The sequence below is a fragment of the Rhizobium sp. R634 genome, from assembly GCF_002211305.1.
Classification (GTDB): domain Bacteria; phylum Pseudomonadota; class Alphaproteobacteria; order Rhizobiales; family Rhizobiaceae; genus Rhizobium.
On sequence record NZ_LOKW01000003.1, the window covers coordinates 169,156 to 281,917 of the forward strand.

At 61.6% G+C, this 112,762-nt stretch carries 103 protein-coding genes, 2 tRNA genes and 1 other RNA gene (1 of these 106 cut by a window edge); 55 read left to right on the top strand and 51 right to left on the bottom strand.

The window, feature by feature from the left end; genetic code table 11:
- The 3 genes in view from recF to ATY77_RS06500 are tightly spaced (each overlapping or abutting the next) and all read left to right on the top strand, a layout consistent with a single transcriptional unit that may run on beyond the window.
- On the top strand, positions 1–890 hold the 3' portion of the coding sequence (gene recF, locus ATY77_RS06490; protein WP_088686618.1) for a DNA replication/repair protein RecF. Its footprint begins 235 nt before the window's first position; only the last 890 of its 1,125 coding nucleotides appear in the window; its start codon lies beyond the left edge, outside the window; the stop codon is at positions 888–890.
- Positions 887–1,705, top strand: a complete 819-nt coding sequence (locus ATY77_RS06495) for a molybdopterin-synthase adenylyltransferase MoeB (protein WP_088686619.1) — start codon at positions 887–889, stop codon at positions 1,703–1,705. The genes recF and ATY77_RS06495 overlap by 4 nt, the downstream gene beginning before the upstream one ends.
- Entirely contained in the window at positions 1,702–2,190 is a 489-nt protein-coding gene (locus ATY77_RS06500; protein ID WP_088686620.1) for a GNAT family N-acetyltransferase, read from the top strand. The genes ATY77_RS06495 and ATY77_RS06500 overlap by 4 nt, the downstream gene beginning before the upstream one ends.
- Before the next feature lie 21 nt (positions 2,191–2,211).
- On the opposite strand, the gene ATY77_RS06505 is transcribed toward ATY77_RS06500, so the two are convergent.
- A complete protein-coding gene (locus ATY77_RS06505) occupies positions 2,212–3,213 on the bottom strand; it encodes a D-glycerate dehydrogenase (RefSeq protein ID WP_088686621.1) in 1,002 nt (333 codons plus the stop codon).
- Positions 3,214–3,399: 186 nt separating this feature from the next.
- Here ATY77_RS06505 and ATY77_RS06510 point away from each other — a divergent pair, with 186 nt between their 5' ends.
- Positions 3,400–3,939: an SH3 domain-containing protein gene (locus tag ATY77_RS06510; RefSeq protein ID WP_088686622.1), complete on the top strand. Its 540-nt coding sequence runs from the start codon at positions 3,400–3,402 to the stop codon at positions 3,937–3,939.
- Here the strand turns inward: ATY77_RS06510 and ATY77_RS06515 are convergent.
- Positions 3,932–4,924 carry an adenosine kinase gene (locus tag ATY77_RS06515; protein ID WP_088676419.1) on the bottom strand — a complete coding sequence of 331 codons (993 nt, stop codon included), beginning with the start codon at positions 4,922–4,924 and terminating at the stop codon, positions 3,932–3,934. The genes ATY77_RS06510 and ATY77_RS06515 overlap by 8 nt on opposite strands.
- 416 nt (positions 4,925–5,340) lie before the next feature.
- Between ATY77_RS06515 and ATY77_RS06520 the strand changes: the two genes are divergently transcribed.
- Positions 5,341–6,288: an AEC family transporter gene (locus ATY77_RS06520; protein ID WP_088686623.1), complete on the top strand. Its 948-nt coding sequence runs from the start codon at positions 5,341–5,343 to the stop codon at positions 6,286–6,288.
- Positions 6,289–6,357: 69 nt separating this feature from the next.
- Here the strand turns inward: ATY77_RS06520 and ATY77_RS06525 are convergent, their stop codons facing one another.
- A complete protein-coding gene (locus ATY77_RS06525; protein ID WP_088676417.1) occupies positions 6,358–6,921 on the bottom strand; it encodes a cytochrome c family protein in 564 nt (187 codons plus the stop codon).
- A 154-nt stretch (positions 6,922–7,075) separates the two neighbouring features.
- Between ATY77_RS06525 and ATY77_RS06530 the strand changes: the two genes are divergently transcribed.
- Together ATY77_RS06530 and ATY77_RS06535 are read left to right on the top strand one after the other, a co-directional pair.
- Positions 7,076–7,831 carry a 3-deoxy-manno-octulosonate cytidylyltransferase gene (locus tag ATY77_RS06530; RefSeq protein WP_088686624.1) on the top strand — a complete coding sequence of 252 codons (756 nt, stop codon included), beginning with the start codon at positions 7,076–7,078 and terminating at the stop codon, positions 7,829–7,831.
- 123 nt (positions 7,832–7,954) lie between these two features.
- A complete protein-coding gene (locus ATY77_RS06535; RefSeq protein WP_088676415.1) occupies positions 7,955–8,809 on the top strand; it encodes a prephenate dehydratase in 855 nt (284 codons plus the stop codon).
- Positions 8,810–8,832: 23 nt separating this feature from the next.
- On the opposite strand, the gene ATY77_RS06540 is transcribed toward ATY77_RS06535, so the two are convergent.
- The 5 genes from ATY77_RS06540 to ATY77_RS06560 form a co-directional block, all read right to left on the bottom strand.
- A complete protein-coding gene (locus ATY77_RS06540) occupies positions 8,833–9,201 on the bottom strand; it encodes a VOC family protein (protein WP_088686625.1) in 369 nt (122 codons plus the stop codon).
- A gap of 134 nt (positions 9,202–9,335) precedes the next feature.
- Positions 9,336–9,596: a hypothetical protein gene (locus tag ATY77_RS06545; protein ID WP_088686626.1), complete on the bottom strand. Its 261-nt coding sequence runs from the start codon at positions 9,594–9,596 to the stop codon at positions 9,336–9,338.
- 70 nt (positions 9,597–9,666) lie between these two features.
- Entirely contained in the window at positions 9,667–10,362 is a 696-nt protein-coding gene (locus tag ATY77_RS06550) for a YafY family protein (RefSeq protein ID WP_088686627.1), read from the bottom strand.
- Between the two features lie 4 nt (positions 10,363–10,366).
- The gene (gene nudC, locus ATY77_RS06555) at positions 10,367–11,326 is read right to left on the bottom strand and encodes an NAD(+) diphosphatase (protein ID WP_088686628.1); all 960 of its coding nucleotides are present in this window, start codon (positions 11,324–11,326) and stop codon (positions 10,367–10,369) included.
- Complete coding sequence (locus tag ATY77_RS06560; protein WP_088686698.1) at positions 11,323–11,733, bottom strand: HIT family protein; 411 nt, start codon at positions 11,731–11,733, stop codon at positions 11,323–11,325. Before ATY77_RS06560 ends, nudC begins: the two co-directional genes overlap by 4 nt.
- Before the next feature lie 88 nt (positions 11,734–11,821).
- On the opposite strand from ATY77_RS06560, the gene ffs reads away from it, so the two are divergent.
- From ffs to ATY77_RS06575, 3 genes are all read left to right on the top strand, one after another.
- Positions 11,822–11,918, top strand: an RNA gene (ffs, locus tag ATY77_RS06565) — signal recognition particle sRNA small type.
- 42 nt (positions 11,919–11,960) lie between these two features.
- Entirely contained in the window at positions 11,961–13,832 is a 1,872-nt protein-coding gene (locus ATY77_RS06570) for a DNA polymerase III subunit gamma/tau (protein ID WP_088686629.1), read from the top strand.
- A 22-nt stretch (positions 13,833–13,854) separates the two neighbouring features.
- Positions 13,855–14,178, top strand: coding sequence for a YbaB/EbfC family nucleoid-associated protein (locus ATY77_RS06575; RefSeq protein WP_088686630.1), 324 nt, complete (start codon positions 13,855–13,857; stop codon positions 14,176–14,178).
- Positions 14,179–14,243: 65 nt separating this feature from the next.
- On the opposite strand, the gene ATY77_RS06580 is transcribed toward ATY77_RS06575, so the two are convergent.
- The gene (locus ATY77_RS06580) at positions 14,244–14,861 is read right to left on the bottom strand and encodes an MOSC domain-containing protein (RefSeq protein ID WP_190237586.1); all 618 of its coding nucleotides are present in this window, start codon (positions 14,859–14,861) and stop codon (positions 14,244–14,246) included.
- A 57-nt stretch (positions 14,862–14,918) separates the two neighbouring features.
- On the opposite strand from ATY77_RS06580, the gene recR reads away from it, so the two are divergent.
- The gene (recR, locus tag ATY77_RS06585; RefSeq protein WP_088686632.1) at positions 14,919–15,524 is read left to right on the top strand and encodes a recombination mediator RecR; all 606 of its coding nucleotides are present in this window, start codon (positions 14,919–14,921) and stop codon (positions 15,522–15,524) included.
- Between the two features lie 11 nt (positions 15,525–15,535).
- A complete protein-coding gene (locus ATY77_RS06590) occupies positions 15,536–16,774 on the top strand; it encodes a lytic murein transglycosylase (protein WP_088686633.1) in 1,239 nt (412 codons plus the stop codon).
- A gap of 5 nt (positions 16,775–16,779) precedes the next feature.
- Here ATY77_RS06590 and ATY77_RS06595 read toward each other — a convergent pair whose 3' ends face one another.
- Both ATY77_RS06595 and ATY77_RS06600 read right to left on the bottom strand, forming a co-directional pair.
- Complete coding sequence (locus ATY77_RS06595; protein WP_088686634.1) at positions 16,780–17,235, bottom strand: GNAT family N-acetyltransferase; 456 nt, start codon at positions 17,233–17,235, stop codon at positions 16,780–16,782.
- An 8-nt stretch (positions 17,236–17,243) separates the two neighbouring features.
- A complete protein-coding gene (locus ATY77_RS06600; protein WP_088686635.1) occupies positions 17,244–18,875 on the bottom strand; it encodes an MFS transporter in 1,632 nt (543 codons plus the stop codon).
- A gap of 245 nt (positions 18,876–19,120) precedes the next feature.
- On the opposite strand from ATY77_RS06600, the gene rimP reads away from it, so the two are divergent.
- The 11 genes from rimP to ATY77_RS06655 all read left to right on the top strand — a co-directional run bounded on the left by rimP (position 19,121) and on the right by ATY77_RS06655 (position 32,036).
- Entirely contained in the window at positions 19,121–19,726 is a 606-nt protein-coding gene (gene rimP / locus ATY77_RS06605) for a ribosome maturation factor RimP (protein ID WP_088676406.1), read from the top strand.
- A 59-nt stretch (positions 19,727–19,785) separates the two neighbouring features.
- On the top strand, positions 19,786–21,387 hold the full coding sequence (nusA, locus tag ATY77_RS06610) for a transcription termination factor NusA (protein WP_088676405.1): 1,602 nt from the start codon (positions 19,786–19,788) through the stop codon (positions 21,385–21,387).
- A complete protein-coding gene (locus tag ATY77_RS06615) occupies positions 21,384–22,076 on the top strand; it encodes an RNA-binding protein (RefSeq protein ID WP_190233700.1) in 693 nt (230 codons plus the stop codon). The genes nusA and ATY77_RS06615 overlap by 4 nt, the downstream gene beginning before the upstream one ends.
- A 102-nt stretch (positions 22,077–22,178) precedes the next feature.
- Complete coding sequence (gene infB / locus ATY77_RS06620; RefSeq protein WP_088676404.1) at positions 22,179–24,920, top strand: translation initiation factor IF-2; 2,742 nt, start codon at positions 22,179–22,181, stop codon at positions 24,918–24,920.
- A gap of 31 nt (positions 24,921–24,951) precedes the next feature.
- Positions 24,952–25,560: a YcxB family protein gene (locus tag ATY77_RS06625; protein WP_088686636.1), complete on the top strand. Its 609-nt coding sequence runs from the start codon at positions 24,952–24,954 to the stop codon at positions 25,558–25,560.
- A gap of 114 nt (positions 25,561–25,674) precedes the next feature.
- Positions 25,675–26,079 carry a 30S ribosome-binding factor RbfA gene (gene rbfA / locus ATY77_RS06630; protein WP_088676402.1) on the top strand — a complete coding sequence of 135 codons (405 nt, stop codon included), beginning with the start codon at positions 25,675–25,677 and terminating at the stop codon, positions 26,077–26,079.
- A 12-nt stretch (positions 26,080–26,091) separates the two neighbouring features.
- On the top strand, positions 26,092–27,024 hold the full coding sequence (truB, locus tag ATY77_RS06635; RefSeq protein ID WP_088686637.1) for a tRNA pseudouridine(55) synthase TruB: 933 nt from the start codon (positions 26,092–26,094) through the stop codon (positions 27,022–27,024).
- Between the two features lie 78 nt (positions 27,025–27,102).
- A complete protein-coding gene (locus tag ATY77_RS06640; RefSeq protein ID WP_088686638.1) occupies positions 27,103–27,954 on the top strand; it encodes an alpha/beta hydrolase in 852 nt (283 codons plus the stop codon).
- A gap of 150 nt (positions 27,955–28,104) precedes the next feature.
- Positions 28,105–28,374 carry a 30S ribosomal protein S15 gene (gene rpsO, locus ATY77_RS06645; RefSeq protein ID WP_064693303.1) on the top strand — a complete coding sequence of 90 codons (270 nt, stop codon included), beginning with the start codon at positions 28,105–28,107 and terminating at the stop codon, positions 28,372–28,374.
- A gap of 384 nt (positions 28,375–28,758) precedes the next feature.
- Entirely contained in the window at positions 28,759–30,897 is a 2,139-nt protein-coding gene (pnp, locus tag ATY77_RS06650; protein WP_088686639.1) for a polyribonucleotide nucleotidyltransferase, read from the top strand.
- Between the two features lie 122 nt (positions 30,898–31,019).
- A complete protein-coding gene (locus ATY77_RS06655) occupies positions 31,020–32,036 on the top strand; it encodes a class I SAM-dependent methyltransferase (protein WP_088686640.1) in 1,017 nt (338 codons plus the stop codon).
- Positions 32,037–32,038: 2 nt separating this feature from the next.
- Here the strand turns inward: ATY77_RS06655 and ATY77_RS06660 are convergent, their stop codons facing one another.
- From ATY77_RS06660 to fabA, 5 genes are all read right to left on the bottom strand, one after another.
- Entirely contained in the window at positions 32,039–32,434 is a 396-nt protein-coding gene (locus tag ATY77_RS06660; RefSeq protein ID WP_088686641.1) for a type II toxin-antitoxin system HicB family antitoxin, read from the bottom strand.
- Between the two features lie 6 nt (positions 32,435–32,440).
- A complete protein-coding gene (locus ATY77_RS06665; protein ID WP_088686699.1) occupies positions 32,441–32,629 on the bottom strand; it encodes a type II toxin-antitoxin system HicA family toxin in 189 nt (62 codons plus the stop codon).
- A 99-nt stretch (positions 32,630–32,728) separates the two neighbouring features.
- Positions 32,729–33,535, bottom strand: coding sequence for an enoyl-ACP reductase FabI (fabI, locus tag ATY77_RS06670; protein WP_088676397.1), 807 nt, complete (start codon positions 33,533–33,535; stop codon positions 32,729–32,731).
- Between the two features lie 4 nt (positions 33,536–33,539).
- Positions 33,540–34,772, bottom strand: coding sequence for a beta-ketoacyl-ACP synthase I (gene fabB, locus ATY77_RS06675; RefSeq protein ID WP_088686642.1), 1,233 nt, complete (start codon positions 34,770–34,772; stop codon positions 33,540–33,542).
- A 44-nt stretch (positions 34,773–34,816) separates the two neighbouring features.
- Positions 34,817–35,332, bottom strand: a complete 516-nt coding sequence (gene fabA, locus ATY77_RS06680) for a 3-hydroxyacyl-[acyl-carrier-protein] dehydratase FabA (protein ID WP_088676395.1) — start codon at positions 35,330–35,332, stop codon at positions 34,817–34,819.
- Between the two features lie 301 nt (positions 35,333–35,633).
- Between fabA and irrA the strand changes: the two genes are divergently transcribed.
- A complete protein-coding gene (irrA, locus tag ATY77_RS06685; protein ID WP_088686700.1) occupies positions 35,634–36,053 on the top strand; it encodes an iron response transcriptional regulator IrrA in 420 nt (139 codons plus the stop codon).
- A gap of 12 nt (positions 36,054–36,065) precedes the next feature.
- Here irrA and ATY77_RS06690 read toward each other — a convergent pair whose 3' ends face one another.
- On the bottom strand, positions 36,066–36,701 hold the full coding sequence (locus tag ATY77_RS06690; RefSeq protein ID WP_088676394.1) for a trimeric intracellular cation channel family protein: 636 nt from the start codon (positions 36,699–36,701) through the stop codon (positions 36,066–36,068).
- A 171-nt stretch (positions 36,702–36,872) separates the two neighbouring features.
- On the opposite strand from ATY77_RS06690, the gene ATY77_RS06695 reads away from it, so the two are divergent.
- A complete protein-coding gene (locus ATY77_RS06695) occupies positions 36,873–37,346 on the top strand; it encodes a hypothetical protein (protein ID WP_088686643.1) in 474 nt (157 codons plus the stop codon).
- 1 nt (position 37,347) lies between these two features.
- On the opposite strand, the gene ATY77_RS06700 is transcribed toward ATY77_RS06695, so the two are convergent.
- Both ATY77_RS06700 and ATY77_RS06705 read right to left on the bottom strand, forming a co-directional pair.
- A complete protein-coding gene (locus ATY77_RS06700) occupies positions 37,348–38,133 on the bottom strand; it encodes a YdcF family protein (RefSeq protein ID WP_088686644.1) in 786 nt (261 codons plus the stop codon).
- A gap of 69 nt (positions 38,134–38,202) precedes the next feature.
- Entirely contained in the window at positions 38,203–38,925 is a 723-nt protein-coding gene (locus ATY77_RS06705; RefSeq protein WP_088686645.1) for a YoaK family protein, read from the bottom strand.
- Positions 38,926–39,139: 214 nt separating this feature from the next.
- On the opposite strand from ATY77_RS06705, the gene ATY77_RS06710 reads away from it, so the two are divergent.
- The 3 genes from ATY77_RS06710 (at position 39,140) to ATY77_RS06720 (ending at position 41,155) form a co-directional block, all read left to right on the top strand.
- Positions 39,140–39,994 (top strand): helix-turn-helix transcriptional regulator, encoded by an 855-nt coding sequence (locus tag ATY77_RS06710; protein WP_088686646.1) that lies wholly within the window; start codon positions 39,140–39,142, stop codon positions 39,992–39,994.
- A gap of 38 nt (positions 39,995–40,032) precedes the next feature.
- Positions 40,033–40,575, top strand: a complete 543-nt coding sequence (locus ATY77_RS06715) for a YbhB/YbcL family Raf kinase inhibitor-like protein (protein ID WP_088686647.1) — start codon at positions 40,033–40,035, stop codon at positions 40,573–40,575.
- A 220-nt stretch (positions 40,576–40,795) separates the two neighbouring features.
- Positions 40,796–41,155, top strand: coding sequence for a carboxymuconolactone decarboxylase family protein (locus ATY77_RS06720; protein WP_088686701.1), 360 nt, complete (start codon positions 40,796–40,798; stop codon positions 41,153–41,155).
- Between the two features lie 20 nt (positions 41,156–41,175).
- On the opposite strand, the gene ATY77_RS06725 is transcribed toward ATY77_RS06720, so the two are convergent.
- Positions 41,176–42,327 carry an ROK family transcriptional regulator gene (locus ATY77_RS06725; RefSeq protein ID WP_088686648.1) on the bottom strand — a complete coding sequence of 384 codons (1,152 nt, stop codon included), beginning with the start codon at positions 42,325–42,327 and terminating at the stop codon, positions 41,176–41,178.
- 239 nt (positions 42,328–42,566) lie between these two features.
- Here ATY77_RS06725 and ATY77_RS06730 point away from each other — a divergent pair, with 239 nt between their 5' ends.
- From ATY77_RS06730 to ATY77_RS06745, 4 genes are all read left to right on the top strand, one after another.
- Positions 42,567–43,598 (top strand): AraC family transcriptional regulator, encoded by a 1,032-nt coding sequence (locus ATY77_RS06730; protein ID WP_088686649.1) that lies wholly within the window; start codon positions 42,567–42,569, stop codon positions 43,596–43,598.
- Positions 43,599–43,751: 153 nt separating this feature from the next.
- Entirely contained in the window at positions 43,752–44,969 is a 1,218-nt protein-coding gene (locus ATY77_RS06735) for an alpha/beta hydrolase (protein WP_088686650.1), read from the top strand.
- Between the two features lie 11 nt (positions 44,970–44,980).
- Complete coding sequence (locus tag ATY77_RS06740; RefSeq protein ID WP_088686651.1) at positions 44,981–46,915, top strand: mechanosensitive ion channel family protein; 1,935 nt, start codon at positions 44,981–44,983, stop codon at positions 46,913–46,915.
- 65 nt (positions 46,916–46,980) lie between these two features.
- Positions 46,981–47,946, top strand: coding sequence for a hypothetical protein (locus ATY77_RS06745; RefSeq protein WP_088686652.1), 966 nt, complete (start codon positions 46,981–46,983; stop codon positions 47,944–47,946).
- A gap of 26 nt (positions 47,947–47,972) precedes the next feature.
- Here ATY77_RS06745 and ATY77_RS06750 read toward each other — a convergent pair whose 3' ends face one another.
- Positions 47,973–49,745, bottom strand: a complete 1,773-nt coding sequence (locus tag ATY77_RS06750) for a hypothetical protein (protein ID WP_190237587.1) — start codon at positions 49,743–49,745, stop codon at positions 47,973–47,975.
- Between the two features lie 269 nt (positions 49,746–50,014).
- Between ATY77_RS06750 and ATY77_RS06755 the strand changes: the two genes are divergently transcribed.
- On the top strand, positions 50,015–50,251 hold the full coding sequence (locus ATY77_RS06755; protein WP_088676382.1) for a hypothetical protein: 237 nt from the start codon (positions 50,015–50,017) through the stop codon (positions 50,249–50,251).
- Positions 50,252–50,280: 29 nt separating this feature from the next.
- Here the strand turns inward: ATY77_RS06755 and ATY77_RS06760 are convergent, their stop codons facing one another.
- The 5 genes from ATY77_RS06760 to ATY77_RS06780 form a co-directional block, all read right to left on the bottom strand.
- Positions 50,281–51,435 (bottom strand): AI-2E family transporter, encoded by a 1,155-nt coding sequence (locus ATY77_RS06760; RefSeq protein WP_088686654.1) that lies wholly within the window; start codon positions 51,433–51,435, stop codon positions 50,281–50,283.
- A gap of 137 nt (positions 51,436–51,572) precedes the next feature.
- Positions 51,573–52,409 carry a polyphosphate kinase 2 gene (ppk2, locus tag ATY77_RS06765; RefSeq protein WP_088686655.1) on the bottom strand — a complete coding sequence of 279 codons (837 nt, stop codon included), beginning with the start codon at positions 52,407–52,409 and terminating at the stop codon, positions 51,573–51,575.
- A gap of 19 nt (positions 52,410–52,428) precedes the next feature.
- Positions 52,429–54,129 carry a SulP family inorganic anion transporter gene (locus ATY77_RS06770; protein ID WP_245314300.1) on the bottom strand — a complete coding sequence of 567 codons (1,701 nt, stop codon included), beginning with the start codon at positions 54,127–54,129 and terminating at the stop codon, positions 52,429–52,431.
- Between the two features lie 104 nt (positions 54,130–54,233).
- The gene (locus ATY77_RS06775; RefSeq protein ID WP_088686657.1) at positions 54,234–55,391 is read right to left on the bottom strand and encodes an HlyD family secretion protein; all 1,158 of its coding nucleotides are present in this window, start codon (positions 55,389–55,391) and stop codon (positions 54,234–54,236) included.
- Complete coding sequence (locus tag ATY77_RS06780) at positions 55,391–55,738, bottom strand: DUF3302 domain-containing protein (RefSeq protein ID WP_088676377.1); 348 nt, start codon at positions 55,736–55,738, stop codon at positions 55,391–55,393. The genes ATY77_RS06775 and ATY77_RS06780 overlap by 1 nt, the downstream gene beginning before the upstream one ends.
- A gap of 271 nt (positions 55,739–56,009) precedes the next feature.
- Between ATY77_RS06780 and ATY77_RS06785 the strand changes: the two genes are divergently transcribed.
- Genes ATY77_RS06785 through ATY77_RS06795 form a run of 3 tightly spaced genes read left to right on the top strand, consistent with a single transcriptional unit; the run spans position 56,010 to position 58,717 of the window.
- A complete protein-coding gene (locus ATY77_RS06785) occupies positions 56,010–56,324 on the top strand; it encodes a hypothetical protein (protein ID WP_088676376.1) in 315 nt (104 codons plus the stop codon).
- A gap of 42 nt (positions 56,325–56,366) precedes the next feature.
- Positions 56,367–57,746 (top strand): DUF3300 domain-containing protein, encoded by a 1,380-nt coding sequence (locus ATY77_RS06790; protein WP_088686658.1) that lies wholly within the window; start codon positions 56,367–56,369, stop codon positions 57,744–57,746.
- A gap of 29 nt (positions 57,747–57,775) precedes the next feature.
- Positions 57,776–58,717 carry a DUF2950 family protein gene (locus ATY77_RS06795; RefSeq protein ID WP_088686659.1) on the top strand — a complete coding sequence of 314 codons (942 nt, stop codon included), beginning with the start codon at positions 57,776–57,778 and terminating at the stop codon, positions 58,715–58,717.
- 59 nt (positions 58,718–58,776) lie between these two features.
- Here ATY77_RS06795 and ATY77_RS06800 read toward each other — a convergent pair whose 3' ends face one another.
- Positions 58,777–59,280, bottom strand: coding sequence for a CYTH domain-containing protein (locus ATY77_RS06800; RefSeq protein WP_088686660.1), 504 nt, complete (start codon positions 59,278–59,280; stop codon positions 58,777–58,779).
- Between the two features lie 31 nt (positions 59,281–59,311).
- Positions 59,312–59,779: a hypothetical protein gene (locus ATY77_RS06805; RefSeq protein WP_088676372.1), complete on the bottom strand. Its 468-nt coding sequence runs from the start codon at positions 59,777–59,779 to the stop codon at positions 59,312–59,314.
- A 258-nt stretch (positions 59,780–60,037) separates the two neighbouring features.
- Between ATY77_RS06805 and ATY77_RS06810 the strand changes: the two genes are divergently transcribed.
- On the top strand, positions 60,038–61,831 hold the full coding sequence (locus ATY77_RS06810; RefSeq protein WP_088686661.1) for a hypothetical protein: 1,794 nt from the start codon (positions 60,038–60,040) through the stop codon (positions 61,829–61,831).
- A gap of 153 nt (positions 61,832–61,984) precedes the next feature.
- Here ATY77_RS06810 and ATY77_RS06815 read toward each other — a convergent pair whose 3' ends face one another.
- The 3 genes from ATY77_RS06815 to ATY77_RS06825 form a co-directional block, all read right to left on the bottom strand.
- A complete protein-coding gene (locus ATY77_RS06815) occupies positions 61,985–62,224 on the bottom strand; it encodes a GIY-YIG nuclease family protein (protein ID WP_088686662.1) in 240 nt (79 codons plus the stop codon).
- Positions 62,225–62,344: 120 nt separating this feature from the next.
- A tRNA-Ala gene (locus tag ATY77_RS06820) sits at positions 62,345–62,420 on the bottom strand.
- Between the two features lie 149 nt (positions 62,421–62,569).
- The gene (locus tag ATY77_RS06825; RefSeq protein ID WP_088676939.1) at positions 62,570–62,950 is read right to left on the bottom strand and encodes a TIGR02300 family protein; all 381 of its coding nucleotides are present in this window, start codon (positions 62,948–62,950) and stop codon (positions 62,570–62,572) included.
- Between the two features lie 421 nt (positions 62,951–63,371).
- Here ATY77_RS06825 and cmk point away from each other — a divergent pair, with 421 nt between their 5' ends.
- Together cmk and rpsA are read left to right on the top strand one after the other, a co-directional pair.
- A complete protein-coding gene (gene cmk / locus ATY77_RS06830) occupies positions 63,372–64,019 on the top strand; it encodes a (d)CMP kinase (protein ID WP_088686702.1) in 648 nt (215 codons plus the stop codon).
- A gap of 176 nt (positions 64,020–64,195) precedes the next feature.
- Positions 64,196–65,899 carry a 30S ribosomal protein S1 gene (rpsA, locus tag ATY77_RS06835; RefSeq protein WP_088676369.1) on the top strand — a complete coding sequence of 568 codons (1,704 nt, stop codon included), beginning with the start codon at positions 64,196–64,198 and terminating at the stop codon, positions 65,897–65,899.
- Positions 65,900–65,976: 77 nt separating this feature from the next.
- Here rpsA and ATY77_RS06840 read toward each other — a convergent pair whose 3' ends face one another.
- From ATY77_RS06840 to ATY77_RS06850, 3 genes are all read right to left on the bottom strand, one after another.
- A complete protein-coding gene (locus tag ATY77_RS06840) occupies positions 65,977–67,515 on the bottom strand; it encodes a hypothetical protein (protein ID WP_088686663.1) in 1,539 nt (512 codons plus the stop codon).
- Between the two features lie 221 nt (positions 67,516–67,736).
- Positions 67,737–68,363 (bottom strand): ribonuclease D, encoded by a 627-nt coding sequence (locus ATY77_RS06845; RefSeq protein WP_088676367.1) that lies wholly within the window; start codon positions 68,361–68,363, stop codon positions 67,737–67,739.
- Positions 68,364–68,565: 202 nt separating this feature from the next.
- Positions 68,566–68,775, bottom strand: a complete 210-nt coding sequence (locus ATY77_RS06850) for a SlyX family protein (protein WP_064805813.1) — start codon at positions 68,773–68,775, stop codon at positions 68,566–68,568.
- 182 nt (positions 68,776–68,957) lie between these two features.
- Here ATY77_RS06850 and uxaC point away from each other — a divergent pair, with 182 nt between their 5' ends.
- Both uxaC and ATY77_RS06860 read left to right on the top strand, forming a co-directional pair.
- A complete protein-coding gene (gene uxaC / locus ATY77_RS06855; protein ID WP_088686664.1) occupies positions 68,958–70,373 on the top strand; it encodes a glucuronate isomerase in 1,416 nt (471 codons plus the stop codon).
- A complete protein-coding gene (locus ATY77_RS06860; protein WP_088686665.1) occupies positions 70,370–71,827 on the top strand; it encodes a mannitol dehydrogenase family protein in 1,458 nt (485 codons plus the stop codon). Before uxaC ends, ATY77_RS06860 begins: the two co-directional genes overlap by 4 nt.
- A 275-nt stretch (positions 71,828–72,102) precedes the next feature.
- Here the strand turns inward: ATY77_RS06860 and ATY77_RS06870 are convergent, their stop codons facing one another.
- The 7 genes from ATY77_RS06870 to ATY77_RS06900 form a co-directional block, all read right to left on the bottom strand.
- Complete coding sequence (locus ATY77_RS06870; protein ID WP_088686666.1) at positions 72,103–74,553, bottom strand: FAD-dependent oxidoreductase; 2,451 nt, start codon at positions 74,551–74,553, stop codon at positions 72,103–72,105.
- Positions 74,554–75,429 carry a phosphotransferase gene (locus ATY77_RS06875; RefSeq protein WP_088686703.1) on the bottom strand — a complete coding sequence of 292 codons (876 nt, stop codon included), beginning with the start codon at positions 75,427–75,429 and terminating at the stop codon, positions 74,554–74,556.
- 94 nt (positions 75,430–75,523) lie between these two features.
- Positions 75,524–76,600 carry a sn-glycerol-3-phosphate ABC transporter ATP-binding protein UgpC gene (gene ugpC, locus ATY77_RS06880; RefSeq protein ID WP_088686667.1) on the bottom strand — a complete coding sequence of 359 codons (1,077 nt, stop codon included), beginning with the start codon at positions 76,598–76,600 and terminating at the stop codon, positions 75,524–75,526.
- Positions 76,601–76,648: 48 nt separating this feature from the next.
- Entirely contained in the window at positions 76,649–77,746 is a 1,098-nt protein-coding gene (locus ATY77_RS06885) for a Gfo/Idh/MocA family oxidoreductase (RefSeq protein ID WP_190237588.1), read from the bottom strand.
- The gene (locus ATY77_RS06890; RefSeq protein WP_176539009.1) at positions 77,746–78,624 is read right to left on the bottom strand and encodes a carbohydrate ABC transporter permease; all 879 of its coding nucleotides are present in this window, start codon (positions 78,622–78,624) and stop codon (positions 77,746–77,748) included. The genes ATY77_RS06885 and ATY77_RS06890 overlap by 1 nt, the downstream gene beginning before the upstream one ends.
- Before the next feature lies 1 nt (position 78,625).
- Positions 78,626–79,585 (bottom strand): sugar ABC transporter permease, encoded by a 960-nt coding sequence (locus ATY77_RS06895; protein ID WP_088676358.1) that lies wholly within the window; start codon positions 79,583–79,585, stop codon positions 78,626–78,628.
- Positions 79,586–79,591: 6 nt separating this feature from the next.
- Entirely contained in the window at positions 79,592–80,878 is a 1,287-nt protein-coding gene (locus ATY77_RS06900) for an ABC transporter substrate-binding protein (RefSeq protein ID WP_088686669.1), read from the bottom strand.
- A gap of 264 nt (positions 80,879–81,142) precedes the next feature.
- Here ATY77_RS06900 and ATY77_RS06905 point away from each other — a divergent pair, with 264 nt between their 5' ends.
- The 5 genes from ATY77_RS06905 (at position 81,143) to ATY77_RS06925 (ending at position 86,449) form a co-directional block, all read left to right on the top strand.
- On the top strand, positions 81,143–81,820 hold the full coding sequence (locus tag ATY77_RS06905; protein ID WP_088686670.1) for a TetR/AcrR family transcriptional regulator: 678 nt from the start codon (positions 81,143–81,145) through the stop codon (positions 81,818–81,820).
- A gap of 131 nt (positions 81,821–81,951) precedes the next feature.
- Positions 81,952–83,100, top strand: coding sequence for a Gfo/Idh/MocA family oxidoreductase (locus ATY77_RS06910; protein WP_088686671.1), 1,149 nt, complete (start codon positions 81,952–81,954; stop codon positions 83,098–83,100).
- A gap of 3 nt (positions 83,101–83,103) precedes the next feature.
- Positions 83,104–84,267 carry a dihydrodipicolinate synthase family protein gene (locus ATY77_RS06915; protein WP_088686672.1) on the top strand — a complete coding sequence of 388 codons (1,164 nt, stop codon included), beginning with the start codon at positions 83,104–83,106 and terminating at the stop codon, positions 84,265–84,267.
- A gap of 31 nt (positions 84,268–84,298) precedes the next feature.
- Positions 84,299–85,129 carry a sugar phosphate isomerase/epimerase family protein gene (locus ATY77_RS06920; protein WP_088686704.1) on the top strand — a complete coding sequence of 277 codons (831 nt, stop codon included), beginning with the start codon at positions 84,299–84,301 and terminating at the stop codon, positions 85,127–85,129.
- 42 nt (positions 85,130–85,171) lie between these two features.
- Positions 85,172–86,449 carry a Gfo/Idh/MocA family oxidoreductase gene (locus ATY77_RS06925; protein ID WP_088686673.1) on the top strand — a complete coding sequence of 426 codons (1,278 nt, stop codon included), beginning with the start codon at positions 85,172–85,174 and terminating at the stop codon, positions 86,447–86,449.
- An 18-nt stretch (positions 86,450–86,467) separates the two neighbouring features.
- Here ATY77_RS06925 and ATY77_RS06930 read toward each other — a convergent pair whose 3' ends face one another.
- From ATY77_RS06930 to ATY77_RS06940, 3 genes are read right to left on the bottom strand one after another with little or no spacing between them, the layout of a single operon-like run.
- Positions 86,468–87,478: a hydroxyacid dehydrogenase gene (locus tag ATY77_RS06930; protein ID WP_088686674.1), complete on the bottom strand. Its 1,011-nt coding sequence runs from the start codon at positions 87,476–87,478 to the stop codon at positions 86,468–86,470.
- The gene (locus ATY77_RS06935; RefSeq protein ID WP_088686705.1) at positions 87,475–89,331 is read right to left on the bottom strand and encodes a DUF2264 domain-containing protein; all 1,857 of its coding nucleotides are present in this window, start codon (positions 89,329–89,331) and stop codon (positions 87,475–87,477) included. The genes ATY77_RS06930 and ATY77_RS06935 overlap by 4 nt, the downstream gene beginning before the upstream one ends.
- Complete coding sequence (locus tag ATY77_RS06940) at positions 89,321–90,367, bottom strand: LacI family DNA-binding transcriptional regulator (protein ID WP_088686675.1); 1,047 nt, start codon at positions 90,365–90,367, stop codon at positions 89,321–89,323. The genes ATY77_RS06935 and ATY77_RS06940 overlap by 11 nt, the downstream gene beginning before the upstream one ends.
- Positions 90,368–90,512: 145 nt before the next feature.
- On the opposite strand from ATY77_RS06940, the gene ATY77_RS06945 reads away from it, so the two are divergent.
- Positions 90,513–91,799 carry an ABC transporter substrate-binding protein gene (locus ATY77_RS06945; protein WP_088686676.1) on the top strand — a complete coding sequence of 429 codons (1,287 nt, stop codon included), beginning with the start codon at positions 90,513–90,515 and terminating at the stop codon, positions 91,797–91,799.
- A gap of 88 nt (positions 91,800–91,887) precedes the next feature.
- On the opposite strand, the gene ATY77_RS06950 is transcribed toward ATY77_RS06945, so the two are convergent.
- Genes ATY77_RS06950 through ATY77_RS06970 form a run of 5 tightly spaced genes read right to left on the bottom strand, consistent with a single transcriptional unit; the run spans position 91,888 to position 97,294 of the window.
- Positions 91,888–92,856, bottom strand: a complete 969-nt coding sequence (locus ATY77_RS06950; protein WP_088676348.1) for a glycosyl hydrolase — start codon at positions 92,854–92,856, stop codon at positions 91,888–91,890.
- A 3-nt stretch (positions 92,857–92,859) separates the two neighbouring features.
- Complete coding sequence (locus ATY77_RS06955; protein ID WP_088686677.1) at positions 92,860–93,384, bottom strand: DUF995 domain-containing protein; 525 nt, start codon at positions 93,382–93,384, stop codon at positions 92,860–92,862.
- Between the two features lie 37 nt (positions 93,385–93,421).
- Positions 93,422–95,290: a glycosyltransferase family 2 protein gene (locus tag ATY77_RS06960; protein WP_088686678.1), complete on the bottom strand. Its 1,869-nt coding sequence runs from the start codon at positions 95,288–95,290 to the stop codon at positions 93,422–93,424.
- Positions 95,287–96,270, bottom strand: a complete 984-nt coding sequence (gene galE, locus ATY77_RS06965) for a UDP-glucose 4-epimerase GalE (protein WP_088686679.1) — start codon at positions 96,268–96,270, stop codon at positions 95,287–95,289. Before galE ends, ATY77_RS06960 begins: the two co-directional genes overlap by 4 nt.
- A gap of 1 nt (position 96,271) precedes the next feature.
- On the bottom strand, positions 96,272–97,294 hold the full coding sequence (locus ATY77_RS06970; RefSeq protein ID WP_088686680.1) for a UDP-glucuronic acid decarboxylase family protein: 1,023 nt from the start codon (positions 97,292–97,294) through the stop codon (positions 96,272–96,274).
- Positions 97,295–97,660: 366 nt separating this feature from the next.
- On the opposite strand from ATY77_RS06970, the gene ATY77_RS06975 reads away from it, so the two are divergent.
- Positions 97,661–97,975, top strand: a complete 315-nt coding sequence (locus ATY77_RS06975; protein ID WP_088676936.1) for a hypothetical protein — start codon at positions 97,661–97,663, stop codon at positions 97,973–97,975.
- 82 nt (positions 97,976–98,057) lie between these two features.
- Here the strand turns inward: ATY77_RS06975 and ATY77_RS06980 are convergent, their stop codons facing one another.
- A complete protein-coding gene (locus tag ATY77_RS06980; protein WP_088676343.1) occupies positions 98,058–98,840 on the bottom strand; it encodes a response regulator transcription factor in 783 nt (260 codons plus the stop codon).
- Between the two features lie 836 nt (positions 98,841–99,676).
- On the opposite strand from ATY77_RS06980, the gene ATY77_RS06985 reads away from it, so the two are divergent.
- From ATY77_RS06985 to ATY77_RS07015, 7 genes are all read left to right on the top strand, one after another.
- Entirely contained in the window at positions 99,677–100,597 is a 921-nt protein-coding gene (locus tag ATY77_RS06985) for a fibrinogen-binding protein (protein ID WP_088686681.1), read from the top strand.
- 144 nt (positions 100,598–100,741) lie between these two features.
- Positions 100,742–102,760: a hypothetical protein gene (locus ATY77_RS06990; protein ID WP_088686682.1), complete on the top strand. Its 2,019-nt coding sequence runs from the start codon at positions 100,742–100,744 to the stop codon at positions 102,758–102,760.
- Between the two features lie 27 nt (positions 102,761–102,787).
- Positions 102,788–105,082, top strand: a complete 2,295-nt coding sequence (locus ATY77_RS06995; RefSeq protein ID WP_088686706.1) for a type I secretion system permease/ATPase — start codon at positions 102,788–102,790, stop codon at positions 105,080–105,082.
- 5 nt (positions 105,083–105,087) lie between these two features.
- On the top strand, positions 105,088–106,437 hold the full coding sequence (locus ATY77_RS07000) for an HlyD family type I secretion periplasmic adaptor subunit (RefSeq protein WP_088676340.1): 1,350 nt from the start codon (positions 105,088–105,090) through the stop codon (positions 106,435–106,437).
- Between the two features lie 113 nt (positions 106,438–106,550).
- Positions 106,551–107,042 carry a hypothetical protein gene (locus tag ATY77_RS07005; RefSeq protein WP_088686683.1) on the top strand — a complete coding sequence of 164 codons (492 nt, stop codon included), beginning with the start codon at positions 106,551–106,553 and terminating at the stop codon, positions 107,040–107,042.
- A 155-nt stretch (positions 107,043–107,197) separates the two neighbouring features.
- Positions 107,198–108,895 carry a GNAT family N-acetyltransferase gene (locus ATY77_RS07010; protein ID WP_190237589.1) on the top strand — a complete coding sequence of 566 codons (1,698 nt, stop codon included), beginning with the start codon at positions 107,198–107,200 and terminating at the stop codon, positions 108,893–108,895.
- A 129-nt stretch (positions 108,896–109,024) separates the two neighbouring features.
- The gene (locus ATY77_RS07015; protein ID WP_088686685.1) at positions 109,025–112,393 is read left to right on the top strand and encodes an ATP-binding protein; all 3,369 of its coding nucleotides are present in this window, start codon (positions 109,025–109,027) and stop codon (positions 112,391–112,393) included.
- 256 nt (positions 112,394–112,649) lie between these two features.
- On the opposite strand, the gene ATY77_RS07020 is transcribed toward ATY77_RS07015, so the two are convergent.
- A tRNA-Met gene (locus tag ATY77_RS07020) sits at positions 112,650–112,726 on the bottom strand.
- Positions 112,727–112,762 lie beyond the last annotated feature (36 nt).

A 112,762-nucleotide genomic window follows, 5' to 3' on the forward strand; every position in this document is an offset into this window, starting at 1 on the left:
TCGATGGCATGGAGGGCGAAGTCGAGATCGGCACCGGCATCGAAACCGGCGAGGACACCACCACCCGCAGGCTGCGCATCAACGGCACGCCGGCGAAGACGGCCGACGAATTGACCGACCACCTGCGCCTTCTCTGGCTGACGCCGGCGATGGACGGCCTCTTTACCGGCGCCTCCTCCGACCGGCGGCGCTTTCTCGACAGGCTGGTGCTGTCGCTCGATCCCGCCCATGGCCGCCGCGCCAGCGATTTCGAACGCGCCATGCGCAGCCGCAACAAATTGCTCGACGAAGGCCGCTTCGATCCGTCCTGGCTCACCGGCATCGAGGAGCAGATGGCAAGCCTCGGCATCGCCATGGCGCTCGCCCGGCAGGAGTTGCTCGGCCTGCTCGCCCGGCTGATCGAGGAAACGCGCGAGACCTCTCCCTTTCCCTCTGCATCCCTGCAGCTCTCCGGTTTCATGGACGGCCAGTTCTCGCGCCCGTCGGTCGATCTCGAGGACGATTACGCGGCGATGCTCGCCGAGAGCCGTTACCGCGACGCCGGCGCCGGACGCACGCTGGAAGGGCCGCACCGGGCCGACCTCATCGTGCACCACCGCGAAAAGGCGATGGAGGCCGAACGTTGCTCCACCGGCGAGCAGAAGGCGCTGCTTGTCGGCCTGGTGCTTGCGCACGCCCGGCTCGTCGGCAATCTCACCGGCCACGCGCCGATCCTGCTGCTCGACGAGATCGCAGCGCATCTCGACGAGGGCCGCCGCGCCGCGCTGTTCGACCTCATCGACGGGCTCGGCGGCCAGGCTTTCATGACCGGCACGGATCGCGCGATGTTCTCCGCACTCGGTGATCGGGCGCAGGTCTTCACGGTGGCCGACGGCAAGGTGTTCGAATGACGGAGGCGGCTTTCCCCGACGTCGGGCGCCATGATACGATCGGCGCCATGGAACCGCTCAGCACCGATGAAATCGCCCGTTATCACCGCCACATCCTGCTCCCCGAAATCGGCGGCGCAGGCCAGCAGAAGCTGAAAGCCGCCCGCGTGCTCGTGATCGGCGCCGGCGGCCTCGGTGCGCCGATCCTGCAATATCTGGCCGCGGCCGGCGTCGGCACGCTCGGAATCGTCGACGACGACAGGGTTTCCCTTTCGAACCTGCAGCGCCAGGTGATCCATGATTCCGGTACGATCGGCGAGCTGAAGACGGAAAGCGCCGCCTTGGCGATCACAAGGCTCAACCCGCATATCCGGCTGATCCGTTTCGAGGAGCGCTTCTCTCAGGAGACTGCCCGCCGTCATTTGTCCGGCTTCGATCTCCTGATCGACGGCTCCGACAATTTCGACACGCGTTATGCCGCGGCCGATGCGGCGGAAGAAGCATGCATCCCGCTCGTCACCGGCGCGGTCGGACGTTTCGACGGTTCGCTGACGGTTCTGAAACCCTATGAGACGGCCGAGGACGGGACGCCCAACCCTCGATATCGCGACCTGTTTCCCGAAGCCCCGCCGCCAGGGCTCATCCCTGCCTGCTCCGAGGCCGGCATCATCGGCGCGCTCACCGGCGTCATCGGCACGATGATGGCGATGGAGGCGATCAAGCTCGTCACCGGCGCCGGCGAACCGCTGATCGGGCGGCTGCTGCTTTACGACGCTCTCTCGGCGCGGTTCGAGACCGTGCGCTACAGGCGCCGCCGCGCAAGGCCGGCGCAATGACGATCATCCGCCTCGATGCCAGCTTCACGCGCTGGGACGAACTGCTCACCCTTATCCTGACCGCCTTCGCCTCGATGAACGGCAGGATCGATCCACCATCGTCTGCGCTCAGCCTGACGGCGGAAGCGCTGGCAGCGAAGGCCGAAGCCGAGATCGGTCATGTCGCGATCGATGACGGCAGGTTGACCGGCTGCCTCTTCCTGCGGCCGGAAGCCGATTGCCTTTATGTCGGCAAGCTCGCCGTTCTCCCTTCGGCGCAAGGCAAGGGCCTCGGGCGGCGATTGCTTGATATCGCCGAGGAGACGGCCTCAGCGCTCGGCCTTCCCGCCTTGCGGCTGGAGACACGCATCGAGCTTACCGACAATCACGCCGTCTTTGCCGCCTGGGGCTTTTCCAGAACCGCCGAGAAGGCCCATCCCGGTTTTGCCAGGACGACCTTCATCGAGATGCGCAAGATCCTTGCGCCTCAGATCAGCCCCGCCTGATCGAGCTCGAAGGGGCGTCTTTCAACGGCCGGGCAGCACCCTGTTCGGCGGCCTATGACCGTCGATGAAGGTGCGGATATTGATGATGACCTTGTCGCCCATGTCGACCCGGCCTTCGATCGTCGCCGAACTCATATGCGGCAGCAGTACCACCTTGCCCTCATTGGCGAGCTTGACGAGCTTCGGGTTGACGGCGGGTTCGTTTTCGAACACGTCGAGGCCGGCGCCGGCGATCTTGCCTTCCCTCAGGCACTTGATCAACGCGGCTTCATCGACCACGTCGCCGCGGGCGGTGTTGACGAGATAGGCGGTCGGCTGCAGCAGCGCCAGGCGGCGCGCCGAGAGCAGATGGAAAGTCGCCGGCGTCGAGGGGCAGTTGATGGATACGATGTCGACGCGGGCAAGCATCTGGTCGAGGCTTTCCCAATAGGTCGCCTCGAGTTCGTCCTCGACGGCCGGATTGGCGCGCTTGCGGTTGTGATAGTGGATCGAAAGACCGAAAGCCTTGGCGCGCCGCGCGACCGCCGTGCCGATGCGGCCCATGCCGACGATGCCGATACGCTTGCCGTGGATGCGCCGGCCGAGCATCCAGGTGGGAGACCAGCCGGCCCATTCGCCGGGCTTGTCGGTCAATACGCGTGCGCCTTCGCCGAGCCGTCTCGGCACCGCGAGAATGAGCGCCATCGTCATGTCGGCCGTGTCCTCGGTCAGCACGTTCGGCGTGTTGGTGACGGTGATGCCTTTGCGCGCCGCCGCCTCGACATCGATATGGTCGGTGCCGTTGGAGAAGCTCGCAATCAGCTTCATCTGCGGCCCGGCCTCTTCGATCAGCGCCGCATCGATGCGATCGGTGACGGTCGGCACCAGCACGTCGGCGGTCCTGACGGCGGCGATCAGCTCGGGAACGGAACGCGGCGTGTCGTCGATGTTGAGCTCGGCGTCGAAGAGTTCCCGCATGCGGGTTTCGACGGCATCCGGCAGCTTGCGGGTGATGTAGACCTTCGGTTTTTTCTTCGCTGTCATGGCTGCCTGTCGTGCCTTGTTCAGAGGTCTTTAACCAAGAGGGGCGATAATTTTCCCATTCCGGGCATTTTCTACCAGACCCGCACGCGAAGACAAACAAAACTCGTGGTGCAGCCGGGGAATGTCAGTGCCCGGACAGCGAGCAGGCACGGCCTGGCCCGCAGATTCGAGCAAACGGAAGCTTCCATGCGCAGCAAAGTCCTGAAGTCCTGCCTCGCCCTCGCGATCGGTCTGGCCGCATCCCTGGGAACTGTTGAATTTGCCCATGCGCAGGCGGCCAAGGGGCCGAGCGGACTGCCATTGCCGCGTTTCGTGACGCTGAAATCCAAACGCGTCAATCTGCGCATCGGTCCGGGAACGGATTACGCCGTTTCGTGGATGTACCTGAAATCCGGGCTGCCGGTGGAAATCATTCAGGAATATGACAACTGGCGGCGCGTCCGCGATGCCGACGGCACCGAAGGCTGGGTCAACCAGTCGCTGCTGTCAGGCCAGCGCGCCGCAATCGCCGCGCCGTGGATGAAGACGAAGGGCAAGGGCGTCTACGTCAATCTGCGCCGCGAGGCGCTGCCTTCCGCCTCGGTCGTCGCCAAGCTGGAACCCGGCGTGATGCTGATGATCGGCGAATGCACCGGCGACTGGTGCCGCGCCGAAACCGACGGCGCCTCCGGTTGGGTGGCGCAGTCGGAGATCTGGGGCGCCTATCCCGGCGAAGCCTTCAAATAAGCCCAGCCCGCTTGGCGGCGTCGGACAGCGAGGTCATCGGGCGCGGACCGATCTGCTGGATGACGATGCCGGCCGCCAGGCAACCGAGCTTGCCGCAATCTTCCAACGACCGTCCCTGCGTATAGCCATAGAGGAAGCCGGAGGCGAAGAGATCGCCGGCGCCCGTCGTGTCCACCACTTCCTTGATCCTGATCGCATCAACGTAATAGCGCTCGCGGCCCTTGAGGATAACGGCGCCGTTCTCGCTCATCGTCACCGCGGCGATCTTGCAATCGGCGGCGATCTTGTTCAGCGCCTCTTCGAAATCTTCGGTCTGGTAAAGCGACAGCGCTTCCTGGCGATTGGCGAAAACGATATCGACCGTGCCCGAGCGCATCAAATCGAGGAATTCGCCGCGATAACGGTCGACGCAGAAGCTGTCGGAAAGCGTCATCGACATTTCGCGGCCGTTTTCATGGGCGATGCGGGCGCAGTCGCGAATGGCCTCCTTGGCGCGCGGCGGATCCCAGAGGTAACCTTCGAAATAGGTGACCTTGGCGTCGGCCACGACATCGGCCTCGACGTCCTCCGGGCCGAGTTCGACGCAGGCGCCGAGATAGGTATTCATCGAGCGCTCGCCATCCTCTGTGACGAAGATCATCGAACGCGCCGTCGGCGGGAAGGTGCCCTTCGGCTTCGTCTGATAGTGGACGCCCTGGGCGCGGATGTCGTGCGTGAAGATATCGCCGAGCTGATCTGCGGCGACATTGCCGAAATAGGCGGCCTTGCCGCCGAGGTTCGCGACGCCCGCCGCCGTGTTGCCGGCGCTGCCGCCGGAGGCTTCGAGGGCCGGCCCCATGCGCGAATACAGGAGTTCGGCGCGCTCGGCATCGATGAGGTTCATCGCCGCCTTGGTGATCTGGTTGTCAATGAGGAACTGGTCGTTGCAACGAGCAATGATATCCACGATTGCGTTGCCGACTGTCAGAACATCGAATCTGGTCATGAAATGGGGGGTCCCGGATTTGTGATAGCCGGGGTTCGGTCTTAGCGAAATTTCCGCGGTTTGGAAGGATAAATGGTGAATGGTGCAGCTATTTCTTCGCAAAAGTGCCGCTTATTCGTCATGCCTCTGTCATCTTCGAAATCTAGAAATACTCGCAAGAGACCGGCATGAGCAGCTTTCGGTTGCAGCAGGGCACGTAAGGGATGATCCCTTCGATCTTACCGGCGCGACGCTGACCACGGATGAACTGGCAGCTTCGTGATTCGGATATCCGGCAGGGCCGGAGCGGAAAAGCGGGCTCAGCCCGCTTTTTTTTCTTTGCGGGCGTCCCAGTTGGCGATCGGGCGGCCTTTGCCTTTTCAATCCGGGCTGTTTGCTGTTAGAGGTGAGACTTCCCGCGCAAAGCAGCCTTTCCCATGTCAGCCATCATTCTCGACGTCCTTCCCATCTTCATCCTGATTCTCATCGGCTGGGTGATCGTCCGCAGCGGATTGATGGCATCGAATGTCGGCGAAGCGCTCAGCGAATTCGTCTTCAAGATCGCCGTGCCGCTCTTACTCTTCCGCACGATTGCCGAGGCGGATTTTCACGGCGCCTCGCCGTTCCGGCTCTGGATCGTCTATTTCTCCGGCGTCGCGATCACCTGGGCGGCCGGTCATATCGCCGCCACGCGCCTCTTCGGCCGCGACGAACGGATCGGCGTGCTCGCCGGCGTGTCCTCGGCCTTCGCCAACAACGTCTTCATCGGACTGCCGCTCGTCGAACGCACCGTCGGCGACGAGGGGCTGGTGGCGCTGTCGATCCTGCTCGCCGTGCATCTGCCGGTCATGATGGTCGCCGGCACCGTTCTGATGGAGCATGCCGAGCGAAAGATCGCCGGCAAAAGCGACCGCAGCATGGTCTTCGTGCTGCGCCAGATTGTCATCAATCTCGTCCGCAACCCTCTGGTGATCGGGCTTGCGGCCGGCATGGCCATGCATCTTTCCGGTCTGACCATGACAGCGACGCTGGCGACGGTCGTCAACCAGATCGCCGGCATTGCCGGCCCGGCGGCGCTGATCTCGCTCGGCATGGCATTGGAGAAATATGGCGTATCCGGCAATCTCGGCATCGCCAGCGTCACGTCGGCATGCAAGCTGCTACTGTTGCCGGGCTGCGTCTGGGCGGCAAGCCATCTCCTCGGTCTCAGCCCCGAATGGACAGCGGCGATCGTGCTGACCTCATCGGTGCCGACAGGCGTCAACGCCTGGCTGATCGCCAATCGCTTCGGCGTCGGCCACAGCCTCGCCGCCTCGACGATCTCGGTCACGACGGCGCTCGGCGCCATCACCGTCTCACTCTGGGCCTATTTCCTCGGCGCCTGAACTTGCTCCAGGAACGAAGAAAGCCCGGCTTGCGGCCGGGCTTCGATTGTCACGCGATCGCGCTTCGCCTTACTGCGTTGCGGTGTTCGGATCCGGCAGCGGTACCGGCGAATCGGCCAGCGTATGCAGATAGAGGATGACGTTGGCGCGATCCTGGTCCTTCGGGAGACCGGCAAAGCCCATCGCGGTGCCGGGAACGTCCTTCTTCGGCGCCAAGAGGAACTTGTTGAGGAATTCGAAGCTCCACTTTTCGCTGCTGCCCTTGGAGAAATCCTTCATGGCGGCGGAATAGGCGAAGCCCTCATGCGAGGCGATCGGGCGATCTACGACACCAAAGAGGTTAGGACCGACTTTGTTCGGCCCCCCTTTGGTGGCGTCATGACAGGCCTGACACTTCTTGAAGACCACTTCACCGGCCTTGGCATCTGCAGAAGCGAGCAATTGCGCGATCGGAACGGCAGCAGCCGGCGCAGCTTCGCCACCGGCGGCGGGCGCCTCTTCGGCAACGATCGCGAAACCTTCCTTCTCCGGCGCTTCGGAATGGAAGATCCCCTCGGACGCGATCGAGACCGACATCAGAACGAAAATCGTTCCGAGCAGTGCCCCCACGGCCGTATTGACGTATGAATTCATCTGCAATGCTCCCCTTGCAGCCGGCAGACCATAAACCGGACCATCTTGAAATCGCGCGGAACCTATGTCTTTTGGCTGATCGTTGCAACTGTCTAAATGGTCTTGCGTGTGAGACTTTTTGACACTTTTCAGCCCGGAATAGAAGGCCCGAACCATGAGTGATTCAAATTTAGACGACGTGCTCGTATTGATCCCGGCGCGGATGGCGTCCACGCGGCTTCCGGGCAAGCCGCTCGCCGATATTTGCGGCCTGCCGATGATCGTGCAGGTGGCCTTGCGCGCGAAGGAGGCTGCCATCGGCCGCGTGGTCGTCGCCGTCGACGACCACGAGGTGTTCGACACCATCGCCGCCGCCGGCTTCGAGGTCGTCATGACCAGCCAGGATCACCAGTCTGGCTCCGACCGGATCTTCGAGGCGCTGCAGAAGATCGATCCCGGCGGAAGGGCGAAGATCATCGTCAACGTCCAGGGCGATCTGCCGACGATCGAGCCGGAGACCGTCCGGGCGGCCTTGCGTCCGCTTGAGAACGAGGCCGTCGATATCGGCACGCTGACGACCGAGATCGACAATGAAGAGGACAAGACCGCGCCACACATCGTCAAGGTCGTCGGTTCGCCCGTTTCCGAGACCCGTCTGCACGCGCTCTATTTCACCCGCGCGACTGCGCCTTACGGAAAGGGGCCGCTCTACCACCATATCGGGCTCTACGCCTATCGGCGCGCGGCGCTGGAACGGTTCGTTTCGCTCGGCCCGTCGACACTCGAAAAGCGCGAGGCGCTGGAGCAGCTGCGGGCGCTGGAGGCCGGCATGCGCATCGACGCCGAGATCGTTGACACGGTTCCGCTCGGTGTCGATACTCCCGCCGACCTCGAAAAGGCGCGGCGCATCCTCTCCGCCAGAACAGGATGATTTTAGGCTCAGTTGGCCTAAAATCTGAATCCTGTTCTCAATTAAAGAGTTAGAGCATGATGTCCTCCGAAAACCGCTCACACTTTTCGGCATCATGCTCCAAGTCGAACTGACGGAACCACCATGAACATCAAGACCAACAGGATCGCCTTCCAGGGCGAATTCGGCGCCAATTCCGACATGGCCAGCCGCGACATGTACCCGACCATGGAGCCGCTGCCCTGCCAGACCTTCGAGGATGCATTCACGGCCGTCGACAATGGCGACGCCGACATTGCGATGATCCCGATCGAGAACACGATTGCCGGGCGCGTCGCCGACATCCACCATCTGCTGCCGGAATCACGGCTGCACATCATCGGCGAATATTTCATGCCGATTCGCTTCCAGCTGATGGTGCTGCCCGGGGTCACCAAGGACGAGATCCGCACGGTGCACAGCCATATCCACGCGCTCGGACAGTGCCGCAAGATCGTGCGCGCCCATGGCTGGAAGCCTGTTATCGCCGGCGATACGGCAGGCGCGGCGAAACTCGTGAAGGAAACCGGCGATCGCTCGATGGCCGCGCTTGCCCCGCGTCTTGCAGCCGATCTCTACGGGCTGGAGATTGTCGCCGAAAATGTCGAGGATACGGAAAACAACGTCACCCGCTTCGTCATCCTGTCGCGGGATGAGGAATGGGCGCAGCGCAATTCGGCGGAAGAGAAGGTCGTCACCACCTTCGTCTTCAACGTCCGCAACATTCCGGCCGCGCTCTATAAGGCGCTCGGCGGCTTTGCCACCAACAACATCAACATGACGAAGCTCGAAAGCTACCAGCTCGGCGGAAAATTCGTCGCGACGCAGTTCTACGCCGATATCGAGGGCCATCCGAACGATCCGAACGTTCGCCGGGCTCTGGAGGAGCTGCGGTTCTTCTCCGAGAAGGTTCGCATTCTCGGCGTCTATAAGGGGCATGCGATGCGAGGCCTGCTCTAAGCAGGCCCCGTCTATCCAGCATATTACTTATCCGGCTCACAGACGCGCAGCCGATGTCCGTCCGGATCGAGCACGACGAAGGTCGCGCCGAAATCCAGTTCCGTCAGTTCCTGGGCGATCGGCAGGCCGCGCTGGCGCCAGTCCTCATATTGCCTGGCGACGGCATTTTCTCCCGCGACCATGAAGGCCACCTCACCCCGGTTGCCGATGGCGGAGGGCTGCGGCTCGACCTTACTGCGCCGCCACAGGCCGAGCGTGAAACCGCCATCCAGCGGGAAGGCGACGAAATTCGGCGCCTCCACGGCCGGTTCGCGGTTCAGGAGGCTCCGGTAGAAACTGGCACTTTCGCCGGGGTCCTTAACGTAGAGGATAATCAGATTGGGGCTGGTCATTTCGGTTCTCCCGTTGCTGGTAATTGGGCACGGCGAGGAACGACCTGCCGCCAGTTTATGGCAGCAGGCGCCTGAGGGCGCTGCGAAAGCAGCGCCCCGTTCCCGGCCGGCGATGTGGATGACGATCAGATGGTCTAAAGCGAAAAACGGCTCTGGCGGCGCGGACCGCGTCCATCCATGAAGCCAAGGTCGCGCTTGCGGCAATCCGGCGTCGCTTCCAGATCGAGGATGGTGTGATTTGCGCTGCGAATCCGAAAGATGTTCATGATCAGACGCCGAATACCGGAGTGCTCGGACTGCCCGACATCGGCGAAAGTTTCGGCCGAAATGACATCGGCAAAGGCGTCAACTGCAAAACGGTCGCTGGCTTGGCGGATGAGTGAAGACGTCGCCATGATCAGTCCTTTCCTGATGAATTGAGACTGATCATAACGCCAACTGCTGACAGTTTATGGCAGCAGCATTTCACCGCTCGATCGGCACGTCCTGCGTCTCGCGCCACTCCTTGAGAAGTGCGGTACGACGGCGCGGATAACGCACCTCGTGCAGTGCCATGTCGATAATGCGATCGGTGCGGAAGTGGCGAAAATCCTGGCGTAGCTCACACCAGGCCATAAGGACGCGCACGTGTTCGAAATAGCCGAGCGCGAAAGGCCAGACGCGGCGGCGCGAGATCCGGCCCTGCTCGTCGCCGTAATGCAGTTCGAGAATGCGCTCCAGGCGGATCGCCCTGCGGATGGCCGAGACATCCGCGCTATCCTCATCCCGGCGTTTGGGGCCGACGAAGAGAGCGGCCGAATCAATCATTTCGCGCAAGTCGTCCGGCAGAACGGCGGCGATCTTGGCTAGAGCATCGGCACCGGCGCCGGCAAGGCGCGGCTCGGCGGCGCGGGCCACCCAGCGCGAGCCGAGCACCAGCGCCTCCAGCTCCTCCTCGGAAAACATCATCGGCGGCAGCATGAAGCCGGGCTTCAGCACATAACCGATGCCGGCCTCGCCTTCGATCATCGCGCCCTGGGCCTGCAGGCTGGCGATGTCGCGATAGAGCGTGCGCAGGCTGACGCCGGTTTCTTGGGCAAGCACCGTTCCGGTCACCGGCCTGCGATAACGCCGAAGCGTCTGGAGCAGCGTCAGGAGCCGTTCCGAACGGGCGACCGGCATGGCACTAGCGCTTCCACTCCACCCAGTCGCGCATCAGGCGGTGGGCGATCGCCCCTTTCGGCGGCGAGGCCTTGCCGTTGGCGCCTGGACGCTCGATCATCTCGAGCGTTTCCTCGCGGGTGAACCAGCGGCAATCCTCCAATTCGGTCTCATCGCGCTTGATCTCGGTGGATTTCGCCTGGGCGTAACAGCCGATCATCAGCGAATGCGGCATCGGCCAGGGCTGCGAGGCGTGGTAGCGGATACGGCCGGTGCGGATGCCCGACTCTTCCAGGGTTTCGCGGCGCACGGCGTTCTCGATGGTCTCGCCGGGCTCGACGAAGCCAGCAAGACAGGAATACATGCCGGGCGAGAAATGCGGGCTGCGGCCGAGCAGGCAGAGGTCGCGGCTCTCGTCGATCGTCAGCATGATGACGACGGGATCGGTGCGGGGAAAGATCATGTGCTCGCAGGCGGTGCAGACCCGCTTGTAGCCGCCGATATGGACTTCCATCGCCGAGCCGCAGCGGCCGCAGAAGCGGTTGTCGCCGTTCCAGCGGATAAGGCTGGCGGCCTGGGCGAATTCGCCGAGCAGCACCTCGTCGATCAGCATCTCGCGAAACAGCGTGCGGCCGTCGGCGGGCTTGTACTGGCTGGCGAGATCCTCGACATCGACGCCGACGGGAACGGCGAGGCGGGGCTCGCCGGTTTTGCGGTAGCCGAGAAGCACCGTCTCGTCCCAATCCGGCTGCAGCTCCTGCAGCTCGTAGCGGGCAAAGAGTGGATCGAGCACCTGCCCGTCATGCTTCAGCACCAGCTTGTCCCTGGCGAAGGCGAAGATATGCGTCCCTTCCCTCGCCAGCGCCCTTTCGACCGACTTTTCATCGCGATGTTCGGAATCACGATTGAGGTCGTTGGCGGCAAAGGCGGTGAGATTGCTGGGTTCCGGATGCGGCACATCCGAATCGAAAAGCGAATGACTCATGATGAAAGGGCTTCCCGCAGCTTCGCTATGAATTCATCTCTCTTCCCATCCTCGTAGGGCTCAGCGCGCCCGAAGCCCCAGACAGGACCCGGCCAGTTGGCATCACCTTCGAAGCGGGCAATGACATGAACATGAAGCTGGCGGACGATATTGCCAAGAGCCCCGATATTGATTTTTGCGGCACCGGTGACCTCCTTCAGGGCCTTGGCGACCAGCTCCGCCTCGAAGGCGAGCAGCACCTGGTCGAGCGGCGTCAGCTCGAAAATTTCGGCAATGCCTGCCCGACGCGGCACGAGAATGAGCCAGGGCCAGCGGGCATCCCGGGACAATCTCACATCGCAGAGGCCGGTCACCATGATGCTGATGCTGTCTTTTTCCAGCCGGGGGTCGAGCTCGAAACCGTTCAAGGGCATTCCTCCTATCTTTTCCAAGGACTAGCAGTTTTTTATCATGTTGGCTTGCTTTTGATGACGATATTGCCGATATGTGCACTCGGGAGGTTGGTGGTGGACGAGCCACTCGCCAACCGGGTCAGGTCCGGAAGGAAGCAGCCCTAACGAGCCCGGCACGGGTCATCGTGCCAGCCTCCCACCTTCTCTTCCAAGAAGCCCGAGCTTCGGGCGCAAGCAGGGCGATGAGCGAGACCGAGCGACAGTCACAAGATGCCGCCTCGACGGGCACCGGATACCGGGTGCTGGCACGAAAATACCGCCCCAAGGATTTCACGGACCTGATGGTCGGCCAGGAGCCGATGGTCCGTACGCTCACCAATGCCTTCGAGACCGGCCGCATCGCGCAGGCCTACATGCTGACCGGCGTGCGCGGCGTCGGCAAGACGACGACGGCGCGCATCCTGGCGCGGGCGCTGAATTACAAGACGCCGGATATCGACAAGCCGACGATCGATCTGCGCGTGCCCGGCGAACATTGCCAGGCGATCATGGAAGGCCGTCATGTCGACGTGATCGAGATGGATGCCGCCTCGCATACCGGTATCGACGATATCAGAGAGATCATCGAGCAGGTGCGCTACCGGCCGGTTTCGGCGCGCTATAAAGTTTATATCATCGACGAAGTGCACATGCTTTCGACGCAGGCCTTCAACGGCCTGCTGAAGACGCTTGAAGAACCACCGGAACATGTGAAGTTCATCTTCGCCACCACCGAAATCCGCAAGGTGCCGATCACCGTGCTGTCGCGCTGCCAGCGCTTCGACCTGCGCCGCATCAGCGCGTCAGATCTCGTCGGATTGTTCACCACGATCGCGGCCAAGGAAGGCATCGAGGCGGAAGCGGACGCGCTGGCGATGATCGCGCGCGCGGCCGAAGGCTCGGCCCGCGACGGCCTGTCGCTGCTCGACCAGGCGATTGCTCACGGCGCGGGCGTGGTGCAGGCGGAAGCGGTGCGGGGGATGCTCGGTCTTGCCGACCGCGCCCGGATCGTCGATCTCTTCCAGCATGTAGTCAAAGGCGACGTGGCCGCCGCACTTGGCGAATTCCAGGGCCAATACGAGGCAGGCGCCAATCCTGTCGTCGTGCTCACCGATCTTGCCGATTTCACCCATCTGGTGACCCGGCTGAAATATGTGCCGGATGCGGCGAACGACCCCTCGCTCAGCGAAATCGAGCGCACCAAGGCGACGGAATTCGCCAAGGGCGTCGCGGTCACGACGCTGTCGCGCATCTGGCAGATGCTGCTGAAGGGCATTCCCGAAACGGAAGGCTCGTCACGCACGGCAGGGGCGGCCGAAATGGTGCTGATCCGGCTTGCGCATGCGGCCCATCTGCCGGCGCCCGAGGATGCGGCGCGCCGGCTTGCCGAATTTTCCGGCGACAATGCCGGTTCGCGTCCCTCCTCCCCGCCGTCCGGCAATGGCGGCGGCAACGGAACGCGCGTTCCCTATCAGAGCAGCGTCGCAGCGCGCGCGGCCGAGCCAACACCGCGGCCGCAGCCCTCAGGGCCGACGGCGATGCTGCGCGCTGTGCCCAATCCGGAACCGCAGACTATCGGCCGCACCGAGGTGAAGCCTGCAGAGGCTCCGAAGCCGCTGGTGCGCATCAATTCCATTGGCGACATCGTCGACCTCGCGGGCGAAAAGCGCGATGTCAAATTGAAGGCGCTGGTGCGCAACTTCGTGCGCCCTGTCCGCATCGAGCCCGGCCGGCTTGATGTGAACCTCACCGAAGGCGCACCGAACACGCTGCTGAACGAGCTCGCCGTCAAGCTCAAGGAATGGACTGGAATCCACTGGATCGTCAGCACCAGCCGCGAAGAAGGCGGGCCGACGATGGTGGAAGCAGAGGCCAGGACGCGGGAACAGCACGTCATCGACGCGCGACAGGATCCAGACGTCGCGGCGATCCTGGCGCATTTCCCGGGCGCGAAAATCATCGACGTGCGCGTGCGGGCACCGACGCCGGAGGAAGAGGCGGACGAGGCGACACCGCCGGCCGCCGCCGAATCCGAGGAAGGTGACATCCTGCCGGGCGACGACATAGAATTCTAGCGTTTCAAGAAGGAGCGAGACGATGCGCGACATCATGGGCATGATGGGCAAAGTCAAGGAAATGCAGGCCAAGATGGAGCAGATGCAGGCGGAGATCGCCGAGCTCACGGCCGAAGGCAAGGCGGGCGGCGGCCTCGTCACCGTCATCATCTCCGGCAAGGGCGAACTCAAGAGCCTGAAGATCGACCCGTCGCTGTTCAGGGAAGACGATGTCGAAATCCTCGAAGACCTGATCGTTGCCGCCCACAAGGACGCCAAGGACAAGGCCGAGGCGCTCGCCGCCGAAAAGACCAAGGCTCTGACCGCCGGCCTGCCGATCCCGCCCGGTTTCAAGCTGCCGTTTTGATAGCAGGCAATTCGATCTTCAATTTCACCGCAATCGCGTTCGCGATGCACGGGCGAAATTGTCGCCTAAGGCTGTGCTGCCAACATCGCCCGCAGCTTGTAGTGAATAGGGGCTGCGAGATATCGCGCCCGGTCCGCCTCGGAAAGCCGACGCCCAAAAGTTTCCATCAGCTCCGGCATCGTGACTTTAGCGCCGGCAAATGACTGGTGCTCCACCGGCATTCCGGCCTCGGCCACGCCGCCCTGGATGACCCGGCAATAAATGCCGGGGCGGGCGGCTACCGTATAGCGTTTGACGAATTTCGGATCGGCCATCCTGGCGGCGAAAGTGGCGCAGGGCATGCGGCATGCCGTGACTTCGAGAACGAGGTCGCCTGATACGAAGCGGTCGCCGACGGCAACGTCGCGATTGTCGAGATCCGAGATCACCAGGTTTTCGCCGAAGGTGCCGGGCTCATAAGGCCGGCCGAGCTCCCTCGCCCACCAGTCGAGCGTCAGCGATCCCTCGATATAGATGGCCTGATCGACCCCGCCATGGTGCTTGCGGTTGCAGATTGCATCGCCGACCAGTCCCTCGGCATCGATCATGACGGCGCCATTGACGGCCTGTTTGAAGATGCCGGTCTTGTAGCTCTTGCCGGGCAGCCGTTCCGGATTGCCTCTGCACAGCGCCAGGATTTTCATGGGACGGCCGATCCTTCCGCGATTCCGTTTTCGTTCCATATCAGTTAAGAACGGCGCATGGCAAAACGAGTCACCGGCCCCGAAATCGAAAAACTCATCCAGCTTCTGGCAAAGGTGCCGGGCCTCGGGCCACGCTCAGCCCGCCGGGCGGCGCTGCATCTGATCAAGAAGAAGGACCAGCTTCTCGGCCCGCTGTCGAACGCGATGGGCGAAGCCTATGACAAGGTGAAGATCTGCTCGCGCTGCGGCAATGTCGATACCGTCGACCCTTGCACCGTCTGCACCGACGCGCAGCGCGACCAATCCGTCATCATCGTCGTCGAGGACGTTTCGGACCTCTGGGCGCTGGAGCGGGCGGGCGCGATGAACGCCGCCTATCACGTGCTCGGTGGCACACTCTCGCCGCTCGACGGGATCGGGCCTGACGATCTCAACATTCGCGGGCTGGTCGACCGGATCGGCGAAGGCGGCATCCGGGAATTGATCATCGCCGTCAACGCTACCGTCGAGGGGCAGACGACGGCGCATTACATCACCGACCAGCTGCAGGGGCTGGACGTGAAGATCACGCGGCTGGCGCACGGCGTGCCTGTCGGCGGCGAACTCGATTATCTCGACGAGGGCACGCTCGCAGCGGCGCTGCGGGCGCGGACGGTGATATGAGGGGAATTTATATGCCGCGAATACTCGCACTCGCCATAACGGCGGCCCTCCTCCCCCTCCCCTCCCACGCGGCCCCATCGAAAGCCGATGTCGAGGCGCAATTCGAAAGCTGGGTGCAGAAGGACCTCTGGCCGCAAGCCAAGGCGGGCGGCATTTCCGAGAAGACTTTCAAGGCCGCTTTCTCAGGCGTCACCCTGAACTGGAACCTGCCGGATCTCGCCCCGCCGGGGTTCCCGCCGCCCAAGGAGCAGAAACAGACGCAGGCGGAGTTTTCCTCGCCGGGTCCCTATTTCAACGAGGACCGGCTGAAGAAGCTTGCCGCGACGGGGCGCGGCTTTGCCGCGCAATATGGTTCGACGCTGAAGCGGATCGAGAAGACTTACGGCGTGCCAGGCTCGATCGTGCTTGCCATCTGGGGCCGGGAGACGGGCTTCGGCGCGGCGAAAATCCCGAATTCGGCGGTCGAAGTGCTGGCGACCAAGGCCTTCATGTCGACCCGCAAGGAAATGTTCCGCACCGAGCTGGTGGCCGCCCTGCATATTCTCGACGGCGGCGACGTGACCCCCGCCGATTTCAAGAGCTCGTGGGCCGGCGCGCTCGGCCAGCCGCAATTCATGCCGACGAGCTATCTGAAATATGCGGTCGATTTCGACGGCGACGGTCACCGCAACATCTGGACCTCGGTGCCGGATACGCTTGCCTCGATCGCCAATTACCTGATCAAGAAGGGCTGGCAGCGTGATCGTGACTGGGGCTTCGAGGTTTCGATCCCGGAGGCAGTTTCCTGCGCTCAGGAGGGTCCAGACCTCGCGAAGCCGCTTTCGCATTGGGCCTCGCTCGGCATCGCGCGCATCTCCGGCAAGGACTTTCCCGCAAACGAGATGAAGGCCGAAGGCATGATGCTGGTTCCGGCCGGCCGCGACGGGCCCGAATTCATCGTCACGCCGAATTTCTACATCATCAAGGAATACAACAACTCCGATCTCTATGCGCTCTATATCGGCAATCTCGCCGACCGGATCGGCTCGAATGCCGGCGCTTTTCAGGGTCGATGGGGCGATGTCGGCAAGATGCTGCGCTCGGATGTCGCCGCCATGCAGAAGGCGCTGGAGCGGCAGGGCTATGACGTCGGCGGTTCCGACGGCCTGCCCGGCTACAAGACACGGCGGTCGATCGGCCAATGGCAGGCGAAGAACGGCATGAAGCCGACCTGCTTTCCCGAGGCCACGATGAAAGGCAAGCTGAAGTAGCCGTTTCAGAGGTTGCGCTTCAGCCCTTCATGGCTCGCGACGAAGCCGAGCTTCTCGTAGAAGCGGATCGAATCCGCCCGCGTCTTGTCCGATGTCAGCTGTACGAGGCCGCAGCCGCGCTCGACGCATTGGGCGGTCGCCCAATCGATGAACTCGGAGCCGAGGCCGGAGCCGCGCAAATCCCGCGCGATACGCACGCTCTCGATCTGCCCGCGCCACATGCCCGCTCTCGAAAGGCCGGGAATGAAGCTCAGCTGCAGACAGCCGACAAGCTGATCGTCCGCATCGCTTGCAACGGCGAGCATCTGGTTGGCATCCGCCTCGATCGCGGCGAAAGCCGAGAGGTAGCGCGCATCGATGGGGTCCGAGACGATCTCCCTGGCGCTGCCGAGATCGTCCTCGGCCAAAAGCCGGACGATGGCGGCAAGATCCGATTGGCGGGCGAGCCTGAAATTATACACGGCTGTTCTCAATGGTGCAGATCTATCGGCGCCTTATGGAAGACGTCATCGCCGGGCGGAATGGCCTGACGTTCGATCATTCGATGAACATGGGGCAGGCCTTCGCCGCGGTGAAGGGCGCGCAGCCTGTCGATGTTTTCGGCATCGGCCTGCGTACGCCGCTGGTTGTGTCTGATGTATTCGACCCAGGTCGGCGTATGGTAGCTTTCGGTCCAGAGCCCGGGATTTTCGAGATCGCGCATCAGCGCCCAGTGCCGCGCGCCATCACGGATGCGGATACGCCGCCGCTCCACCATCAACGCCATGAATTCCGCAAGGTCGTCATCGGCGATCTCGTAGTCGACCTGGATGACGATCGGGCCGCTGCGCGGCGTGATGTCGAGACTCAAGGCCGGCGCGGTGAAGCGGTTCAGCGGATCGAGGTTGAGCGAGGCGAAGGCCGGCATCGAAAAACGTAGCCCGATCGTAATGCCGAGCAGCATGACGACCGACGACATCAACAGCGCATTTGCAACGCCGTAGCGGTCGGCGGCCACACCCCAGAGCCAGCTGCCACCGGCGATGCCGCCGAAGGTGACGGTCTGATAGAGCGACAGCGCGCGGCCGACCACCCAGCGCGGCGTCGAAAGCTGGACGATGGTGTTGAAGAGCGACAGCGCGGAGACCCAGCAGGCGCCGGAGATGAGCAGGCCGGCGGAGGTCAGGAGGGCGCTCGGACTGAAGGCGGCGATGACGGCGCTCAACGCAAAACCGGCAAAGGCCAGCCGGATGATGATCTCACTCGACAGCATCTGGCGAAGCCTCGCATTCAGCACCGCTCCGCCGATCGCGCCGATGCCGAAGGCGCCGAGCATGAAGCCATAGGTCAGCGGGCCGCCGGCAACGAGATCGAGAGCGACGATCGGCAGCAGCGCTAGGATAGAACTCGCGCCGATGCCGAAGATGAGACCACGGACCAGAACCTTTTCGAGATTGGGCGACATGGAGACGTAACGCAGGCCGGCGAAGATGGCGCTGCCGAGCGCCTCCCGCGGCAGGGTCGAGACCGGTGTGCTCGGCCGCCAGCGCGACAGCGCGTAAATCAATGGCAGGTAACTCAGCGTGTTCACCGCAAAGGCCGCAGCGGCGCCGGCCGCCGCAACGATGGCGCCGCCGATCGCCGGGCCGACGCTGCGGGTGATGTTGAATCCCATGCTGTTCAAGGTGACGGCGCCCGGAAGATCGGCGCGCGGCACCATATCGCCGACCGAGGCCTGCCAGGAGGGATTGTTGAGCGCCGTGCCGCAGCCGATCAGGAAGGTGAAGAAGAGCAGCAGCCAGGGCGTGATCCAGCCGAGAAGCGCACAGGCCGTCAGCAGGCCGGAGACCACGAGCATCATGCACTGCGCCGTCAGCATGACGCGGCGGCGATCGTAATTGTCGGCGAGCGCGCCCGATATCAGGGAAAACAGCATGATCGGCAGCGCGGTCGAGGTCTGCACCAGCGCGACCATATCCTCCGAAGCGGTGATCGTCGTCATCATCCAAGCAGCACCCACTGCCTGGATCAGGCCGCCGAAATTCGAGGAAAGACTCGCAAACCATATGGCGCGATAGGTATCGTGCCGCAAAGGCGCCAATGTCGACGAAGTATACGCCACGATTTCTCCCGCTTTTGTCATTGCCCCCGACCCGGCAATATATGCGCATGACCGGCGCTGGCCATAGCGCGTTCGCCTTGCCGGAGGCGAATTGGCGGAATCCGCCGCAGACCTTGCAATTTCGTAAAAACCCGACTATATGGCTCTCAAATTCTTGATCGCTTGATGAAGAGTGGGCCGCAAGGACCCGCTCTTTTTTATTAGCTCGATCGCCTGAACAGCAGAAATTGCGAGGAGCGCACCGCTTGTCGGACATGACGAACGCAGACAACGAATTTGAGCCGCGGCTGATTACCGAAACCGGGCTTGACCAGCGTCTTGCCGATATCATCGAACCCGTTCTCATCGGGATGGGTTTCCGGCTGATCCGTGTGCGCATGCTGAACCAGAACGGCATGACGATGCAGGTCATGGCCGAACGCAACGACGGCACGATGACCGTCGAGGACTGCGAAGAAGTCTCGATGGCGATTTCTCCCGTGCTCGATGTGGAAGATCCGATCGATAAAGAGTATCATCTCGAAGTGTCTTCGCCCGGCATCGACCGTCCGATGGTGCGGAAATCCGATTTCGTTCGCTGGCAAGGTCACCTGGTGAAATGCGAGACGTCGATCATGATCGGCAACCGCAAGCGCTTCCGCGGCAAGATCGTCGAAGCCGACGCAGATGGTTTCACGCTCGAGCGTGACCAGGTTGCCTACGGAGAAGAGCTGAACGTCACCATTCCTTTCACGGCGCTCAGCGACGCGAAACTCATTCTGACCGACGATCTGATCCGCGATGCGCTGCGCGCCGACAAGCTGGCGAAAGCGCAGGCCGCCAACCAGAACGAAGCGGACGAGCAGGAATAACCGATCAACAGACCGCTCCAGGGACGGGAACCCGGGAGTAAAGACGGAGAAACAAGACAATGGCAGTCAGTGCGAACCGGCTCGAACTTCTGCAGATCGCAGATGCAGTGGCGCGCGAAAAGGTCATCGACCGCGAGATCGTGCTTGCCGCAATGGCCGATGCCATTCAGAAGGCGGCACGCTCGCGTTACGGCACCGAATCCAACATCCGGGCCGACATCAATCCGAAGACCGGCGAAATCCGGCTGCAGCGCCTGCTCGAAGTCGTCGACAAGGCCGAGGATTATTCGACGCAGATCCCGCTGGAACTCGCCCGCGACCGCAACCCGGACGCCGCACTCGGTGATTTCATCGCCGATCCGCTGCCGCCGATGGATTTCGGCCGCATCGCCGCACAGTCCGCCAAGCAGGTGATCGTGCAGAAGGTGCGTGAAGCCGAGCGCGACCGCCAGTTCGACGAATTCAAGGACCGCGTCGGCGAAATCGTCAACGGCACCGTCAAGCGCGTCGAATACGGCAACGTCATTGTTGACCTCGGCCGCGGCGAAGGCATCATCCGCCGCGACGAAATGATCCCGCGCGAGAACGTGCGCTATGGCGATCGCGTCCGCGCCTATGTCTACGACGTCCGCCGCGAGCAGCGCGGTCCGCAGATCTTCCTGTCGCGAACGCATCCGCAGTTCATGGTGAAGCTCTTCACCATGGAAGTGCCTGAAATTTACGACGGCATCATCCAGGTGAAGTCGGTTGCCCGCGATCCGGGCTCGCGCGCCAAGATCGCCGTGATCTCGAACGATTCGTCGATCGATCCGGTCGGCGCCTGCGTCGGTATGCGCGGTTCGCGCGTCCAGGCCGTCGTCGGCGAGCTTCAGGGCGAGAAGATCGACATCATTCCCTGGAGCCAGGACCCGGCGACCTTCGTCGTCAACGCCCTGCAGCCGGCCGAAGTCGCCAAGGTCGTTCTCGACGAGGATGCAGAGCGCATCGAAGTCGTCGTTCCGGACGAGCAGCTGTCGCTTGCGATCGGCCGCCGCGGCCAGAACGTCCGCCTCGCCTCGCAGCTGACCGGCTGGGACATCGATATCATGACGGAGGCCGAGGAATCGGAGCGCCGTCAGAAGGAATTCAACGAGCGCACCAACCTGTTCATGGACTCGCTCGACGTCGACGAAATGGTCGGTCAGGTTCTGGCGTCGGAAGGCTTTGCCGCCGTCGAGGAACTCGCTTATGTCGATCTCGACGAAATTTCCTCGATCGATGGTTTTGACGAGGATACGGCTCAGGAAATCCAGACCCGCGCCCGCGAATATCTCGAGAAGCTCGAAGCCGAGATGGACGAGAAGCGTAAGGCGCTCGGCGTTGAGGACGAGCTGCGCGGGATCGACGGCATGACCGCCCAGATGATGGTGGCGCTTGGTGAAGACGGCATCAAGACGATCGAGGACTTCGCCGGTTGCGCCGCCGATGATCTCGTCGGCTGGACGGAGCGCAAGAACGGCGAAACGAAGAAGTTCGAGGGCCTGTTCTCGAAGTTCGACGTCTCGCGCGTCGAAGCCGAACAGATGATCGTCCAGGCCCGCCTTGCAGCCGGCTGGATCACCGAAGAGGACCTGGCAAAGGGGACCGAGGAAGAGGTCACCGAAGCCGAACAGGAAGCATGATGACCGCGCATGAGCCGGACGCTCTCCCTGAGGAGGACGATCTTGCAGGTTATGACGTGAACGGACGCATGTGCATCGTGACGCGTGAAAGCGGATCGCCGGATGAGCTGATCCGCTTCGTCGCGGCTCCCGACGGAACCGTCGTCGCCGACCTGAAGCGCGAGCTTCCGGGACGCGGATGCTGGGTGAAAGCCGACCGGTCGCTGGTCGACAAAGCGGTGGCGAAGAAGCTCTTCGCCCGCGCGCTGAAGAGCGACGCGAAGGCAGCAGACGATCTCGGCGCGAGCGTCGACCGGCTGCTGGCGGCGCAATTGATGCAGATGATGAACATGGCGCGCAAAGCCGGCCAGTTCGTCAGCGGCTCCTCGAAAGTGGATGCCGCGGTGAGAAGCGGAGCAGCGCTTGCGGTGTTCCATGCGACTGATGCAGCGGACGACGGCGTCCGGAAGATCGACCAGGCCCGCAAGGCCTGGCACCTCGGAATGGAGACCGAGGAGGAGATACCTTCCTTCCGTCTCTTCTCGGAGAGCGAAATGGAAGGCCTGATGGGCCAGAATGCTTTTATCCATGCCGCAGTGCTTGCAGGGCAGGCGGGTGAGGGTGTAGTGAAGCGCGCAAAGATGCTCGAACAGTACCGTATTGGCGGTCAGTCCCGGGCAGCGGGCGGCGCTGGCCGGCAAAAGCAATGAGAAGGTCACCGGCATCGGCCGGTCCTATTCTCATTGATCGACAGTATTTGAACGACAGGGTCTGATCTAGTCATCGCTCCCTGTCCGAAGGAACGGGAACGAATGACCGATAGCAATGACGACAAGACACTCAGCGTAACGGGCAAGAAGACGCTTACCCTGAAACCATCGGGGATGAGCCAGGGCACCGTTCGCCAGGATATGGGTCGCGGTCGCACCAAGGCGGTCGTCGTCGAGACCCGCAAGCGGCGTCCGATGCGCCCGGAAGACGAAAAGCCGATCACGCCCGCCGCCCCCGTGGCCCCGGTCCGCGCCGCCGAACCGGCACCCGCGCCGGCACAGGCACGTCCGCAGCAGCCGACGCCGGCGCCGCGCGTTCACCAGCCGGGCGGCAGCCAGACCAACCAGCGTCCGCAGCAGTCCTATCAGCAGCCGCGCTCGAACGACCGTCCGCGCCCTGTCGTGCTGAACCACCTGTCGCCGGAAGAGATGGACGCCCGTCGCCGTGCGCTCGCCGAATCCCAGGCGCGTGACGCCCAGGATGCGATCCGCCGCGCCGAGGAAGAAAAGCGCCGCGCCGCTGAAGAGGCCATCCGCAAGGCGGCCGAGGCCGAGGAAGCCGCCCGCAGGGCGGCCGAAGAGGCTGCCCGACAGGCTGAGGCTCCTGCCGTCGCCGAACCGGCGGCACCGGCTCCGGTTGCGGCTGAAGCCCCTGCGAGCACGCCGCGGCCGGCATCATCGGCCCCAGCTGCCCGCCGGCCCGACGGCGCAGCACCTGCTGCCGCCCGTCCGGCCCCCGGCGCTGCGGCGCCGGCAGGCGTCCGCGGCCGTCGCAATGAAGACGGCGACGATGATCGCGGCGGCGCACGCGGCGGTCCGGCTCGTGGCCGTGTCGTCCGTCCGGAACCCGCAAAGCCGGTTACGACGCGTCCGAAAACGGACGAAGAGCGTCGTCGCGGCAAGCTGACGATCACCACCGCTGACGTGGACGGCGAAGACGCCGGCCGCAGCCGTTCGCTTTCGGCGATGCGCCGCCGGCAGGAGAAGTTCCGCCGCAGCCAGATGCAGGAAACCCGCGAGAAGATCTCCCGCGAAGTCGTTCTGCCTGAAACCATCACCATTCAGGAACTGTCGCAGCGCATGTCCGAACGCGCCGTCGACGTTATCAAGTTCCTGATGAAGGAAGGTCAGATGATGAAGCCGGGCGACGTCATCGACGCCGACCTCGCCGAACTCATCGCCGGCGAATTCGGCCATACAGTCAAGCGCGTCTCGGAATCCGACGTCGAGCTCGGCATCTTCAACCTGTCCGACGAAGAGGGCGAACTGGTTTCGCGCCCGCCCGTCGTCACCATCATGGGCCACGTCGACCACGGCAAGACCTCGCTGCTCGACGCCATCCGCCATGCCAACGTGGTCTCCGGCGAAGCCGGCGGCATCACGCAGCATATCGGCGCCTATCAGGTGGAACAGAACGGCCAGAAGATCACCTTCATCGACACTCCCGGCCACGCTGCCTTTACGGCGATGCGTGCCCGCGGTGCGCAGGCGACCGATATCGCGATCCTCGTGGTCGCGGCTGACGACAGCGTGATGCCGCAGACGATCGAATCGATCAACCATGCCAAAGCGGCCGATGTTCCGATCATCGTGGCGATCAACAAGATCGACAAGCACGAGGCTGATCCGCAGAAGGTGCGCAACCAGCTGCTGCAGCACGAAGTCTTCGTGGAATCCATGGGTGGTGAAGTGCTCGACGTCGAAGTCTCGGCCAAGACAGGCAAGAACCTCGACAAGCTGCTCGAGGCGATCCTGCTGCAGGCCGAAATCCTCGACCTCAAGGCCAACCCGAACCGGACGGCGGAAGGCACCGTTATCGAAGCCCAGCTCGACCGCGGCCGCGGCTCGGTCGCCACCGTGCTCGTCCAGAAGGGCACGCTGCGCCCCGGCCAGATCATCGTCGCCGGCGACGTCTGGGGCCGCGTGCGCGCGCTGGTCACCGACAAGGGCGATCATGTGAAGGAAGCGGGTCCCGCGACTCCGGTCGAGGTGCTTGGTCTTTCCGGCACGCCGCAGGCGGGCGACAAGTTCGCCGTCGTCGAAAGCGAAAGCCGCGCCCGCGAAATCTCCGAATACCGCCAGCGTCTTGCCCGCGACAAGGCGGCTGCCCGACTGTCGGGTCAGCGCGGTTCGCTGGAACAGATGATGACGCAGATGCAGAGCACCGGCATCAAGGAATTCCCGCTCGTCATCAAGGGCGACGTGCAGGGTTCGATCGAAGCGATTGCCGGCGCGCTGGAGAAGCTCGGCACCGACGAAGTCCGCGCCCGCATCGTCCATTCCGGCGCAGGCGGCATCACAGAGTCGGATATTTCGCTCGCCGAAGCTTCGAACGCGGCCATTATCGGCTTCAACGTTCGCGCCAATGCGCAGGCACGCCAGTTCGCCGAACGCCAGGGCATCGAGATCCGCTACTACAACATCATCTACGATCTCGTGGATGACGTGAAGGCAGCGATGTCGGGCCTGTTGTCGCCGGAACGGCGCGAAACCTTCATCGGCAATGCCGAGATTTTGGAGGTGTTCAACATCACCAAGGTCGGCAAGGTCGCAGGCTGCCGCGTCGTCGAAGGCAAGGTCGAGCGCGGAGCAGGCGTGCGCCTCATCCGCAACGACGTTGTCGTTCACGAAGGCAAGCTCAAGACCCTCAAGCGCTTCAAGGACGAAGTCTCCGAAGTGCCGATGGGCCAGGAGTGCGGCATGGCCTTCGAAAACTACGAGGACATGCGCGTCGGCGACGTCATCGAGTGCTTCCGCGTCGAACACATTACGCGCACGCTCTGATCGTTGAATGTCTCAATACGAGAATAAACTAATGAGAAAGCCATCCGCCACACTGGTGGATGGCTTTTGGCATCTCGAATCCGAATCAAGTCTGAGCGACACTATAGCTGCCCGTCAGGCGCTGGATGTCTTTCGTCAATTGAACCGGCCGAAAATCTGGAGGTTTGCAACGCAGATTTTTGTGCTTTGCTTTATTCTACTTTATTCTGCGACGCTCCTAGTTTCGTCACTTCTGATCGCCGGCATCATTTTCAAGCTCAGCCCCTCCGGTATCGACGAGGCTTTATTTGGGCACTATTTCTTCTTGCTGTTTTCTGCAACGATGCTGTCGCTCTATCTCCTGCTTCCACTTTTCTACCGATACCACAACCGCTCCATGTTGCCGCCCGGCAGCAAGATGAGTCTCCCACGCGCCCAAGTGATAGGCAGACAGACAATCGTCAACGAACTGCCAAACGTAAGAAGCGAGTGGCATTGGGCCGCCGTCTCGGAATTCATTGAAACAAAGAGCCATTTTATTATAACTCATGTGGTCGGGTACTTTGTTGCTGTTCCGCGATCCGCATTTTTGAGCGAAACCGATGCTGCGTCTTTTGCGGAGTTATGTCGCAACGCACTTGCCGAAGCCCGCAGCCAATAGGATTGCTCGCGTGACTTTTGGCGTCGGCCGCCTTGACCTTTTCAACCAAAAGAGTCATGGACGCTCTCCTTTGACGGGTTCGATTCCCAGCCGCATCGGCAAATAGAGATAACAATGACCAGACCAACTTCTTCCGCGCCTTCGCAGCGCATGCTGCGCGTTGGCGAACAGGTCCGCGCCGCGATCACCCAGGTGCTGCAGCGCGGCGAAGTGCGCGACGACGTCATCGAGGCGACCGTGATTTCGATTTCGGAAGTGCGCATGTCGCCCGACCTGAAGATCGCTACGGCCTATGTGACGCCGCTCGGCGTTTCCGACCACAGCATCGTCATCGAGGCATTGAACCGCCACGCCAAGTTCATCCGCGGCCGGCTCGGGCCGCAGCTTCGGCAGATGAAATACATGCCGGAGGTGCGCTTCCGCGACGATACCAGCTTCGACAATTACAAGAAGATCGACGAGCTCTTGCGTTCGCCCGAGGTGAGCCGTGACCTCGACGGCGATAACGACGAAAAATAATAGAAGAGACGCATGTCCAAACCACGCAAACCCAAGGGCCGGCCGATTTCCGGCTGGCTGATCCTCGACAAGCCGGTGGATTTCGGCTCGACGGAAGCCGTTTCCAAGATCAAGTGGCTCTACAAGGCCCAGAAGGCGGGCCATGCCGGCACGCTCGACCCGCTCGCCTCCGGCATGCTGCCGATCGCGCTCGGCGATGCGACGAAGACCGTCCCCTACGTGATGGACGGCCGCAAGATCTATGAATTCACGGTGAGCTGGGGCGAGGAGCGCGCGACGGACGATCTCGAAGGCGAGGTCACGCAAAGCTCGGACAAGCGCCCCAGCGAACAGCAGATCCGCGATATCTTGCCCAGCTATATCGGCACGATCAGCCAGGTGCCGCCGCAGTTTTCCGCCATCAAGATAGCGGGCGAACGCGCGTATGACCTGGCGCGCGAGGGCGAAGCCGTCGAAATTCCCTCGCGCGAGGTCGAAATCTTCCGCCTGACGCTGCTTGCCTGTCCCGATGCCAATACGGCGCATTTCGAAGTGGAATGCGGCAAGGGCACCTATGTGCGCGCGCTCGCCCGCGATTTCGGCCGGGAGCTCGGCTGCTACGGCCATGTATCAGGGCTCAGGCGCACCTTCGTCGCCCCCTTCGCGGAAGGGGCCATGGTGCCGCTCGCAGACCTCGTAGCGCTTGAAGCGATCGAGGACATGGACGAGCGGCTCGCCGCCCTCGACGCACTGCTGATCGATACATGCGAGGCGCTTTCGGCGCTCCCCCATCTCGTCATCAACGACGACCAGGCCCATCGGCTGAAGATGGGCAATCCGATCCTCGTGCGCGGCCGCGATGCGCCGATTGCCGAAAGCGAAGCCTATGCGACGGCCCGCGGCCGGCTGATCGCGATCGGCGAAATCGGCCAGGGCGAGTTTCGCCCAAAGCGGGTTTTCGCCTGAGTCTGCACAGCTGACGATTGTCATGCGATGGCGATGCGATATCTTCCTTTCGGGCCATAACGGCCCGAGGGGAAAATTATGCGCGCAATCGCAGTTGGAATGCTGACGTTCTTTTCGCTGTTCCTGACCGTTGCCGGCGCTCGCTCCGCCGAGCGCTGGGCCGAGCTTCCGGCCTTTCCCGCGATGCCGGCGGCGAAAACGAGCGGCATGGCCGATGTGAACGACATCAAGATGTATTACGCCGAATATGGCGAGGGCGAGCCGATCCTCTTCATCCATGGCGGCCTTGGAAATACCGGTGTCTGGGGCAACCAGATCGCCGAGTTCGCAAAAGACCATCTCGTCATTGTCGCCGACAGCCGCGGTCACGGCCGCTCGACGCGCAGCCAGCAGCCTTTCGGCTATGATCTCATGACCTCGGATTATGTGGCCCTTCTCGACTATCTGAAGATCGACAAGGCGACGCTTGTGGGATGGTCGGACGGCGGCATCATCGGCATCGACATGGCGATGAAATACCCGGAAAAGCTGACGCGGGTCATTGCCCAGGCGGCCAATGTGACCACGGATGGCGTCAAGCCCGACGTCATGAACAACAAGACTTTCAACGACTACATCACCGTCGCCGGCGAGCAATATCGGAAGCTATCGCCGACACCCAACGAATACGAGGCCTTCGTCAACCAGATTTCGCAGATGTGGGCGACGCAGCCCAACTGGACGGCAGCGGAACTTGGGAAGATCACGGTGCCGGTCACGCTTGCCATCGGCGACCATGATGAGGCCGTCAAGCTCGACCATACAGAGATGATGGCAAAAGACATTCCGGGCGCGAAGCTGGTCATCCTGAAAGACGCCAGCCATTTCGCCATGCTGCAGGATCCCGAGGGCTACGATGCGATGATCCGGGATGCCATGGCCGGTCGTTAAAGGCCGCTGCGGGTATCCCCCTTTCCATCGTCGGATATTTGGTTTATAGGCAGCGCCAGCGTCAGGTACGCCTGCTCGCATTCACGGCCAAAGCTGGACGGCATCCCGGCTTTTGGCGACTTCATCTCCTCTCATAGAAAGGATCATCCGATGTCGATCACTGCTGAGCGCAAGGCTGCGCTGATCAAGGAATACGCAACCGCCGAAGGCGACACCGGTTCGCCGGAAGTTCAGGTCGCGATCCTGACCGAACGCATCAACAACCTGACCGAACACTTCAAGGACCACAAGAAGGATAACCATTCCCGCCGTGGCCTGCTGACGATGGTTTCGAGCCGCCGCTCGCTTCTTGACTATCTCAAGAAGAAGGATGAAGGCCGCTACTCCAAGCTGATCACCAGCCTGGGTATCCGCCGCTAAGATTGTCCGGCGGGCGCTTCCGAGCGTCCGCCGGCTTTTGTTTCGGGACGATGCTCCCGATGAAATGTTCCAGCCGCGCCCTATCTCAAGCGGTGGAACGACCGGCAGACCCGGATGGGCCGGTTCTGCCAAACCAACCGCTGACCTGTCATGGGGCAGGATTGCCGGATGCTTTCGGCCAAAGTTCTTAGCGGCTTTGGCCCAGTTTCTCCGAAAGCTCGCGTTTTCTGAGAAGCTGAGATTTCCCGGGAACCGAGGTTTCCGAAATCTGAAATGAAAAGCCTCCCGTTGTCTTGCCCGTGATACGTCACATTGATTGCGGTCGACTGTGCGCTGCGCCTTGCTATCGGTGGCGGCGCGTGCTCCCGCATTGAAGGACAAGACATGTTCGATACACATTCAGTGGAAATCGAGTGGGCCGGCCGCCCGCTGAAGCTCGAAACCGGCAAGATTGCCCGTCAGGCCGACGGCGCAGTTCTCGCCACCTACGGTGAGACCGTCGTTCTTGCCACCGTCGTTTCGGCCAAGGCGCCGAAGCCCGGCCAGGACTTCTTCCCGCTCACCGTCAACTACCAGGAAAAGACCTATGCAGCCGGCAAGATCCCCGGCGGCTATTTCAAGCGCGAGGGACGCCCGAGCGAAAACGAAACCCTCGTTTCACGCCTGATTGACCGCCCGATCCGCCCGCTCTTCCCCGAAGGCTACAAGAACGACACGCAGGTCGTCGTCACCGTTATCCAGCACGACCTTGAAAACAACCCCGACATCCTGTCGATGGTCGCCACTTCGGCAGCCCTGACGCTGTCCGGCGTTCCCTTCATGGGCCCGGTCGGCGGCGCGCGCGTCGGCTACATCAACGGCGAATATGTTCTCAACCCGCATCTCGACGAGATGGACGAGTCGAGCCTCGACCTCGTCGTCGCCGGCACCTACGACGCCGTGCTGATGGTTGAATCCGAAGCCAAGGAACTCAACGAAGACGTCATGCTCGGCGCCGTCATGTTCGGCCATAGGGGCTTCCAGCCGGTTCTCGACGCGATCATCAAGCTCGCCGAGGTCGCCGCCAAGGAGCCGCGCGACTTCCAGCCGGAAGACTATTCCGCGCTCGAAGCCGAGATGCTCGGCCTTGCCGAGGGTGAACTTCGCGAAGCCTACAAGATCACCCAGAAGGCAGACCGCTACGCCGCCGTCGATGCCGTCAAGGCGAAGGTGAAGGCCCACTTCCTCCCCGAGGAAGGCGAAGCCCGGTACACGGCCGAGGAAGTCGGCGCGATCTTCAAGCACCTGCAGGCCAAGATCGTCCGCTGGAACATTCTCGACACCAAGAGCCGCATCGACGGCCGCGACCTCGAAACCGTTCGTCCGATCGTTTCGGAAGTCGGGCTTCTGCCGCGCACCCATGGTTCGGCGCTGTTCACCCGCGGCGAAACCCAGGCGATCGTCGTTGCCACGCTCGGCACCGGCGAAGACGAACAATATGTCGACAGCCTGACGGGCATGTACAAGGAACGCTTCCTGCTCCACTACAACTTCCCGCCCTACTCGGTTGGCGAAACCGGCCGCATGGGCTCCCCGGGCCGCCGCGAAATCGGCCACGGCAAGCTCGCTTGGCGCGCCATCCGTCCGATGCTGCCGTCCGCTGAGCAGTTCCCCTACACACTGCGCGTCGTCTCCGAGATCACCGAGTCGAACGGCTCGTCCTCGATGGCAACCGTCTGCGGCACCTCGCTCGCTCTGATGGACGCCGGCGTACCGCTTGCCAAGCCGGTTGCCGGTATCGCCATGGGTCTGATCCTTGAAGGCGATCGCTTCGCCGTTCTCTCCGACATTCTCGGTGACGAAGATCACCTCGGCGACATGGACTTCAAGGTTGCAGGTACGGCCGACGGCATTACCTCGCTGCAGATGGACATCAAGATCGCCGGCATCACCGAAGAGATCATGAAGGTCGCGCTCAGCCAGGCCCAGGGCGGCCGCACCCACATTCTCGGTGAAATGTCCAAGGCCATCACCGAAAGCCGCGGCGAGCTCGGCGAATTCGCTCCGCGCATCGAAGTGATGAACATTCCGGTCGACAAGATCCGCGAAGTCATCGGCTCCGGCGGCAAGATCATCCGCGAAATCGTCGAGAAGACGGGCGCCAAGATCAATATCGAGGACGACGGCACCGTCAAGATCGCCTCCTCGTCTGGCAAGGAGATCGAAGCGGCCCGCAAGTGGATCCACTCGATCGTCGCCGAGCCTGAAATCGGCCAGATCTACGAAGGCACGGTTGTCAAGACCGCCGACTTCGGCGCCTTCGTCAACTTCTTCGGCGCCCGCGACGGCCTCGTCCATATCTCGCAGCTCGCTTCCGAACGTGTTGCCAAGACGCAGGACGTTGTCAAGGAAGGCGACAAGGTCTGGGTCAAGCTGCTTGGCTTCGACGAGCGCGGCAAGGTTCGCCTGTCGATGAAGGTCGTCGACCAGGCCACCGGCCAGGAGATCCCGAACGAGAAGAAGAAGGAAGAAGCGGCCGAATAAGCCGCCCTTCCCGCGCATGGGCTCGAAATCGAATTCGATTTTCGCAAAGTTTATGTGCAGACTTAGTTCCGGGCGCGGGAATCTTCCGCGCCCTTTTTGCATCCAAAGTTGAGACGAGATCCATGAGCCGCGAGACGCTGAAGACCCTGTTCCATCCCTTTGCCAGCGGCACAGTCCAGGCGCCCGGCGAGGGCGAGCGCGTGCTCTTCCTCGGCGCCGAGGCGGGCTTTCAGCTGCCCGAAGGCTTTGCAGCCTCGCTCAGCGCCGTCCAGGGCTTCCGTCCGCTCTATCGGCAGCTGCTGGCGCAGCGGATCGAAGCGATGCCTGAGATCGACGGCGAGGATTATGACGCCGCTCTGGTGCTCTGCACGAAACACAAGGGCGAGAACGAGGCCAACCTCGCCGCCGCGATCACCCGCACGCGGGCCGGCGGCCTGATCATCGTCGCCGGCGCCAAGGAAGACGGCATTCAGCCGCTGCGCAAGCGCATGGAAGGCTTCGGCCTCGCCATCGACCACATGCCGAAGTACCACGGCGTCGCCTTCTGGTTCGGCCGGCCGGCAGAGACCGGAGAGATCGTCTCCAAGCTGGCGAAGGCGCCGGTGCGGGTCGACGGCCGCTTCCATGCGAGCGCCGGCATGTTCTCGCACGACCGGATCGACGCCGGATCGGAACTGCTCGCATCGCGCCTGCCGCAGGACTTCATCGGCGACGTCGCCGATTTCGGCGCGGGATGGGGCTATCTCTCCGTCGAGATGGCCGAGAGATCACGCGGACTCGCGCGCCTCGACCTATACGAGGCCAACCACGCATCCCTGGAGGCGGCGAAGGATAATCTGGCGGAAAACTGCCCGAACGCGCCTGTGCGCTTCTTCTGGCACGATCTGGCGGGCGAGCCGGTCAAGGACAAATACGATCTCGTCATCATGAACCCGCCCTTCCATGAGGGCCACGCGGCAGAGCCGTCGCTCGGCCAGGCGATGATCAAGGCCGCCGCATCCGCCCTTCGCGGCGGCGGCCGCCTGATGCTCGTCGCCAATCGCGGCCTGCCTTACGAACCGGTTCTGGCCGCGAATTTCAGGGAATGCGGCGAAACCTGCCGCAATGCCCGCTTCAAGGTGCTTTGGGCGAAGAAATAAGCTCAGGCCGCCTCGATCTCTTTGCGGGCGGCACTTGCAAGGAAAGCCGAACGCGTAAGGCCGCGCTCTTTTGCGGCCTTGTCGATCGCATCAAGCATGCCTTTGTCGAAGGTGACATTGGCTCGAACGGTGCGTGTCGTGTCTTCGATGAAGGGAACACGCGTCAGAAAGGCACCTGCAGCCAATTGTTCACGAATATCCGGCCTGGAACTGACCTCGTCGTAGGACGAAGGCATCGGCAGAGCTTCATCCTCCGCCCAGAGACGGAGAGCCTCGATGGCGTTTGCGGTGAGGTCCTCCTCCTCATCTGCTGCGGAGAATACCGACGGCAGATCCGGAAAGCTGATGCCGAAAGCGCTGTCCTTGTCCTTGTGCACGAGGGCGATGAAATATTTCATGATTCCTCACTCACTTTGCCATCCGGCCTGTTTTGCGATCGCGAGCGCGGTGCCGATCGGCAGATCTTTCTTGGGGTGGGGCACGATGACGGTCTGATTGCCTCTTCGAAGCTTATGATGTGACCCTTTGATCGAAACGACTTCGAAGCCTTCCCGCTTCAACCTGGCGATAATCTTCTGACTGTTTCGCTCCACAAGTCGCCCCAAATCCTGTTGCAATATAGCTCCCTTGAGCAGAAACAACAAGGGGATGCGCATTATGATGCGCATCCCCTTCGGAATGACCTGCCTGATTTACTCGACATCCGCCTTGCGCAGCGTGTCCAGCGTCGGCATGGAGGTGATGTTGAAGCCGGCATCGACGAAGTGAATCTCGCCGGTCACGCCGGCGGAGAGGTCGGAGAGCAGGTAAAGTGCCGAATTGCCGACCTGGTCGATCGTCACGGTCTTGCGCAGCGGCGCATTGCGCTGGTTCCAAGAGAGGATCGCGCGCGCATCCGAAATGCCGGCGCCGGCAAGCGTGCGGATCGGGCCGGCGGAAATGCCGTTGACGCGGATGCCGCGCGGACCGTAATCGGCGGCGAGATAGCGCACAGAAGCTTCGAGCGCCGCCTTGGCGACGCCCATGACGTTGTAGTTCGGGATGACGCGCGTCGAGCCGTTATAGGTCAGCGTCAGCATCGCGCCGCCGTCTTCCATCAGCGGAGCGCAGCGCCTGGCGATCTCCGTGAAGGAGAAACAGGAAATGACCATGGTGCGGCTGAAATTCTCGCGCGTCGTATCGGCGTAGAGGCCCTTCAGCTCGTTCTTGTCGGAGAAGCCGATGGCATGGACGATGAAATCGAGCTTGCCCCAGCGCTCGCCGAGCGCGTCGACCACGGCATCGACGGAAGCAATATCCTCGACATCGCAAGGCAGCACGAAATCCGAATTGACCTCGGAAGCAAGCGGCCTGACGCGCTTGCCGAGCGCATCGCCCTGATAGGTAAAGGCAAGTTCCGCACCCTGTGCGGCGAGCGCTTTTGAAATTCCCCAGGCAATCGAATGGTTGTTTGCGACGCCCATGATGAGGCCGCGCTTACCCTGCATGATTCCAGTCATATTATTATCCGTTATAGCGCTGGAAGACGAGCGTGGCGTTCGTCCCGCCGAAGCCGAAGGAATTCGAAAGAGCGATATCGATCTTCGCACCGTCGATACGCTTGCGCACAATCGGCACGCCTTCGAATTCGGGATCGAGTTCGGTGATATGGGCGCTTTCGCCGATGAAGCCTTGCTGCATCATCAGCAGGGAATAGATCGATTCCTGCACGCCGGCGGCGCCGAGCGAATGGCCCGTCAGCGACTTGGTCGACTGGATATGCGGGATCTTGGATCCGAAGACCTCGCGAATGGCGCCGATTTCCTTGCTGTCGCCGACCGGCGTCGACGTGCCGTGGGTGTTGATATAGTCGACGTCGCCTTTGACTGTCGCAAGCGCCTGGCGCATGCAGCGGACAGCGCCCTCGCCCGAGGGGGCGACCATGTCGTAGCCATCCGAGGTTGCGCCGTAGCCGACGATTTCGGCATAGATCTTGGCGCCGCGGGCCTTGGCGTGCTCCAACTCCTCGAGCACCAGCACACCGGCGCCGCCGGCGATGACGAAACCGTCGCGGTTGGCGTCATACGCGCGCGAGGCTGTGTCGGGCGTGTCGTTGTATTTGGACGACATGGCGCCCATGGCGTCGAAGAGATTGGACATGGTCCAGTCGAGATCCTCGTGGCCGCCGGCGAACACCATATCCTGCTTGCCCCACTGGATCATCTCGGCCGCGTTGCCGATGCAGTGCGCCGAAGTCGAGCAGGCCGACGAGATCGAATAGTTCACGCCATGGAGCTTGAACCAGGTGGCGAGCGTCGCGGATGCGGTGGAGGACATAGCCTTCGGCACGGCAAAGGGACCGATGCGCTTCGGGCTGTTGTTCTTCGTGGTGATATCGGCGGCCTCGATGAGCGTGCGGGTGGACGGACCGCCGGAACCCATGATGATGCCGACACGCTCGTTCTGCGCGTAGTCCTTTTCTTCCAGGCCGGAATCGGCAAGGGCCTGCTTCATGGCCACATGGTTCCAGGCGCCGCCTTGCGACAGGAAGCGCATGGCGCGGCGGTCCACCAGTTCAGCCAGCTCGGCGGCGCCGAGCTTGGGGCTGCCCCAAACCTGGCACTTGAAGCCGTGTTCCGCGAAATCGCTGGAGAAGGAAATACCCGACTTTGCCTGCCGCAAGGATTCGGTGACCTCGGCCGCGTCGTTTCCGATCGAGGACACGATACCCAGACCCGTAACAACTACCCGTCTCATCTGATCAAACCTTTGTTGTTTTCGTCAGCCGCTCGAAATGCGGTTCAGGCCGTCTTTTCTTTCGACAGACCGACGCGAAGGTCGGTCGCCTGATAAATGGTTTCGCCGTCCGCCTTCAGCCAGCCGTCGGCGGTGCCGAGCACCAGCCGGCCGCGCATCACGCGTTTGAAGTCGATGCCGTATTCGAGCAGCTTCGTGTGCGGACGCACCATGCCCTTGAATTTCACTTCGCCTGTTGAAAGCGCCATGCCGCGGCCTTCCTCGCCGAGCCAGCCCAGGAAGAAGCCGGTCAGCTGCCACATGCCGTCGAGGCCGAGGCAGCCCGGCATGATCGGGTTGCCTTCGAAATGGCAGGGAAAATACCAGTCGTCGGGGCGTACGTCGTATGCGGCGCGCAGATACCCCTTGTCGAAGGCTCCGCCCGTTTCGGAAATTTCCGTGATGCGGTGAACCATCAGCATGGGCGGCAGGGGAAGCTGCGCATTGCCGGGGCCGAACAGCTCGCCATGTGCGCAGGCGATGAGTTCTTCGTACGAGAAGCTGGACTGTCTGGTGGTCATAAAGTTTCTTTTTCCCCCCGCGTGAAGCCGATGGATGTGAACGTGTAGTCCAAGTTCTTCAGAAAATGAAGCATGAGCAAGGCAGCTTCATTCATGGTTCCGGACTAGGCTCTCGCCTTTATTTGGTGGTCGCATACAGGAAGGCTAGGGCCGCGACCAGACCTATTTGCGTCAGAAGCCCGTTTTTGCCGCCTTTATCAGGCTCCTGTCCCCATTGAACTATTGAAAGGCCGCGATGCAAAAGTTATACCGCTTGAAGAAACATGATTGCTTTATGCAGGAATAACCGGAGTTGGTCTTGATGACGGGTGCATCCCCGATCGCAATAGAGGTACGGCTGCGCGGCGCGGGTCTGCGCCCTACCCGCCAGCGTGTCGCGCTCGGCGACCTCCTGTTTGCCAAGGGCGACCGGCATCTGACCGTCGAGGAACTGCACGAGGAGGCGGTCGCCGCCGGCGTGCCGGTGTCGCTCGCGACCGTCTACAATACGCTGCACCAGTTCACCGAAGCCGGCCTTATCCGCGTTCTCGCCGTCGAGAGCGCCAAGACCTATTTCGACACCAATGTTTCCGACCATCACCATTTCTTCGTCGAAGGCGAGAACGAGGTGCTGGATATTCCCGTCAGCAACCTGACGATCGGCAATCTGCCGGAGCCGCCTGAAGGCATGGAGATCGCCCATGTCGACGTGGTGATCCGCCTGCGGGCGAAGCAAGGCTGACTGAAAGCCGCCTCACATGACATCATCGGGATGCCGGCCGGGCTTGTGCTTGTAGGTCGGGAAGGTCCAGCCGAACCAGAGGGCGCCGCCGCGCACGGCAAAAGCCGCCACGACGCCGCAGGCAGACGCCAGATAGAGCTGCATCTCCAGCGCATTGGCGAGCGTGAAGACGCTCGCGCCGACGAGAGCGGCCGTCACATAGATTTCCGGCCGCAACAGAACGGAAGGCTCGTTTGCCATCAGATCGCGCAGGATGCCGCCGAAGGTCGCCGTCAGCGTGCCGGTGACGATCGCGATGGTCGGCGAACCGGTTGCGGCAAGGCCCTTGGCGGCGCCGAGCACGCAATAGGCGGCAAGACCGATCGCATCCAGCCAAATCAGCAGGCGATAGCGCGATTCCAGCAGATGGGCGGTGAAGAAAACGAGGACGCCCATGACGCAGCAGACAAGGATATAGGCAGGGTTCAGCACCCAGAAGACCGGCACGCGGCCGAGCACGATATCGCGCACGGTCCCGCCGCCCGTGCCCGTCACCATGGCGAAAAACAGAAAGCCGATCAGGTCCAGCTGCTTGCGCGAGGCGGCGAGCGCGCCGGTGGCGGCGAAAAGCGCAATGCCGGCATAATCGAGATAGACGAGCAAGGACATGCGAACCCCGGAACCGGCAGAAATCCACCGAAAGAACCACGGCGGCAAGGGCGGCGCAAGGCGGCGCGGCCATAAAGCCGAAGTCTTTATTTGATGCATGTCGTTGTCCCAAAACCGCTGCACACTTTTGGGCGGCGTGCATTGGGAGCCTTTATCCAAAAGAGGAAAGCCGTGAAACCCCTGGTGCTCGCCCTTCTCAATATCGTCCTGCTGCTTGCCATGCCCGTTGCCGCCTTCGGTCAGCAATCGCTGATCTCCGATCCGGAGATCTACGAGAAGAAGCACTTTCAGGAGCAGTGCAAGACGGCCGAATTCGCCGACGGCTTCGTTACCAGGCAGGACATCAACAATGACGGGTTGATCGACGCGGTGGTCAACGAGGGCCTGCTGACCTGCGACGGACAGAAGGGGCCGCAATGCAACGACGACGGCTGCACCTATAACTTCTATCTGCAGGTTGCCGAAGGCGGTTATTTCATGATCGCGACGGCGCAAATCTACGGCTATGACTTCGTCCAGCGCTTCGGCAACATGGTGCTGGCGATGAAGATGCATCCGCGTTTCTGCGACCGCACCGAGGGCGATCCCTGCATCGTGACGGCGCGGGTGCGCGGCACCAAATTCGTCACCATTTCGAAGAAATAGCTCAGCGCGGATAGAGTTCCGACGTCCGGCCGGCGAGATAATAGCCGACCAGGCCGTACCATTCGCGGATCGCCGTCGCCATGTTCTGGGCATTGAGGTTCGGCTGGGTGAAATCGAAGCCGGGCCTTACCTCGCCATCGGTGCGGTAATCGGTCGGCCAGGGCACGACGTCGATTCCAAGCTTGCGAAAAATGCCGACCGAGCGCGGCATATGGAACCCCGAGGTGATCAGCAGGCAATGGACAAGCCCCTGGCTCGCCAGGAATTCCTTGGTGTTGACGGCGTTTTCGAAGGTGGTGCGCGATTGCCGCTCCTCGATCAGGCGATCCTTGCCGATGCCGAAGAGCGGGAAGAAGCGCTCGGCTGCGGCCGCATCGCCTTCATAGATGCCGGAGAGCGAGCCGTCGCCGCCCGAGATCAGAATGCGCGACTGCGGAAATTTCTGGGCGAGCCGTAAGGCTTCGATGAAACGATCGGCGCCGGCGTTGAATTCTATGCCATGGCGCGCCGTGTTGACCTCGTTTTCGAAGGCGCCGCCGAGCACGATCATGCATTGCAGGCTATCGGGATCGGCCGGCTTGGCGAAGCGCTGTTCGAGATCCTGCATCAGCAGGTTGCCGGCCGTGGTGTAGAGCGTGACGAAGAGGATGAGGGCGGAGCCCGTCGCGCTGAGGACACTCAGGATGCGCCAGCGGAAAAGGCCGGCGACGAGGGCGAAGAAGACGAGAAAGAATGCCAGCGACAGCGGCTGACCAAAAACCCAGACAAGCTTCGAGACGACGAACAAGACCTACTCCTCGAGGATGGGACGGCGATCCTTCCTATCCGATTCGCCGGTGACGGGAATGCGACGGTTCTACTTCTCCGAGGCAACGGCCGAGCGATGCGCCGCGATCTTCTGGTTGAAGCGCCGTTGCAGCGGCCGCGGGATGAGCATGGCGGCGAATGCCAATGCCATGGCGAAGAGGGAGACCAGCCACAGGGCCTGCGCGCCCACCAGCCGCGTCAGGACGGCACCGGCGATCGCACCGAGGACCATGCCGCCCCAGGGCACGATCTGGATCGTCCATTCGAGGCGGCGGTCGCCGATGATCCAGCGGCCGATGCCGCGGCCGAACCGCGACAAGGCGCCGGTCACATAGGTCAGGCCGATCGGCAGGCCTTCGATATGCTCGACGGCCGCGTTCACCATGCCCATGGCGAAGACAATCATGTAGAAGCGCATCATCAGCATGTCCCGCATGGTTAGCATCGACGCGATCGCCAGGACGAGGCTGACGCTGCCGAGCACCACGAAAATACGGCGCTGAGAGACGTGCGAGATGACGATACCCGCCGCATTGCCGAGCACGAAAACGAGGATGGCCGAAACCAGCACAGCGGCGTGATGGAGATTGCCGTCGCTCAGGGCGAGTGCGGCGCGCGTCGTGTTGCCCGTCATGAAGGACACGAAATCGCCGGTCAGCAGAAGACCGGTCGCATCGGTCATGCCGGCAAGAAAGGAGATCGCGCCGACGAGCACGACCCCGGTCACGGTTCGTCGGGTGCGGATGATGCGGCGGCGTCTTGCTCTGTTCATTGGCTGCGGGTCCTGAGGCCGAATCGGTGAGATTCCCGCAACAAGGATAAATCCTCTCATTGAGGAATTGGCAAAGACCGCTGGGACAGGCGGGAAAATTCTACGCGCTCCGGCTTATTGCCGGAATCGCCCTTCTAGTGTTCGCTGTCTTGGCTTCGGTCTCGCGATCTGGCAGACGGAGCGCATGAGCCATCATCGTATCGCTGGGGAATGCATGGAACACGAGGATTTTCCCATTCCAACCGGAGCCTTGATCCGACAGGGCGGGCGGGCCTGTTTCTATCGCCTCGTCAATACGAGCCCCCTGCTGATGCAGGTGCTGTCGGGAACGAAGATCGTCGCCGCCAATGACGAGGCTTTGCGGTTCGAGGCGGGCGCCTACGGCCTGCTGCCCGATTATCAACCCCTGATGATGGAAAACATCCCTAAGGCGCCACAGCCCTATCAGACCATCGCGCTTCCCGTTCCCAGACAATTGTTCGAGGATGCCTATGCCCGCATGGGCTCGATTGCCGTCCCGCCGATGCCTCTTCCCGCGCGTTCTTCCGACATGCCGGCGGAAGCGGCCGCCTTGTTCGACTATTGCTGTCAGCCCGGCAATCTGGCCAGGCTTCCCGTCGCCATCGCCAAGGCACGCTTGATGGAACTCGTCACCTGGTTCGCGTTATCGGGAGCGGTGCTGGGCCAAAGCCGGAGCTCTCGGCTCGAAGACCGGCTGCGGCAGATGATCGAAACCGATCCGGCCTTCGGCTGGACGCTGCGGCATGCGGCGCACGCGTTCAACATGAGCGAAGCGACGCTCAGGCGCAGGCTGGCGGCCGAGAATAGCGGCTTCAGTGAAATCCTGAGCGATACAAGGATGAACAGGGCCCTCGCCCTTGTTCAGACGACCGCCCTTTCCATGGCGCAGGTCGCATTCGAAGTCGGTTACGACTCGCCGTCCCAGTTCGCGGCGCGCTTCAAGGAGCGGTTCGGCGTCAGTCCACGCCATGTGCGCAACGGATCCGAGTTGTTTGAGCGGATCGGGACAGAAGTTGAGCATAGCGGGGCAGACGCGCTTTCGCAGTGACGATAGCTCTGCTGCATCATCAACCGCAGGAAAGCAAAATGCGTTTCATAACAGCACTTCTCGCCACGTCCCTCATCGGCGCCGCGGCCGCACAGGCCGAAATGAAGCTCACCTCCACCGATCTGACCGCCGGCAAGGCCATGGCCGAGGCGCAGGTCTTCAACAGCTTCGGCTGCTCGGGCAAGAACATTTCGCCGGAACTCGCCTGGTCCGGCGCTCCCGAGGGCACCAAGAGCTTCGCCATCATGGCCTACGATCCGGATGCGCCGACAGGCTCCGGCTGGTGGCACTGGTCGGTGTTCAACATTCCGGCAAATGTCTCGAAGATCGCCACCGGCGCAAGCGGTGAGAAGAAGCTTCCCGAAGGCGCCGTCGAAGGCCAGACCGATTTTGGCACTTCAGGATATGGCGGCGCCTGTCCTCCGGCCGGCGATGCGCCGCACCACTATCAGTTCACCGTCTACGCGCTGTCGGTGGACAAGCTGCCCCTGCCCGACACGGCGCCCGGCGCCATGGTCGGCTTCTATGTCAGGGCCAATACGCTCGGCAAAGCGTCTGTCGAGGTCACCTACGGCCGCTGACCTGCGCTCGCTGTTGCGTTCGATCCGGCCATGAAGTCTGGCCGAGGTTTTTTAGCCTCGGCCAAATGGCGCCGTATCGAGCGGTCTGCGCGCCGATGCCGGTTCGATCAGACGTGTTTTTCCTTGACTATCCCGTCGTCCGGCCGAACCTGCCCGTCGTAAGCCTTTCAATCAGGAGAATAACGTGGCCGAAAACGAGCTATTCGAAAAAGGTTTGGAAATGCGCCGCGCCGTGCTCGGCGCCGAATATGTCGATAGAAGCCTCGAGAAGGCAGACGACTTCATGATGGCTTTCCAGCGGCTGACGACGGAATGGTGCTGGGGCTCCACCTGGACTCGGGAGGGATTGGACCGAAAGACGCGCTCGATGCTCAATCTCGCGATGCTGACGGCGCTCTCGAAGCCTTCCGAATTGAAGCTGCACGTCAAGGGCGCGCTGCAAAACGGCGTCAGCGTCGAGGAGATAAAGGAGATTCTCCTGCACGCCACCGTCTATTCAGGCATTCCGGCCGGGCTGGAAGCCTTCAAGGCCGCTCATGAGGTTCTTGTTGCGGAAGGGGCGATAACCGCTGGACGATGAAGCGGAGGCGCAGCGCGTCGTCACAAGACGGTTTCGACGAGTGGGATCAAGGCCGCGCCGATCGCGCCGGGGGCATCGACGACCTCGGCCACGGTAAGCTTGGGGACATCGCGCAATGCGCCGTGGCGAGGCAGGTTGTTGAATTCGGTCCGTTCGATCAGCATTCTTGCCAGCGAATGCGGAAGCTCGCCGCCGAGGACGATCAAGGCCGGGTCGAACACCGCGCAGATGGCGTTGATGGCGCGGTTGTGCGCGGGCGCGACGCGATCGACCCATTCGGCAACGCCGTCCCACTCCACCAAATTTTCGTTTTTCAGGTCCTTCAGCGTCAAGTCCTGATAGCCCCTGGCATGGAGTTCTTGAAGCAGGAGGCTGAGCGCAGGGCGGTCGTCGTAATCCTGACGCCCGAAGAGAACGGAATATTCGCCGGCATTGCCGAAACTGCCGCGAAACGGCATGCCGCCGGATACGAGGCCGCCGCCATAGCCGTGAAGATGGGCAATATAGGCGAAATCCGCGACATCGCGGCCGACACCGAAAATCGCTTCCGCCAAAGCTGCGGTTCTGGCGACATTATCGGCCCAGACCGGCAGGCCGAGCTGCCTTCCGAGCAGGGGCGCCAGATCGATCAATGACCAATGCGCAAGCGGCAACGGGCAATTGAAGGCCGTTTCCAGCATGCGGTGGCCGGCGACCGCCAGACCGACGCCGAATACGTCGCGCCGCTTGGCGCCGCGGCGGGCGAGAAGCTCTTCGACCGCCGCTTCGATCCTGTCCATCTCTTCGGCCAGCGAAGATCCGGACTGAGCAATTTCCATGTTTTCCAGGGGTTCTCCGAACCCCATGAGACATAGGCCGATCGAACCGACATTCACGGAAATGCCGAGCGTTAGGCACCAATCCCTGCAGAGCGTCAGCTCCGGACTCGGCGGGCCGGGGCGCCGGTTTTCCGAAGGCGAGAAGGCGATCATTCCCCGGTCGTGGAGCCGCCCGACAATCCTGTGCAAGGATTGCTGGGTGAGATCGAGCGGCTCGGTCAGATCAGAGCGTTCGATGCCGGGAGATTTCCAGATCAGCCGCAAAAGATCCCGCTCATTGCGGGAGGCCACCCGCAATGGTTGAGAGTCGCGCAGAAAATGCGGCGCAACATGGTTTAGAGGGACGTACTTCATTTTCAGATCATTTTGATTTACACTGGGAGTGTGAAACCCGTCGGGGATGCTTTGCTTCTGCCAAACCGAGGTCCTGCCTGCTGTGTCGAGATTGGCCGAGCCAGCCGGGACGACAGTATTTTGGGAAGAGAAAGGGAGACTGATTCTGAGCGTTGGAGGGAAGGATATAGCCATGCCGCCCGAGATAGAAGAGGGCGTTTCGACCGGCAGGGTGTGGAAAACGGAAAGAGCCGAGCTGCATGGTATGGCTAAGATCTAATAACTCGCGACGCGAGCATGATTATGGCTTTGTGCCGACTCTTGAAGGTGACGACTTCGAGTCGATGGTGCGAGCCTTCACAACCGGCTACGGCGTCTTTGGCGCAAAACCGCTGGGCGACGACCGAGCCTTCAACTGGGCAGCGGACATGAGACGAGGTGGCCCGCTGACGGCGGTTCACTCGGTTTACCCGACGTCCTGGAAAATCCGGACGCTCGACGAAAGCCCGCAACATCTTGCGCTTTTCATTCCCCATAAAGGGTCCTTTCAGCTAACGATCGGGAAGAGGACCGCAGAGGGTGGACCAGGCCAGATTCTCATGGCCAACAATCATGAGGCCGACGATCGGTTGGTGCACGGTCCGCACCGTTCGGATGTGCTTTTCCTGGATTGGAAGGTCATGAGACGAACGCTCTTCTCGCTCCTGGAAACGCCGACCTTCGAATCGCTGGACCTAGAGCCCGTCGTGGACCTTTCAAGTCCGGCGGGCCGGCTGATCGGCAATCTGACGCAGACGATCATCCAGGGCATGCGCGACGGCGGTCCCCTTCTCTCCTCGCCGCTCGCCCTGTCGACAATGAGCGAAGCGCTGGCCGACCTGGTGATCCGCTTCGCCCAGCATCGTCTTTCCGGCCATTTCGAAAAAAAGAAAATCTCGGCGGTTGCGCCGTGGCATGTCCGGCGCGCGATCGACTACATGCATGCCAACATCGCCGAGCCTTTCACCATGTCGATGGTGGCCGATGAAGTCGGGATTTCACTGCGGGCCCTGCAAACCGGCTTCAAGACCTTCCGGGGAACGTCACCCGGCGCTTATCTGCGCACGATCAGGCTGAAAGCCGTTCACGACCAGCTGCGGGATCCATTGAACCAGCAAACCCTCCGCGACATCTGCACGACCTGGGGCTTTTTTCACCCCGGCAGATTTTCCGCGATCTACCGTAGCGCTTTCGGAGAAAGCCCCAGGGATACGCGCTTGCGCGCCGCCATCGGCTTCGGTGCGACCGCGTAGGCTCCGGGCTCACATCTCAGGAGCAATCGCACGGTCCTGTCGATCGCCTTGAAGGCGAACAGATATTACGTGATGCTACAGGCGCCGGCCTGTGCCGCCTGCTAATATTCAAGCCCAGAAAGCCTCCTCCCCGAGCGATTGCTGGATGCGTGAATGGCAAAGCATAATGCGGTTCTTTTCCTCCTTTTGATTCTGACGAGTTGCGGACATCCGGAAGGCGTAATGACGCCGGTTTCAACGTCATTGTCGACGGCGCGGACATCCAAGGTCGATATGCTGGTTGCGACCACGCGATCCCCTTCCGGGGATCCGGCAACGCTCTTCAACGGCGAACGCAGTTCCAAGCCGCATCTGACCCAGATCTCGATTTCGATCCCGGCAAAACGCGAAACCGGCACGGTGCAATGGCCGAAGCGCCTTCCGCCCGATCCGGCCACCGATTTTGCCGTGACCCATGTTCAGCAGATCGACACCGTCGCACAGGGGCGCGTGTGGTTCCGCCAGCATGTGAAGGGCGGCCATGCGCTCGTCTTCATTCACGGCTTCAACAACACCTATGAGGATTCGGTTTTCCGGCTGGCGCAGATCGCGCACGACAGCAAGATGCAGGCGACCCCGATCCTGTTCACCTGGCCGTCGAGAGCTGAGATCACCGCCTACCAATACGACAAGGAAAGCACGAATTATTCGCGCACGGCGCTGGAGCAGGCGCTGCGCACGCTGGCCGCCGATCCTGACGTCAAGGACATCACCATCATGGCTCACTCGATGGGCACTTGGCTTGCCATGGAATCCCTGCGGCAGATGGGGATACGCGATGGCCACGTCAATTCGAAGATCCGCAATGTCATCCTCGCCTCGCCCGACATCGATATCCAGGTTTTCGCCAAGCAATATGTGGAGATGGGCGATCCGCGTCCGAAATTCACGATCTTCGTGTCCCAGGACGATAAGGCTCTGGCGGTTTCCAGTTTCATCACCGGCCGCGTTTCCCGTCTCGGCGCCATCAATCCGGCGGAAGAGCCCTACCGCTCGAGGCTGGAAAAAGCCGGCATCACGGCCATCGACCTGACGAAGGTGAAAACGCACGACAGGCTCAATCACGGCAAATTTGCCGAAAGTCCCGAGATCGTCCAGCTCATCGGCGAACGCCTCATGACCGGCCAGACCTTGACGGATTCCAAGGTCACTTTGGGCCAGGGCATTACGGCCGTCGTCGGCGGAACGATGACGAATATCGGCACCGTCGCCGCCACCGCAGTCGCAGCACCGGTTGCGATCATCGAACAGCCTGTGACGAAGAAAAGACCGCCTCGTTCCGCCGACCAGACGCTCGACGGCGACCTGAAGCAACAGACGCTGACGCAGTGAGGAGTTCCGGGTTGAGATGGCTTCTTTCCTTTACCGCCGCCTTGCTCTTCGCGTTGAACGCTTTCGCGCAAACGCCTGCGGCCGATCCCGGTGAGAAGATCGACGAACTTGTGCGCCTTCTGCAGGATCCCGATGTCAAGGCCTGGCTTGATAGCCGCAAACAGGGGAGCGGGCCTGCGACACCGGCCTCACCATCGGCCAATTCAGGCTTGGCCAGATGGGAGGCCGGTGCGCGGGCGCGGGTGAACGAGATCGTGGCGGCCATACCCGCCATACCTGTCGAAGTGGCGGCGGCGGCGACAAGGGCAAGGCAGGATGCCATCAGTAGAGGCTATGCACCGGTTTTCGTCATTTTCGCCGGCCTCATCGCCTTTGGCCTTGTTGCCGAGGCTGCGTATCGAAGATTTGCCGTTCGCCGCGATACGCTGGTTGGACGGCTTATCCCGGTCGGCATATTCGCGGGCGCCATGAGCATCGTGTTTTTCGCGATCGAATGGCCGCCTCTCGCGCGCCTGACGCTTCTTGCCTATCTCTCGGCGTTCATCCTGTTTCGATTGACGGCCGTGCTGCTGTCGGCGGCGGCGATCGACTCCCCGCTGCGCAGAAGGCTGATGATCCTCTTCGGAGTGATCTGTTTTGCGGTCGCCACGGCGGCCGTCGGCGAGTCACTCGGCGTTTCCGCCGCCGTCCGCGAAGCAATCAACTACTGTTTCTCGGTGATCGGACTGCTGCTTGCCATCGAGGCCGTCTGGGCGATCTGGGCGGGAAGCCGCAGCTGGAAAGTGGCGATAACGGGCTTCCTCGTCATCCTGTGGCTCGTCTGGTGTGCCGGCATGAAGGGCCTGTTCTGGATCGGCATCTATGCGCTCGTGTTACCGGGAATCCTCGGAGCCGTCGGCCGCATCGCGCTGTCCTTCACCAGCGATTCCGGCAGCCTGCGCGGCATCCTCATCGCCCGGGGCGCGCGCGCCGCCGTTATCGCGCTCGCCGTCGGATGGCTCGCGCTCGTCTGGCGCCTCAATCCCGATACGCTGGGCCAGCGCGACCCGACGGTCGTCGCTCTGTTTTACGGTGGCCTGAAGAGCGTTCTGATCCTCGTGGTCGCCGACCTTCTTTGGCAGGTGGCGCGGGCTTGGATCGACCGAACGCTCCGGGTATCGACCACGACCACATCGCTCGCGCCGGCCGACGCGGCCCGGCGTGCGCGGTTCCGCACGCTTCTGCCGATCTTCCGCAACGCGCTGGCCGTCGCCGTCGCCGTCATGGCCGGATTGATCGTGCTGGCGCAACTCGGCGTGCAGATCGGCCCGCTGATCGCGGGTGCGGGAATCTTCGGCGTGGCCATCGGTTTCGGCTCGCAGACTTTGGTCAAGGATGTCATCAACGGCGTATTCTACATGCTGGACGACGCCTTCCGCGTCGGCGAGTACATCCAGGCCAAGGACTACAAGGGAACGGTGGAGAGCTTCAGCCTGCGTTCGGTCCGCCTGCGCCATCATCGCGGGCCGGTTTACACGGTGCCCTTCAGCGAGTTGGGCGCCGTCGAGAACTTGAGCCGGGATTGGGTGATCGACAAATTCAGGATCACCGTCGGCTTCGATACCGACATCGAAAAAGCGCGCAAGCTGACCAAGAAGATCGGCGCCGAACTGATGGAAGATTCTGAACTCGGCCAGCATTTCATCGAACCGCTGAAGATGAAGGGTGTCGAGCAATTCGCCGACTACGGCATCGTGCTGAGCTTTGCCATGACGACGGTTCCCGGCATGCAGACCTATATCCGCCGCAAGGCCTACGCCAAGATCCGGGAGGTGTTTCTGGCAAACGGGATCTCGTTCGCGCAGCCGACGGTGCAAGTCGGAGGCGACGACAAGGGCGGCGGCGCGGCGGCGGCCACGCAAGCGATCCGCGCGCAGCAGGCGAGCGCTGCGACGCCGGCTAAATGATCCGGTCGGCTGGCGGCTGCAGGGAAGAACGCTGTCGCCGTTAGGCGATATCGCGGGAGATCGAAATGGCACCGATGGAGAACGGGCACGGCCAGGCGCGTCATGAACCTGCAAGCATTCGCGCGCAGCTTGATCGCATATTGGCAAGCCCGGAATTTCTTGCCTCCGAACGCGGCCGCCGCTTCCTGCAATATATCGTGGAACAGACGCTGGAAGGGCATGGCGAACAGATCAAGGCCTTTGCAATCGCACAGGCAGTCTTCGGGCGCGACGCCTCCTTCGATGCGCAGAACGATCCTGTCGTCCGAATCGAGGCCGGACGCATCCGTCGCGCACTCGAACGATATTATCTCGTATGCGGAAGCAGCGACCCGATAAACATCACCATTCCCAAAGGCGGCTATGCCCCGCGCTTTTCGAGTGGTGAAGCCATCTCGAATGCAGGCGAAGCGGTCGCTGCGGCACATCGCGAAAACAACCAGCAACGGTCCCGGCATCGGCGACCGATAGCTTATCGCGATCTTCTCCTGCCGGCCGGCATTGCCGTCTTGATCGGTGCGATAGGGGCACTCGTCCTCGTCCGTCCGCTCGCATCCTACCTCGCAACGCCGGAAGCCCCGCCGGCTTCCGCCGCCCCGCCGGTGAACAGCAAGACGAGGATTGTCGTCGAACCCTTCGCAGCCCTCGGCGGCACCGACCGAGGAGCGGATTTTGCCAAGGGATTGGTCGATCAGCTGATCGCCAAGCTGATGAAGGTGGACAGCCTTATCGTGCTTGCGCCCGGCCGATCCGGCACGGAAACTCTCGGTTCGCTGCTCAATCTGCAGGGAAGCGCTCTTATCGACGGCACGGCCCTGCATCTGCAAGTCCGCCTGATAAACGGCGCCGACGGCGCGGTCGTCTGGGCCAATCAATATGATCGCGACCTGCGCGGCCAAACCATTCTCGATGTCGAGGATGAGATTGCGGCTCAAATCGCCATGGAGATTTCACGCAGCCGCAAGCTCGGCGCCGCGGGCCTTCTTCCATAGCGGAATCGTCCGTTTCGGATCGTTCATCACCTTTCCGCCGGCGAGGCAACGGTCACCCCAGCGGCGCGCAGCCCGTCGAAGAACTTATCCTGATCCTCCGGCCGCTGCAGGCGCAGGGAAATCTCCTGACGGATGTTCGTCATCAATGCCGGCGCGTGGTTTTGGAGCCAATCGCGCTCCAGCCTGGCCTCGTCCATCTTGCCTGCGGCTCCGAGAATGGACAGCAATGCGAGATGCCGCATGGGGTTGCCGTCGAGATCGGATATTCGCGCCCATCGTTCTGCCGCTTGGAGATCGCCCCTCATCAACGCGCACATCGCCATCCCGCCCTCGTAATGGCCTCTGAGGCCGGCATTCTTGTCAACCGCGATGGCTACCAGCTCGCAACCCGATTGCCATTTTCCGGACATTGCCAGCCGCAAGCCATATTCGCCCGCGACTTCCACGTCGTTGGGATCTGCGGCATAGGCCGCAGTGCCTGCCGCCAGCGCCTTGTCGATATCTCCTCTGAAGAAGTTCGCCAGCATGACGGCGCGCTGCACCCTGGGATCGTCGGGGGCGAGCGATGCCGCCCGCTCCGCCGAAGCGTTTGCCAGTTCGAGAGGTTCGGCCGAAGGCGGCGTGTCGAGCTTGTAGCGAAATCTCACTTCATCGAGGTAGACCAAAGACAAGAGCGCCCAGGACGCAGCATCGTCGGGATCCCGTCGGGTTGCCTGTTGCAGGCACTCGCGCACCGCGCTGTGGCTTTGCGCGGTCATCGCCCTCGTATAGCCGGCATAGGCGGGGCGGCAGGCAAAAACATGTTGATCCGCCTTCCGGACCGGCTCCGCGACGACATCTGTTTCGGCCTGAAAGATGACGCCTTGCGGCTGCGCTATCGCGTCGGCGATCTGCCGCGCGATACTTGCCTGAATTGCAAGCTTGTTCTGAAGACGAAGATCGCCATCGAAATTGTCGGCCCAGATGACGGCTCCGTTCGCCTGGCGCACCAGCCTCACAACGGAGCGCAGCCTCGTCCCGTCCATCTGGACATTGCCCTGAAGCAGGTAGCCGGCAGCATCGGCACGACCACCGGTTACGGGATCGGCCACCACGACAATGTCATCGAGCTGCGCAAGCTGGCCGATAACATCGTCTCTCAGGCCACGGGCGATATCCGAACCCGAATCAACCGAGCTGTTTTCCGCAAACGCCTCGACAGCAACGGTCGGCACGGCTGTTGGCTGAGAGCCAGTCGGTGCACCTCGCAGAATGAAAACCGCAGATGCAAGCGCAAGGAGAAGAAGGACGAGGGCAGTCGGGAGACCGGCTCCAAGGCGGCGAGTGGCCGGCGGAGCCGGAGAAGGCGCTTGCTGAAGCGGATGATTTGGATCGGCCGGTTCTTCGATGCGGGAAGGTTCCGGCTCAGCCGGCGGCGGAGCCGGTTCGTCCCGCAGATATTCGAAATGCGGCACATATCCGCCTTTAGGCACCGTAATGATGACCTCGTCCGCCTGGCCCGCGACGAGATAATAACGCTCCAGCGCCTTTCGAATCCGTCCGGCCTCGATCCGGACGACCGGATCATTCTGCGGGTCGAACGTAGCCTCCCGGCCGAACACCACATTGGCTATGGTGAACGCTTTCAGGAAGCTCGACCGACCGGCGAGCGTCTCGCTGACGACGAATTCGAGGAAATTTCGGCCGCGCTTCGGCGCGTGAAATTCCTCGCTTGCGAGAATTCGCTCGACTTGTCGGCAGATTTCCTCAGCCGTCGGCCTAAGACTGCTGAACGCATTGGCTTTCGTTGCGTTTCTCATGCTCGCCCCTACGACAAGATCACGCAATTATGTAAGCACCTTCTAAAGCATCATATCCCAGGAGCCTGGAGTTGCAAGAGCCGCTTCGCATTATCGAGCACACGTTGAAGCAAGCGGACCTGCGGCAAGTCGCCGGGATTTTTTCCCGAGCGCAACAACCGAGGATTCGTTGCCAAATCCGGCACATTTCTTTGTGATCCCGGGAACGATCCGACGCTTTCATCGCTTCGTATTCATTGCGGGGCATGTCTTGAATGCGGAGCTGATCGATGAGCCAGGAGCGCGGTCGCAGAAAACTGATGTTGAGACTCCCCGATATCCGGCATCTTCTGGCCGGCATGACCAGTGAGGCGCTCGGGGAAATGTTCGAAGCCTATGATCTTGCCGTCGATGCGCTGGAGCGGTTTCGAAAACAGAGCCCGATGGCAGAAGAACTGATCAGCGAGTATGAACAGCTCTGCCGTGAAATCGAGCAGGAGGTCGTCGTCTACTGCAAGAGCCGGTGAACTCGGCTGGTACAGGCTGCGACAACCACTCATTCAGCGGGCCCGATGCGTCCCGTCTGGACATCGAAACCGGCTGTGCTGCTTTCCGGCTCGGTCGGGATCACTTGCGGCCATGCCCAGGCCCTCAGGAGCTCATAGAAGACGCTGAGCACGATCGGCCCCAAAAACAGGCCCAGAAGCCCGTGGGAAAGAGTGCCGCCGATGACGCCGATCAGGATCACCGGCATCGGGGTCGAGAGGCCTCTCGCCATCAGGATGGGCTTCAATATGTTGTCGATGACCATGATCGGCACCGCAACGACGGTGAAGGCAAGGGCGAGGGAAGGCGACCACGAAAACCACGACCAAATGATGACCGGAAGAAGCACGAGGCCAGGCCCGAGCTGCATCAGGCAAAGCATGAAAATCCCGAACGTCAGCGCCCCGCGCGCCGGGACGCCGAAGACGGCGAAGCATAGCCCGCAGAGGAGCGTCTGCAGGAAGGCAACGCCGATGACGCCCCGGGATACGTTGCGCACCGTGGCTCCCGCCAGCCGGGCAAAGCCGACGCCCTTTTCACCGGCGATCCGGCTCGCCAGCACCTGTATTGCTCCAGCCAGCCGTGCCGCTCTCGTCAGAAAGATGCCGGAAAGAATGATCGAAGCGACAAAGCTCAATACGCCGCCGCCGATCGAGGCGAGCTTTGCGACGATAACGGCCGCAACTTCACGAATGGGCGCCTGAAATTTGACGACGGTGGCAGCCAGATCGCCTGCAATCTGATTCCAGATGGAATAGAGCCGTTCGCCGACGACAGGCCATTCCCGAATGGCGGCCGGCGCCGAGGGCAGCGTAAAGTTCTCCGTCCATAATTTGCCGATCAGCGCCTGCGCGGCATCGGCGAAATTGACCGCAACGAGGGCAAGCGGCGCGATGATCAGGACGAGACAAAAGAGGACGATGATGATGGCCGCGATGACGGGCCGGTTTCCCATCACCCGGGAGAGCGCCTCGAACATTGGGAAAAGCGCGATCGCAAGGATGGCCGACCAGATGACGATCAGTGCAAAAGGGGCGATGAGAACCAAGGTCCAATAAGCGAAAAGCCCGATGATGCCCAATCGGACGAGATCGCTTATCCTTGCCTCTATCGAAATCTGCCCCGGCCCCGCTGCCTGGGCCGCCCGATCGCCTGTATTCTCCATCGCTGCATCCCGTCCGCCTCATTCCAGAGCGGTTCAGCTTTTCAGGAAAACGCAGAACCGCCCTAACCTTTGTCTTGACGCAATTTCCGGCAAAAGCGCTTCGCGCTTTGCTGGAATTGCCTCAGGCCGAGGTCGCCTTACGACGTCGCGTCCGGCACGACGTGACGGACGCTGCGGTCTTCCATGAAGTCGGCCGGCCGCTTCTGGCGTTTTCCGAGATCCGGCGCTTCGAATTTCACGCGCTCGTAGGGAATGGACTGCAGGATGTGCGAGATGCAGTTGACCCGGGCGCGTTTCTTGTCATCCGAGGGCACGATCCACCACGGCGCGTGCTTACTGTCGGTCATCCGCAGCATCTCGTCATAGGCGCGCGTGTAGTCCCACCAGCGCTGGTAGGATTCGACGTCCATCGGGCTGAGCTTCCACTGGCGTACCGGGTCGTCGATCCGGCGCCGGAAACGGCGTTCCTGTTCTTCCTCGCTGACGGTCAGGAAGTATTTCAGCAGAATGACGCCGCTTTCGACGATCGCGGCCTCGAAGCGGGGCGCCAGTTCGAGGAAACGCTGCGCCTTCTTTTCGCTGCTGAACCCCATGACGCGGTCGACGCCGGCGCGGTTGTACCAGCTGCGGTCGAAGATGACGATTTCACCGGCGGCCGGCAGATGCGCGATATAACGCTGCATGTAGATCTGGGATTTCTCGCGGTCCGTGGGCGCCGGCAGCGCCACGACGCGAAAGACGCGCGGGCTGACCCTTTCGGTTATACGCTTGATCATGCCGCCTTTGCCGGCGGCATCTCGTCCCTCGAAGATGATAACGACCCTGGCGCCCGCCTTCTTGACCCAAGCCTGCAGATGGGCCAACTCCACCTGCAGCCGCCCGATTTCCTTGTCGTAATCCCATTTCTTTTTCTTCTTATCCTTGGCGACGCGGGCCTCTCCATCCGTTTGTCTCGGCTCGTAATTCTCGTCCATCTTTCTCCCTCCCGTTTGCCTAAAGTGCATGGCTCGCCGAAGCGGCATCGCCGGCCTCGCCGGCATTTCCGGTCAGCGTTCTCAGCGCCTCTTCTCTGCCGTTGAAAAAATTATCGGGACCGATCTCCTTGACGACGCCCGCACGCTCGAGAATGCCGCGGCTTTGCTCGCCGAGATCGGCCACCGCGAAGACGATATTCCGTTTGGCCAGAACCTTCGCCACGGCGTCGAGCGCAGCAGCGCCGGTGCTGTCGATATGGGTGACGGCGCCGGCATCGAGCACGAGGCATCTGGTGTCGGCGGGAAGCTCCTTTGCGACCGAGGTCAGCCGCAAGCGCACATAATCGGCGTTGTAAAACAGAATGCTGCCCTGGATCGTGAAGACGGCCGCGCCCTCGATGGGGCGAGCCTCCGGAAAGCGCGCGAGCTCGAAGAAACCGGGCCGTCCTTCGATGCGACCGAGAAGGCCGTCGCGGGGAAACATCGTCCGACGCAAGAGATAGACAAGGGTTGCAGCAACCGCGACGACGACGCCGTTGAGAACGCCGAAGCTGATCGCGCCCCACATGGCGATCAGCGCGAAAATGAATTCCATGCGGCTGATGCGCCAGATCTTTTTCAATTCGTGAACGTCGATGAGGCTGATCGCCGCCGTTGCGAGAATTGCGGCAAGTGCCGGGATCGGGAGGATCCGCAGCGCGCTTTGAAGGAAGACGAGTGCGGCAATCAGGGTCGCGGCCGAAACCAGGCCGGCGAGTTGCGAAACGCCACCCGTCGCCAGGTTGATCGCGGTTCGCGAATCCGAGACGCTGACGGGAAACGAACCGAAAAGGCCGGGTGCGATATTGGCGGCACCAAGCCCGACCAGCTCCTGATTGGCATCCACTTCCTCGCCGGTCCGCGATCCGAAGCTTCTGGCCGCAACGATCCCGGCGCCGAAGCTGACGAGGAAGATCGCGGCCGAACCGAGCACGATCTTGTCGAGAGGCATCTGATGCAATGCGGGCAGGGACAGGCTCGGCAGTCCGCTCGGAATGTCGCCGACAACGGCGATGCCCCGGCCCTCGAAGTCAAAGACCGCGGAAAGAACGACCGAGAGGACGACCACCAGAACAGGGCCTGGAATTCTGAAGCGAAAGACCCGGACAATCCATAACAGCATGAACATGGCGAGGCCGAGGACGAGCGAAGGCCAGTGAATCAGGCCGCTCTTGGCGAGCATCTCGGCGAGCGGCGGGATCAATCCGTCCGATTCGATCTTCACCCCTGTGAAACGGCCGATTTGTCCGACGAGGATCGACAGCGACACGCCGGCAAAAAATCCGACGAGGATGGGACGGGACAGGAAGCTTGCGAGAACGCCGAGCCTCAGCAATTTTGCCGCGATGCAGAAGATGCCGACGCCGAGGGCAAGGGCGGCGGCGATGGCGACCCTATTGGCGTCCGCGCCAGCGGGTTCGGCTGCGATGATGGCGCCCATGGCGGCCGCCAGCACAGTCATGGTCGCGGCATCGGGGCCGACGACCAGAAGCCGGGAGGGACCGAAGATCGCATAGGCGATCGGCGCGACGATGCTGGCATAGATGCCCGTTTCCGGTGGCAGGCCGGCGATGGCGGGATAGGCGATGGCGCTCGGCAAGCCGACGGCGGCGATCGACAGCCCGGCCGGAATGTCACTGCGGAGCCAGTCTCTGTTGAAGCCGGCAAGGCCCCGCAACATCGGAAGACTTCCTATCACGGCTGGTCCCTATCCCTTGCCCTGTCGCCCTTGTGCCCACCCTCGCCCAGATCGCATCGACGACGGCTCCAGGAGCGGCATCCGTTTCAGTGCTCGAGGAACACGTAATTCATCCAGCTGCTCATGCGCAGCAGGACCTTGCGGAGAATGGCGACGTGGTGCCAATGGTGCGTGTACACTGCGACGTCCGCGACCACGCCGCCCGGCAGCTGATATTCGTCGGTATTTTCGAGCAGCTCGATCCGAGCCAGCGTTTGCCCGGCAGCCAGGCGCTCGGGCGATTGCGGGTCGATCAGTGCACCGCTCGGCTGCAGCTGGCCCTGGGCCATCACATCGATGACTTCCTGCACCCGGGCCTTGAATATCTTGCCGGGCACGGCTTTGAAGGAAACCTCCGCCTCGTCGCCGACGCGCACGCGCTGCAGCGAGTTCTGGATGAAGGCGGCCGCCAGCATGCGGTCCTGGCTGTCGATGAAGACCATGACCGGCCGCAGCGGAAGCGGATTGGCCATCATGCCGGGACGAAGAAAGACCTGCGTGACATAGCCGTCGGTCGGTGCGCGTACGACCGTCTGGTCGAGCTCGTATTCGGCATTCTTCAATTCCGCCTGCAGCCGCGCAACCGTCGGGTTCGTTCCATTGATTTCGGATTCATACGCAAGCTTTGCCTGCACCGCTTGCGCGCGCGCCGTATCGACCGCAGCCTCTGCGGTCAGATAGATGCCGCGCCGGTTTTCGACCTCGAGTTCGGAAAAGACCGCACCCCGACCGCTCGACTTCGCATTCTCGTTCGACTGCTGGAATTTTTCAAAGGCCTGCAAGGACCTGTCCCTCGAGGCTTCGGCGCCCGTGACCGCCGAATTGGCAGCGTCCACCGCCGCTTTCAATTGCAGCACTGTCTGCTCGGCTTCGGCGAGCGCGGCTTTCTTTTGATCAACCGAAAACTGGTATGGGCGAGGATCGATGCGAAAGAGGATGTCGCCCTTCTTCAACGGCACGTTCGGCGTCACCGGAACCTCGACGACCTGGCCTCCGACAACGGGAATAACTGGAGCCGAGGTGAAATAGATGCGCCCGTCGCTCGAATAGGGGTGATTGTAGCTCATCAGAAGCAGGAGGGCGGAGATCAGGAATATGCCGCCGAGGACGGCCGTCGCGAGCGTCCACTGGTTCACCGGAATCCTGAATATCTTGAAGATCGTCCAGCAGATCGCGGCATAGGTCAGGATGAGAAGCAGATCCATCAGGCGTTCTCCCTCTGCGGCTCCGAGGTTTGCGCCTCGAGCTCGGCGATCCTGGCGTGGAGACGGGCAATTTCCGCATTCGCCTCCGCTTCCGCCGACAGCTTTCCGTCCTGCCGGATGCCCCAGCCGCGGTCTTCTCGGTAAATCGTTGCCCAGATGAACAGGAACGGCCAGATCGCATGCAGCGTGAAGAGACTGACCCATCCGGCAACATGGATGGCGTCCTGATGAGGGTGATTGCGCGCCTTGGCCATCAGATGCGGAATGTCGTGAATGGCAATCACCGCATAGAAGAGCGTGACGACGACGAACACCAGCACACCCAAGGCAAAATAGTCGAGAAACACGACCCCTCTCCTTCCGGCTTGATCCAGCCGAGCCATTGATCGCAAGCGAGAATGGAATAGTAGGCCCGTTTCGGTGCAAAGGCCCGTAGCATCGCGTAATCTCTATCGAGGCGTTCGCCGATGATCCGACGGATGAAATTGCCTGTGCGGCGGGGAGAGATGCGAGATCAGCGAACCGCATCGTAAGATCGCGTATTTTACGTCTGCAGCCGGTTCGACTGTTATATAATTTCTCTCATCTGCTTAGCGCAGTTCGGCGGCGGGGGCGGAAATGGCGTCGGGAGAAGGCACATCGACTTATTTGTCCGCCCTTGAGACGGCCGAGGCTTATTTTTCCGACCAGGCGCGGCTGGTGCAGCGCCTTTTCTATGTCAGCGAGGCATTTCGCAGCATGTGCGAGGATCTTGCTGCCGCAGCCGAGGCTTTGGCGCATGTCGAGCAATTGCCTCTCCCGGTACGGGAGGCGCGGCGGCTGGAATATGCGGGCCTGGTCGAGGCGCTGTTGAAAGAGATGCGGGAGGCGATATCGCAATCGAAAATCGTGATGCTCCGGCGGTCGCCTGCCGCCGGTCCCAAGTCTCCGTGAACACATCCGTCATGCAACTGAATCAGGGGAGGTCGACGTGCGATGAAAGCAATGTCCCGCAAACTGCTGGGTGGATTGTCGGCTCTGGCGATCATCGCGCTGCAGCCGGCCTTTCCCACGCGAGCGCAGGCTCCCGCCCCGGCTGCCGCGCCTGCCCAAACGGGCACAGAACAAGCTGCGGCGACCCTTCTTTCGGAAGATGAACTCGAGGTGCTGGTGGCGCGGATCGCGCTCTATCCGGACGAGCTGGTGGCTGCAATTTCGGCAGCATCGCTCTTTCCCCTGCAGATCATCGAAGCCCAGCGTTTTCTGGACGCGAAAAAGAAAAACGCCGATCTCAAGCCCAAAAGCGATTGGGACGGCAGCGTCGTTTCGCTGCTCAACTACCCTGACATTGTCAAGATGATGAGCGAGGATCTCGATTGGACCCAGTCGCTCGCCGATGCGCTCGCCAACCAGCAGAAGGACGTCTTGATCGCCATTCAGCAGCTTCGCGACGAGGCGGTGGCGAAAAACATCATCAAGACGGATGACAAGGTGACCGTCGTCACCGAAAACGACAACGTCATCATCCGGCCGACCGATCCCGAGAAGATCTATATCCCGCAATATCCGCCGGAAATGCTCTATGAGCCGGACTACGCCGCAGAGCCGATCTCCTATTATCCGGACTATTACGACAACTATTACTATCCGGGCGCGGGGTTCTTTGCCGCTGCGGTCACCGGGCTCACCTGGGCGGCCATCGTCAATTGGGACGACTGGGGCGTGTGGGGCGGTCGCTGGGATGGCGATATCGACATCGATTGCAACAATTGCCTGAACAATCGCAACTTCAACGGAAAAATGAAGTGGAATGACGTCGACTGGGCAAATGTCGACCGCAGCAAGCTCAGCATCGGCAAGGATCAGCTTGCCAAGCTGGACCGGTCGGCGATCAAGTCGGGGCTTCAAGCCGACAATCGCAATCAGCTGCGCAACAAGGCTGCGGACATGAAGGCGGCGCAGAGGCCGGGCAATCGCGGCACGGCGGCGCGCGCGGACGATATCAGAAAAGGAACGGTGCAGGGGCTGAAGGCCAAACCGCAGGCGAACAAGCCGACGGCCGCCAATCGCCAGAACGTGTCCCGGCCGGAAAATCGTCCGCAAAAATCCGCCAATCGCCCGGCTAAACCGACGCAGAAATCCGCCAACAGACCCAGCAAACCGCAGATGGCCGCCAGGCCCGACAATCGCGGACGCCAGCCAAGCGCGCTCGGCAATGTTCAATCCGGCCGCCAGCAGGCCGTCGCTTCGAAACGAGGGGCGCAAAGCATGGGCGCTCACCGCCAGTCAGCGCGCCCCGTTCATCACTCGCGCCCGATGCCGTCGCGCGGCGGCGGCGGCCGCGGCGGTGGCGGTGGCGGCAGGGGACGGCGATGACACCCATTACGAGCCCATGGAGTTACGTCATGAGACCTCAATCAATCGTAATCCCGCTCCTGCTCTCCACAGCGCTCTGCGCGGCGCAAGCAACGCCGGCGCTCTCGCAAGGACGACAGACGGATCTCGCCGAATACAAGGCGGCAACGCCTTCACCGCAGTTCGACAGCCCGGCTGCGGCGCTCGATCGGCTGAAATCGGTGCTCGGCTCCGATAATATCGGGGATCTCGCTGACGTGCTCGGCCTGAATGCGGACAGGCTGCGCGCCAGCAACGAGGCAATGATCGCTTATGGCCTGATCCGAGAGGGCGCCGGGCGCCGGATGAGCCTGAAAGACGCCGAAGGGGCAAAGATCGTGTTGATCGGCGATCGGCTCTGGCCGCTGCCGTTTCCGTTGACGGAGAACAAGGACGGCAAATGGTCCTTCGATACGCAACGCGGCCTCGAGGAGATCGTCAATCGCCGAATCGGCGAAAACGAACTCGCGACGATCGACACCATGCATGAATATGTGGCGGCGCAGTATGACTATGTTTCCGCCGATCGCGATGGCGACGGCATTTACGAGTTCGCAAAAAGATTGATCAGCAGCCCGGGCAAGCTGGACGGTCTCTACTGGGATCCCAATGTCTATCCCGAGGAAAGCCCGGCAAGCGGCCTGGTCGAGACGGCCGCCTTCGGCGCCGCCAAGCGCGGCGAAGGTTATTTCGGATATCGCTATCGCATCCTGACCGCCCAGGGCGACAATGTGCTGGGCGGCAAGCAAAGCTATATCGTCAACGGTTACATGACCGGCGGTTTTGCGCTCATTGCCTGGCCGGTCACATACCGGGTCACCGGCGTGCAGACATTTATCGTCAACGGGATGAGCGTGATCTACCAGCGTGATCTCGGACCGCAGACGGAACAGCGCGCCGCCGCGATCAAGGAATTCAACCCGGACGCCAATTGGACCATCGTCAGCGAATAGGATATTGGGACGGTTCGGTATCTTGCGAAAGCGCTGGACCGTTCCAGACGGAAAGCCGTTCAGACTTTTCCCGGAATTGCTCCAGCCATTCGCGCCTCATTCGGCTCGCACAGGGCAGCGGCCATGGCGCGATTGGAGTAGCGTTTGATGCCCGTGACTTCACGCCCGAGCCATTGCGGCAGGTCGGGCCGATCGTCTTCGCTTGCCATCTCGATCTCGGCGAGCGTCAATCCCTCATAGGCTCCGGCAAAGACGTCGACATCCCAGTTTCTGCCGTCATGGAGGACGCGGTAGCGAGTCTTTTCAATGACATGACCGGTCGCATGAAGAAGCAGGTCCCGTGCCTCCTCGACAGGAATCTCGTATTCATATTCGTCTTTGGCGAGCCCCGCAGTGCGGAATTTGATCGTCAGGCAGGCGGACCGGCCATCGATCAAACGGACACGCACGGGGTTTTCATCGTGCGACAGGTAAGCTTGCTGCAACACCTGTGAGATGCCGGCGCAATCGCGCCAGCTATCGTTGCGCACGAGGAACTTGCGCTCGATCTCGGTCGCTTTCACGGTGATATTCCTTCGTTCCCGCTTCTGTCGGTCAATCGACAGGCGGCTCCCAGGTGAGGAAGAAGCCTACGTCCCCGGGCATGCCTTCCGGGAAGTTGATGATCATAGCCTTCAGCCCATAACCCTGCGGTTTGGCAACCTCCTCGAAGAGTTCGAGAAGTTCCTTTGCCTTTCCCTGCAGCGTCTTCTGCCATCCGGGCAGACCGTTGTTGATGGCCCGGCCGCTATCCGTGCAGAAACTCGATGGAAAGCTGTAGATCAGCGCTTCGTATTTGCCGTCCGCGGCCGCCTTCATGACCAGCCGCTTGATGACGGTGCGTTCCGTTTCACCGATCTGCTTGCGGAAAAAGTCCTCGACGAAATCCGCGTGTTTCTTTGCTTCGCGCGCCTTGATCTTTTCGCTGCGCTCCATCTCGAGGAGCTGAAGCTCCAGAGCACGTTTGCGCAATTCCTCCGCGCTGGTCATGGAATGGGGAGTAGAGGTCTCAGGTGACGTCATCGCAGCTTCCTCCATAATACAGAGGAATGATAGAGCGAGCCGTGAGACTAGGGCAGTAAGATACATGTCCTCTCTGGTAGAATACGGTATCCTACGCCAGCGTTCCGCAAGTTGTGACTTGCGCCGCTTATTCGATTGGCCGGATTTGTTTAAGGTCGATGAGGCAATTCCTTGGGCGGCATTGCCGCCACGCCAAGCCGAGACTATGGTGGGATAGCGTGCAGCGGCTTGTCCGCAATCGGAATCCGGGGGAAACCGATGCAAAGTGCAAGCATTGATAGGCAGGCCCCTTCGCAGGAAGAGGTGCAGCAGCAGCTCGAGCGCATTCTTTCGAGCCGGGAGTTTCGCCTTCCCGAACGGGCAAGAAGATTTCTTGAATTCGTCGTTACGGAAACGCTTGCAGGCCGCCGTGACTACCTGAAAGCCTTTACCATCGCACAGGCCGTTTTCGGCAGGGATGCGAACTTCGATGCCCAACAGGATCCATGCGTCCGTATCGAAGCAGGCCGGCTGCGACGGGAGCTCGAACATTATTACCTGACAGACGGCAGCGCCGACCGGATCGTCATCACAATTCCCAAAGGCGGCTACGCGCCCGTCTTCGAAGCGGTCAGGGGCGCCGAACCCATGGACATGCTGCCGCTCGATCAGTCCGATCGGTCGGGATCGCCAGGAGATGACGCCGAACGGGCCGAAGTGGCGGAGGATCCGGTCGGCCGGGACAAAATGAACCGGCGCTTGCCGCGGCCGCGATATCGGCTGCTCGCCGCAGGTGCGGTGATTATCGTCGCCGCGGCGGCCATCCTGTTTCAGCAGATGAGATCGCCGGGCCTGGAACGCGAGACGGCATCGGCAGCCGACCATCGCCCCACCATCATCGTCGAGCGTTTCGAAAGCGGCTCCGGGGGAAGGCTTGGATCCGACATCTCCCGCGTCATGACCGATGAAATCATCGAAAAGCTGGTCCGCTTCGACGACATTGTCGTCGTGACCGCGATGCCGCGGAACAAAAACGGCGAAGCTTCGCCGGAAGCGCTTTACGCTCTCCAGGGAAGCGTGAGGCTCGAGGGCAGCAAGCTGCACTCGACGGCAAGGCTCGTACGGCGGTCGGATGCGGCGGTGATTTGGGCCAGCAATTATGATGCCGACATGACGGTGCAGGGCACGCCGAAAACGCAAGCAATCCTTGCCGGCGATATCGCGACTGCGGTCGCGCGCCCGTTCGGCGTCATATTCCAGAGCGATACCGCCACGATCGCCGGCGAGGCCGATGCTTTCTCATGCATCCTGTCCTACTACAGCTACCGCAGCGAAATGACCGTACAGGCCCAGGCAGTGGCGAAATCCTGCCTGCAGCAGGCCGTGGAAAAAGCGCCGGCCGATTCGAATATCGTCGCCCTGCTTTCGTTGGTTCATCTCGACGAGTTCCGCTTTTCATACCAGCTTCAGCTGAAATCGACGGCCGCAACACTCGGCGTCGCAAAGGAGCTTGCCGAACGCGCCGTGCGCCTCGACCCGAAGAATGCGCGCGCTCTTCAGGCGCTGATGCTTGCCCAGTTTTTCAGCGATGATCCGGCTAGCGCGCTCGTTGCCGGCGCTGCCGCCTATGCCAGCAATCCGAATGATACCGAGGTGGCAGGCGAATATGGCCTGCGCCTGTCGATGTCGGGAGAGTGGGATAAGGGCTGCACGCTGATTTCGGAGGCCGTCGGCAAGAATGCCGGGCCTCGCGGCTATTACGAGGTCGGGATGGCGCTCTGCGCCTACATGCGGGGCGATACGCAGGCCGCGGAACTATGGTCGCGCATGTCGGACCTCAATTACAATCCGATGCATCGCCTGGTCCTGCTCTCCATCCTCGGCGCCCGTGGGAAAACGCAGGAGGCGGAGGAACAGCTCGATTGGATTAACAGTAAGGCACCCGCATTGATCCCCAACGTCAGGCGCGAAGTGATCAAGCGACTGGCGCGGGTGGAGGATCAGGAGCGGTTCTTTGCGGGGATGGAGGCCGCCGGGGTGTCGGTGCAGGAGGGTGAAGCGCAGAAGGAGTGATGGCGGTGGTGTGGATGTGGCCTCGACGTAGGCGCTATCGTCTCGGCGATCCCTACCCTGTGAGAAGAGCTGACCACACTTGCCCTTACGGGATAGCCGTCCCCGGTGGGCGACGTCCTGGGCAATCGCCTTTGGTGCTGGGTGGTGAAGCGGCTAGAGTCTTTTCTTCGCGAATGCTCTGCCCGAAGCAGACTTTAGATACTTCTCGAAAGCCAAGGCCTGCGCTTCGTCCGAGAAAGCGATATAGGTCTTGAGAGACCAAGGGAGATATTTCGAAGTGTGAGAAACCTCTCCGGCATTGTGTTTTGCCAGGCGCGACTTCAGGTCGCTGGTGACGCCGACGTAATAGCGATCCGGAAATTCGGCGCTCTGGAGAATGTAGACGTATTTCATGGAAGGATCATAGCCCGCCTACGTTGCTTCGCAACTTCGGCGCGGCAGCCTCCGCTTTCTTCTCGACTTCGTCGCGTCAAGCCTTCCGGCTTGCCGAGCCGAAGCTCGAAGAGCGTAGGCTGGTGGAGCTAAGCGGGATCGAACCGCTGACCTCTTGCATGCCATGCAAGCGCTCTCCCAGCTGAGCTATAGCCCCATCAAGGGTGGTCCGGCGTGAGCCGGTCCTGGGATACTCCGGAGGGCGTTTCCTCTGGAGTGGCGGCTTATTACTTGCGGTTTTCGCAGATGGCAAGCCTAAAAAATCGGCCCGGGAGATTTTTTATCGTCCGGGCCGAAATGCGGTCGTCAGACTTCGTCTTCGTCGCCGGTCACGCCGATGATGTCGCTCATGTCGTCGTCATCGTCGTCTTCGTCGGCTTCAAGGAAGGTGTCGTCGTCATCGCCTTCGATTTCGACATCGTCGTCGCCCATATCGGGGATATCGTCGCCGCCCGCGCCGTCATCAGCATCTTCCAGCGAAACCAGTTCGACTTCGGTGTTTTCGGTATCGACTTCCGCTACCTCGTCTTCCTCGGCAACGTCGGCGGCTGCCGAGGTTTCCTCGAAGAAGGAGAGAGGATAGGACTTGCCGGTATAAGGGGAGACGATCGGATCCCGGTTCAGATCGTAGAATTTCTTGCCGGTTTCCGGATCGGTACGCTTGGTTCCAAGTTCCGCTTTCGCCACTATAAGCCTCGTGAGAATGGCCGAATGCAAGATTCGGCAAATGCCGTTCAAGCCGGCTTTCCATCGGAATTTATAAGCCGGTCCCCTTAATCGCTGCGGCTTCCCATGTCAAAGCCAAACTTTATCATCGGCGCCGCAGGCTTTTATCGCGCCGGCGGATGACCGGCCGCAACGTCTATGGTAACCAGCCGCGGCGGCCGCGGAAGCGGGCGAAGATTATCGCCGAAAAGGACGAGGCAGCGAAGGGAATGCTACGCGTTTACAGAGGATTACGCCAAGCACATCTCCGCGCCGAGGCCCGCCGCCGCCCGTAAATTCGCCCCTCTTGCGGGCGGCATATGCATTGCCGGCGAAAATCGGCCCGCATATGCTCGAAACGAAGATCGTTCGCCGAAACGGCCCCTGCCCCAGGATTGACCGCATGACGCCCAAGACTTTCACTATCGCCATCGACGGACCGGCGGCGGCCGGCAAGGGAACGCTGTCGCGCCGCATCGCCGAGCAATACAGCTTCCATCATCTCGATACCGGCCTGACCTATCGCGCCACGGCCAAGGCGCTGCTCGATGCCGGCCTGCCGCTTGACGACGAGGCGGTGGCCGAAAAGATCGCGCGGGAGGTTGAATTGGCCGGCCTGGATCGCGATATGCTTTCCAAGCACGAGATCGGCGAAGCCGCCTCGAAGATCGCCGTCATGCCGGCGGTGCGGCGGGCGCTGGTCGAAGCGCAGCGCCGTTTTGCGGCAAGGACGCCGGGAACGGTGCTCGACGGGCGCGATATCGGCACGGTGGTATGCCCGGATGCGCCGGTGAAACTCTATGTGACGGCATCGCCGGAGGTGCGCGCGAAACGCCGCTACGACGAGATTCTCGGCAAGGGGGCGACGGCGGATTTCGATGCGATCTTCGAGGACGTCAGGCGACGCGACGAACGCGACATGGGACGGGCCGACAGCCCTTTGAAACCAGCGGTCGATGCGCACTTGCTTGATACGTCGGAAATGAGTATAGAGGCCGCGTTTCAAGCTGCGCAATCGATCATCGATGCGGTCTTGAGCCGAAATGCCTAAATTCAAGCGATTTTGCGTGCCAAGAGCCACACGTCGCTTTTAAGACAGCAGCCTGAAATTCCGTCCAAGCGCCGGATTGCCTTCGTGAAAGAGGGCGGACTGGGTTCAGGCCCGTTCAACGCAAACCAACCGGCGCATACGTGTCCGCTCCAGTTTCAGGACACGCAGGAGATTTTATGTCAGTAGCTACCCCCTCCCGCGAGGATTTCGCGGCTCTTCTCGAAGAGTCCTTTGCCAAGAACGACCTGGCCGAAGGCTATGTCACCAAGGGCATCGTCACCGGCATCGAGAAGGACGTCGCCGTTGTCGACGTCGGCCTCAAGGTTGAAGGCCGCATCGCGCTCAAGGAATTCGGCGCGCGCGCCAAGGACGGTTCGCTGAAGGTCGGCGATGAAGTCGAAGTCTATGTCGAGCGCATCGAAAACGCGCTTGGCGAAGCCGTTCTGTCGCGCGAGAAGGCTCGCCGCGAAGAAAGCTGGATCAAGCTCGAAGCCAAGTTCGAAGCCGGCGAGCGCGTCGAAGGCGTGATCTTCAACCAGGTCAAGGGCGGCTTCACGGTCGACCTCGACGGCGCGATCGCCTTCCTGCCGCGTTCGCAGGTCGATATCCGCCCGATCCGCGACGTCACTCCGCTCATGCACAACCCGCAGCCCTTCGAAATCCTCAAGATGGACAAGCGCCGCGGCAACATCGTGGTTTCGCGCCGTACGGTTCTGGAAGAATCTCGTGCCGAGCAGCGTTCTGAAATCGTTCAGAACCTCGAAGAAGGCCAGGTTGTCGACGGCGTCGTCAAGAACATCACCGATTACGGTGCGTTCGTCGACCTCGGCGGCATCGACGGCCTGCTGCACGTCACCGACATGGCATGGCGCCGTGTGAACCATCCGTCGGAAATCCTGAACATCGGCCAGCAGGTCAAGGTTCAGATCATCCGCATCAACCAGGAAACCCACCGCATCTCACTCGGCATGAAGCAGCTCGAGAGCGATCCGTGGGATGGCATCCAGGCCAAGTATCCGGAAGGCAAGAAGATCTCCGGTACCGTCACGAATATCACCGACTACGGTGCGTTCGTCGAGCTGGAGCCGGGCATCGAAGGCCTGATCCACATCTCGGAAATGTCCTGGACCAAGAAGAACGTTCACCCCGGCAAGATCCTGTCCACGAGCCAGGAAGTCGAAGTCGTCGTTCTCGAAGTCGATCCGTCCAAGCGCCGTATTTCGCTCGGCCTCAAGCAGACGCTGGAAAACCCGTGGGCAGCATTCGCCCGCAGCCATCCGGCCGGCACTGAAGTCGAAGGCGAAGTCAAGAACAAGACCGAATTCGGCCTGTTCATCGGCCTCGACGGCGATGTCGACGGCATGGTGCACCTCTCCGACCTCGACTGGAACCGTCCGGGCGAACAGGTCATCGAGGAGTTCAACAAGGGTGACGTCGTCAAGGCCGTCGTTCTCGACGTCGATGTCGAGAAGGAGCGTATCTCGCTCGGCATCAAGCAGCTCGGCAAGGACTCTGTCGGTGAAGCTGCTGCTTCCGGCGACCTGCGCAAGAATGCAGTCGTTTCGTGCGAAGTCATCGCGATCAACGACGGCGGCATCGAAGTGAAGCTCGTCAACCACGAGGACATCACTTCCTTCATCCGTCGCGCCGACCTCGCCCGCGACCGCGACGAGCAGCGTCCTGAGCGCTTCTCGGTCGGCCAGGTCGTCGACGCCCGCGTCACCAACTTCTCCAAGAAGGACCGCAAGATCATGCTGTCCATCAAGGCTCTGGAGATTGCGGAAGAGAAGGAAGCCGTCGCTCAGTTCGGTTCGTCCGACTCCGGCGCTTCGCTCGGCGACATTCTCGGCGCGGCTCTGAAGAATCGCGGCGGCGAATAAGCCTCGCATCTGCCTTTGAATTGAAGAACCCGCCGGAGCGATCCGGCGGGTTCTTTGTTTTCAAGCAATGAAACCTGCTATTCCCAGCCGACCATGCGCTGATAGAGCGCGTAGACGGGATCGGCGGCCGCGCCGGCGGAATGCGGCGTCGGATCGGAATCGACCATTCTCGGCGTCCTGCGTGCCGGTTGAGCCTCGGTCTCCTCGCCATCGGCCTCGGCATCCTCGCCGCCGCCCTGCGCCTGCTGCTCATCCTCGGGAGCATCGCCGTGGTGGTGCTGATGCTGGTGATGCGTTTCGCCGGCCGTCTCGTTTTCCGGCGTATCCTTGGCGAATTGATAGGGCAGCTGGGCATAGGGCAGGCCATCCGGCATTCTTGCCTGCAGCGGCAGATAGGAAGCCTCGGCCGGCGCCGGCATCGGCAGCGATTCGGGCTGCGCGGCGATGTCTTTCGGCTGGCGGGCTGCCGCTATCTCCAAATCCATCTGCGGCGGGCGAAGTACGGCGGACTGGCGCGTATCGGGCGTGGCGAATTCGGCCGGCTGCCTCGTCAAGGTCTCGGTGGCATCGCTGATGACGGCTTCATCGAGAATCGCGTCGATCTCCACGGCCGCCTCGACGGGGCCATCTTCCACCACGGGTTCGATATCCTGCTCGCGGATGATGGTGGCGATCATCTCGGCGACCTCTTCGGTCATCGAGGCGACGATTCCCGCCCAATTCCTCGGAATGACGGGATCGAGCTTTTCCGACGCCGCGCGAGGCTGGGCGGGAAGTGCCTCCGTCGTTTCCGGCGCGTCATCGGCCGCGGCAGTCTCCGCCGGCAAGGGTTGGCTTGCTTCGTTCTCCTGCGCTGGGGATTTTTCCGGGGCAACGTCCCTTGCCGCCGCCGGAGCGGACTGAGCCCGGCTTTCCGTCTGCGGCGTTTCCGGATCGGCAGCTTCCGCGGCTTCGGCAATGACCGCTTCTTCGGCAGTCGCGCGTGGTTCGGTCTCGGTCAGTAGATCAGCCGGCACCGGCGCCTTTTCTGCGGGCTGGCGCATGACGGCCGGCAAACTGTTCTCGTGCAGCTGTATTTCAGGACGGGCTTCGGCGCGCATCGGCGAAGCGTCGTTCTGGCCGTAGGAGCGCAGAACAGCACGGGCGGCGAGATCGCGATCCTTGTAGCGGACGATTTCGAGATAGGCGATGATCCGGGCGGCTTCCGGCCCTGTCGGGTTCTTCAGCGCTTCGGCAATCAGCCGGAGCGGCAGGCTGTGGCCCTGCGCGGTCAGCTGGCGCTCGACCTCGTCGATCTTGGCCGCCGGCAGCCGCCGTATGGCGTCGGCAAGCCGGGAAGCAAAAGCAAGATTGGTCTCATCCTCGCTGCGACCCAGCGAAATCGAGCGACCGGCCGCATCGATGACATCGAACAGAGCCTCGACCATGCGCTCGCGCGCGGCGAGAAGCAGGATATTGAGCTTGCCGGCGATGGCGGAATTGAGGTCCGTGGCTTCAACGGCGTTGACGGGCGCGGGCGCGATCACCGACCGGCCGAGACCGCCCGCGACGACTGCCGCAGTCTGACCTTGGGACGAAAAGCTTGCATTGGACGCTGCACGAACGGGAGACAACATGGCATGCCCTTTCGTAAAGTGACGATGAAAGCAGGCTCTATGAAAGGACCGCGCTCATCCGGCCCCTTGCATTCCAGCAGATCCTCCCGTCCGCATGACGCAATTCCGGCGTCATCGAATGCATAAAAATTAACGTGAATTTTAATAAAGAGATCTTAACGAAACGCTAACGGCCGCGGACAGCCATCCGCGGCGATCGTCAGAACGCAAAGGCCATTCGTTCAGCTGTGCGCGAAGATATCGGCCTCTTCCCAGCCGAGCAGGTCGAGCTTGGCGCGGGTCGGCAAGAATGCGAAGCAGGCCGTGGCATGGTCGAAACGGCCGTCGCGGATCAGCCGTTCGGTCAGCTTGTCGCGCAGGGCATGCAGATAAAGCACGTCGGAAGCGGCGTATTCGAGCTGCGCCGGCGACAGCGTCTCGGCCGCCCAATCGGAAGATTGCTGCGCCTTGGAGATATCGACCTCGAGCATCTCCTTGAGATTGTCCTTCAGCCCGTGGCGATCCGTATAGGTCCGGCAGAGCCGCGAAGCGATCTTGGTGCAGAAGACCGGCGTAGTCGTGACGCCGAAGGTGTGGAAGAGCACGGCAATATCGAAGCGGCCGTAATGGAAGATCTTCTGATGAGTGGGATCTTCGAGCAAAGCGACGAGATTGGGGGCCTCTTTCTGGCCGGCGGCGATGCGGATGACGTCGGCGGTGCCGTCACCCGGCGACAGCTGGACGACGCAGAGCCGGTCGCGGCGCGGCACCAGGCCAAGCGTTTCGGTATCGATCGCGATCGCGCCGGTATAGCGGGCGGCATCGGCCGCGGAAATATCGCCTTCGTGATAACGTATGGTGGCCGCCATGGGACTGTCTTTCGTTCGAATGCCTACCTACAGCGCCGCCTCTTTTCAGAGGCGTAAAGGACGCTGCAGCGCTTTGAATTGCTGCACAATTCCATCCCTAAACCGCTTCCGATTAGAGATAATCATGCAGTAGCGCTATAGCGCAAAGGCGCACATTGCGAAACCGCTTTCCCTTCGGGGGCGCCCGGCAGGCCGCGTGCCGTCAATAATGCGGCGGGCGGGTGATCGCGGGCGCTTCCAGCGACTGTTCCTCGAGCGACAGGAAACGTTCGGTCAGCCGGTCGAGCTTGGTGCGCATCTGCTCCACGATCTTCCATTGCTCGGCAAGCTGATCGGACAGTTCCTCGATCGTCTTTGCCTGATGGGCCAGCATTTCCTCCAGCCGGGTGATGCGGTTCGTCTCGTCGGACATCGATCCTCCTTTGCCGAAACCGGCAGAACAGATGGTTCTCCCCAAAGCGGAAATAGGTCGCTTCGTCAATGTTTTCGACGGTCAATACAGCCGTGCGCAAAACGGAACCGTTTGGTTACTAAAAGACCTTGCCGTGTCTGATGTTGTGGGGTAGGCCCTTTATCCATCAGGGAGGAATACTGATGGATGTAGGAAACGGCTTTCTTCATCCGGACCGGCTCTTTCCGGCCGACCCGGCAACACGGACCATTGCGCGCGACCTCTATGAGACCGTGCGCGGTCTTCCGATCGTCAGCCCGCACGGGCACACCGAACCGTCCTGGTTTGCCGACGACAAGCCTTTCGAAGATGCGGCTTCGCTGCTGGTCATTCCCGATCACTATCTCTTCCGCATGCTGCACAGCGTCGGCGTCGCCTTGGACGAGCTCGGCGTCCCGCGCCTCGACGGCAAGCCGGTGGCCGAGGGTCGGGCGATCTGGTGGACCTTCGCCAAGCACTACCATCTCTTCGGCGGAACGCCGTCGAGCCTCTGGGTCGATCATGCGATGTCGGCCGTGCTCGGCTGCACCGAACCGCTGACACCTGATAACGCCGATGCGCTCTACGATCACATCAACGCCCAGCTCGCCCGTCCCGAATTTCGCCCGCGAGCGCTGCATCAGCGATTCGGCATCGAAACGATCGCGACGACGGAAGGCGCGCTCGACCCGCTGGCGCACCATCAGAAAATGGCGGCGGACGGCTGGATCGGCAAGGTCCGCACTACCTACCGGCCGGATAGCGTCACCGATCCTGATGCGGTCGGCTTCCGCGACAACCTCATAAAGCTCGGAGAGATCACCGGTGCCGACGTAACATGCTGGGACGGGCTGATCGAGGCGCATCGGCGCCGGCGTGCCTATTTCCGCCAGTTCGGCGCCACCGCCACCGATCACGGCGTGCCGAGCGCCTTCACTGCCGACCTTCCGCTTGCGGAAAAACAGGCGCTGCTCGACAAGGCGCTGAAGGGGCCGCTTTCGCCTGCCGACGCGGAGCTTTTCCGCGGCCAGATGATGACCGAGATGGCCGGGCTTTCGGCGGAAGACGGCATGGTGATGCAGATCCATGCCGGCTCGCGGCGCAATACCGACAGCGGGCTCTTTGCGACCCGCGGCCCCAATATGGGCGCCGATATTCCGACGCGCACCGACTGGGTCGGCGGCCTCAATGCGCTGCTTTCGAAATACGGCCACGCGCCTGGCTTGCGCGTGCTGCTCTTCACGCTCGACGAGACGACCTATGCCCGGGAACTCGCACCGATGGCCGGCCATTGGCCCTGCCTGATGATCGGGCCGCCCTGGTGGTTCCATGACAGCCCGCTCGGCATCCGCCGCTATCTCGACCAAGTGGTGGAGACGGCCGGCTTCGCCAATATGGCGGGTTTCAACGACGATACGCGCGCGCTGCTGTCGATCCCGGCACGGCACGACGTCTGGCGCCGTGAAGTCTGCCGCTTCCTCGCTGGGCTCGCCGCCGAGCACCGGATTTCCAGGAAGGAAGCCGAGATCGTCGCACGCGAACTCTCCTATGATAACGCAAAGAAGGCCTATAAGCTGTGAGCGATAGACTGCAGAACGTGACCGGCCTTGCGCCGACGGCGAAGCTTCCAGCCTATGACAGGAATGGCCTGAAGGCCGGTATCCTGCATCTCGGCCCGGGCGCCTTCTTCCGCGCCCATTTCGCGCCCTTCACGGATGGCGCGCTCGCAGCCGCGGGCGGCGACTGGGGCATCGAGGTGGCGAGCCTGCGCACACCTGATGTCGCGGACAATCTCAGCGCGCAGAATGGGCTCTATACGGTCCTGATCCGCGATACGTCAGGCACGACGGCGCATGTGATCGGCTCGATCCTGAAGGCGCATGTGGCGCCGCGCGATCCCGCCGGCCTGCTGGCGCGGCTCGAAGATCCCGATATCCGCATCGTCAGCATGACGGTGACGGAAAAGGCCTATGGCTTCGATCCGGCAACGGGCGGCCTCGATCTCAAACATCCCGATATTGTCGCCGACCTCGCCAACCGGCATGCGCCGCGTGGCGTCATCGGCTATCTCGTCGAAGGTCTTGCGCGCCGCCGGCAGAAGGGCGTCGCCCCGTTTACGCCGCTCAGCTGCGACAACCTGCCGAGCAACGGCGCGGTGCTGAAGCGCCTCGTGCTGGAATTCACCTCCCGCATCGACGCCGATCTGCATCGCTGGATCGAGACGAATGTGCCCTTCCCCTCGACGATGGTCGACCGGATCACGCCCGCCAGCACCGAGGCGACCTATGCCGATGCCGAGCGGCTGACCGGCCGCAGCGACATGGCGGCGATCGAGACCGAGCCCTTTACGCAATGGGTCATCGAAGACCACTTCGCCAATGGCCGGCCGGCCTGGGAAAAGGTGCACGGCGCACTGATGGTCGAGGAAGTCTCGGCCTACGAAAAGATGAAGCTTCGGATGCTGAACGGAGCCCATTCGCTGCTCGCTTATCTCGGTTATATTGGCGGCTATGAATTCATTCGCGACGTCATGGACGATGCCGGTCTGGCGGCGCTTGCCTACCGCCACATGCATGCGGCGGCGCGAACGCTCAATGCGGTGCCGGGGATCAATCTCGATGAGTATGCCAATGAATTGATAGCGCGCTTTGCAAATAAGGCGATCGCGCATCGCACTTATCAGATCGCCATGGACGGCACGCAGAAACTGCCGCAGCGGCTGCTGGAACCTGCATGCGAAGCGCTGGCGCATGGCGACCGGGCGGAGACCTATGCGATCGCCGTCGCGGCCTGGATGCGTTATGCGATCGGCGAGCATGGCAATGGCAAACGTTATGAGTTGCGCGATCCCAGAGCAGCAGAAATCGCTGCACTGATCGCCGATGTTCCCCGCACGGGCCTGGCGATATCGGCGGCGCTTTTCACCCTCCCCGGACTTTTCCCGAAGGCTTTGACGGAACATCGAGCGTGGACGCAGGATGTGTCGGACAAGCTGGAGATCCTGATCCAGGACGATCGGCTGCCGTTGTTTTGATGTTTTCTGACAGAGAGGGCGTGCCGTGGCCGCCCCCCTCTGCCCTGCCGGGCATCTCCCCCACAGGTGGGGAGATTGGCTGGGCTCACTTGCTTCCCCAAACAACTGGCGTCACAGCCCGACGAAACGATAGACGGATGCGAAGGTTTGGCCACTTGTAATCTCCCCACCTGTGGGGGAGATGCCCGGCAGGGCAGAGGGGGGCGGCCGAGGCACACCCTCTCCTCCTAAAACTATATCCTCGGAGCGCTCGAACGCACCGTAAAGTCAACCCGTCACGCCTTCACCCGCACCATATCCGGATCGTAGAGCGGCGCCAGCGACACCTTGCAGGGGATGCGTTCCCTGGCGACATCGAGCTCATAGGTGCCGGAGAGGATGAAATCCTCCGTCACGCCATCGGCATTGCGGACGTAGCCGTAGCCGATCGGTTTGCCGAGCGTGTAGCCGAAGCCGCCGCTCGATAGCCAGCCGACGCGTTTGCCGTCGCGATAGATGGTTTCGCGGCCGAGCAGCACCACGTCGGGATCGTCGGGAACGAAGCAGGCGAGACGTTTCTTCACGCCGCCCGAAAGCTGCCGCTCGATCGCCTCGCGGCCGCGGAAGGGAATGTTCTTCCTGATCTTCACCGCCCAGCCGAGTCCGGCCTCGATAGGCGTATGGTCGGGACCGATGTCGGAACCCCAGGCGCGATAGCCCTTTTCCAGGCGGCAGCTTTCGATGGCGCGGTAGCCGGCATTGACGAGACCGAGCTCGCCGCCTGATGCCATCAGCGCGTCATAGACCGTCGTCGCATATTCGATGGGGACATGCAGTTCATAGCCGAGCTCGCCGACATAGGTGATGCGCAGCGCCCGCACCGGGCAGCCCGATATGCCGATGGTTCGGACCTGGCCGAAGGGGAAGGCCGCGTTCGAGACGTCGCTGCTCGTCACTCTTTCCAGCACCGCGCGCGAATTCGGTCCCATCAGCGACAGAACGGAATAGGCCGAGGTAACGTCGACCAGCTCGGCATGCATCTCCGCCGGAATATTGCGTGCGATCCAGTCAAAATCATGCGTGGCGAAACCGGTGCCGGTGACGATGTAATATTCGTCCTCGGCGATGCGGGCGACGGTCAGGTCGCATTCGATGCCGCCCTTATCGTTCAGCATCTGCGTGTAGATGAGCGATCCCACGGGCCTTGCGACATCGTTGGCGGCGATCCAGGAGAGTGCCGCCTCGGCGTCCTTGCCCTTCAGCACGAATTTCGCGAAGGAGGTCTGGTCGAAGATGACGGCCGCCTCGCGCACCGCCTTATGCTCGCGGCCGACAGCGTCGAACCAGTTCTGTCTGCCGTAGGTATAGACATCCCGCGGCTCCTCGTTGGCGAAGAGATCGGCGAACCAGTTCGGCCGCTCCCAGCCGAGCTTTTCGCCGAAGCAGGCGCCCTGCGCCTTCAGCCGGTCATAGAGCGGCGATTTGCGGCAGGGGCGCCCGCTCGAATGCTCCTCGAACGGCCAAGCCATGGTGTAGTGTTTGCCATAGGCTTCGAGCGTGCGAGTGCGCACCCAGTCGGTATCGAAATGCGGACGGCCGAAGCGGCGGATGTCGACCGGCCAGAGATCGTAGGGCGGCTCGCCCTTCGTCACCCATTCGGCGAGCGCCATGCCGGCGCCGCCGGCCGAGGCGATGCCGAAGGCGTTGAAGCCGGCGCCGACGAAGAAGTTCTTCAGCTCCGGCGCCTCGCCGAGAATGAAATTGCCGTCCGGCGTAAAACTTTCCGGGCCGTTCAGCAGCTGCTTGACGCCGACATTTTCCAGCGCCGGAACACGGCCGAGCGCCTGTTCCATGATCTGTTCGAAATGGTCGAAATTGCTGTCGAGCAGCGTATAGTGGAAACCTTCGGGTATGCCTTTCTCCGCCCAGGCAATGGGGTTGGGTTCATAGCCGCCCATGACGATGCCGCCGACCTCCTCCTTGTAGTAGGTCAGCCGATCGGGATCGCGCAACGTCGGCAGGTTGGAGGGCACGCCGAAGGATTCGGTGATGATATATTGGTGCTCGACCGAGACCAGCGGCACGTTGACGCCGAAGCGTGCGGCAAAGGCGCGCGTCCATTGGCCGGCGCAGACGACGACGCGCTCGCATTCGATGCGCCCCTCAGCGGTGATGACGGCGCGGATCTTTCCCTTGTCGATTTCGAGATCGAGAACCTCGGTATCCTCGAAAATCGAGACGCCCGACATGCGGGCGCCTTTCGCCAGCGCCTGGGTGATATCGGAAGGGTTGGCCTGGCCGTCGGTCGGAAGAAAGGCGGCGCCGACGAGATCGTCGATCGTCATCAGCGGCCAGAGATCGAAAGCCTCCTGCGGCGTCAACAACTGCATTTCGAGGCCGAAGGACTGCGCCGTGGTCGCCTGGCGCCTGACCTCGGTCCAGCGCTCCTCGTTGCAGGCAAGGCGAAGGCCCCCATTCATCTTCCAGCCGGTGCCGAGGCTGGTTTCCTCTTCCAGACGCTTGTAGAGATCGACGGAATAGCCGAGCAGCTGGGTGATGTTGGCGCTGGTGCGCAGCTGGCCGACGAGACCGGCAGCATGGAAGGTGGTGCCGGAGGTCAGCTTTTTGCGCTCAAGCAGGACGGTATCCGTCCAGCCGAGCTTGCCGAGATGATAGGCCGTCGAGCAGCCGATGATGCCGCCGCCGATGACCACGGCCTTTGCCGTCTTCGGTAATTCTCTCGTCATTTATCGATCCTGTTCAAAGGCTTGATAGGCGCGCTCGAAGCGCGCGAGATTTTCGGCAGTGTAGGCGGCGTAGTCGAAATCGATGGTGGAATGGATTTCCGAAATCATGCTCCAGAGCGTCTCACGCAACAGCGAGGCGCATTTCATCGCGCCGTAGCGGCGGCTGAGCTCATCGGTGAGCGGCCGGTCGAAATAGCTCTCCAGCATCCTTTGCTCAGCCGCCTTTGGAAACTCGTTGTTGGAGGCCAATCCACCGAGATCGAACAGCGGCGTGTTGAAACCGGCATAGTCCCAATCGATGAGCCAGAGCCGCTTGCCGTCATCGAGGAAGTTTGCGGCAAGGAGGTCGTTGTGGCCGAAGGCGATTTCGAACGGGCCGGCCGCTTGTTCCAAAGTCTCGGCGCTAGCGATCAGCTTCGGCAGCAGCGGAAGATGGGTGCTGCCCGTTGCCTTCAGGCTGGCCGCATAATCGCGGATGACGTGGAAGACCCAGAAGATCATCGCCGGGCCGCGGAAGTGCCGGGCAATATCGCGATGGCAGGCTCGCACCAGCGGCACGACACGGGCGAGCATGTCAGGCGCCCTGATATCCTCCGGCGAAAGCGCCCGCGCCTCGATATAGTCGAGCACCAGAACGCCCGGCGAATGGTGGATGACGGCGGGCGAGATTCCCGCGGCATGGGCCGCGCGGCTTGCGGCGAGCTCATTCTGCCTGATGATGTGATGGAGCGGGATATCGGTGCCGAGCCTCACCACGCAACGCGCGACGGCATCGCTGACCAGATAGTTTCTGTTGGTGATGCCGCCTGATATCGGCGAGATTTCGATCGGGCCCTGCCAGATGCCGAGTGCATGAATCCGATCTTCAGGCGTCATGCTCATCCCCCTCGCCCACCTCGAAATGATGGGACAGAGGAGGATCGGCTGTCAAGCTGCGCGCGCTCTTTCGCACGCGCGTAGCGCCACTTGGTCAGATCGTCTTGCCCGAGGCATCGAAGACGTGGCAGCGGGCCGGATCGAAGAAGGTCGTCACATTGGTGCCGCGCTCGACCTTCTGCTGGCCGTCAAGGGCGATGGTCAGCAGCTGGCCATCCGGGGTCGTGGCGTAGAGCATCGTGGCGCCGCCGAGATTTTCGACGAGGTCGACATTGACGGTGGAGAGCGCGATGGCGCCGCCGGAAAGAGAAAGATGCTCGGGACGGATGCCGAAGGTAACGTCCTGGCCGGCCTCCCCTTTCAGGCGGCGCGGCAGGTGCACGGAATTACCGCAGACATTTATGCTGGTTTCGGCTTCGCCCAGCTGCTCGATGCGGGCCTTCAGGAAATTCATCTTCGGGCTGCCGATGAAGCCGGCGACGAAGCGATTGGCGGGATTGTTATAGAGATCGAGCGGTGCGCCGACCTGCTCGATGCGGCCGGAATTCAGCACCACGATCTTGTCGGCCATCGTCATGGCCTCGACTTGGTCGTGGGTGACGTAGATCATCGTGTTGCCGAGCTGGCGGTGCAAGCGGGAGATCTCGACGCGCATCTGCACGCGCAGTTCGGCATCGAGGTTCGACAGCGGTTCATCGAACAGGAAGATGCGCGGCTCGCGCACGATGGCGCGCCCGATCGCCACGCGTTGGCGCTGACCGCCGGAGAGCGCCTTCGGCTTGCGCTCCAGGAGCTTCTCGATCTGCAGGATTTCGGCTGCGCGTTTGACCTTCGGCTGGATCTCGGCCTTCTTGTAGCCTGCTGTCTCCAGGCCAAAGGCAAGGTTCTTGTAGACCGACATGTGGGGATAGAGCGCATAGGACTGGAAGACCATGGCGATGCCGCGCTTGGCAGGCGCCACCTCGTTCATGCGTTCGCTGTCGAGCAGCAGCGCCCCGGCCGAAATTTCCTCGAGGCCGGCGATCATCCGCAGAAGGGTCGACTTACCGCAGCCCGAGGGGCCAACGAAAACGACGAATTCGCCGGGATCGATCGTCAGGTCGATGCCGTGGATCACATCGAAGGCGCCGTAGCGCTTCTCGACCTTCTGAAGAACGACACTGGTTGCCATCGTCTCAAAACCCTCTCTTGGCGGTTACTTTGGCCGGTTACTTGGCCGTTACCTGGTTCTTGCGCGCCAATCGGCGTATTTCGGACTGTCGGGGCCGACCGGTAACGGCACTTCGGCGCCGCTGTCGGAAGACTGGTAGATGGCGGTAACGAGTTCCAGAGCGCGGCGCGCATCCCTCGTCGTCACCGGCAATGGTCCCTCGCCGCTGAGGAAGGCATGGAACTGACCCATCTGCGTGGTGAAACGCGGCGCGACCGGCTGCCAATCGCCGACCACGCGGTCGATCTTCTGCTTGATGTCGTCATTGGCGGCGATGATCTTCCAGGGATCCTTGCCCGGCGTGTAGGGCTCGTGCGTGCTTTCGAAGGTGACGTTTTCAAAATGCAGCCTCAGCCGACTGATCTGCTCCTGGGAACCCAGCGTGCAGGACAGCGAGACGAAGGCGCCGTTTTCCATCAGCAGGCTGGCGGAGGCGCAGTCCTCGACCTCGATATCGTTGACGCGGGTGGCGACGCGGCCGAAGACCCTGGCCGCCGGGCCCATCAGATGCATCAGCATGTCGTGCAGGTGCAGCGCATGGGTGACGAGCACGCCGCCGAGCTCGGTCGCCCATTTGCCGCGCCAGGGCACTGCATAATATTCCGGCTTGCGCAGCCAGAAGGTTTCGACCGAAGCCGTATAAGGCTTGCCGGCAATGCCGGCATCGATGATCCGTTTGGCCTTCTGGATGCCGTCGCCGTAGCGGTACTGGAAGATCGGCATCAGTACGCCCTTGGCGTTCTTTTCCGCCTCCATGATCGTATCGACGCCGGCGAGCGAGCCGGTCAGCGGCTTTTCGCAAACGACATGCTTGCCGGCAGAAAGTGCTGCGACCACCTGCTCCAGATGCACGCCGGGAGGGGTGCAGATATCGATGATATCGATCGTATCGTCGGCGAGCAGCTCCGCAAAGGAGGTGGTGCGGCGCTCGATGCCGAATTCGTTGCCGACCGCAGCCAGCCGCTCGACGTTCAGATCGCAGATCGCCGCGACCCTGAACTTGTCGGCATGCGGCAGGTAACCTTCGACGATGTGGGAGCGGCCGATACCGCAGCCGACGATCGCGACCGTCTTGATGCTCATGTCACTCTTTCCCATTGCCGCCATCAGCGTTTCATGCCGGTCGTGGCGATGCCTTCGATCAGCAGGCGCTGGAAGAATAGGAAGAAGAAGAACACCGGCACGAGAGTCAAAGTCGACATGGCGAAGAGTCCGCCCCAATCCGATGCGCTGGTGGAATCGACGAAGGTGCGCAGGCCGAGCTGGATCGTGTAGGTGTTCATGTCGTTCAGGTAGATCAGCGGGCCGAAGAAATCGTCCCAGGTCCAGATGAAGGAGAAGATCGCTGCGGTCGCCAGCACCGGCAGCGAGAGCGGCAGCATGATCTTCCAATAGATGCGCCAGGCGCTGCAGCCGTCCATCATGGCGGCTTCGTCGAGTTCGCGCGGGATGCCGCGGAAGAACTGCACCATCAGGAAGATGAAGAAGGCGTCGCTTGCCAGGAACTTCGGCACGACGAGCGGCAGGATGGTGTTGACCCAGCCGAGGTTGAGAAAGAGCACATATTGCGGGATCAGCGTCACGTGATAGGGGATCATCAGCGTGCCGAGCATGATCGCGAACCAGAAGTTCCGGCCGGCGAAACGCAGCCGGGCGAAGGCGTAGGCCGTCAGCGAACAGGCGATGACATTGCCCGTCACCACCAGCAGCGAAATGACGAGCGAATTCCAGAAGAACCGGCCGAAGCTGACATCGAGGCCGACCCAGCCGCGCGCATAGGAGGAGAAATCGATCGACGACGGGATGAGCGAGGTCGACGAGAATATCTCGGTTTCCGGCCTGACCGATGCCGAAACCATCCACAACAGCGGATAGACCATCAGAAGCGATGCGGCGATCAGCAGGGCGTGGATGATGAGCGACGCCGGCAGGCTGCGTTTGGTGATATCCGATGGCGGCCTGGCCGCGGTGACGGAAGCGGTCATCTCAGTCATCGTAGTGCACCCAATAACGCGAGGTCAGGAAAGAGAAAGCGGTGAAAACGGCGATGATCAGCACCAGGATCCAGGCGAGCGCCGAGGCATAGCCCATGCGGAAATTGCCGAAGGCTTCCTGATAGAGGTAGAGCGTGTAGAACAGCGTCGAGTTGATCGGACCGCCCGTGCCGCCTGAGATGATGAAGGCGGGCGTGAATGCCTTGAAGGCATCAATGGTCTGGACGACGGCGTTGAAGAAGATCACCGGCGTCAGAAGCGGCAGGGTGATCTTGTAGAATTGGCGGAATTTCGAGGCGCCGTCGAGGCTTGCGGCCTCATACATATCCTGGGGAATCTGGCGCAGGCCGGCGAGGAAAATAATCATCGGCGAGCCGAACTGCCAGACCGACAGAGCCACCAGCGTGTAGATCGAATAGTTCGGATGCGAAATCCAGCTCGGACCTTCGATGCCGAACTGCGAGAGCGCGGCATTGACGAGACCATCGCTGGCGAAAAGCTGGCGCCAGAGCACGGCGATCGCCACGCTGCCGCCCAACAAGGAAGGGAGGTAGAAGATGGCGCGATAGAAGGTCAGGCCGCGCAGGCCGCGGTTCAGCGCCATGGCGATCAGCAAGGCGAAGGTCAGTTTGAACGGCACCGAGAAGACAACATACGTCAGGGTAACGTGCATGGCGGCCGAGAATTTCGGATCCGCCGTGGCGATGCGCACGTAATTCGCCATTCCCACCCACCGCGGCGACTGCAGCATGTCGAAGTCGGTGAAGGAGAGGTAGAGCGAAATCAGGGCCGGCCCGAGCGTCAGCCCGAAAAAGCCGACAAGCCATGGCAGGAGGAAGAGATAGCCGGGGGCATTGGCATTCCAGAGACGCCGGAAGCGTCCCTCGGCCACGGCCCCCTGATATCTTTCCACATTTATGGCCCCTGCGGGCGTGCGCATCGCATTGCTCATACGGGATCAGCCTCGTGCGAGAATCTGCGTAATTTCGGTGACCAGCTGTTTGCCGCCGTCGGCGGGAGACAGCTGTCCGAAACCGACCTGTTCGGCGATGTTTCGCAGCATCAGCTCGCCTTCACCGGCACCGGCCGGAGGCGGCGGCGGCAATTTGCCGGCGAGATCGCCGAGACCGCTGACATAGGCCAATGCAACCTTGCCGTTGTCATCGAGCTTCGCCGCGACGACCTCGCGCATGGCGGCCGATTCCGGAATGCCGCGTTCGACATCCAAGAGCAGCACTGCCTCGGGATTCTTGACGAAGAAGTTGATGTAGTCCACGGCCAGGTCGATCGCTTTCGACTGGGCCGAAACAGAGAAGAACATCGAAGGCTTGCGATAGTGGCCGCCCTTCGAATCAGGCTTGATGCGCATATAGTTGGTGAGCGCCAGCTTGTCCTTGTTCATGGCCTGATAGGCAACGAACTGGTTGGAATGGGCAAAACCGGCCGCAGATTTGCCGAGCGACACTGTGTTGGTTTCGATATCATTCTTGTCGAGAGCCTGGATATCGGCGGGAACGCAGGCGCCGGCCTCACGGAACTTCGCCCACATATCGTACCATTCCGACGCGTCGTCGACGTCGAAGCCGATCTTGCCGTCGGCGGTATAGAGCGCCTTGCCGCGCTGGCGCAGCCAGTTTTCGAACAGAGGCTCGCCGCCGCTGCCGTCGGCGAGGCCGAACATGCCTTTGCGCTTGCCGGCCTTGGTGATCTCGGCGCCCATGCGGGCGAACTCGTCCCAGGTGGTCGCCTGCGTCGGCAGGTCTACCCCGGCCTCCTTGAAGGCGGTGGTGTTCAGAACCGTCGCGGCCGAGTTGGCGCCCAGGCTAACGCCGTAGAGATGACCGTCGACGCTGCCGCCCTCGATCTGCGCCTTGTCGAAATCGTCGAGATTGAGCTTGGCCGGCATATAGGATTCGAGCGGCGCAAGGGCGCCGCGACGCGCGTACTGAACGATATAGCGGTAGTCCATCTGGATGACGTCAGGCGCATTGCGGCCGGCGACCTGGGTCGCAAGGCGCGGCCAGTAATCGCCCCAGCCGAGGAATTCGCCGGTGATCGACGTGCCGGCATTCTTCGTCTGATAGAGCTGCGACACCTTGTTGGTGCGGTCGGCGCGCGGCTGCGAGCCCCACCACAGGAGGCGCAAGCGCTGTTCCTGTGCAAAAGCGCTGGTTCCAAGCGCCGAGAGCGACAGAAGGGCGGCGCCTCCGGCCACGAAATTACGTCTGTTTACACGCAGAGTCATTTTTTCCTCCTCCAAAGGGAAGCGCCTCCACACGCTTCCAAACTAGTTTTGCTTGCGCAAATAACTAATTGGTTACAAGCTACGAGCAAAGCGGCAAGCCTGTCAAGCGGTGTCGGTCAGAGCATGGTGGCGAAATGCGTCAGCGGGTTCGGGCGACATCATGCTCCAAGCATTCTGTTCCAGCGGGCAGCCCTTCCAAATTCGGTTTTTACAATTTCGCACCGAAGGCTTATGAGCGCAACATGTGAAGACAGGGGTGGAGCGATGAACGACGGCGGGGGAAATAGCGGAAAGAAACAGGCCCGGCGGCCATCCACGGAACGGACGGCCCAGCGCGATCCGGAGCGGACACGCGCGGCGATCCTGGAAGCGGCAACCCGCGAATTCGCCGAAAACGGCATGGGCGGCGCCCGCGTCGACGCCATCGCCGAACGGGCCGGCACCAACAAGCGCATGCTCTACCATTATTTCGGCGACAAGGAGCAGCTCTACCTCAAAGTGCTCGAGGAAGCCTATGTCGGCATCCGCACCGCCGAGCGGGCGCTCCATATCGGCGATCGCAGCCCCGAAGAAGGCATCGGGGAGCTTGCGCTCTTCACCTGGCGCTATTTCCTCCAGCATCCGGAATTCCTGAGCCTGCTCGGCACGGAAAACCTGCATCGCGCCCGGTGGCTGCGCCAGTCTATCCGGCTCAAGGAACTGCATTCGCATCTGATCGGCGAGCTTTCCCAGGTGCTCGAGCGGGGAAAGAAGCAGGGCGTCTTCATCGAGACGGCCGATCCGCTGCATGTCTACCTAACGATCGCCTCGCTCGGCTATTTCTACCTCTCCAACCAATACACGCTCTCGACGATCTTCGGCCGCGACCTGATCGAGCCGGCCAATCTCAACGCCTGGGAAAGCCATATCGTCCACGTCACCCTCGCCTCGATCAAGCGCTGAATAGCAAAAGCAGGATTTGACTATTGACAGGCTCGCCGCTCTTCTGCCATCAAGTAACCGTTTAGTTACCGGCTTGGGAGGGCCGGGCCAGGATGCCCGCTCCCGCCGCAAAAGATTGCAGGGAGGAAAAAATGGCACGCTTGGGTATCATCTTGCACGGCGTCACCGGCCGCATGGGTTACAACCAGCACTTGGTGCGCTCGATCCTGGCCTTCCGCGACCAGGGCGGCATCACGCTGAAATCGGGCGATAAACTGGAGATCGACCCGATCATCGTCGGCCGCAACGGCGCCAAGATGGAAGAGCTGGCGAAGAAGCATAACATCAAGCGCTGGTCGACCGATCTCGATGCCGCACTCGCCAATCCCGACGACACCGTCTTCTTCGACGCCGGCACGACGCTGATGCGCGCCGAGCTTCTGTCCAAGGCACTCGACGCCGGCAAGCACGTCTATTGCGAAAAGCCGATTTCCGACGATCTGCAAGTGGCGATCGATCTTGCCCGCAAGGCGCGCCGCTCCGGACTCAAGCACGGCGTCGTGCAGGACAAGCTCTTCCTGCCTGGCCTGCGCAAGCTGGCGTTGCTCAGGGATTCCGGCTTCTTCGGCAAGATCCTCTCGGTGCGCGGCGAATTCGGCTACTGGGTCTTCGAGGGCGATTGGGGCGTTCCGGCCCAGCGCCCCTCCTGGAACTACCGCAAGGGCGACGGCGGCGGCATCATTCTCGACATGCTCTGCCACTGGCGCTACGTGCTCGACAACCTGTTCGGCGAGGTGAAAGCCGTCTCCTGCCTTGGTGCGACGCATATTCCGCGCCGCATCGACGAGCAGGGCAAGCCTTATGACTGCGACACCGATGATGCAGCATATGCGACCTTCGAACTCGAAGGCGGTGTGATCGCACAGGTCAATTCCTCCTGGGCGGTGCGCGTGCGCCGTGACGATCTCGTCACCTTCCAGGTCGACGGCACGCATGGCTCGGCCGTCGCCGGGCTGACGAAATGCTGGAGCCAGCACCGCGTCAACACGCCGAAGCCGGTCTGGAACCCCGACCAGCCGCAGACGATCGACTTCTACAAGACCTGGGACGAGGTTCCGGATACGCAGGCCTTCGACAACGGCTTCAAGGCGCAGTGGGAAATGTTCATCCGCCATGTCGTCGAAGATGCGCCGTGGCCCTACGGCCTGGAGGCCGGCGCCAAGGGCGTGCAGTTGGCCGAACTCGGGCTGAAATCCTGGGCCGAGCGCCGCTGGCTCGATGTTCCCGCACTGGAGTTCTGAACCGTGACGACGATCAATCTCCCCCTCGACGGCAAGATCGTTCCCTACACGCTGACCGGCACGCCGGTCGAACTGAAGAAGCGCGACGCCAAGAGTTTTCCGCGCATCGCCTTTGCGGCGGCGCACGTCGTCGCCGACCCGCTTGCCGACAACGATCCCTGGCTGACGCCGGCAATCGATTGGGAGCGGACGCTCGCCTTCCGCCACCGGCTCTGGGATCTCGGCCTCGGCGTTGCCGAAGCGATGGACACGGCGCAGCGCGGCATGGGCCTCGGCTGGCCGGAGGCGCGTGACCTCATCCGCCGGGCGCTCGGCGAGGCGGCCGGGCGCAAGGATGCGCTGATCGCCTGCGGCGCCGGCACCGACCACCTGTCGCCCGGTCCTGACGTGACCGTCGACACAATCATCAAGGCCTATGAAGAGCAGATCGAAACGGTGGAGGTGGCCGGCGGGCGCATCATCCTGATGGCGAGCCGGGCGCTTGCCGTCGCCGCCAAGGGGCCGGACGATTACGGCAGGGTCTATGACCGCATCCTTCGCCAGGTCAAGGAGCCGGTCATCATCCACTGGCTCGGCGAAATGTTCGATCCGGCGCTTCAGGGTTACTGGGGCAATGACGACCATCTGAAAGCGATGGAGACCTGCCTTGAGGTGATCGAGGCCAATGCCGGAAAGGTCGACGGCATCAAGATCTCTCTGCTATCGAAGGAGAAGGAAGTGGCGATGCGCCGCCGGCTGCCGAAGGGCGTGCGCATGTATACCGGCGACGACTTCAACTATGCCGAACTGATCGCCGGCGACGAAGAGGGCCACTCCGACGCGCTGCTCGGCATTTTCGATGCGATCGCGCCGGCGGCCTCGGCTGCGCTCGACGCGCTCGGCCGCAAGAGCAATCACGAATTCTTCGATCTGCTCGAGCCGACGGTGCCGCTGTCGCGCCACATCTTCAAGGCGCCAACGCGCTTCTACAAGACCGGCGTCGTCTTCCTCGCCTACCTCAACGGCCTGCAGGACCATTTCGTCATGGTCGGCGGCCAGCAGAGCACGCGTTCGCTCACGCATCTGGCCGAACTCTTCCGCCTGGCCGACAAGGCGCGGGTGCTGGCCGATCCGGAACTCGCGGCGGCGCGCATGCGCCAAGTGCTCGCCGTTCACGGCGTTCACTGATCTCAGGCAGGGCAACGGAAAGGGAATGAAGATGCAGGTCGAAGGACTTTCGATCAACTTGGCGACGATCCGCGAACAATGCGGCTTTGCCGAAGCCGTCGACATCTGCCTGAAACACGGCATCACCTCGATCGCGCCCTGGCGCGACCAGGTCGCCAAGGCCGGCCTCGACGAGGCGGTCAGGATCGTCAAATCGAACGGCATCAAGCTGACCGGCCTTTGCCGCGGCGGCTTCTTTCCGGCGGCGAACGATGCCGACTGGCAGAAGAACCTCGACGACAACCGACGCGCCATTGATGAGGCGGCGGCATTCTCAGCCGACTGCCTGGTGCTCGTCGTCGGCGGCTTGCCGGGCGCTTCCAGGGATATCGTCGCGGCCCGGCAGATGGTGTTCGACGGCATCGCCGCCGTGCTGCCGCATGCGCAGGCATCAGGCGTGAAGCTTGCGATCGAGCCGCTGCATCCGATGTATGCCGCCGACCGGTCCTGCGTGAACACGCTCGGCCAGGCGCTCGACATGTGCGAACATCTCGGCGAGGACGTCGGTGTGGCGATCGACGTCTACCATGTCTGGTGGGATCCCGATCTCGCCAACCAGATTGCCCGCGCCGGCCGAATGAAACGCATCTTCGCCCATCACATCTGCGACTGGCTGGTGCCGACCAAGGACATGCTGCTCGACCGCGGCATGATGGGCGATGGCGTCATCGACCTCAAAGGCATAAGACGGATGATCGAGGCCGCCGGCTTCTTTGGCGCGCAGGAGGTGGAGATCTTTTCGGCCGAAAACTGGTGGAAGCGTCCGGCCGACGAGGTGATCGCTACCTGCGTCGAGCGCTTCCGGAGCTGCTGCCAGATCTAAGTTTCCATATTTGTTTCATCACGCATGCAGGAGAATCATTCGATGGAGAAACGCCGTTTTGCCCTGATCGGTACCGGAAACCGCGGCACCACCATGTGGGGCAAGGACCTGCTTGCCGGCTGGCGCGAACATGTCGACCTCACAGCCATCGTCGAGAAGAACTCGCTGCGCGGCGAGCGCGCCCGCAACATGATCGGCAGCAATGCGCCGCTCTATGAGAACATCGATTCCATGCTTGCCGAGCAGAAGCCGGACCTGGCCATCGTCTGCACGCCCGACCATACGCATGACGATATCATCGTGCGGGCGCTGGAATCCGGCATCGACGTGATCACCGAAAAGCCGATGACCACCTCGATCGAGAAAATTCGCCGGATTCTCGATGCCGAGAAGCGCACCGGCCGCCGGGTCGACGTCTCCTTCAACTATCGCTACGCGCCGACGGCCGCCAGGATCAAGGAACTGCTCAATGCCGGCGAGATCGGCCGGGTGACCTCCGTCGATTTCCACTGGTATCTCAACACCAAGCATGGCGCCGACTACTTCCGCCGCTGGCATGCCTATACGGAAAATTCCGGCAGCCTGTTCGTTCACAAGGCCACCCACCATTTCGATCTTCTAAACTGGTATCTCGACAGCGATCCAGAGGCCGTCACCTCCTTCGCCGATCTGCAGAATTACGGCCGCAAGGGGCCGTTCCGTGGACCCCGCTGCAAGCTCTGTCCGCACGCACATGAATGCGACTATTATCTCGATCTCGAAAAGGATCCTTTCCTCGATCAGCTCTATGAGGATCCCTCTGAGATTGACGGCTATTTCCGCGACGGCTGCGTCTTCCGAGAAGACATCGACATTCCCGATACGATGGTCGTTTCGATCCGCTACCGCAACAATGTCCATGCCTCCTATTCGCTGAACACCTTCCAGCCGATCGAAGGCCATCACCTGGCCTTCAACGGCACCAAGGGTCGTATCGAAATCCGCCAGTATGAGGCGCAGCCCTGGGAAGAGCCGAAGGAGGACACGATTCTTCTCATCCGCAATTTCCCGAACGGGAAGGAAGCTGTTGAGCGCATCGTCGTCCCGCATTTCACCGGCGGCCATTACGGCGGCGATGACCGGATGCGCAACATGATCTTCAAGCCGGGCATGGAAGACAGGCTCGGCCAGCGCGCCGGCACGCGGGCTGGCGCCATGTCCGTGCTCTGCGGCATTGCCGCGCTGACGAGTTCGCGCACCGGCAAGGTGGTCGATATCGCCGAGCTGATGCCCGAGCTTGCCAATGACGGCTCGCCCAATTCGTTGAGGTCACCGCGCTGACGCGCGCCGCTGGTTGCGTCAGGCGATGGTTTCGAGATCCTGCCGGCGGATCTGGTAGAGCAGCGGCCGGCCGGTCGTAAAGCGCTCGACCTCATCCGCCGCCATCTCGCCGAGACGCGCCCGTTCCAGACCGACGGCGCCGGCAATATGCGGCGTCAGGAAAACGTTCGGCAGATCGTAGAAGACCGAACCGGCCTCCGGAATTTCCGGATCGGTCACGTCGATGACCGCGTCGATGCGGCCGGTCTTCAGCTCCGAAAGCAGGGCGGCCTCATCGATGAGTATGCCGCGCGCGGTGTTGATCAGCGTTGCCCCGTCCTTCATCAGCGACAGTCTTCGCGCATCGATCATATGCTGCGTCGACGGCAGCGACGGCGCGTGCAGGGAAATGATATCCGCGCGGCGCACCAACTCGTCGAGATCGACCTTCTCCGCTCCCAGTTCGGCTGCCTCGGCGGCAACGACCATGGGATCGAAGAGCAGCAGCCTGTAGTCGAAGGGTTTCAACAGCTCCATGACCCGCCGGCCGATGCGCGAGGCGCCGATAATGCCGAGGGTGCGGCCATAGTTGCCGATCGCTTCGCACTGCAGCGAGTAGGTGCGATCGCGGTTGCGGTCGGCGACGTAGAGATCGCGGAACCGGAAGGCGCGCTTGCCGGCGAAGAGAATCGCGGCAAGGGTGAATTCGGCAACCGGCACGGCATTGGCCTCGGCGGCGTGACTGACCGCAACGCCGGCGTCGAAGATGGCGTTGTCGATGATGCCCTTCACCGTGCCTGCCGCATGGACGATGAGGCGAAGCCGCGGGGCGGCAGCGGGAATCTCAGGCCCGACATAGGGCGCGCCCCAGCCGGTGACCAGGATTTCGGCTTCGGCCAGCAAGCGCCTGGCGCGTTCGTCCTCGAAGTGCTGCAGCGGCTCGGAATCCAGCAGGCGGCCGATCGTATCGAGCCGACGAAGGATCTGATCGGGCAGGACATGTTCCGTGCGCGACGGCTCCATGGCAAGGACGATGGCCGGGCGACTCATGGCATCTGGCCCGGTGCTTCGATGGCGCTGACGGTCAAGCCCTTTTCCCGCACCAGCGCCTCCAGCGCCGCAAGATCAGGCGCTTTCGGCGGCCGCGTCCAGGCGGAGGCGACGGCGGAGGGATCGTCGAGCGCCAGCACCGCCGTCACCAAAATGGTTTCGCCGGCTGGAGTCTGGCCGCGCAGTTGCGGCACGATGGTCTTGGCGACGATCATATTGGTGTTGGGCTGGGCCTTCTGCGCGAGCCCGGCGCGCTTGACCGACGATCCCAGGTCGAGAATGCCGGTAAAATCGGCTTCTCCGATCGCATAGGCAGCGCCATCGGAAGCCGACAGCCTGTCCAGCTCGAAATCCCGGCGGGCGACGGCAAAGCCGCCTTCGGCGACCCTCAGCGGCCGGGCCGCCCTGATCCGGTGGAGGCGGATATGCCAGGGGGCCGCGGGCGCCAGCCAGCTTTCGACGCTGACATCGGGGAAAGGTGACCATTTCGCATAAAGCACATCGCCCGCGAGTTTTGCCTCCTCATTCGTCTCGCGTACGCGGTAGTGCAGTCCGTCCTCGCTGAAGGCCAGCATCGAATCGAAGGCGGCGAGCGCAAAACCGCGCTCGTCGGATTCGACGCTGAAGCCGTACCGGGTGGAATAGGCGAATTTCGCATATTTTTCCGTGCCGAAACGCATCTGCAGGTTTTCCTGGCCGGAGGACAGTGCGACGACATCGCCGCCCGTCCGCATGATCACCATGCCGGGATGGCGCTGCGGGACGACTGCCGACGTCTGCTCCGGCGCCTTTTCCTCAGCGGTCCAGAAAGGATGATCCTCGGCGAGCGCCAGCGGCAGGAAGGCCTTGAGCGCCCAATAGGGCGAGCCGGCGGAGTTGTAGCTCTCCGACATCAGCAGGTTCGGATAGCCGAAGCCGATCGACAGCACGCCGTCGCGGTCGGCGATCGGCTTGTCCTTCCACCAGCGCAGATGCTGCAGGCAGAGATGCTTGACCTCGCCCCAGGGCAGCGCCTCGACATCGGCGAAGGCGAGCGCCGACCAGAATCCGGCGCAGGCAAAACGGTAGGTCAGGCTGCGGCCGAAGGGGATCGTCGCGCCGTCGGCGGCAAACCAGTGGCGGAAATCCCGGGCAAAGAGGATGGCGCGCTCGCGGTAGCGTTTCGCGTAATCGTCGTCGACGAGCTTCGAATAGATCAGCCCGTAAAAATGCATGGCGAAGGGAATATAGTGGTCGATGCGGCGCACGTTTCCGTCACGATACCAGCCGTCGCCGATATAGAAGCCTTCGAGTTCTTCCAGATACCGCCGTGTCAGGCTGCGGTCGAAATCGGCGCCGAGGCGATCGAGGGCGATATCGACGAAGATACGGAAAAATTTCCAGTTGTTGTCGGCGTAGTCGAACTGCCTGGCATGTTTGAGATAGGCGACGACATTGCCGCGGGCGCGCGCATCGAGCGGCTCCCAGATCTTTTCCGGCACCAGCGCCAGGGCAAAACCGAGGGCAGCGAGCTCGACCATGCGCTGGTCGCGGCCGTTGACCGTTCCCCAATATTCGTGATGGGCGGGGTCGGTGCCGTTTGCGAGGCCTTCGGCAAAACGATGCCAATGGGCGAAGTCGCCCCCGCCGGCGCCGAGCGGCGCCAATCCCCAGAGCGGCCGGGCGAAACCTTCGAGATCGGCCGCCGCCCGGTCGAAATGAGCGGCAGCGCCGCTCAGTCTGACGCGGGCATTGCCCTTGGAGAAACAGGCAAGCAGTGGGTCGAAGAGATCAAGCAGCGCACGGCTCATATCGGCGCGGGTTTCCAGCGGATTGCCGGCAAGCGGATTGGCGCTGGCGGGATCATAGGTCATCGGCATCTCTCACGGGTTCGGCATTCGGAACGGTTCCTCCGGCAACGGGGACGACCGCCTGGCAGATGTGGCGCGCCGCACCCTTTCTGTTGCGGAACCGGGACAGCATCAGCGAGACGGCCTCGCGTCCGAGAGCGGCGCGGTCGACGCGCATGGTGGAAAGCCGCGGATTGGTCATCAGGGCGCATGGCAGATCGTCGAAGCCGACGATCGCGAAGTCCTCCGGCACACGCAGGCCAGCCTCGGTGGCGGCCTCGAGCACGCCGACGGCGATGAAGTCGTTCATGCAGAATGCGGCGGTAAAGCCGGGGTCCTCGGCAAGGATCGCGGCCGTGCGCTCATGCGACTCGCGGCTGGGGCTTCCCTGGAGGACCAAGGGCACGAGGCGGCCCTCGGCGCCTGGCACGGCGGCGATCGCCGCTTCGAAACCGCGAATGCGCTCGCGGATCGTGTGGCGGTGCGAGGCGGTCAGATGCAGGATGCGGCGATGGCCGGCCTTGGTCAGCCGGCTGGTCGCCTCATAGGCGCCGAAAAAATTAGCCGGAGAAACGCCGTCGAAGCGCATTCGGGGATCGGTGCCGTTGACGAGAACGGTCGGCGTCATGCTGGCTTCCAGCCAGTCCCGGAGCACCTCGTTCGGATCGATGCCGACGAGAAAGAGACCTTCGGCGCCGGCCGTCTGCATGTAATCGCGCACAGCATCCGGCACAGCGCGATCCTCGCGGACCAGCCGGACCTCGAAGGGCATGCCCGCTTCGGCAGCGCCGGCGCGCAAACCCTCGACGATCGCCTCATAGAAAACGCTGAGCCCGCCGGTGACGCCGTCGCTGGCAATCAGCGCCAGCCCACCGGAAACGGCCTCAGCGACCGACTTGACAGGATAGCCGTGCTCGGCCGCCACCTTCAGGATATGGCGGCGGACGGTCTCGCTGATGCCGGGTTCATTGGCAAGGACGCGCGACACCGTGGAGACGGAGACGCCGGCCAGCGTAGCGATGTCGGCCTGACGCGGCCTTCTGGTTTTCTGTTCGTTCATATGGCAAACATTATGCAAATAATGCAAATTTGCAAGATACTGATTATTTCTTGCAATAGAAATATTTTTGCGTACTCTATCCGCCGAAATGCCCCGGCACGCCGTTGGAGGATGGCAGAGGGCAGTTGGGAACAAGGAGGATATCATGCAGGTCAATCGCCGTTCATTCCTGATGGGGTCAGCGGGTGCTGCCGCCGGTCTCGCCTTCGGCGCGGGCAGCGCCGTTCCGGCCTTTGCCGAAGACGCGTCGCTGCGCGCCATGTGGTGGGGATCCAATGACCGCGCCAAGCGGACGCTCGACGTCGCCAAGCTCTACCAGTCGAAGACGTCAGGCGTCACGATCGTCGGCGAATCGCTTTCCGGCGACGGCTACTGGACAAAGCTCGCCACGCAGATGGCCGGCCGCTCGATCGCCGACATCTTCCAACTCGAACCGGGAACCATCTCGGATTATTCCAAGCGCGGCGCCTGCATGCCGCTCGACGAATTCGTGCCCTCGACGCTGAAGGTCCAGTCCTTCGGCGCCGACATGCTGAAACTGACCACCATCGACGGCAAGCTCTATGGTGTCGGCCTCGGCCTCAACTCTTTCTCCATGTTCTTCGACACGGTCGAATTCGAAAAGGCAGGCATCCCGCTGCCGACGGCCGATCTTACCTGGGATGAATATGCCAAGCTCGCCGTGGAACTTACCAAGGCTTCCGGCAAGGCCGGCGGCCCCTATGCGGCACGCTACGCCTATGTGTTCGACGCCTGGCTGCGCCAGCGCGGCAAGAGCCTCTTTGCCAAGGAAAGTGTCGGGCTCGGCTTTACGGCCGACGATGCCCGAGAATGGTTCGAATACTGGGAGACGCTGCGCAAGGCGGGCGGCACCGTTGCCGCCGACGTCCAGACGCTCGATCAGAACACCATCGACACCAATGCGCTTGGTATCGGCAAGTCGGTGATCGGCATGGCCTATTCCAATCAGATGGTCGGCTATCAGCTGATCATCAAGAACAAGCTCGGCATCACCATGCTGCCGCGGGAAAAGAAGGGCGGGCCGTCGGGCCACTATTACCGCCCCGCCCTGATCTGGAGTGTCGGCGCCACGACGAAGAACGGCGAAGCGGCCGCGAAATTCATCGACTTCTTCGTCAACGATGTCGAAGCCGGCAAGATCCTCGGCGTCGAGCGCGGCGTGCCGATGTCGCCGACCGTGCGTGAGGCCATCCTGCCCCAGCTCAATCCGACGGAGCAGGAAACGGTCAAATACGTCAATTTCCTCAAGGATCAGGTGGGTGAATATCCGCCGCCGGTGCCGATGGGCGCAACCCAGTTCGACCAGCGCGTGCTGCGCCCGATCTGCGACGAACTCGCCTTCGAACGGACATCGCCCGCCGATGCGGCGACCCGGCTCGTCGAAGAGGGTAAGGCAACGCTCAAGGGATGATCGCTTGCCTGACATGAGAGGAGAGGCCCGCAAAACCCCGGCGGGCCTCTCTCTTGCTTTTGGCTAGAGCATTTGCGCCTGCTTAGCTCTAATTGCTGGCGTTCTGGACCACGCGCCAATCCGGCCGGCCGAGATCGAACGGCCAGGGATTCACATCCCGATCGTTGAAATAGACCACTTCCTCCAGGTTCGGGAAGGCGCTCTGCTTCAGCGTGACGGTTTCCATCCAGGGCTTCATGTAGCCGTCGCTCCCCTCATAGCCGAGCTCGGCTACCCAGATGGGCTTACCGTAGCCGGCGACGAGATCGTAGCCCGGCTTCAGTGCCTCGGAGAATGTCCGGTGGCCGTTGTGGGCAAGCTCGTCGTAGCGCTCCAGCCCGAAGACCGAGAGCCCGACGAGATCGACATAATCGTCGCCGGGGTAGTAGTCCTGCAGGCCCGGCTCGCCCTTCGGCGACCACATTACCTTGGTGCCGGGCGCCTCCTCGCGAACGATGTCCATCATCCGCTTATAGGCCGTGATATAGTCCTGCGGGCTCCAGCCGGCCCAGGAAAACCGGCCCGACTTGTCTTCCATCTCCTGTCCCCAGCGGACGATCACCGGGCTTTTCAGCTGGGTTATCATCTGCGCGATCGCCCGCATGTTGACATCATAGTCGCCTCGCAGGACCTTGGCGCGAAGCTGGGCGGAGGTCAGTCGCCAATCCACGTCCCAAGACCACGGCTCCACCGTTATCAGCAAGTTGCGGCCTCTCGCCAGCGCATAAGCGTCGGCGACGCGCAGCGTCTCCAGGTCGACGTCTTCCCACGGTAGGAACAGGGCTTCGGTCGAGACGTTCGTCTGTGCCCCGAAGTCTCCGTGCGGATCGTAGGCGCCGAACTTGATGCCCTCGGCATGAAGGACGGGGCGCTTATCGAGGATCGTTCGCACGCTCGCCGCCGGGTTCGGGGCAATGCCCGCATATTGCACCTCGCTTCGACCGGGCAGATCCGCGACCGACAGCAACAGCAGCGCCATCGCGACGGTCGAGAGGTTTTTTTTGATCAGCTTCTTCATGGCTCACCCTCCTTTTCGGGCTACTTCCTGGTTCAGCAGGTCCTGCTTCAGGTCGCGCGCTTTCGCACTGACCGTGTCCGTGGAAACGAGCTTGCCGAACTCGTCGTCCTCCCGTACCGATGCATGGCGGAAGATGTACCAGTTGCCGTCCGGCTGGCGCCGCTGATAGATCGTGTTGCCGATCTTGCGGTGACCGAAACAGGTGCTGGCGCGGGCTGCACCTTCAGCATTGGTCCAGGTGGCGCGCATGCAGAGCTGGCCGAGATCGTCGACCACCCATCTGCCTTCGGCGAAGGACTGCTTGCCCTTGTCGTTCACCCAGGCGACGAACCGCCGGCCGTCGTCGAAGAAACGGCCGCCGCCGGTATTCCAGACCCAGGTCTTGTCGCCATAGATCCGATAGAGTTCAAAGGCGCTGAGCGGCGTCGGCGCCGTCTTCTTTTCGGCGGTCTCGGCGCCATGGGCCGCCAGCGGCAGGCACAGGCTGAGCGCAAGAGCAGCTCCGTGTAGTCTCGATCCGATACGCATTACATTCTCCTTCTCGACACTCGCCGGTTCCGCCGGCTCACACACCCTGTTCGGCACGTCCCGTGTTTCCGAACCCATTCCATTTGAGGCGGAACTTCACGATCCTGGTCTTGCCGCCGCCGAGGCCGGCGCCGGCTACGGTAAATTGCGATTGGCTGAAGCTGACGATCGTCTGGCCATGGGAAAGGGCCTCGAGGCTGCGCAGGCCATGATTGCCGGCCTGCATGCCGCCGGTGACGCAGATAGCAAGTCCCATGGCGGTGGCGAACCACGGCCCGCGCGATTGCGGCAGCATCGACAGATCGTTTTCGATCGCATGGCGGACGACGATCAGCACCGTCAGCGCCAGGTAGATCGAGAGGTTCATCGCGGCGAAGATGTAAAAGCCCTGGGCGGCAGCGGCGTCGGTGGCGAGCGCCATAGCGGCGGCGCAAAGGCCGGCGAGCCCGATATAGGGGACGATGACGCGCAGCGGCAAGGAGTGCTGCTGCTGCTTCCCCTTCGGCGTGATGCGGAAATCGACGAAGGAGCCGGAGATATGATCGCGAACGGCGGCGAGGCTGCCGGCAAGCGACCAGGGCCAGCGCAGGAAGATGAAGGCCAACCCCTCCCAGCCGAAGAGTTTCGCATTATACGGCCTGAAGGTTCCCGTCGCGCGCCAGAAGAAGGCAAACAGCGTCAGCACGATCGACATCGGCGTGAAGTGCAACAGGAAATCCGGATAGGTCACGTCGACGAAGACCTGGCCCGTCAGCAAGGCGGCCACCGGCAACAGGAACATCACGGCCATGAAGGCGGAGAAGAGCGGATACCAGAGCTGCGAGAAGACGAACTGGAATTTCAGCCGCCAGGGCAGAGGAGCGACGTAGCGGCGGGAATATTGCAGTAGGATGGTGACGAGGCTGCGCGACCATTGGAACTCCTGGACGACGAGATCGGCGAAATTCGCCGGGCCGTCGCCATGGGCGATCGCATCGACGGCATGCACGCCGCGCCAGCCGCCGGCATTCATCATCAGCGTCGTCGAATGATCTTCGGCAAGTTCCGGGCCGAGGCCGCCGATCTGACGGAGGGCGGCGGTGCGGACCGCATAATGAGAGCCGATGCAGAGAGGCGCCCAGCCGTTATTATAGCCGGTCTGCAGCGAACCGTGCAGGCTTGCCTCGGCATAGAGCCTGCCGCGCGCCGCCCAGCTTAAATCGGCATTGGCATCGCAGATGCTGGGTGCCGAGACATAGCCGATCTCCGGATCGGCGAAGGGACGCAGGATTTCCCGGAGATAGGTCGGGGTCGGCACGTGATCGGCATCGAACTGGGCGACGAAATCGTAGCGCTCATAGCCGAAATGGTCGTAGAAATAGGCGAGGTTGCCTTCCTTGCAGCGCGTCCGGCGCGGCCAGGCCGTGCGATGATACTCGGCCACTCCTTTTCGGGTGGAGATCTGCACGCCGTGCTCTGCGCACCAGCGCCTGGTTTCGTCCGAAGGGTCTTCGTCAGCCAGCCAGACGTCGAAATCGACACCGACCTGATTGAGCATCGCCTGAAGTGTCGCTCGAACGACGGCGAAGGGCTCGGATGGTGCCTTGGTGACGACCATCGCCACTCGCCCCTGCGGCAGCCGCGCCAGCGGGCTGACCGTCCTCGCATCGAGGAAGATCAGGATGAAATAGGCCGGCACCAGCGTGATCCAGGCAAGGACGGCGGTGATGACCACGAAGGCCGCCCAGGAAATGATATGGGCGGACTGGCACCACCAGATCCAGAAAAACCCGAGCGAGGCCAGCCAGCAGAGGATGCCGAAGCCGTAAACAGCGCGTTTCCAACCTGCGAAAACAGGATCGAACATATAAGTGGCGACGGCCTTGGCCGTCCCGATGCCATGGTTCATGTGCAGCGTATCGCTCATGCCCTCACCTCCAGTCCGAAGGTGGGACCGGCGGTGCGGATGATCGTATCGATATCCGAAAGGGCCGGAGTGAAGCCGAGTTCCATCTGCGCCCTTGCAGTATTGGCAAAGAGGATCGGCGGATCGCCGATGCGCCGCGAGCGATAACGGACGGGAACTTCCCGGCCGGTCGTACGGCGGATCGCTTCGAGAATCTCACGGACCGATGTGCCGCGGCCGGAGCCGAGATTGAGGCTGAGCGAGCCGCCGTCCGCCATCAGATGATTGACAGCGGCAAGATGCGCCTGGGCGAGATCGCTGACATGGACATAGTCGCGGACACAGGTCCCGTCCTCGGTCGCATAGTCGGTGCCGAAGATATCGAGCCTTTCCAGCTTGCCGGCGGCCGCGAGAAGGGCGCGAGGAATGAGATGGGTCTCCGGGAAATGACGTTCGGCGAGCTCGCCGTCCGGATCGGCTCCGGCCGCATTGAAATAACGCAGCGCTGCGAAGCGGATGCCATAGGCGGCGGCGAAATCCTCGAGCGCCATCTCGAAGATCAGCTTGGTGCGCCCATAGGGATTGACCGGATGCTGCAGGCTTTCCTCGCATATCGGCAGCGAGTCGGGAACGCCATAGGTGGCGCAGCTGCTCGAAAAGACGATCCGCTCGATATCCTGATCGAGACAGGCTTCGAGCAGCGTGAGGCTGCCGACGACATTGTTGCGGTAATATTTTCTCGGCATGTCGACGGATTCGCCGACATAGGCATTGGCACCGCAATGAATGACGCAATCGGGAGAAAATTCCGCCATCGTCCGCCGCAGCGCGGCGGCATCGGCGAGTTCGCCCCGAATGAGCGGGCCCCAACGTACGCTGTCGGCATGCCCCGTCGAGAGATTGTCGTAGGTGACCGGCACCATGCCGGCGCGCGACAATGCTTTGCAGATATGACTGCCTATGAAACCGGCGCCGCCGGTAACCAGAATGTAGCGGGGCATCTCATATCGCCTCCGCCTTTTCCTCGCCGGCAAGCACGCCGTCGAAATAATCGACGGTGCGCGCCAGGCCGGTTTCGAGGCCGACCAGGGGCTGCCAGTCCAGTTCGGTCATGGCCTTGGAAATATCCGGCCGCCGCTGGCGCGGATCGTCGGTGACCCTCGGCAGGTGGACGATCCTGGAGCGCGAATTCGTCAGCTCCAGAATGATTTCCGCCAGCCGGCGAACGGTGATCTCGAGCGGATTGCCGAGATTGATCGGTCCGATGCATGCGCTGCCGGCGGCCGAAAACCGAAGGAAACCTTCGACGAGATCGTCGACATAGCAGAAGGAGCGGGTCTGCTCGCCATCGCCATAGATCGTCAGGTCGTCATTGCGCAGGGCCTGGACGATGAAGTTGGAGACCACCCGGCCGTCATCCAGACGCATGCGCGGCCCATAGGTGTTGAAGATGCGGCCGACCTTGATGTCGACGCCGTAGGTCCTGTGATAATCGAAAAACAGGGTTTCGGCACTGCGCTTGCCTTCATCGTAGCAGCCGCGCGGCCCGATCGGATTGACGTTGCCGCAATAGGTTTCGCGCTGCGGGCTCTGGTTCGGGTCGCCATAGATCTCGGAGGTCGACGACTGAACGACCGTCGCGCCGGTCTTGCGCGCGCAATCCAGGGTGTTGACGGCACCGAGCACATTGGTGAGCAGCGTGCCGACCGGATCCCGCTGATAATCGGGCGGGGAGGCGGGAGAAGCGAAGTTGAAGATGAGCGACGCTTCGATATCGAAGGGCTGGCGAACATCGTGATCGACGATGTGGAAACGGGCGTTCGACAGAAGGTGATCGACGTTCGAACGGCGACCGGTGGAAAAATTGTCGAGGCATATGACGCGGTGGCCGCGGTGCAGAAGTCTCTCGCAGAGGTGCGAACCGAGGAAGCCGGCCCCGCCATTCACAAGCACCGTACGCACCCCCTGCAGCGCCGATACCTTCGATATTTCAGAATAGCCTTCGCTGGGAACGAAACTACGCATTACAAACTCCTTCCCATGTATTTAGTCTTTTGATTTGTTATGCACTCATATCCTCCTTATCCGTCCTGGATATTCATTTTACTGACTATCCAAAAATGAATAACTTTTGAGTTATTCTTCGGATAACTGATTTACTATTAAAATGATAAGACGTTTGCTGCCGCGGTCAACTTCAAAAAGTGCAAGTATCCAAAATAATTACGCAACTATTCTTAAAAGTAACAAATGATTAATCATTCCGAACCATCTTATGCTATAAGATCTTCCAGCCTCATCTCCAGCTTCACTCAATGAAGCTAAGATACGAAGGAGCGTGAGGGGGCGGCCGGTCTTGCATCCGGAAGCCCCATGTGCGAGGGATTTGCCATGTTGAAAAATCAGGATGAAGCGCGACTGAAAAGCCGGCGCCTCCGCTTGGCGGTGTGCGTATGGGGAACGGCCCTTCTTGCGATCGGACCGATGTCATGCTCGGCCGTCGACGACGATGTCGCCGTGGTCGCGAAAAAGGCGATCGTCGTGGCCGAAGCGCCGCGCGCTCCGAAGGCCTATGCCTATCCCGCCGACCGGCCCGCCCGCCCGGCTGCGGCGACGGCCGCAACCTATCACGGCTCGGCGCCCTATATCTGTTCGCCAAGCGGCTTCGGACAGAAGTCGCGCTGCTTTGCGCGTCCTTCGATCTGAGCCTGCCGCAAGTTCCTTACGGCTTTAAATGCCTCACATCTTTCGCGCCGCCTGAAAGCGTGCGGCGCTGCCAGGCATTGCATCAGTTGCGCCAGCGGGCCGACATGTCGTCTTCGCCGACGGGATGCTCGTTGAAGAAGCGGGACGCTGCTTCCGTGCGGTTGCGGACGTTCATCTTCTTATAGATGTTGCGGACGTGAACCTTCACGGTGTTTTCCGAAAGATGCAGCTTGTCGGCGATGATCTTGTTCTGCGTTCCCTTGCATATGAGATCCAGGATCTGAACTTCCCGGGTCGTCAAAGCGGAGATGCTGTCGCGCCGTAGCTTGAGCGCATTGCTGCGCGCCGCATCGACCGATTTCGTCTGATAGAGAGAAGGCTCCAGCTGAGCGTTCTTGTTGGTCAGACGATTGAGAAGCGCTGACGGAAAATGCTCGCCGCCCTTCATCAAGAGATCCACCGCGGCCATGAAGACATCGAGCCGCAGGTTGAGCGGCAGGACACCGTCGATGATCCTTGCTTCAACCAGCCGGCTGACATAGGGTTCGAGCATATCGATTGCCTCGACGACGAGACCGATCGAGGTTTCCGGGTGGTTTTCGCGGAGGGCCTGCAGCGCTTCGTGCAGTTCGGGACCGGGTATATGGTAGAATAAAACCAGCTTCATATCGCTGGTATCTTTTTCCAATACCGGTTTTGTACTCGATATGCTTGCCACTTCACAGTTTGGAAATTTCTTTGACAGTGCCTCCACCATGCATTCTGAAAACAGATCTGCCTTGGCGACCACTGCGATAGTATCTCCTGAAGGACCTAACTTCCTCCCCTGGTCCGCATTCTCCATTCCTGAGCCTGTCATGAACATATACGCCTCCCCTAGCGTTACACTTTACTCAGACGTTCAGCGATGGCGGGTACTCAATATTATGAAATGTCAGACCCGGACGTCACCGCCTTATTTTTTAGACATTTCTTAATTATGTTAATACGGATTGAGAAGGAAGGAAATGGCCCAAACTAATTAGTTTTTGGGAGTGAAACCATCGAAATACAATGTATCGGTTGCATTTCTACTAGAACAGATACTTAAGGGCTACATCCAGCCTCTTAAAGAGTAACCGGCAGGATGTAGTATTTCAGTACATTTTATCATGATTCCGTCATACCGGACGAGATTAAATCGAGACGGAAGACACTCGAGATTCCTTCTCGCCGAGGCCGCGACCGCTACAACTCCGGGTTCTTCTCGGTTCAGAGTACCCACGGCCGGTCATGGAGCGCCCCCCAAGCGACTGAAGGACGAGTGGATCATCAGGCACCATATGTCCTGCCTTAGCCCGAATTGATATCTATCGAAACCGTAGTTTTTCCAGCAATCTGTGATCGTCTCCAAGTGGAGACATGGAAGAGCCAGGTATCGTCATGTCTTTTTCTTTACACGGCCTTCTCTGAGGGAAGTCAACAAAAAGCAAGCATGAAAATTCCATATCCGCTCTTGGATATGGGACTGGATATGTGCGGCCTTGTACTGAGTGCGTACGTTCCCAATACCAATTTGATCAACAAACCGCGACGAAACCGCAGATGATTAGTATCGACTCCATCTGCCGATTTTAACCGTATCGGAGCGAGCGCGAGCAAAATCCCATTTGAGATGAGAGGGATTTCGAAAAGCTGCTCCGGTTTTTCTGGAGAACTGCAATGGCTGACGTCTATAAGCATGACAAGATCGGGGCGCTCGCCGACGGCTTTGCCAACAGCGCCGTCAATTCAACGGAAGTCGACGACGGCTCCACTGGCTATGTCGGCGTTGCCAATGGCGACAATCGCGACAACCAGGACAACAGCGTCGATGTCGCCGTGACGGCCGATATTTCCGCCAACAACGGCGACAACCGCGACAACGACTACGACTGGAGCTACGACAGCGACGACGACACCAAGACGATCACCGACACAGACACGAAGACCATCACGGACACCGACACGAAGACTATAACGGACACCGATACCAAGACTATCACGGACACTGATACCAAAACCATCACGGATACCGATACCAAGACCATCACGGATACGGACACCAAGACGGTCAGCGACAGCTACAACACCTCCGACAGCTTCAACAAGACGGATACGGACTTTGCCGTTCTCGAAGACGTCAAGGACTTCGACAACCTCGGCATTGCCGGAGGCGACCTCACCTTCAACATCGGCGACGATTTCTCCTTCACCCTGGATGTCGACAGCATCCTCAACAACTCGCTCGGCGGCGCAGGCAACGACAGCGGCTTCAGCGCCGTGCAGGCAAACCATCTGGCCGACCAGGACGATGCCTGGAACGTCAGGATGGACAACGCCGGAGCCAACAACAATCTGAACTCCAACGGCGGCACAGCCGACAGTGCGGAAGGCATGGAGATGGACGGCAGGCGCTGGGATCTCGACGCCGGCGACGACGCCAGCGGCTCGAGCGCAGCCGATGCTTCGGCAATCCTTGCCAATTCCGGCTTCCACCTCGAGCTCGTTCAGGGTGCGAACCTGCTGAGCAACACTGTCGACTCCAGCGTCATCGGCGGCAATTCCACTACCTCCGACGTGGGCGAAGATACTGGCACCTGACACCGACCTCCAAAGACCAAGACCAGCTGCACCGGCTCCAGCCGGTGCAGCTTGACTGCTTGAGAACGTTTTGACGACCACACCGCGGCTCCTGCGAGGAGGCGCCCCAAGGCCGATCGTCATCTCGAATGGGAGGGCCGAACCATGCATGTCGAGAAGATTTCGGAGATCATTGCGCATTTCATCGGTCTCTTCGAAATGACCACCGATGAGATGAGGGCGCGCATCAAACATGCCGAGGGACAACGTCCCGACGTGGATGGGCCGGCTCTGCCGGATCAGGAGGCTTTTGCGACTGCCTTCTCTTCGGTTTTCCAGCTCAAGGATTACGATCCCGGCATCGCCTACAAAAGCGGCAGCTACGATGTCGATTTTAGTCCCTCGCGCCATGTGGGCCGCGTCTTCGAAGAGAGCCTCGAGAAGCTGGCGGCGATTGCCGCGAAGGATATTCCCTTATCGCATTTCGGCTCGCCCGACGATATTGAGCTGTCCGACGAGCCGGAGCTGACCGTCCATGCCGGGCCTGGCTCGTCGATCAGCCATGTCCTGCAGGTCAACGTGCTTTACGACGACGACTATCTCGACATGACCGACGGCGTCCATGCTGGGCGAGACACCAGTTTCGTCATCGAGCGGCTCGCCGATTTCAGCAGCGAGGCCGAGATATTCACGCCTTTTGCGAGTCTTCATCGGACCGATACCTATGAGGGCGCTTTGAAGATCGCCGAGGATCTCCAAACTTATATCCAGAATGCTAAGAACAGCGATGTGACCTCGCTCGATTCAGACGTGACGCATGATTTCGTCACCGTCGATCCCGAGGTCAACGCGCCCTTCATCAACGGCAAGATCGAGACCGAAATACCCGTCCTTGACGATTTCTTGCCCGACCGCGGGCTTGCCAAGCCCGAGGAGGAGCCCGACGACAGCAATTCGTCCGTCGAGCAGAACGACCCTGCCGGCAACAGCCTTGAGGTGACGGCCGGCGCGAACGTCGTCGTCAACATCGCCTCGGTGATCAATACCGGCGTCATTGCTTCAGTATCCGCGGTGATGGGCAACTATCACCAGATCGACGCGGTCTCCCAGGCGTTCGTTTACACCGACAATGACAAGATCGACGCGGCGCTGCACTCATCCGGCCATTCGGCCGAGGAAGCGGGAACGATCGCCAAGAATATCGCCGTCTTCGAACAGAGCACCTTCGAACCATCGAAGCATGCCGAACCCGATCCTGCCGATCCGACCTTCCCGAACAGCTGGCGCGTCAGCGTCATCGAGGGCGACGTCTCCTTCGTGCAGTGGATCGAGCAGTATCAGTTCGTCACTGACAACGATACGATGACGGTCACCACCTCCGGGTCGGAGGCCACGGTGCTGACCGGCGGCAATACCGCGATCAACTTCTCCTCCTTTTTTCAGATGGGCTTGCAATATGATCTGGTGATCATCGGCGGCAATGTGCTCGACATCAACAGCATCACGCAGATCTCGCTGCTTTACGACAATGACTGGGTGCGGGCGGAGGACGACCTCGATCCCGGCGCCGACATACAGACGGGCAACAACCTCATCTGGAATTTCGCCTCGATCCACAATGTCGGGACGGGAGCGCCGTTCGAGGTCATGCCCGACTACATGTACGAGACGCAGAAGGCGATCGAGGACCGCGATCCCAACATGCCGGAAGGGTTGCCGTTCGATGCCAACTTCCAGGGATATGCCGGGCTCAATGTGCTCTACATCACCGGCAATCTCTATGACATGACCATTATTAAGCAGGTCAGCATCCTCGGCGATTCCGACGATGTCACTCAGGCGGCGTCGACGCTTCTCCAAACCAATCCCGATGCAACGATTACCATCGACACCGGCAGCAATGCGGTCGTCAACATCGCGGAGATCGTCGACTACGACAGTTTCGGCCAGACGACCTACCTGGCGGGGCAGCTCTATTCGGACGCCATCCTCATTCAAGGCGGGCTGGTGGAGCATGACACGACACAGCCGCAACCGATCGACGACAGGCTCGCCAACGAAGTCATCGCCTTCCTCGACGACGACATTCCGTCGAGTTCCGACGATGCAGTGATCAATGCAGGCAATGACCTCTCATGGTCGTCGGCGCACCCGGCCGACGTCATGCAGGCGGTGGTCGCCTGACCTTAAGAGTATTGCGAAGGAATGATGATGAATCAGATTTCGAAACAAGTCTTTGCGACGGGCAGCGCGTTGGATCTGAGGTCCGGCAATATTCCCTCCGCTGCTCCTTCGGACGAGGCGAAGACCGACCTGTGTCTCTCCGCGATCAATGAGGCGGTCGAGAATCTCCGCAGGCTGAGCGGTGCCGGCTCTCCGCCGGCCGATCGCAGCAAAAAGACGGCAGAAATTGCGGCAGGCGAGACAGCCGATAGCGAACAGCCAGGCACGGCACAGGCGTCCATCCCGCAAAAGACGGTGGCGCCGGCAGCATCGGCTGTGGAAACGGCGCGCCCCGCTCCGGCAGTACAGACGCCGGCGGCGGAACCGCTGGAAGCACGCGCCCAGCCACAAAATGAAGCGAGAGCGGCACCCGAACTGCCGGGAGAGAATACCGAGCTCAAATCGAGCCCGGCGATGCCGTTCGGCAAGACCATCGAAGGCGAGAGCGGCCCTGTCGGCAAAAACGACCGGCGCGTCCGGGCGGGGGGCGGCGGAAACGGCAAGGATACCGATCTCGGTGGGGGCGGCGGGGGAGGAGGCAGTGGCGGCGGATTTCACAAGCGTAGCGAGCCTGTGAATTTCGCCGCCAGCCTCGCGCGCGGCATCGCGGCAGTCCGAAAGAACATGGCGATCGTGATGACGTTCACGATCGCCATCAACGTGCTGCTGCTGGCGATCCCGCTTTATCTGTTCCAGATATCCGACCGGGTGCTGACCAGCCGATCCATCGATACTCTCGTCATGCTCTCGGTCGCCGTGCTCGGCGCCGTATTGCTGCAAGCCTTCATGGATTCCGTGCGGCGATTCATCCTGATGCGCACCGCCGTTGAGCTCGAAGTGCAGCTCGGCGCGCCAATCCTCAGCGCCGCGGCAAGGGCATCGCTCCACGGCAGCGGCAAGGACTACCAGACGCTGCAGGATCTGCAGTTGCTGCGCGGTTTCGTGACGTCCGGCACGCTGATCGCCTTTCTCGACGCGCCGCTGATGCCGTTTTTCGTGGTCGTCGTCTATTTCGTCCACCCGCATCTCGGCATCATCATCTTAACCTGCTGCGCGGTGCTTTTCCTCATCGCCTATCTGAACCAGAAGTTCACGGCGCGGCAATTCGCCGAATCTAACGGCTATCTCAGCCGCGCGAATTTCCATCTCGATTCCATGTCGCGCAATTCGCAGATCATCAATGCCATGGCGATGATCCCCGAGGCGGTGAAGATGTGGGGCCGGGAGACGGCGGGATCGCTGAAATCGCAAGTCGAAGCGCAGGACCGCAACATCATCTTTTCCGGTATCTCGAAGGCCTGCCGTATGGTGACGCAGGTGACGCTGCTCGGCTGGGGGGCGCATCTGTCGCTCTCCGGCGAACTGACCGGCGGCATGGTCATCGCGGCCTCGATCATCTCGGGACGGGCGCTGGCGCCGATCGAAGGCGCGATCGAAGGCTGGCACCAGTTCAACAAATCGGCCGCCGCCTATGGCAGAATCAAAAGCCTGCTGCTGAACTCGCCATTGAATTTCCCGCGCCTGCGGCTTCCCAATCCCGAAGGCCGGCTCGATGTCGAACGCATTCTCTTCGTGCCGCCGCCGCAGAAGAAGGTCATTCTCAACGGCATCTCCTTCTCGCTCAAGAAGGGGGAATCGCTGGCGATCATCGGCAATTCCGGTTCGGGCAAAACGACGCTCGGCAAGATGCTCGTCGGTTCCATCGTTCCGACATCGGGGAATGTGCGCCTGGACCTGATGGATCTGCGCAACTGGGACCAGCGTCAATTCGGCGAAAGCATCGGCTATCTGCCGCAGGACGTGCAGCTCTTCCCCGGAACGATCAAGGCAAATATCTGCCGCATGCGCGACGACGTTGAAGACCACCAGATCTACGAGGCCGCCGTGCTCGCCGATGTGCACGAGCTCATCGCCAGCTTCCCGCAGGGCTACGAGACCATGGTCGCGGCCGACGGCGCTCCGCTTTCCGGCGGCCAGAAGCAGCGTATCGCGCTGGCGCGCGCCTTCTTCGGCAATCCGAAATTCGTCGTTCTCGACGAGCCGAATTCGAACCTCGATACCCAGGGCGAGGCAGCGCTTGCCAAGGCGCTGCTCCACGCCAAGAAGCAGGGCATCACCAGCGTGACGATCACCCAGCGCCCCGCCCTTCTCCAATGCGTCGACAAGATCCTCGTGCTCAAGGACGGGACGGTCGCCATGTTCGGCGAGCGGATCGAGGTGCTGCAGGCGCTTTCCAAGAACAACAGCAATAACGGCCAGCCGGTGCCGCGCATCGAGGGATGAACGATATGGGACGGAAAAAACAGGAGACGGCAGGTTCGTCGCAGCTCGAATGGTATAGCGACGTGCCGCGTTCGATCCGCCTGCACAGCATCGTCGGCCTGACGGTTCTCTTCACCTCGTTCGGAGGCTTCGGCTTCTGGGCCGCGACCGCGCCGCTTGCCTCGGCGATCATCGCGCAGGGAAGCTTCGTCGCGACCGGCAACAACAAGATCGTCCAGCATCTGGAGGGCGGCATCATCAAGGAGATGCGCGTCAGCGAAGGCGACACGGTTAGGGAAGGCGATATCCTGCTGACCCTCGATCCGACCGCATCGCACTCGAACGAGCGGATGCTGCAGCTCCGCCGCCTGCGCCTCGAGGCTGTCGTCGCGCGTCTGCGCGCCGAAGCGCAGGGTATCAAGCAGTTCCACATTCCCGACATCGTCATGAAGGAATCGAGCGATCCCGATATCTACGCAATCATCCAGAGCCAGAACGTCGTCTTTCACAGCAAGCAGATCAAGCTCGAAGAGCAGCTCAACCTGATCGAGAAGAACATCAAGTCGCTGGAATATCGCTTCGAAGGCTATAAGGGCCAGCGGGAATCCTTCGAAAGGCAGCTGGCGCTGCTGACCGAGGAACGCGATGCCAAGGCCCGGCTGGTCAAGGTCGGCTATATGCGCAAGACGGATCTCTTGGCGATCGAGCGGGCGATCGCCGATGCGATGGGCGACATTTCGCGTCTCAACGGCGAGATCAACGAGAGCGAGGCTGAGATCGCCAAATTCCGCCAGGAAGCCGTCATCGCCGTCAACTCCAACAAGCAGGCCGCACTCGATGCGCTCGAAACCGCCGAATCCGATCTGGACAGCGTACGCGAGCAGATGCGCGAAGCCGCCGGCGTGCTCGAGCGCACCATTATCCGCTCGCCGGTATCCGGCACGGTGGTGCGCTCCTATTTCCATACCGCCGGCGGCGTCATCACCACAGGCAAGCCGATCATGGAAATCCTGCCGGCGCATGTGCCGCTGATCTTGGAAGCACAGGTACTGCGCACTTCCATCGATCAGTTGCGCGAAGGCGAAACCGCCTCGATCCGCCTGACGGCGCTCAACCGGCGCACGACGCCGGTTCTGGAAGGCAAGGTGTTCTACGTCTCGGCCGATTCGATCGAGGAGAATGCGGGGATGTCGGTCAAGGACGTCTATATCGTGCGCGTCGAAATACCGGATTCCGAGATTGCGCGGGTGCATAATTTCCATCCCGTTCCCGGCATGCCGGCCGAAGTGCTGATCCAGACCTCGGAACGCACCTTCTTCGAATATCTGAGCAAACCCATCACCGACAGCATGTCCCGGGCTTTCAAGGAACGCTGACCGTGCTTCACCCGAGCGGTCCGAAAATCTCACGGACCATCGGCGGTTCTGATATAATGGCGGCAGCATCCCTGTCGGGATGGGTCGTCCCCCTACGGGGAGAAAGGTCGAGCATGGCGGCGATGTCCGATGTCCTGTTGCGGGTCGGCCGCCTGAACTATGTCTGGACGAACACCGAAAGCCTGCTGATCTATATCATCGCCCATCTTCTCAAGGTCGAGAAGGATGCGGCCATCGTCGTGTTCCTGACGCTCAATACGACGCGCGCCCGGATAGATCTGGTCGAACGGCTTGCCAAGCTCGCTTCGACCTCCCCAGGCGACCGAAAAACGATCCTTTCGGCCATGTCGCGGCTGAAGAAGGAATCCAAGACGCGCAACAAATACAATCACTGCATCTATTCCTTCGACGAGAGGGGAGACATATCGAGCACGCAGCTGATGCGGCTCGTCGAGGACGACAAGGAGATCCGCTACGGCAAGATCGAGCAGATGGACGAGCGCGAGATCGAACTTCTGGAAAAGTCGATCGCCGAAATCGTTGCCATCAGCCGGACGCTCTGGGCCTTCATTCATGCGAGCACGCGGTTATCGGGAGAGCTTTGAAGGCGGTCCGCGCTGCGCTACCGCATTGAATCCCCACGCGATCTTCCTCGACAGAACTGCGGCTTCCCGGTTTATGCGCCGGCTAAGGAATAATCCTATTTGAGCGATGCAAATCACCCGGAGGGTTTATTTGACGATCGGTGTTTCCCACTAGAATGAAACCTTCCCGAGTGTCGTATGCGGTATTGGGAGGGGGCAGCTTGCGCATAGATATCATCGACACCATCGCCGGTTTCGAGGCGATACGCGACAATTGGGATCAGGTCTTCATGGACGATCCCGATGCGCAGCATTTCCTTTCCTGGACCTGGCTCAAGAATTATCTCTCGCGCCGGCGCCGCTGGTTCATCCTGGCGCTGCGCGAGCGCGAGCCTGACGCACCCTATGTCGCATTCTTTCCGCTGCGGCTCATCACGCATCTGAACGAGAAGACGGGGCTCTTCTACGACGAGATTATAATGGCCGGGAATTTTTCGGCCGATTATACCGGCTTCATCGCCCGGCCGGATTACGAGCATCATGCCATTGCCGGCTTTGCCTCATTCCTCAAACATCAGAACTGGACCGAGCTGAAACTCGAATATTTCTGCGGCCCTGCCGGCCGGCGCGAGAAGATGATCCAGGCGCTGCAGGGGCCGGAGGTGACCTTCCGCGACAGTTCGCCCAAGAACAGCGAGAATATCGACAACACGATCTGCCCCGTCGTTTGCCTGCCGGCAAGCTTCGACGACTATCTCGAGCAGCGCATGAGCAGCCAGGCGCGCCAGAAGCTGCGGCGGTTCCTACGCAAGGTCGAAGGGGACGATATCTATCGGATCACGATGGCAACCGCCGAAACCATCGACCGCGACCTCGACATCCTCTTCAATCTTTGGCGGATCAAGTGGAGCGCCCGCAAAGGCGCCGAGCGGACCGAGCGGCTGATCATCACCACGCGCGAAATGCTGATGGACTGCTTCAACAGCGGCAATCTCGACGTGCCGGTCTTCTGGCATGGCGACCAGCCGCTCGGTGCACTGGCAAATATCGTCGACCGGCAGAAGAAGGCCATCCTGTTTTACATCACCGGACGCGACGAAAACTGGAAGACGCCATCTCCAGGTCTCATCCTGCACGGCTACTGCATCCGGCGAGCGATTGAAGGCGGCTTCAAGACCTATGACTTCCTGCGTGGAAACGAACCCTATAAATATATGTTCGGCGCGGAGGAAAGACGGATCAGCTGCACCCTGTTCCGCACCCGCAACGGCCTGAACCTGCACGGCGTGCTCAACCCGCGCAGCATCCGTTTCGTCTACGGGCAGGCGCTTGAGATGTATCGCAACGGAGCCCGAGGCAAGGCGGAGATCGCCTTCAACCAGGTGCTGCAATCCTCTCCCGGCCATGCCGGAGCGGCATTCGGGATTGCCAACCTGCTGTTCGACCGGGGCAGGCTGACGGAGGCGCTGAGCGCCTACAAGGCGCTCGTCGAGCGGGCGTCCGATCCGACGCCGATCCGGATGCGGCTTGGCGACACGCAGCTTGCCCTGCGCCAATACGACCAGGCCGCAGAGACGTTCCGGCAGATTGTCGAGACGGGACCGCATCTCGTCGAGGCGCATTACAAGCGCGGGATCGCCCTGGCAGCCAGCAAACGGCTGGAGGAAGCGGAGACGGTCTTGGCTGCGATCTGCGAGGTGCATTCGGACGACCCGACCGCGCTCGAGTACGCCGCCAAGGCGGGCGCTGCGCTCGAACGCATCCGCGCAGCCGCCGAGCCTGCCACGCATAAGACGGATATCCTGCCGCAATCCATCGTGCGCTGGAATCGAGGTCGCCATTTCACCGAAAAGCGCCGGCCGCGCCTGCATTGAAGAAGTTTCGTCTGTTGCCTAGCTGCGTTCGGGCGGTTGCGGACGCATTTTGCCATGGTCTTTGATTTTGCGCTGCGATCGTTGTTAAAAGAAGCGTGAGCCTATTTTTGCAACTGCTCAGCGAGAACGATGCCGGTGAATATTGATGGCGCCGAAAAGGAACGGCTTCTGGCCGTTCTCGATTTCTGGCACAAGATCGAATTCTTCATTCCCTACGATCTCTCCAGTCGTATCGTCTCCAGCGAAGGCAAGAGCGTTTTCTGGCTGCATGCCGGGACGCTCGAGGATGACGGCGCAGCGCTCAGGCGTCCGGTGATCCCAGAGGAAAAGCAGATTGCGGGCTTTACCCTGTTCCTTGGCGTTTTCAGCAAATCCGAGATTGCCGAGGCGCGCAGATACTTCGACGGCGCTGCAGACGACATCAGCGAATATGAGGACGCCGAACGCAGCGATCTCGATGGGGACACCTGCTTTGCCAGCCTGCAGCTCAACCCGGCCGGCCAGCCGATTTTCGAAACATTCTGCATTTCCACGCTTCCCTGGGCTTTGGGGCGGGTGCGGAAATCCGGCCTTTCCTCGCTCAGCTCCGAAGCCTTTGCCGACGGCAAGCGGCAGCTCCTAGAACTGCTTCAAAACTTTCGAGCGCAGCGCCGGCTGAGTTCCTCTTCCGAAGACATGCCCGATCAACCGATCGAGGCCGGCGAGATCCTGACGCTCCATCAAATGCTCTGCGATTGGGCCGGCTTTGCATCGCAGCAGGAAAAGCCCATCGCCGCCGTCGAAATACGCTACCGGGACAAGCTGGAAAAACCCGAAGTGATCGCCTTGCCGGCGCCGCAAGACAGCAATGCGCTGGATGCCGCCGAGGAGGAGGAGATTGCAAGCGCTGAGGAAGAGATCGGCATCCTGAACAGCTTCTTCATCGAGGACATCGAGCAAGCGATGGCGAGCGTCAAACTGGGCGATATCCCTGAACCGCTCCGGCGTTTTCTCACGCCGCTTGCGCAGGAGAAGCGGATCGACCTCTATTCGGAGGAGGGGCGCCGCGCCATTGTCCGCGCTCTGCATCCCGGCAATCTCAACCGCGGACGATGGCTGAGCGAGCCTCATCATGCGATGAGCCTGATGCAGCAGTTCGCGATCAATTCGGCGATCGGCGAGCTATCGGAAACCGGCCTCTTCTCGGTCAACGGCCCGCCGGGTACGGGGAAAACGACGCTGCTGCGTGATATGTTTGCGGATAATATCGTTCGGCGCGCCCGTGTCCTCGCCTCCCTGAAGACGGCGCGCGACGCCTTCGACGGACCGCCGCGCCGCGTCATCTTCACAGACCGGAGTACCGCTTCGATATCGACGCTAATCCCGGCCCTTGCGGGATTCGAAATGGTCGTCGCCTCGTCCAACAACGCCGCCGTCGAAAATATCTCGCGCGATCTTCCGAAGCGAAGTTCGATCGCGAAGAGTTCTTCGTTCCGGTATCTACAGACGGTCGCGCACAAAATCGCCTGCCAGAAGGACAATGGCTCCGCCCTCAAACTTTCCGAGGATGACCGCCCATGGGGGCTGATCGCCTGTGCGCTCGGCAACTCGCGGAATCGCAGGGCCTTCAAGGAACGTTTCGCATTTATGGAAATCGCCGACGGGCCAAGGCCCGGCTGGTCCGGCGCCGAAAAGCCGCAAACCATCTGGGAATGGCTGAAGGGCTATGACGGACCGGCATTCACCGAAGCATCGGCGGCGTTTCGTACCGCCGATAGCGCGGTTCGCGACAAGATCGGCCAATTTGAACGCTACGGCGCTCTTTATGGCGAGGTTGCATTCGTTTCGCAGGATGCATTCTGCCGGGAAGCGCTTGTGGCGGTGGAAGCCGCCGTAGCCGAAGTTCGACCGGCAAAGGAGCGATGCGACGGGCTCGCAGCCGAAATGCGCGAGGCCAAGGACGGATTGTCCCAGCTGAAGGAGGAGGAACAGCTGCTCGACCGCAGTGCCCCGGCGTGGTGGGAGAGGTTGCTGTCGACCGGACCTGCCCGGCTGCATCGGCAGAATGTCGTCGGCAATGCCCGCAGGCAGCTGGAACTGCGCAAGGCCCTCGCCGCGTGCGAAAGCCAACTTGCCCGAAATCATCGGCCTGCATGGGAAAAGGCGTTGCGGAAGCAAGAACAGGCCGAGCAGACGCTGCGATCGCAACGTGAGATCTGGTTCAGGAAGAGAGAAGAGCTCGGTCGCCTGGGAGAAGCTCTCGGCCATCCCGCCTTGCCCCGGCGCCTCGCCGATCTTGAGACCGATCGGTTTCAGATCGACGGGCTGTGGCATCAGGACGAACTGGCCGGCCTGCGTTCGGCATTGTTCGAAGCGGCCTTGACGCTGCATGAGGCATGGCTTGCGGAGGTCGGCAGAAAGGGCGGAGGTTTTGGCGGAAACATCGTCGCCATCAGCAAGCTGCTGTCCAACAACAGTCCCGTCGATGGCGGACATATCGCGCCGATCTGGCAGAGCCTCTTCATGATCGTTCCGGTCGTCTCGACCACCTTCGCATCCTTCGCCCGGCAGTTCCGCGGACTCGGCGCCGCTTCAATCGGCTGGGTCTTCATCGATGAAGCCGGTCAGGCGGTGCCGCAGGCGGCGGTCGGAGCCTTGTCGCGGGCACGCCGCGCCATCGTGATCGGCGATCCCCAGCAGATCGAACCGGTCTTCACGCTTCCGAGCGCGCTCATCACCGCCGCCGCGGCTCTTTCGCCCCATACGGCGGCCGGGGAATATTCGCCGAACAGGACGTCCGTGCAGATGCTCGCCGATGCCAACCGCTATGGAACGATCATCTCTGGTGAGGAAGCGGACGGGTTCTGGATCGGCAGCCCTCTCAGGGTGCATCGGCGCTGCATCGATCCGATGTTCAGCCTTGCCAACCGGATCGCCTATCAGAACAAGATGGTCTTCGGGCTCAAAGAGCGCCGGCCGGCCGGCGATACATCGCCATTTTACGGCGACAGCGCCTGGATCGACGTCAAGGGCAGGGTATCAGGCAAACAAAACGTTCAGGAACAGACGGACTTCATCGTCGATATCCTCACCGCCACCTATCGCCGCGACGGCGCGCTTCCGGATCTTTATATCATCTCGCCGTTCAAGGAGATCAAAAACAGCCTGAAGCAGGCTCTCGCCCGTGCAGCGTGGATCGATCCGGACGGCAACAGTCGCTCGCCACTAAAACTGTCGAAGTGGCTGCAGGAGCGCATAGGCACGGTGCATACGTTCCAGGGCAAGGAAGAAGACATCGTCTTCATGGTGCTGGGCGCCGACGCCGACCATCGGGGAGCGGCCAGCTGGGCCGCTTCAAAGCCGAACCTACTGAATGTAGCTCTGACGCCCGCCAAGCGCCGCTTTTACATCGTCGGCGATCGCAGCCTCTGGGAGGCGCTGCCTTACTTCAGGGAGACAGCGAGTGCCCCGGATACCATCAAGGTGGCCGAATTCCTCGCGCGGAATGGATTGGATTGAGGTGTCGAACTCGCTCTTCAAAACGGGATCCTGATCCAAAGCCGATTCAGCGTTCAAAAACGCCAAAAGCCCGCTTGGCGCGGGCTTTGAAGTTCTTTTTGTTCTGATCTGATATTGGGAAGTTTGGTTGCGGGTTCAGGATTTGGAGGTTTTCTGTCCCGCTTCGTCGGCTTTGCCTCCTTGCGGGCCCCTGAAGAGGCGTTCACTCCTCGACCCGTTACCAAACAAAAAGCCCGCACGAGGCGGGCTATTTGTTTGGTTGCGGGGGCAGGATTTGAACCTGCGGCCTTCAGGTTATGAGCCTGACGAGCTACCGGGCTGCTCCACCCCGCGATATTATTTTACAGCAGAAAGGGCCGCTTTTGCGAC

Coding starts and splice junctions, on each gene's coding strand:
- ATY77_RS06500 (WP_088686620.1), top strand. CDS start 1,702: ATGACGATCATCCGCCTCGATGCCAGCTTCACGCGCTGGGACGAACTG.
- ATY77_RS06985 (WP_088686681.1), top strand. CDS start 99,677: ATGGCTGACGTCTATAAGCATGACAAGATCGGGGCGCTCGCCGACGGC.
- ATY77_RS06890 (WP_176539009.1), bottom strand. CDS start 78,624: ATGACCGCTTCCGTCACCGCGGCCAGGCCGCCATCGGATATCACCAAA.
- pnp (WP_088686639.1), top strand. CDS start 28,759: ATGTTCGATACACATTCAGTGGAAATCGAGTGGGCCGGCCGCCCGCTG.
- nusA (WP_088676405.1), top strand. CDS start 19,786: ATGGCAGTCAGTGCGAACCGGCTCGAACTTCTGCAGATCGCAGATGCA.
- ATY77_RS06845 (WP_088676367.1), bottom strand. CDS start 68,363: ATGGCGGCCACCATACGTTATCACGAAGGCGATATTTCCGCGGCCGAT.
- ATY77_RS06535 (WP_088676415.1), top strand. CDS start 7,955: ATGAACATCAAGACCAACAGGATCGCCTTCCAGGGCGAATTCGGCGCC.
- ppk2 (WP_088686655.1), bottom strand. CDS start 52,409: ATGGACGAGAATTACGAGCCGAGACAAACGGATGGAGAGGCCCGCGTC.
- ATY77_RS06710 (WP_088686646.1), top strand. CDS start 39,140: ATGGAACACGAGGATTTTCCCATTCCAACCGGAGCCTTGATCCGACAG.
- ATY77_RS06520 (WP_088686623.1), top strand. CDS start 5,341: ATGTCAGCCATCATTCTCGACGTCCTTCCCATCTTCATCCTGATTCTC.
- ATY77_RS06930 (WP_088686674.1), bottom strand. CDS start 87,478: ATGAGTCGCCCGGCCATCGTCCTTGCCATGGAGCCGTCGCGCACGGAA.
- ATY77_RS06995 (WP_088686706.1), top strand. CDS start 102,788: ATGAATCAGATTTCGAAACAAGTCTTTGCGACGGGCAGCGCGTTGGAT.
- uxaC (WP_088686664.1), top strand. CDS start 68,958: ATGGATGTAGGAAACGGCTTTCTTCATCCGGACCGGCTCTTTCCGGCC.
- rpsO (WP_064693303.1), top strand. CDS start 28,105: ATGTCGATCACTGCTGAGCGCAAGGCTGCGCTGATCAAGGAATACGCA.
- ATY77_RS06770 (WP_245314300.1), bottom strand. CDS start 54,129: ATGTTGCGGGGCCTTGCCGGCTTCAACAGAGACTGGCTCCGCAGTGAC.
- ATY77_RS07010 (WP_190237589.1), top strand. CDS start 107,198: ATGAAACCTTCCCGAGTGTCGTATGCGGTATTGGGAGGGGGCAGCTTG.
- ATY77_RS06515 (WP_088676419.1), bottom strand. CDS start 4,924: ATGACCAGATTCGATGTTCTGACAGTCGGCAACGCAATCGTGGATATC.
- ATY77_RS06870 (WP_088686666.1), bottom strand. CDS start 74,553: ATGACGAGAGAATTACCGAAGACGGCAAAGGCCGTGGTCATCGGCGGC.
- ATY77_RS06615 (WP_190233700.1), top strand. CDS start 21,384: ATGATGACCGCGCATGAGCCGGACGCTCTCCCTGAGGAGGACGATCTT.
- ATY77_RS06785 (WP_088676376.1), top strand. CDS start 56,010: ATGGCGTCGGGAGAAGGCACATCGACTTATTTGTCCGCCCTTGAGACG.
- ATY77_RS06550 (WP_088686627.1), bottom strand. CDS start 10,362: ATGCCGGTCGCCCGTTCGGAACGGCTCCTGACGCTGCTCCAGACGCTT.
- ATY77_RS06505 (WP_088686621.1), bottom strand. CDS start 3,213: ATGACAGCGAAGAAAAAACCGAAGGTCTACATCACCCGCAAGCTGCCG.
- ATY77_RS06980 (WP_088676343.1), bottom strand. CDS start 98,840: ATGTTCATGACAGGCTCAGGAATGGAGAATGCGGACCAGGGGAGGAAG.
- ATY77_RS06745 (WP_088686652.1), top strand. CDS start 46,981: ATGGCACCGATGGAGAACGGGCACGGCCAGGCGCGTCATGAACCTGCA.
- cmk (WP_088686702.1), top strand. CDS start 63,372: ATGACGCCCAAGACTTTCACTATCGCCATCGACGGACCGGCGGCGGCC.
- ATY77_RS06725 (WP_088686648.1), bottom strand. CDS start 42,327: ATGAAGTACGTCCCTCTAAACCATGTTGCGCCGCATTTTCTGCGCGAC.
- fabB (WP_088686642.1), bottom strand. CDS start 34,772: ATGAGACGGGTAGTTGTTACGGGTCTGGGTATCGTGTCCTCGATCGGA.
- ATY77_RS06790 (WP_088686658.1), top strand. CDS start 56,367: ATGAAAGCAATGTCCCGCAAACTGCTGGGTGGATTGTCGGCTCTGGCG.
- ATY77_RS06580 (WP_190237586.1), bottom strand. CDS start 14,861: ATGAAAATCCTGGCGCTGTGCAGAGGCAATCCGGAACGGCTGCCCGGC.
- ATY77_RS06775 (WP_088686657.1), bottom strand. CDS start 55,391: ATGGATCTGCTTCTCATCCTGACCTATGCCGCGATCTGCTGGACGATC.
- ATY77_RS06795 (WP_088686659.1), top strand. CDS start 57,776: ATGAGACCTCAATCAATCGTAATCCCGCTCCTGCTCTCCACAGCGCTC.
- nudC (WP_088686628.1), bottom strand. CDS start 11,326: ATGAGTCATTCGCTTTTCGATTCGGATGTGCCGCATCCGGAACCCAGC.
- fabI (WP_088676397.1), bottom strand. CDS start 33,535: ATGACTGGAATCATGCAGGGTAAGCGCGGCCTCATCATGGGCGTCGCA.
- recR (WP_088686632.1), top strand. CDS start 14,919: ATGGCAAAACGAGTCACCGGCCCCGAAATCGAAAAACTCATCCAGCTT.
- ATY77_RS06735 (WP_088686650.1), top strand. CDS start 43,752: ATGGCAAAGCATAATGCGGTTCTTTTCCTCCTTTTGATTCTGACGAGT.
- ATY77_RS06905 (WP_088686670.1), top strand. CDS start 81,143: ATGAACGACGGCGGGGGAAATAGCGGAAAGAAACAGGCCCGGCGGCCA.
- ATY77_RS06815 (WP_088686662.1), bottom strand. CDS start 62,224: ATGAAATACGTCTACATTCTCCAGAGCGCCGAATTTCCGGATCGCTAT.
- ATY77_RS07000 (WP_088676340.1), top strand. CDS start 105,088: ATGGGACGGAAAAAACAGGAGACGGCAGGTTCGTCGCAGCTCGAATGG.
- rpsA (WP_088676369.1), top strand. CDS start 64,196: ATGTCAGTAGCTACCCCCTCCCGCGAGGATTTCGCGGCTCTTCTCGAA.
- ATY77_RS06875 (WP_088686703.1), bottom strand. CDS start 75,429: ATGACGCCTGAAGATCGGATTCATGCACTCGGCATCTGGCAGGGCCCG.
- ATY77_RS06720 (WP_088686701.1), top strand. CDS start 40,796: ATGCGCCGCGCCGTGCTCGGCGCCGAATATGTCGATAGAAGCCTCGAG.
- ATY77_RS06935 (WP_088686705.1), bottom strand. CDS start 89,331: ATGACCTATGATCCCGCCAGCGCCAATCCGCTTGCCGGCAATCCGCTG.
- ATY77_RS06940 (WP_088686675.1), bottom strand. CDS start 90,367: ATGAACGAACAGAAAACCAGAAGGCCGCGTCAGGCCGACATCGCTACG.
- ATY77_RS06530 (WP_088686624.1), top strand. CDS start 7,076: ATGAGTGATTCAAATTTAGACGACGTGCTCGTATTGATCCCGGCGCGG.
- ATY77_RS06575 (WP_088686630.1), top strand. CDS start 13,855: ATGCGCGACATCATGGGCATGATGGGCAAAGTCAAGGAAATGCAGGCC.
- ATY77_RS06920 (WP_088686704.1), top strand. CDS start 84,299: ATGCAGGTCGAAGGACTTTCGATCAACTTGGCGACGATCCGCGAACAA.
- ATY77_RS06850 (WP_064805813.1), bottom strand. CDS start 68,775: ATGTCCGACGAGACGAACCGCATCACCCGGCTGGAGGAAATGCTGGCC.
- ATY77_RS06495 (WP_088686619.1), top strand. CDS start 887: ATGACGGAGGCGGCTTTCCCCGACGTCGGGCGCCATGATACGATCGGC.
- ATY77_RS06945 (WP_088686676.1), top strand. CDS start 90,513: ATGCAGGTCAATCGCCGTTCATTCCTGATGGGGTCAGCGGGTGCTGCC.
- rbfA (WP_088676402.1), top strand. CDS start 25,675: ATGACCAGACCAACTTCTTCCGCGCCTTCGCAGCGCATGCTGCGCGTT.
- ugpC (WP_088686667.1), bottom strand. CDS start 76,600: ATGGCAACCAGTGTCGTTCTTCAGAAGGTCGAGAAGCGCTACGGCGCC.
- ATY77_RS06690 (WP_088676394.1), bottom strand. CDS start 36,701: ATGTCCTTGCTCGTCTATCTCGATTATGCCGGCATTGCGCTTTTCGCC.
- ATY77_RS07015 (WP_088686685.1), top strand. CDS start 109,025: ATGCCGGTGAATATTGATGGCGCCGAAAAGGAACGGCTTCTGGCCGTT.
- ATY77_RS06540 (WP_088686625.1), bottom strand. CDS start 9,201: ATGACCAGCCCCAATCTGATTATCCTCTACGTTAAGGACCCCGGCGAA.
- galE (WP_088686679.1), bottom strand. CDS start 96,270: ATGCCCCGCTACATTCTGGTTACCGGCGGCGCCGGTTTCATAGGCAGT.
- ATY77_RS06625 (WP_088686636.1), top strand. CDS start 24,952: ATGAGAAAGCCATCCGCCACACTGGTGGATGGCTTTTGGCATCTCGAA.
- ATY77_RS06510 (WP_088686622.1), top strand. CDS start 3,400: ATGCGCAGCAAAGTCCTGAAGTCCTGCCTCGCCCTCGCGATCGGTCTG.
- ATY77_RS06950 (WP_088676348.1), bottom strand. CDS start 92,856: ATGAAGAAGCTGATCAAAAAAAACCTCTCGACCGTCGCGATGGCGCTG.
- ATY77_RS06910 (WP_088686671.1), top strand. CDS start 81,952: ATGGCACGCTTGGGTATCATCTTGCACGGCGTCACCGGCCGCATGGGT.
- ATY77_RS06750 (WP_190237587.1), bottom strand. CDS start 49,745: ATGAGAAACGCAACGAAAGCCAATGCGTTCAGCAGTCTTAGGCCGACG.
- ATY77_RS06545 (WP_088686626.1), bottom strand. CDS start 9,596: ATGGCGACGTCTTCACTCATCCGCCAAGCCAGCGACCGTTTTGCAGTT.
- ATY77_RS06755 (WP_088676382.1), top strand. CDS start 50,015: ATGAGCCAGGAGCGCGGTCGCAGAAAACTGATGTTGAGACTCCCCGAT.
- ATY77_RS06760 (WP_088686654.1), bottom strand. CDS start 51,435: ATGGAGAATACAGGCGATCGGGCGGCCCAGGCAGCGGGGCCGGGGCAG.
- ATY77_RS06885 (WP_190237588.1), bottom strand. CDS start 77,746: ATGGCGGCAATGGGAAAGAGTGACATGAGCATCAAGACGGTCGCGATC.
- ATY77_RS06840 (WP_088686663.1), bottom strand. CDS start 67,515: ATGTTGTCTCCCGTTCGTGCAGCGTCCAATGCAAGCTTTTCGTCCCAA.
- truB (WP_088686637.1), top strand. CDS start 26,092: ATGTCCAAACCACGCAAACCCAAGGGCCGGCCGATTTCCGGCTGGCTG.
- ATY77_RS06895 (WP_088676358.1), bottom strand. CDS start 79,585: ATGAGCAATGCGATGCGCACGCCCGCAGGGGCCATAAATGTGGAAAGA.
- ATY77_RS06705 (WP_088686645.1), bottom strand. CDS start 38,925: ATGAACAGAGCAAGACGCCGCCGCATCATCCGCACCCGACGAACCGTG.
- ATY77_RS06715 (WP_088686647.1), top strand. CDS start 40,033: ATGCGTTTCATAACAGCACTTCTCGCCACGTCCCTCATCGGCGCCGCG.
- ATY77_RS06900 (WP_088686669.1), bottom strand. CDS start 80,878: ATGACTCTGCGTGTAAACAGACGTAATTTCGTGGCCGGAGGCGCCGCC.
- irrA (WP_088686700.1), top strand. CDS start 35,634: ATGACGGGTGCATCCCCGATCGCAATAGAGGTACGGCTGCGCGGCGCG.
- ATY77_RS06590 (WP_088686633.1), top strand. CDS start 15,536: ATGCCGCGAATACTCGCACTCGCCATAACGGCGGCCCTCCTCCCCCTC.
- ATY77_RS06570 (WP_088686629.1), top strand. CDS start 11,961: ATGAGCGAGACCGAGCGACAGTCACAAGATGCCGCCTCGACGGGCACC.
- ATY77_RS06925 (WP_088686673.1), top strand. CDS start 85,172: ATGGAGAAACGCCGTTTTGCCCTGATCGGTACCGGAAACCGCGGCACC.
- ATY77_RS06810 (WP_088686661.1), top strand. CDS start 60,038: ATGCAAAGTGCAAGCATTGATAGGCAGGCCCCTTCGCAGGAAGAGGTG.
- infB (WP_088676404.1), top strand. CDS start 22,179: ATGACCGATAGCAATGACGACAAGACACTCAGCGTAACGGGCAAGAAG.
- ATY77_RS06525 (WP_088676417.1), bottom strand. CDS start 6,921: ATGAATTCATACGTCAATACGGCCGTGGGGGCACTGCTCGGAACGATT.
- ATY77_RS06975 (WP_088676936.1), top strand. CDS start 97,661: ATGTTGAAAAATCAGGATGAAGCGCGACTGAAAAGCCGGCGCCTCCGC.
- ATY77_RS06990 (WP_088686682.1), top strand. CDS start 100,742: ATGCATGTCGAGAAGATTTCGGAGATCATTGCGCATTTCATCGGTCTC.
- ATY77_RS06970 (WP_088686680.1), bottom strand. CDS start 97,294: ATGCGTAGTTTCGTTCCCAGCGAAGGCTATTCTGAAATATCGAAGGTA.
- ATY77_RS06955 (WP_088686677.1), bottom strand. CDS start 93,384: ATGCGTATCGGATCGAGACTACACGGAGCTGCTCTTGCGCTCAGCCTG.
- ATY77_RS07005 (WP_088686683.1), top strand. CDS start 106,551: ATGGCGGCGATGTCCGATGTCCTGTTGCGGGTCGGCCGCCTGAACTAT.
- ATY77_RS06660 (WP_088686641.1), bottom strand. CDS start 32,434: ATGAAATATTTCATCGCCCTCGTGCACAAGGACAAGGACAGCGCTTTC.
- ATY77_RS06805 (WP_088676372.1), bottom strand. CDS start 59,779: ATGACGTCACCTGAGACCTCTACTCCCCATTCCATGACCAGCGCGGAG.
- ATY77_RS06655 (WP_088686640.1), top strand. CDS start 31,020: ATGAGCCGCGAGACGCTGAAGACCCTGTTCCATCCCTTTGCCAGCGGC.
- ATY77_RS06960 (WP_088686678.1), bottom strand. CDS start 95,290: ATGAGCGATACGCTGCACATGAACCATGGCATCGGGACGGCCAAGGCC.
- ATY77_RS06640 (WP_088686638.1), top strand. CDS start 27,103: ATGCGCGCAATCGCAGTTGGAATGCTGACGTTCTTTTCGCTGTTCCTG.
- fabA (WP_088676395.1), bottom strand. CDS start 35,332: ATGACCACCAGACAGTCCAGCTTCTCGTACGAAGAACTCATCGCCTGC.
- ATY77_RS06730 (WP_088686649.1), top strand. CDS start 42,567: ATGGTATGGCTAAGATCTAATAACTCGCGACGCGAGCATGATTATGGC.